A 115,343-nucleotide genomic window follows, 5' to 3' on the forward strand; every position below is an offset into this window, starting at 1 on the left:
GTGAATGCCATTCAAGGGGTATCAGATCAATCTGCTGCGGCTTCTGAACAAACATCATCAGCCAGTGCTGAGCTTGCTCAATTAGGTGAGGAACTTCAAAGTCTGATTGTGAGATTTAAGCTGTAGTTTAACAAAATCTCTAATAGCAAATAAAACGCCATGCATTGTCATGGCGTTTTTTCTTTGTGAGAAATAAATATAAAACACAGTGATTATAATGAAGAGTATGTTGTAAGCATAGTTTGTAATAATGGCGAATTTTAAATAATATTTAGCATAAAGGCTGTTTATTTTTGGTTTGATATTACATAGTCGTTCGGCTTGTTTTATAGCACCAATTTAATATATTTTTACTAACTATTTAAAAGTAAGGCTTAATACTATTATCCTTTAAAAACATAAGGACTAATATCGTTCTATTTTAAAATGAATAAGTATACGGAACGATTGGTGGAATATAGTTGTAGACATGGCGGCTATTGATTAATAGGAAGGTGGTTGGATAAATATGGTATATAAAGTCCATCATAATCAATAACCTAAGTGAATGTTAATGTCTTAATTATATCTTTTTATATTAATTGTAAGAAAAAGTTATTTATAAATTCGACAATAAATAATTTCGATCATAGAATACGCCCCGCAAAATATCTTGCCTCTTAATCTTCTTAATAAGTTAAATAAAAACAAAAGAAATTAAGTGTTTGGTTATTCCAACCAGAATAAAAGCTGCAGATGGAAAGCAGTCCCGATAGCAATGGATGCTCCTCTATTTAAGCTTGCGTAAAAGATGTTGGAGACTAAGTGTTTAAGTTTAGTGATTTGAAAGTAGGTAAAAAGCTAGCCATTGGCTTTGTCAGTGTATTGGTTTTAACTACCTTGGTTGCTGTTAACGGCATTATGGGTTTAAACAAAGTCAGCGATAATGTTGATCTTGCCGATGACGTTAATCGTATGGTTAAGCTAATAAAAGAAGCGCGAGTCAGCGAAAAAAATTACGTTATCCGAGGGGCTGATAAATACGTTCAGTCCATGAATCAAGTAATGGATAACATCTCGGCTTTGATCCCTGATATTCAGCACCGTATTACTGAACCTGAGCAGCAGGGTCGAATGGAGCAAGTCTCTTCGGCAACAAGTGAATATTATCAAGAGTTTAAGCACTTTATTGAGCTTAAGCAGCGAGCGAATAACGCAGCAATAAATATGCGTGAACAAGCACGTGTTGTTGACGATTTATTAACGGGCATTCGTCAAGATCAAAAAAAGGTTTTTGAGCAGTTAATTGAATCTAAAGGCAACCACCGATCCATTAAAGAAGGTAAAGAAAGAGCAGACGATACCAACCGTATGCTTAAATGGATGCTGGAAAGTCGCCGTGCTGAGAAAAACTACATTCAGTATGCAGATGAAAAATACGCACGATACGTTGATAAACACATTGAGAATATGACTCAATTGATGAAAGACTTAAAGCAACGTTATACGAATCTCTCACATAAAAGCATGGCAGATAACGTGCTTGGGAGCATTCGCAAGTACCAGGCGTCTTTTAATAATTACCAATCAATCCAACAAGAAATGCTTGTTGCTAATGACATCTTGCTGAGCAAAGCTCGTGAAGCGGAAAGCTTGATCAACGACATGCGCAAAGTACAAAAAGCGCATTTGGCTGAGCAGGTTAACAGCATTGAAATGGTCAGCATTGGTTTGTCTTTGGTGGCGATCTTTGTTGGCTTAGTCATCAGTGTTGTGATTACACGTATGATTGTAACTCCTTTGCAAGAAGCCGTTCGTATTACCCGTTCAGTTGCAGAAGGAGACTTAACCGTAGAAGTGAACACCGAGCGTAAAGATGAAATCGGTGATTTATTTGTGGGAATGGCCTCCATGACCACTGATTTACGCCAAGTGATCAGCCACCTATCGGTCAGCATTAGCCAAATTGCAGCATCTTCTGAAGAGCTTTCAGCGGTAACGGTGCAAACCAGTGCCGGTGTAAACAGCCAGCGTGGCGACATTGATCAAGTGGCGACGGCCATGACAGAAATGAATGCAACAGCCTCAGAGGTCGCGAGCAGGGCTGATTTAACCTCTCAGGCGGCACTACAAGCGAATGAGCAAACCAAAGTGGGTAATGAACTTGTAGTAAGCACGGTGCAAGGCATGGGGGCCTTGGCTCAAGAAGTAGAGCAGTCGGCAGAAGTGATCCAACAGGTGAAAGCTGACAGCGAAAATATTGTTTCAGTATTGGATGTGATTAAAAATATCGCAGATCAGACCAACCTTTTGGCCTTGAATGCAGCCATTGAAGCAGCGCGTGCTGGTGAATATGGTCGTGGTTTTGCTGTCGTGGCGGATGAGGTTCGCTCATTGGCTCAAAAAACCCAAGACTCTACCATTGAAGTGGAGCAACTGATTGATACATTAAAATCAGGAACAGATACAGCGGTAGGCGCAATGGAGAATAGCCAGCAGCAGGTTCAACAGATGGTGAACATGTCTGAGCAAGTGAATGATGCCTTGACGTCGATCACCGAAGAGGTCTCAACCATTACGGAAATGAACATTCAGATCGCGACGGCAGCTCAAGAGCAGAGCGCAGTCTCAGAAGATGTGAATATACGTGTGAATGCCATTCAGGGTGTGTCTGATCAAACGGCGGCGGCCTCTGAGCAAACTTCTGCGGCAAGTGCGGAATTAGCGAAGTTAGGTGAAGAGCTTCAAAGCTTGATCATACGATTTAAGCTGTAACTTTCTTATCAGTCCCTATAAACACGTAAAACGCCATGCACTGCCATGGCGTTTTTTATTGAGTTCATTTAGCGCTTAGGTAATAGAACAAACTCTACATCTTCCTCAGGCATTGGCTGCGCAAACATCGTTAAGATGAATAAGCTTGAATAGCCTACCGTACATGCTGTTCCACACTCTGGTTCGTAGTTATATAAAGTATCTTCTTTATCAGCAGCTTGAAAAGAGCTAGCGTCCGATTGGTTTAGTGCTATTTTTTGCTCTTTGTATTGATAAGTATTTTGTGCTTTCGGGCTGCTGACATAATTTTCATTATATAAAAATAGTGTGTTGTCAGCTGAGGCAGCGGCGGTAATAGAATAAAAGGCAAGTAGCAGTGTTAGTAAGCGCATATTAATATTCCTAAGTGTTTGTTAAATCGTAGCAACCATTTGTACGTTGTTCAATTGTTTTTTATAAATCTTATAAGGAGCAAATAAAATTATTGAACGGTGTTTTTATTGTGTGTAATCTATCACTTCTTCAGTAATAATTATCCGATGTAATGATGAAAAAAGACAAAGCAATCGACAATAAAGGGTCCGAAGTGGGTGTGTTTATTGGGCACCATGGTGTCAGTTTATCTAACCCTTTACCTCTTCTAATGGCATTTGAGCAGTATGAATGGGCGTATTTAAATTCGACTCATGAGGAAAGTACATTAGGCTTTGCAACGGCTGAAGGCTTCACACTGCACATCCAAAGCCCAGAGCCAAGCGTATTTGACGTAAGCATGGGAATAGAGGCTCCAGATCTTGATGAACTACGTATTTCAGCTAAATGGAAATCAGTAAATCATACGAAGGTAAGAGAACTGATTAATCTGTACAGCCAAGCGGAAGAAAAAGTGATTCGAGATCGCTTAATGGAGCAGCGTTCTTCATAGTATTGAAACGCATTGTTGAAGTTAGCTACATCTGTAAATGATAACCTCATTTGAAAGACTGAAGGATTAAAAGGGCGAGTATCGGATCACTGCCCCGACTTTGAAAAGTGGTATGTTGTCTATGAGCGTATCGCTGAGGTTATCATTTAAATACATGTTACTTTTATTTTCTCTATTTCCTATCATTTTGTTGAATTAGCAGGTGGCTCTTTGCCTTGATGCTTTTTGGCCATATTTTCGGGCTGACCCCTTTTCTATATAGCACAGATACAAGGTTCTTTTTAGCAGGATAAACTTCATTATCTTTTCATTTTTATGGTAGGTAGTGGTAATAATTATCATTTAACTATTTTTGTTAACCTGTATAATTAACAAAAACATTAATTTCCCCCTCACTCTCTTTTTATTCTTGGTGGAAACCCTTAGAGCTGGCTGCACAGCAGACATTCAGCCTGAGTTATGCATTTAATATTCTGTTGTAACATGATTGAGATAAGGTGATGACTGATAGTCAATATAATGCTTGGCTAAAAACCAAAGCAAAAGGAATACGACGTTATTTGGTGACGAATGCCTGTATATTAGGTGGTGTCTATTTTGCCTTTATGCACTTATTTTTAGATTCTGATAGAGCGGCATTCTTTAGCGCACCAATAGAGGCTCAAGTGATAAAAACACTAGCTTGTTTTATGTTTGGTGTGATGGCGGCGTGGACATTTTGGTTACAGAATAAGAAATTTGAAAAAGCTTATTTACAGAAAAAGGGTGAGTCAGCGTAGAATATTTAAACGATTACAGCGAGTGCTTTTTAGCCATGAAGGGCTTTTATATTTACGGTGTCCTATTTTAGGTTAATGAGCGCTGGGTTGGCACTTTGGTCGGTTTTATTCGGCAGGAAAAGATTAAGGTTAAAATATGATTCCAATTAATACATCCATTGTTTCTGGTGTTGCGATATCAGAAATCGATGGTGAAATGAAAATGTTATTGATGAAACGTGTCAAAGGCGGTTTCTGGTGCCATGTGGCGGGCTCAATGGAAGAGGGAGAATCAGGCCCGGAAGCTATTGTTCGAGAGTTCTTAGAAGAAACTCAAATAAAAGTTTCACATTTATATAATGCACAGTTTCTTGAGCAGTTTTATGAAGCAAATGTGAATGTAATCGAGCTTATTCCGGTATTTGTGGTGTTATGCTCTCCTAATCAGGAGGTTGAACTAAACCATGAACATACCGAATACAAGTGGTGCAGTTTAGAAGAAGCATTAGAGCTTTCGCCATTTCCAAATCAGCATGCGGTGTTTAAGCACGTATGGTCCTATTTTGTCGAGCAGCCAATCAACAAGTTATATAGAGTCAAAACCAGCTAGCAAAGCGTATTTTTGCCTTAGGCTGTGTCCCTTAGTGATGCAGCTTAATACCTCACGTTGGAAATATGTACATCAATAATCTAAACAAGATGTTATTGTTTGGTGTGATTTACATTGAATGTTAGGTATTAAGGAGCTCTCAGATATGAAAAAACTTCTCATCTTTTCTGTGTTACTTTTCCTTTCTGGCTGCCTTGGTATGCCCAATGGCGTTAGCCCTATTTCAGACTTTAAACTTGAAAATTATTTAGGGCGTTGGTACGAAGTCGCAAGGCTTGATCACTCTTTTGAGGCGGGTTTAAGCAGCGTTACCGCCGATTATACATTGAGAAGTGACGGCGGTATTTCGGTTATTAATCGTGGCTTTTCTCAAGAAAAAAACGAGTGGAAGGAAGCAGAAGGTAAAGCATATTTTGTGAATGAAGCTGATGAAGGGTATCTGAAAGTCTCTTTTTTCGGCCCGTTTTACGGTTCATATGTTATTTTCGAATTAGAGAAAGAAAACTACGATTATGCGTTTGTTTCTGGCCCTAATAATGATTACCTCTGGTTACTTTCTAGAACGCCAGAAGTCGAACCTAGTGTATTGGAAAAATTTAAAAAAATGTCGGCAGAGCGTGGTTTTGAAACAGAAAACTTGATTCTCGTTGAGCATGATTGATTATGTTGTTGATACTCTAAATTACAGTGATTCTTTATAGGTTTCAGGGCGTTAATTTAGTATTAAGATCAGACGATTAAAGGGGAGTGATGCTTATGATTACGTGTTATGTTCGGTATGTCATTGATCCTAAAAAGGTCAAAGAATTTGAAGAATATGCGAAAATGTGGATACCATTGGTTAAAAAATTTGGTGGCCAACATAATGGCTATTTTCTTCCTTCTGAAGGTGCAAACAATATTGCTTTAGCGTTGTTCACGTTCGAGAGTTTGTCTGCCTACGAAGAATATCGAGTTAAGTCTTTAAATGATCCTGAGTGTAAAAAAGCCTTTGAGTTTGCAGATAGTGTCGATTGCATTATTAGCTACGAGCGTAGTTTTTTTAGGCCTGTATTAGGATAAAACGATGGAATTAATAAGTACGTTAGAAGATCTGTATCAGAACATTAATGAATTAGAGAAAGGCTTAAATCAAGGCCTGAATGACGCTTTCGATTTGGTAAAAAGAGGGCGCTGTTTTGTCGTTAGTGAGAGTAATGGAATATTACAGTTTTCTCCATCAAGGTTTATTGGTTATAGAAATAATAATTTAGATAAGCACTTAGCACCGGATGCAATCCGTGACGGAAAACAAACGGACCCGCAAATTACTCGCGTTATAAAAATGGTTAAGCGAGAAAATGAAGCAGCTGAAAAAGCTTATCAAAAATTGTGCAGAAATTTAGGAATAACTCCGCCCAACAATAAAAGAACATATTGGGTATTTCCGGAGGCAGAGGCAGCCCTTAGAGATGGTATTGTTGCAGAGTTTGATAACGAGAATATTCCAGAAACAGAGAAAACGAATCTCATTAAATCTCGAATCGGCCAAGGTAAATTTCGCTTATCACTTCTAAATAAATGGGAGAAATGCTGCCTTACAGGTGCCACTCTTAAAACCGCGCTGAAAGCGTCACATATCAAGCCTTGGAGCCAGTGTAATAACCAGGAGCGGTTAGACTCCAATAATGGCTTACTTCTTGTTGCTAATGCAGATAGCCTTTTTGATTCAGGTTTAATTTCGTTTGATACAAAAGGTCAGTTAGTGAGATCTAGATTCTTATCAAAAGAAGAGCTTGTATTACTTTTAGGTAGTAATGAGTTTTCTTTATCATTAAACGAGATGCAATCTGAATATATGACTTATCATCGGGAGTTCGTTTTTCAAAAGTAGAAACTCAACTGTTTGTGAACGTCCACCAACATTTGGATGTTCGAGCTGTAAATTGGTGAGCGTGAATAAAGTATTAAGGGCCTGTTTTGTGGTGAGCCTTACGATTTTTTATTGCGTTATTAGTTGTGCCGGAAAGTAATTTTGACGAAAAAATCTAAAACCAAGAAAAGAAAACACACCAACGGATATCGGAATCCTTGGGACTATGCTCATTTAAGTAGTAATGCTCAGCATCGGCTTTTGTACACGAAGCGGAAAACCAACAATGCTAAAGAAGAAAAAATACTAAAAAGAGTGCAGAAAGTAGGAGGCTATAAGCTGCTGTTTGGTTATTACATTATTGGGGTTTCCTCTTTTATGACGTGGGCTGCATTCGGTCGGCTTTCTCTTATATTGGGTTTGGTTGGTATGGCATATGTGTTTTATCGTTATATACGTATGACTTGGTCTATAGAAGAACGGCTAACTTATGAAAGAGAGTACCCTGTGAAAACGGTGACTGAAGTTTATGAAGAGCTGGTCAGAGATGGTGTTTTGACGAGTTCATGCTCTGTAGCATTGACGCTATTGATGTTTTTCGTGATGAAGGTCGTTGGTTTGTAGGCGTAACAAGTTTCACTGTATGAAAAGGTAAAAAGACATGTGGCTATTTTGCTTCATTGTTTTATTAATTTTTACCATAGAGCAAAGTGTGAGTATTTAGGGAATAGCAAATGGAATTGGTTAAAGCCACGGTAGAAGAGCATTGGAAATTGGCCTCCGATTTTCTTATTGAAACCGTGGAGCGGTGTAATAGGAATAATGTCCCTCTTTGGACTTATGAGCAAGTTAGTATAGCTTTACTTAAGCAGCAATATTGTTTAGAAGGGTTGTATCTTCTGAAATATGACAATGTGTTTGTAGGGTGTGTGTTCATTAGTTTTGATAGTGATGTTTTTTGGCAAGACCGAGACACTACGGGAAGTCTATTTTTTCACAAATTGGCCATTAGCAGTCAATACAATGCAAAAGGTTTAGGGAAAAAAACTCTGGCTGCAATATTGACTTTGGCTAAAAGTAATCATTGTGTTTGGTTGCGCTGTGATTGCCATGGGGCTAGGCCACGATTAAGGGCTTTTTACGAGCAATTCGGCTTCCAGCTAGTGGATAGAAAAGAAAGACTTGGGTTTGACGTTGCTCGCTATCAAACTAAATGCTGAAAAATTGAGTATATGGTTAAGGGGGTATTCAGCCTACTGAGCACGTGAGTATAAAAAAAGCGTAAGTGAACCATTTTGCTATTTTTCGTATTAGTTTCTTTGAGAGTACAAAAGGTGTTGGGAGTTTATTGTGGTTGAAAAATATACCCGTGAAGTGTCGAAACATTATGCTGCCTACCGACCACCTATTCATAAAATGATCCTTGAATGTGTGTTACCGGCAGAGAGTCGTTACCAGTGTGGTGTTGATATTGGTTGTGGAACAGGTGTTTCGACTATTGCGTTAAGTGATCATTGCCAGTTTGTTTATGGTGTAGAACCGAGCAAAGATATGCTGAATAATGTGGTTTCTTCAGAAAATGTTTGTTATCTACAAGGCACAGGAGAAGCTACGGGGCTAGAGGCAAGCAGTGCTGATATTGTGACTTTTGCAGGCTCGCTATTTTATGCGAAGTCAGATTTATTAGTCGATGAAATAACGCGGATATGCAGGCCGGAAGCTAACGTTTTGGTGTATGATTTTGAAGTTGTCCTTTCTGATGTCATGTTAGAGTTAGGAATAAACATGAGTTCCAGTTCATCAGGATACGATCATGCTATTAATTTTAGTGATTATGATAAGTTTGAAGCATTAAATATTCATAAAACCTCATTGAGTATGAATGTAAATTCCGAACAGCTAGCTCATATTTTATTTTCCTCTTTAAGGCGCTATACCCGTTTTATTGAATATTTTGGTAGTAAGAATACATTTTCATTAGTGGTAAATTTATTAAATAAAGCCAGTAAGCAGCATGCTATGTCAGTGGATGTGTATTACTCTATGTATCGAGTTAATCAGGCTTAGATAGCGATACCAAGATAAAAGCGTATTACCAAGGTATTTCTGTGCCATCATAGCTAAAGAATTTTCCGGAATCTTCAGACGTTCTGTTGTTTAAGATCTCCAGTAAACAACTGGCTACATAGTGAGGTGTGAAAATCTTCTGTGGTGGAATACTTTTTTGAAATGGCTTAGAGAGCTTGGTATCTGTTGTTCCTGGGTGGAAGGCGAGCACACAGCAATTGGGTAATTTATATTTCCATTCAATGCTAATGGTCTTGATGGCCATATTTAGAGCGGCTTTAGAGCATCGATAGCTAATCCAACCACCGGTTCTATTATCTTCTATGCTCCCTATTCGTGCGGAAATTGAAATGAAGTACGCATTGTTTTTTGACTTTAAGTGCTTTGAAAAATGCTTAGCAAGGTAGATAGTAGGGAATACGTTCGTGTTCAGATTATGCTGAAAAAAATCAGGATTGAATTCATTCACTGATTTTTCAGGTTTATGGTTTGGTTGGTGAAGTGCACCTGCCGCATTAATTAATATATCTAGACTCGAAATGTGATTAGCCAGCGAAATAATCTCTTGTTCAGAAGAGATATCGACTTTGAACCAGCTGATCTGAGGGTGCTCGATAGCAGGCGGTGTCGTCTGGTAAGTCGCATAGATAAACGCCTCAGGGTGTGAGGTGATGAATAGGTTGATTAGAGCTGAGCCAATCCCCCCTGAACCACCAATGATGAGTATATTCAATGATTTACCCTTTTAACATAGTCAGTGTGTAATAAGCATAGAACATTGGCTTTGGTATATTGAAAATATAGCGGCTATTTAAAAGTAAGTGAGAGCTTCATAATTTTTTATAAAAAGGTTTTTGTTCGATCAGGCCCAGCAAGACCTTCAATAATTCAATATATTAGGCTCGCTAACTCTAGAAAGAGCGATTACTATACGGGGAAAATTAATTCAAAGAAGTGGTACTGTATGTCTTTTCCTCCTTGTCCAAATTGTCAATCTGAATACGTTTACCAAGATCAGAGTCACCTTATTTGCCCAGAGTGTGCCTATGAATGGAACCCTGCGGAAGTTCTGGCTGAAGAAACATTAACTATCAAAGACGCGAACGGAACGTTGCTGGAAGAAGGTGATAAGGTCACACTCGCTAAAGATCTGAAAGTAAAAGGCAGCTCTTTAGTGCTTAAAATCGGAACCAAAGCAGTCATCAGACGCATCGTTGAAGGAAAAGATCATCAGCTGGACTGCAAAGTAGATGGGGCTGGTGAAATGATGGTGACCGCTAAATTTGTGAAAAAAGCATAAATGGAGAATGTAATGAGAAAAGCCATCGCCAAAACCGTTTTTACATGTATGTGCCTATTTTCGATACCATCTCATGCATGGACTTATGAAGACATAACCTCCACTGTTGAAACCCTTCAAGTATATCCTGATTATTCAAGTGGAACGGTGTTGTTTACGCTTAAAGATAAAGGCCAGGTATGCAAAGGCTATTGGTTTGAGCAAGAGACGCTAGCGGATCAAACGACGTTTAATTTTTTACTCGATGCATTTAAAACAAACACACCAGTCAATATTTCTGCCGTTTCTGATCAGCAGCGGAAATGGAGTGATTCTGAGGCTCATTTCTGTGCTCTTTCTTTTGTTCAATACCAAAAGTAGTTAGAGGTATAAAGCCTATCGAGCGATTTGCTTTTATAGGTCATATTTTAGGTGGTATAACAGAGCTGGCTTAAACTGTAACTAATTGTTAGTAAAAACGCTGACAGAGTGTTAAAACAAGAGTTATGAGGATTTTTTATAAGCTGTTATTGGCTCTGTTGGCCACCATGCTGATCATCTTTGGCTCTTTATACTGGTTGATGCAGTGGAGCTTTGATCGCGGCATGCTTAATTACGTTAATCAGAGAGATCAGCAGGAGCTGCAATTTTTAGCAAAAAACTTAGCTGAATTCTATCGTTTAGAGCAAAGCTGGCAAGGCTTTCGTCATTTCCCTCACCTATGGATGGAAATCCAAGATATTTCTCAAAAGAAGCAAATGCTAGATAGTGAATTGCTTGATGACATGTATTTTTTTCCTCCTAGGGAGCCAAGAAGAGGTCATCCGCCACCTCCGCGTGGTAAACGAGATAGAGAAAAGGGAGGGCAGCCAGTTGAAAGAAAAAGGCCACCGCCAGATCATCGATTTGAGCGTCCTCCTCCTCCAGAAAACCGGCCGGAGTCTTCTCCCTTTAACCGTCGACCTACTTTATTAGATGAAGAAAAACAAAGTGTGGTGGGTCGGTATAAGGCGAATTTTCAGTTATTAGCGATTCGGTCTTTACAAGATAATAGTGTGGTGGGGTGGTTAGCCTGGCCACCGCAAAAAAAACTGACTGATAGTTATGATTTAGCGTTTTCAGAACGTCAAAACGAAGCTTTTTTGATTATCGTCGCCATGATGTTTGTATTAGCTGTGATTGCTGCGGTGCTATTGTCTCGCCAACTTGTTGGGCCGATTGTGCGCCTTGAAAAAGCGACCAGTCAGCTAACCAAAGGCGATTTTTCGGTGGCGTTACCATCAAAAGGTAAAGATGAGCTGGCGAAGTTAAGTCGGGATGTGAATGAGTTGGCTGCAACGTTACAGCAAAATGAAGAGTCCCGTAAGCAGTGGTTGGCTGATGTATCTCATGATCTACGCACACCATTGGCCATTGTAAAAGGCGAGCTTGAAGCCATTATTGATGGTATTAGGCCAATGAATCAGGAAAGCTTGCATTCATTAGAGGAAGAAGTCTTGCACTTACAGAGTTTAGTGCAAGATTTGTATGAGCTTTCCAATGCAGAAATAGGCGCACTTCGATATCAAAAAGCCTCGATTGATTTAGTGAAACTGACGGGTCAAGCAGCAGATCGTTACCGACATCAACTGGAAACTGAAGAATTACGGTTATGTACCGACATTGGTATCGAGTCCGCTATGATCTGGGGAGACGAGACACGATTGCATCAGCTGTTTGATAATTTATTGAGTAACTCACTGAAATATACTGATGGCCCAGGCTTAATTAACGTGAGCCTGAGGCAAAAAAGAGATGTGTTTATACTTACCATTGAGGACTCAGCCCCCGCTGTACCGGAATCGGCATTACCGCATCTATTTGAACATTTATTCCGAGTAGAAAGTTCACGTAATCGTCAAACCGGAGGTTCTGGATTAGGGCTAGCCATAGCCAAAAAAATCGTGGATGCTCACCAAGGAACAATCTTAGCGAAGGGCTCGCCATTAGGCGGATTAGCCATTGAGGTGAGTTTTAATCAATACCGCAACATCGAGTAAAAGGAAGTACGATATGATGGCGACAGTGTTAGTTGTTGAAGATGAACCCAAATTGGCTCAGTTATTGGCAGATTATTTAGCCCAAGCCAGTTATGACTCTCATATTATTTCGGAAGGGGGTGGCGTGATTGAGTGGGTAAAGCAAAACCAGCCTGATCTAGTTTTACTCGATTTAATGTTACCCGGTGTGGATGGCTTAACGCTGTGCCGTGAAATCCGGATTTTTTCTGAAGTCCCTATTATTATGGTGACCGCACGAGTAGAGGAAATTGATCGTTTACTGGGCCTAGAGTTAGGCGCAGATGATTATATTTGTAAGCCTTTTTCTCCAAGAGAAGTTGTTGCTCGAGTGAAAACCGTGCTGCGCCGTACTTATCATCAGTCAGATTACCGTTCTTCATCGCTTCAAGTTACACCAAGTACCGAGCACACTTTTCAGCTGGATGAAGAGAAGCACCAAGTACACATTAACGGGGTTCCTTTGTCTTTGACGGCCATTGAATTTAACCTGTTGAAAGTGATGGCTAAAGAGCCAGGCCGTATTTTCTCACGGGCTCAGTTGATTGATAGGATTTATCGCGATCACCGTATTGTGAGTGAGCGAACGGTAGACAGCCATATTAAAAAATTACGTAGAAAGCTGTCGGAGGCAGTCCCTGGCAGCGATTATGTTCAATCTGTTTATAGTGTTGGTTATAAATTAGATTTTAACTGAGTGAGTAATTCATATTTAAATCAATCCATTAGAAAGTAGTTTCTTTTCTTTCGCATACCTAACCGAAAATCGTTCTCATTTTATTCTTGACTAAATAAGTCGGGAATTATAAGTTGTATATAAAATACATGTTTAAGTTTGTACTGCTGAGTGAGGCGATTATGAATCTATATAAAACCATTTCTTCTTTCGGTCTGGTGGTGATGTTTTCAAGCTTATTTGTAATGACATGTACATTACTGATTAGTTTTCCATTTGCTTCTTCATTTTCGATTGTTGAGCAGGCAGTTGCACATGTAACAACGATTGTTATTGCAGCCTTTTTTAAAATTGGCTATGTGGTTTACATTGTCGGCCGTTATGAACGTGGTTTGGCAGTTTAGTAAATCATGACTATGATTAAGCTGTAATTTGAGTGAATTGGTTATGATTAAATGCGTTTTTTGATACACCATTTCTATCTGAAATAATAATAAGGTAAGCGTTTGATATAGTTTTATTATTTGCTGTTTTCAAAAGAAATGCCTGAATTTAGTGTCAGCTTTTTTTACATAATAGATAGATAAAATAGTGCGGCTATTTTGTCTATCTTGGCATGGTATTGTCTGCTTTTCTTTAGTTATCAGATGACTAAAGCATATAAAGCAGACTATTCTGCATTCGTTATTTTTTACACTAAATTTAAACTTTAATATCATACAGAGCAAAAGTTATTTTAAATCAGTATGTTGTATTAATGGTATGGCTTTTGCCCTGTATATAGAGATGATACGGATGTTTCATTGGCTGGATAGCCAACTATATAGGGATGTAAGTTATGAATATTTCAATTCTACGGATTTACCGTCTTCCTATTTTTCTTTCATTTATTCTTAGCGTATTGCCGTTTAGTGTCTCGAATGCGGGCCCGATTGTAACGGAGTGGGATTTTAGTACTAATGCGACTTTTTCCGATGCAGTTTTTAGCGGTACATCAGGTACTACCATTGCGACGGACAGTGAACTTTCTTGGGGCCATGCAGGTGCAGACTTTCAAAATTCAACCAATCATTTTACGGTGGCTCGCAGTGCATTAACGATTGGGAGTGGCTCGGAAGATCCACATCGAGTCGGCGGAGGCCCAGTAACAGGCTCTGTGAGTACAGTGCTTGGTGGACTGGATGACGTCACACTGGATAAAATTGGACTAGGGGTAAGCTTTACACACTGGAACAATCCAATTAGCAGCTGGTTCAGCACCTTACTAAGAGCCATGGTGAACGACACATTAACGCTCACACCGCAGGGCTCAGGTACTTCGATTGATGCACCGGATTTGGCGTTTGATTTTGAGTTCAGGGAAACACCGAATGCGGGCCCATGTGCAGGGGGAACGGTAGCACCTTGTGGAGATTTATTCGGCTTTACAGGTACACCAAATTTGAATATAGGCTTTGCTTATGATGATGTGGATTATTTCGCACATATCTTTATCCTTGGGCAAGATCTTAACCCTTCTATTTCTCCTATTGCGTTTTTAAATGATGGCCAGTGTGCTGCATTAGGTTTTCTTGATGGACCTTCAGGTCAGCGCTGCCAAGGTTTTATAACCACAGAAGCGGCTTGGACTACCGTTCAGTTTGGTTTTGCTGTTTCAACAGAGGCGTTTGCCGTTGCGGCCGCTTCCGTTCCTGTTGATGAGCCGGAATCATTAAGCTTACTGCTATTAGCATTTGTTATGGTTGCATTACCGTTTTATCGACATCATCGTGCCAATAAAGTTAAGGTTTAGGGGCACTTGGAGGTACAAAAAATGGCTCAAAAATAAAGGCATCATCAAAGTGCCTTTCGCCAATAAAAGCCGTGGCATGATGGCCCGTAATACGCATGGTTCCTGGTGAGGGAACACCAAATGGCCATAGAAACCAGCGCTCTGCACGGGCGCTCGCCATTAACATGCCATTAGAATCGAAGAAGCTTTTGGTTTTGTTGTCTGTATTCTCTTTGTGAACAGGTAAGCGCTTTAGTTGATGATACGGGGCTAAAGTAATGGGTTTAGCATTAACTACGGGTAGCCAAGAGACTTGGGTGATCATGTGTTCTTTCGCACTGAGAGTGATGGTTGGTGCTAATGGCTTTTTGTCAGGGAAAGCCGTTAGGGTTAGCGGTGGTTCGGGATCTGGCGGTAATTCTGAAAATTTCAGACTGGGATCAAGGTTGAATACCATATGGTAGCAACCACAACTATGGATGCTATCTAAAATATAGGGCTCTCCGTTGCGGTTGAGTGTTAGGCGAACTAAAACGGCATCAAATTCTCCAGCGTATGGATCGAAATGAGATTTGGCGGAGCGCCGAGGAAACCACACATTGTAATTGAGCTGAACTAAGATCTCTCCGTAAAATCGTGTATAGCTAAGGTAACTGTACATAGTAGGGCTAGTGGTATCGATAATAGGCTTTACTCTTTTGTTAAGCGTTACATGGCCGATGTTATCGTCTTGGCTTAGGGTTTCTACTTGCCAGCTTGGTGCAAAGTGATTTAATAGCTGTTTAGTTTGTGTGGAATTTAATAAGGGCCAGTGTATTGGTGGCGTCATCTTTCCTGTATTTAAGTTTTCTGGTTCTAACCATTTCTTGAGCTCTCGTGCGAACTCAAGTGGGTCTGAAGAGTGTGATTGTGGTGATGGTACGTACTGAATTATTGGGTTGTCATGTTCTTCTTTCATTCCTTGCAGTAAGCGTTGTTTTTCAGCATCAATGCTTGATTGGGCAAAGATCTTGGCAATGGGGTAAACACCAACGATCTTTTGCCATAGTTGGTAATCGGATGGAAAGTCGGGGGGCGTTTCCAGAAGGCGCTGCCAGAAAATCGGATCCGCTTGGCTAAATGAACTTAGTTTCTGAGCACAGTCATCGAGCCTATCTAGGTTGAACTGGCTACTGGATAAATTGCTAAACTCAACGGATCTTTGTTCTGTGGCTTTTTGGGTCGTGTATTCAAGCCATTTAGCACGGTTTTGAGGTTCAGAAAGGGTGTCTACTAACGATAGGCTAAAGCGATCGAAAGCCAAATGAGGGTATTTCTCAAGCCACATATATTGGGCATCAGTGACATTTTCTTGTTTTACCTGATTCTTAAAATTAATGAGTTCTTGGGTACAGTGGTGTAAATGCTCGGGATAATAAGACGTTGGCTCAGGAACTGAAGAGCAGGCCGTGAGCAACAGACAACCCATTGCCACAAATGCCCCGCGCCAGCTATGGCAGATGTTTAGCCCGATGGCAGTAAAGTTTGTTTGAGTTTTTGCCATTGTTGTTTTGTATCCTGCAAGCCGCTGCGATCTTCTTTTATGACATCGTTAATGGTGAGAGGTGTTAGTTTTTGACCGAAGGAAGGGGGGCCATTAGAAGACGCTAGCATGGTAGTCAGTATGATGTCTCCTAGCTCTTGTTTATAGTGGGCTGGTTCCCAATACCAATCCATCGGTTGATGTATTTTTTCAAAGGGTAAACGTTCATTAGTGAAATGATTGAAGCCGCTAAAATCCCACACGGTAGGGGGAGTGTCACGGTCAGAAAAAAAGGTCGTGATGAGCTGTTTCCAATCGTTAAAATGGGCCCAATAGCCAGCTTCATCCAATATATGAAGATAACTATAATGGTAAGGGTTAATAAAGAACTGCACGTCAATATTACGTTTGTTTGTTTCCTGTAAAAGCTGAGTAAGTGCTGCTAATTGAGGGGATTTATTTACTTCTTTTTCAATATAATAGTTTTGTTTGTGTAGTTGGTTTACCAGTTGGTTATATTTTTGCTGAAATAACACGACAATACCTTCATATTTCATAATATTGATGTAGCCAGCTGCGGTATTGAAGCCTTGAGCATTAATGGAATTTGCATTCTGACCTTGTTTCGTAATGGTGTGTAAACTACTTATGAAGGTATCTAATGAAAATAATAAGGGAGCAATGTTGTGCATTTCTTCATACCACTCTTGTGAGCTGGTTTGAATGGATTGCGGTAATTTTCTATCGGTTCGATATGTTAAGAAAAAGTCGAGAATATCGAGCCCCATAATAATTTGTTTAAGATCTGGATTTTTTTCGATGACCTCAAGAGCGTATTTTACTTGATGAACAACACCTGCACCGGGCATGGCTTGGTTGTAGACGGTTTGTCCGGCAAAGATTGGGTGTTGTGGATTTAGCCCCATTTCAACCCGAGAATTACCCACAAGTAAGACTGTTGGGTTGACCATAGCAGGTCGGTAGGCTTTCACTAAGCGAACCCTTGTACCGGCTTCTGTCTTTTGCTGGTTGATGTTACTCACAGTAGGAGACCAATACATGCCAAATGGATCAATAAACCAGTTAATACCAGCAATCGTTGTGATGGCGAATAGAAAGGAGCTAAAAAAAATGACAGTGTATTTCATATGGCTACCTAGAACTGGAAATATAAAAATTCGCTAACTTGGGTTAAGGTTAAAACGCCAAGCGCAAAGCTCACGCCACTGACGACGGCCCATCGAGAAGAAGCTTGCCATGCCTGTTGTTGGAAATGCTTTCTAAAAGGCCAAAAAGTGTTGCTTTGAACATAATGCAGTGAACTTAGGGACCCTCGAACTGAGTAGAAAAGGTCTTGCACGGTAGGAAGAGTGACAACCATAACAAGTAAAATGATGTTCCAGAACCACATTAAGATAAAGCTCTGCCCGCCCGCTTGGTTCTCCACAATACCGATGGCAGCAAGGTAGTGGCTGATGCCACCTAAGCGCGCCATTAAGGCATTGGGGATTTCAAATCCGTTTAATCCGGCCATGCCACTCAGTATATTTATCGCACCATCAAAACTGACTGCTCTGAAAAATACCCACCCAACAACAACGGCACAAAATGTAATTAACCAAGATAAAAAGACATACCAGCCTTGAGCACTGATACGTTGGCTTAGTGGCTCGGTTATGTGTCTCCAAGCATGGTTAATGGTTAAGTAACCGCCATGTAATGCCCCCCAGATTAGGAAGTTCCACCCAGCACCATGCCACATTCCGCCTAACAGCATGGTTGTGATTAAATTGACATAGCGTCTTGAAGGCCCTTTTGCATTGCCCCCTAATGGAATGTAGATATAGTCACGCAGGAAGCGAGAGAGCGTCATATGCCAACGTCGCCAGAACTCCGTGATACTGGTGGCTTTGTAAGGAGAGTAGAAATTTAGTGGTAAAACAATGCCAAAGATCCTCGCTAAACCAATAGCCATGTCTGAATAGCCAGAGAAATCAAAATACAATTGAAAAGTGTAAGCGAGCGCGCCTCCCCATGCTAAAAAGAAGTCGATACTCTCTCCTGTTTCTGCTAATTGGAATACAGGGGTTGCATAGCGTGCGATACCATCGGCAAGCACTGTTTTTTTGATTAAACCAATAGCAAAAATGGATAAGCCAATGGCGACATCTGAAGGGTTTAGCTTGAATCTGTTTTTGCGCTCGAACTGCGGCAGCATTTCTTTATGGTGGACAATGGGGCCCGCGATGAGTTGAGGGAAAAAGGACACAAAAAGTGCGTAGTGTCTAAAGCTGTATTCTTTGGTAATACCTTGGTAAGAATCAACCAAATAAGCGATTTGCTGAAAAGTAAAAAACGAGATAGCCAAAGGAAGGATAATGGTGCTTAGGTGAATGGGTTCATCTAAGGCTAAGTTTATATTATCGATAAAGAAATTGGCGTATTTATAATAAATGAGTAAGGATAAATTAATAGCAATGCTAATAACCAACAATGGCTTATTTTTACTGTCTGCTATTTTTCTTCCCATATAAAAGTTAAATAAGATCGAAAATATGAGTAGAGGCAAATAGTAAGGGTTCCACCATCCATAAAAAAACAGCGAGCAAAGCACCAATACCCATAGTGCACTACCATTGCCCCATAACCTGGCTGCGCCTAATACCAGCGCTAAGCAAATAGGGAGAAAAAAGAAGATAAATTCGGCAGTATTAAATAACAAAATAATTCATCCATGAATAATCTTTAATATTAAGCGTAGTTGCAAATGAGAGGTTGATAAAAAATATCATGGTTCAGCACAGCGATTACTTTTGACAGCTTTGTTATTTTCCCAGCAAATGATTTTATTTCACTAATACTTAAAGAAGGTTTTTGCTCGGAGGCTTGGGAATGAAACAGCGGCATTACCCATTGAGTGTTCACATTGCTAGCTTGTTTTTAGCCATGGCAACCTTGCTTGGTACTGTCATTATCGGGGTGAGTTATCGTCATTCTGAAATTCTTCTTGAGGGAACCGCTCAGAACCTTAGCCGAGAAAACAGCCGTAAATTACAATCTGCCTTTAAAGAACATGTCGGCCCTGTGTTAGCGACGTTAGATCTGATGGCAACCACGCCTTTTATTGAACAGCAAGACAGTCAGAGTATGTCTTGGATGGCCGGGTTTCGGCTTATCTTTCAACGCAATCGGAGCTTGGTGGCGTTATTTTATGGTTCCAATAATGGTGACTTTACTGTTATTCGCCCTTTGCTAACAGAAAAATCTCGCGAGCATTTTTCTGCTCCTCCCCAAAGTGACTTACTGATTAATTACACCAATACGACAGGTTTAGATATGAAGGTATATCTGGATGAAAATCAAAATAATATTGGTCATACAATGAACAAAAATAGTCAGTTTGATCCTAGAGTTCGCCCCTGGTTTACATCGGTAAAAAGCAACGGTGAAATTACGTTAACCAAACCTTATTTTTTTTACTTCTTAAAAACCAACGGGGTGACATTGTCACGAGTCTCAGCCAGTGGTGAGCATGTCGTGGCGGCGGATTTTACCTTAGAATCGCTGTCTGAAAAGTTGGAGTTTTTAGCGTATTCGCCACGTTCCCAGTTGGTGCTTTTAGATAGTGATGGCCAATTGCTGGCGGGTCATAATTTGGTTGGGGTGGATGTATCACAAGGAGGGCTGATAAGTACTTTAAATGCTTCTATTTTTTCTGATGTGCTTGACTCTTTTGAAGCTGGAAAGCTAACAAAGGGCGTGCATTATCAAGGTGAAGAATGGGCCATGAGCGTAACTCCAGTTCAAATTAGTCCGAATATTCAGTTTTGGCTAGCGGAAGCCATACCGAGAGATGAGCTTTTAAAGAGCCTAATTACAACCCGAAATCAGCTGATCATTACAGCCGGTTTACTCCTGATTTTTTGTATTACCATTGTATGGTACATGGCGAGTCGAATCTCTAGGCCGTTACAAAATTTAAGTTATTCCACGAACAGCATACGTCGTTTTAATTTTAAAAAAGTACATTACCCCAAAAGCATGATCAAAGAAGTGAACGACTTAACCATCTCACTGGAATTGATGGAGCATACTTTGCACGATCTCTTGCTTTTGCTTCGAGATACGGCTGGAAATCAAGAGTTTAGTGTATTAGCAAAAAACATAACGCATCAGAGCTTTAAAATTACAAAAGCGGATACGATTGTGCTGTACACGCAAGATACGTTTTCAAAGCAACTTATCACGACAGCTAATCACGCCATTATTCCTTTTAAGATCAATATTAATGAATTGCTTTACGATAACAGAGAAATAGAACGAGATTTACAGCAAGGTCATATTCATCACTTAGAGCATGGTTGTGATGCGTTAGCCCCTCATAAAGAACAACTCTATAATCATGAACTGTTTTTATTTCCTTTGCTGAATCGAGATGACCAGTTAGTAGGGATATTATTGGTGGGGTATGAGCGTGAGTGTACAGATTTACAGCGTGACAAACATGAATACCTAAGAGAGTTTTTGAGTTTTGCTGAAATAGCCAAAGACAATATCGATAAAATCCAGCAACAAAAAGAGATGCTGAATGCCTTTATTAGTTTGATTGCATCTGCCATTGATACCAAATCCCCTTACACTGGGGGGCATTGTCAGCGAGTGCCTGAATTAACGGAGTTGCTCACTAAAGCCGCTGAACAAGATCAGAAATATTTCCCTGAGTTTTCTTTAACGGAAAAAGAGTGGGAAGAGCTGCACCTTGCTTCTTGGTTACATGATTGCGGTAAAGTGACCACCCCAGAATACGTGGTTGATAAAGCGACAAAGTTGGAAACCATTTATGATCGTATCCACGAAGTACGTATGCGGTTTGAAGTGCTGAAACTGCAAGCGGAAATCGAGTACTGGCAAGGGATCAGCAGAGGTGAAGCTCCAGATACTTTAAAGCAAGATCTTGAGAAAAAGCATGAGCAGCTTGATAGTGACTTTGCTTTTATTGCTGAGTGCAATATTGGCGGAGAGTACATGGATAAAGACAAACGTGAGCGATTAAAAGCACTCAGCCAGATAACGTGGAAAAGAACCATAGATGATCGATTAGGGACTTCTTGGGTTGAGCAGGAGCGATACGGAGAGCCTGCCGCTTCTTTGCCTGTGATGGAAAAGTTGTTGGCAGACAAGCAAGTGCATAAAGAGCCATGGCCTAATGGTATCAGCCCTAAAATGATGCTGGATCCCAAATTCACCTTACCGATTCCGGAGTTGCACTATAATCGCGGGGAGTTATATAACTTACAAGTGACCCGAGGAACATTAAACGAGGAAGAACGGTTTGTGATTAATAATCATATTATCCAAACCATCGTGATGTTAGAAAAGTTACCTTACCCTGAACATTTAAAAAACATACCTAAGATTGCTGGTGGGCATCATGAAAAAATGGACGGCACTGGTTATCCACTTGGGTTAGTGGGCAGTGAGCAGACTTTGCCTGCTCGTGTGATGGTGATTGCGGATATTTTTGAAGCCCTGACGGCGAGCGATAGGCCTTATAAAAAGGCGAAAAACTTAGAGCAGTCGTTAAAAATAATGACTTCTATGGCGGAAACTTCTCATATCGACCCTAAGTTATACCTGATTTTCTTAGAGCAAAAAGTGCATGAGATTTATGCGGATCGTTTTTTAAATGACGATCAGAAAGTTGATGTTGATATTGAACATCACATTAAACGGATTAAGGTTGTGATACATAACTCTCCAAATGTGGAACTAGGGTAGAAGGGGATAAAGGCGGAAGTGTTGATGTGAAAGGATAAACAGCTCCTACCAGATCATCATTTCACTAAAACCATGGCAAAAAAAGCACGCTCGTGCTAAAAATGACCATATATGTTGTTAGAGTTGTTAAGAAGCGATGAGTAAAGGCAAAGTTACCCGTGAACATATTTTAAAAAATGCTTTCACTATTGCCAGTGAATCTGGGTTAGAAAGCCTGACTATTGGTTTACTAGCAAAAGCATGTGGTATGTCGAAAAGCGGTTTGTTCTCGCATTTTAATTCAAAGGAAAACCTTCAGGTAGCCGTACTGGAGTATTCCGGGCTCTGTTTTCGCCAGCGGGTTATTGAGCCTGCTCGTGATCAGTTTCCAGAGAACATGGAAGCGAAGTTAAAGCTTTTGCTCACTAACTGGTTGCAATGGAATCACTCATTTCAAGGCAGCTGTATGTTCTTAGATGCGTGGAAAGATTCCACGGACTCGAATGACAGCGTGCAAAAAGAGTTGAAAAAAATCATCCAAATTTGGGTGAATTATTTGCAGATCCAAATTGAAAAAGGGCAATCATTGGGTGTATTTAGCGCTGATATTGACTCAAAACAAGCTGTATTTCAGTTATATGGTGTGTATTTAAGTAGCCATTTGTTTTATTCCATTGAGGTTGAAAACCAATCTCGGGATATGTTCTGGCAAGGTGTGGAGCAGCTATTCAGCCAGTGGCGTGTAGAGCCTTAAGCACATATTAATAACCTGAACTAGGGATAATTTAAGAAGCTTTGTATGGCTTCTTTATTAATACTAATAAAAAGCACGAGCGTTCTATTTTTCGGGCGTTAGGAGAAAGGCATGAGCCAAAAAATCTATTTTAATACTGCCAGTTCATTTAGCTTGAGACGTAAGCTTATTAATTTAGGCACACGCTTGCATCATACGATGGCACCATCACACGCAAGACGCACAGCACGTAAGCTATTTCTGACGCCTGTACGCAGCAAACCTAAAAACGTAGAGCCAGCTGGGTTAATCAAAGATAGTGTTGCGACATCTGAAGGTATCATCAAAACGTACCGTCTTGGTGTTGGACCAACTTGGGTGCTGAGCCATGGTTGGTCAGGTACGGCGAGTCAGTTTTTTCCATTAATGGAGCATATTGCTAAACAAGGCTACACGGCGCTTGCTTATGATCACCCTGCACACGGGGAAAGTGAAGGGCAATATGGTCATCTTCCCTCATTTATTCATGGTTTTGATGAGTTATTAGACACTGTGGATTCCGTTGTTGGTGTGGTGGCACACAGCATGGGAACGGCGTCGGTATTGGAAAGCCGTCATGCTAAAGTACAATCGGTGCCATTTCTCTTGATTGCTCCAGTACTTAACTATACTGAAAATTTATTTAACAGTGTGATTAAGTCTGGCTATTCGCTTAAGCTTTTTCAGGAAGTGGTCGGGGAAGTGGAGCAGCGCTACCAGCATCCAATCAGCAGTATTAACCCATACCAGCGTTTACAGAACCGCGAAGCGCCAACAATCATAGTGCATGATAAACAAGATAGGTTTACTCATTTTGATATCTCACAAAAAGCGGCTAATGAAAGTGAGAGAGTCGAACTCGTTGCTACAGAAGGGCAAGGACATGGTCGAGTGATGCAGTGTGCACAAACCATGTCAGGCTTTGATTCATTGATAAAGGCATAATAACGCAAAGTAGCTGCCGCTGATTCTCACGATAGGTTGCAGCTATATCGTTATCTTTACTGGTAATTTCACCGTGTTGATAAAATCATTTTAAATTGTAGGGTTTTGTGGTTTATTTTATATAAGTCGGTCAAAAGAAATGTCTTATTTATAAAGGCCGCATGTTATCAGTAACTTATGAGTATGCTGTACCAATGTATCTCCCTGCCTTTTTGTCTTTAATATCTCTTCCTTTTCTCAAAATATCTTCTCTTTTGTGGTTGTAAATCAATATTCATCTACTAGCATAATTATATGGGCAACCATGGAGGGAGTTCTCAATGATATTTCTGCAAGTAGCTGTAATTCTTAGTTCTATTGTATTTTCAGTGCAAAGTTCTGCCGAAGAGGTAAAGCTTACTGTTTTGAACTGGAGTGAATACATGGATCCAGCACTGGTTCAGGCATTTGAACAGGAATATCAAGTAAATGTCGTAGAAGTTAACTTTAATTCAGATGAAGAACGAACCGATCTTTTATTACAAAATGATGGCGAAGGGTATGATCTTATCTTAAGTTCTGGCATTGAATTAGAAAATTATGTGCGAAGAGGCTGGATAGAAAAGCTGGACCCTGAAAAATTAGATTTCTTGGATGATCTTTATCCTAAATGGCGCACCGCGTTTCCACAAACGAAGGATTATGCTGTTCCGTACTTTTGGGGCACAGTGGGGATTGTATATCGCCAAGATCTAATCAAAGTCCCTATTACAAGCTGGAAACAATTGTATGAGCCGAATGCTCAATTAGTGGGCAAAATAGGAATGTTGGAAGACTCACGAGATCTGGTCGGAATGGCTCTTAAATCGTTAGGGTATTCTGCTAATAGTGAAGATTGGCAGCAGCTTAACCAAGCTGAAGTATTGTTGCACGCACAAAAACCAAGTGTCCGAAGTTATGAATACCCTTCTCTTGATCAAGATGCGCCTATTGTTCAAGGTGATGTATGGGTTGCCATGATGTACAGCGGTGATGCATTAATGGTGAAAGAGTTTAATGACAACCTTAAGTTTGTGTTACCTGATGAAGGTGGTTCAATATGGGTCGATTATTGGACGATTGCCGCTAAATCTCAGTACCCAGAATTAGCTTATCAATTTTTAAACTACATCAATAAGCCTGCTTCTGCTGCTCAGCTGGCTGAATATGTGTATTACCCCTCTCCGAATAAGAGTGCAGAAGCCTATCTTTCTGAGGAATTTTTAAAGGATTCCACCATTTATCCAACGAAGAAAAGTTTATCAAAATCTGAATTTTTCTATGCGTTGCCTGATAGAGCGCAGAGAAGAAGAAATAACATAACGATTAACTTGTATCGGTAGGTGCTTATGAAGCTGCATACGAAATTACCGATTTTCTTGATTCCTTTATTGTGTTTGCCTCTGATTTTATTGGGAACCATTGCGTATATTGAGCTTAAAAAGAGCTCGGAGCAAAACAGTATTGATCAGCTTGATAAATTGTTTGAGCAAATCACGTTTCAGAGTAATAGCTTAATTAAAACGGCACAGGCAAATGCGGAACTGATTGCGAGCGATCCATTAGTAGAAAACTACTTACTGGCTAAAGAAGAGCGTTATACCTTAATGCAGCGGCCGTTGCTGCGTAAAATACAGCAAGTGATGTCAGTTTTTCCACAATACTATGAAGTGCGAATTTTATTGCCTGATGGTTATGAAGATTTGCGCCTTACCAACCATTTCATTCCAAATTTGCGAGAAGATGAGTTTTCAACACCATTGTTTACTAACATGATGGAAAATCAGCTGTCGTCGTACACTCAGCTACTACTAAACAGCGATAATAATATGTTTAGTTTGTACGTTTCTCAGCGTTTGGACATTAAAAATAGCCTCACCTCGAAACCTGAAGATAAGGTGCTAGGGGGGTATTTGGTGATCACGGTGGATTTAACTGAGCTCAAGAAGTCACTAGCACAAGTACCATGGGAAGGAGGACATCTAGTTCTCACTGATCGCCGTGGTCAAGTGGTGTTAGCTGCGAGTGATGAGGCAGTTACAGAGCGGATAAAAAGCCATATTTCCAGTGCTCCGTGGAGCTCTGAAGGTCAACATTTTGAGCTTCATGATATGGACGATACCAACCGCTTTTATCATGGTCGGGTGAAAATTCAAGATAATTTATGGTTACATGGCCTGATCCCTGAAGCCATTTTGTTGCAGTCGAGCCGTAATATTTCGTCGCTAGTGGCGAACGTCACCATGTTATCCATTATCTTGTCGATTCCATTATTATTGGCGTTAAATCATTACCAAATTTCACGCCCACTCCAGCAATTTCATAAAGCGTTTTCTCGGTTAGGAAGCGGTAAAGAGCTGGTTCAAATTGATACTCATGGGGACGATGAGTTGAATGAACTTGGCCGAGAATTTAATCGAATGAGTAAAAGTTTGCATCGTTCTCATGAAAAAATACGAGAATTGGCTTTTAGTGATAGCTTAACGGGGTTGCCTAATCGATTCATGTTTACTAAGCAGCTGCATTCCTCTATTAAAAAAGCAGAAACAGCCAGTGAAAACTTAACGGTGATGTTCCTTGACCTTGATAATTTCAAGATGATTAATGACAGTTTGGGTCATCATGCGGGAGACAGTTTATTACAGCAGGTTGCAGATAGGTTGAATGATAACTTGCGGTGTAACGACACCATTTCGAGTAACATGGTCGCGCGGTTAGGAGGAGACGAGTTTACCGTTTTATTAAAAGGTTTGAAAACGCCAGAAGTGGTGGAGCGGGTGGCTCAGCGAATTATTGATATTATTGCTTTGCCTATTGAATTGGAAGGAAGTGACTATTACCTCAGTGCCAGTGTTGGGGTTGCGTCTTACCCGGAAAATGGACGTACGACACAAGAGTTGATTAAAAATGCCGATATTGCGATGTATCAGGCAAAGAAGGTGGGGAAAGGTAATTTTCAAAATTATACCGATACATTGAGCAAGCAAAATGAGCAAATGGCGTTTGTAGAACAAAGGTTACATAGAGCCATTGAAGAACAGGCATTTGATCTTTATTACCAACCTATTATTGATAGTGACACTCAAAAAATAGCGTCGTTGGAAGCGCTTATTCGTTGGAGTGATCCCGAAAAAGGCTTTATCTCCCCCGATATCTTTATTCCTATTGCAGAACGTAATGGCATGATCACCATCATTGGCGATTGGGTGATAAGTACTGCGATTAAACAGTTACAAATTTGGCAACAGAAAGGGCATCACGATATTCAGGTTGCGGTGAATGTGTCAGCGGTACAGTTGGGGGCTCCTAATTTTGCCCAAAAGTTGAGTGATGCCATCCATAAAGCCAAATTAATTCCAGGTTCGCTGTATATTGAATTGACGGAAACGGCGGTGTTAAGTGGTGAAAAAAATGTACTGACCGCCTTAAATGAGCTAAGAGATCGAAATATAAAAATAGCCCTAGATGATTTTGGTACTGGTTACTCATCACTTAGTTATTTACGTGATTTGCCCATTGATATTCTTAAAATAGATCGCAGTTTTACCACTGAGTTAAGCAACCGAAATAACAATATTATTTTATCGGCGATTATCATGATGGCTCACGCTCTTGGGCATAAGATTGTGGCCGAAGGAGTTGAAGATGAATCTCATCGCGACTTCTTGATTCAAGAAGGGTGTGATTTGCTACAAGGTTACTTATTTAGCCGACCGAGACCTGCTACAGAAGTCTCTGAGTTGTTTAACACAGAGTATGATACATGTAAGGTAGCGAATCGTTTTTAGCCCCTTTTCCAGCCTTACCTCCTCTATATTCCTACCCTAATATGTTGCTATTAGGCTTTTTGTCAGGATTTACCGAATAGTACGTGATGCTCAGTTAGAGCTGTGGCATAGTTGCGAAAACGGTTCTAACGAGATGTAATCATGACAGAAAAACAAGATGATTTTGTGACTGAAGAAACACTAATTGAAACCATTGAAAATCAATTAGAAGATGGTCAACCAAAGAAAGTAAAAGAAACACTCATGCGTTTGATGATGACGGGAACTTCTCGTGAAGATGCTATCTCTGCTATGGCATGTGCCTTGGCACTAGAGGTGTATGATGTCATGAAAAATGATGTGCCATTTAATGAAAAACGTTACAGCGAACATTTGGATGCGTTACCAGACATGAGCTGGATGGAAGAATAAAGAAAACGGCCAATATATTCGCTTAAGCCCTTGTGTTCTTTGCATAAGGGCTTAAATGAAATGGTGGTTGGAAAGAGATTAAAAGGAAGAAAAATGAGCAGTATCATCGATTGTATTCGCACCGTAGGAAGAGGGGAGCGAAGCCGTAAGCCACTTAATCATTCACAAGCATACTTGGTGATGAAAGAGTATTTACGAGGTGACGTCGGAGAAGATCAGATGGCAATGCTGATGATGTTGATCCGAGTACAAAATGAAACCGTAGAAGAAGTGTCTGGTTTTGCTAAAGCATTACGTGAGTATCTTAGAGAAGATTCAAAACCAGAACTGTCACACCTGAGTGCAGATATTGATTGGCCATGCTTTGCTGGTAAACGTCAGTTACAGGGGCAACCTTGGCATTTATATTCTGCTCACGCGTTAGCGAAAGCAGGGTATAAAGTGTTACTGCACGGCCATGTTGAAGCGGAAAGTAAACGCCACCACGCTGAACATTATCTCGATAAGCTGAATATTGTACGTTGTGGTTCCATAGAACAAGCCCAGCACGAACTCGAAACGAATAATATTGCCTACTTACCGCTTGCTGTGTATGCCCCGCAAGTTGTGGATATGCTCCGCTGGCAACAAAAGTTTGGTCTGCGTACACCAACCAACACCGCTGCACGTATGTTGAACCCCGCTAATGCTGCGATTTCATTACGTGGTAGCTTCCACCCTGGTTTCCCGCAGTTACATGGTGAAGCAGAAGGCTTTCTATTAGAAGAGTCGGGTGATACGTCATCATGCACGGTTTCTTTTAAAGGGGTTGGCGGTGAAACAGAATACAACCCTAAAGTGAGCCAAACCATTTGGCGGGCAACTCACCAAGGCACCGAAGAACTGTATTGGGATGAGCAGCTTATTGAAAGCTTACCGCAACCTGAAAAGTGCGTTTTGGGTACGTCAGATGACAACATGGCACTGATGATTAATACCGCAGTAAGTGGCATTGCGTTAGCGTTGTGGGCAAAAGGGCACGATAGCCAGTTAAGCCGAGATCAAGCTATTGAGCAGGCCATTGAATTGTGGAGACAGTACTGCCAGTAACTGGGCTTATTCATGTTTAGGTTACGGTGGCCGTAAAAGGATTTTAGAATGAAAAACAATCACTATTGGGGTATTGATTTAGGCGGTACTAAGGTTGAATGTGTGGTGATGGATGCAGATTATCGCCCGTTATTCCGAGAGCGTTTAGCCACCGAACGTACAAAAGGCTATCAGCATATTTTGCAACGTATTAAGCAGTTGATTGATCAAGCTGCGTTAGAATTAAATTATTACCCCGATGTGATTGGGTTTGGCACTCCCGGTACGAGTGATCCTTACACTGGTAACATGAAAAATTGCAACAGCACAGAGTTAAATGGAATGCCTTTGAAAACCGATTTAGCCAAGTTGTTGCAAGTTGAAGTTGTGATGAGCAACGATGCGAACTGTTTTGCTTTATCAGAAAGTCGAATGGGGGTTGTAGCTGAGGCATTTCCAAAAGCGGAAGTGGTGTTTGCTGTGATAATGGGCACCGGCTGTGGCGCAGGTATTACAGTCAACGGTAAGGTGTTGAATGGCTTACACAACATTGCCGGAGAATGGGGCCACAATGTGTTAATACCTGGTGGTGAAGCGTGTTATTGCGGGAAAAGTGGCTGTGTGGAAACGGTGATTGCAGGGCCAAGTGTTGAACGCTACTACCAGCAGCTAACAGATCAGTTCCGTCCTTTGGTGGAAATTGTTGAGCTGTCTCGAATGGAAATTACATCTGTTGATTCCGAGGTAGAGGCTGCTCGTCAAACAATTGAGCATTTGTTAGATCACTTTTCACAAGCCATTGCTCAAATTATTAATGTGCTGGATCCTGATGTTGTGGTAATTGGTGGCGGGGTAGGAAATATTGATGAGCTATACACTCAAACCTCAAAACGAATTTTACCTTGGCTATTTAATGATCGGTTAGAAACGAAATTTGTGAAGCCTAAATTGGGTGATAGCTCTGGTGTTTTTGGTGCCGCATTATTGTGTGAATCGATTTAAGAGTTTATTTTTTATACTTAACTTTTATAATTTATCTTTAATAACTTGTCTTTAACAACTTAGTAATAACCCGGTTTCGGCTAGCATCAGTAACAGTAAGATCAAAGATAAGGACTTCCAAAAAAATATCGGGTTTCGCTCTAGTAACGGTGCTTGTTGGTGTTTTTCGATCATTTGCTTATTTGGGGTGGATAGATCTTGATGAAACTCCGACATCGCTTGATAGCGCTGAGCAGGTGATGGGTGGCAGGCTTTTTTTAATGTGTGATCAAGCCATTGCGGGAGATCATTTCGGTGGTTTTGGGCGGGTTGATAGATAAAATTATGGTGACGAGTATGGGTTATTGTATGTGAGCCATAAGGTTTATAAGGTAACTTCCCTGTGAGCATTTCATAGATGATTACACCAAGAGAAAAAATATCTGAATAGTGCTGGGCTCTTTCTCCTGCAAGGTATTCAGGCGCGATGTAGTCGGCAGCTCCCACCGGAGCTTCTTCTAATAGAGGTGAGGCAATTTCATCAAGGCCGTCTACTTGTACGGTGCCAAAATCAATTAAAACCACTTTGCTTTTGCCTGTGATGATGATGTTTTCAGGCTTTAGGTCTCTGTGTACCATCCCCATTCGCTGAAAGGCGCGCACGGCTTTAAAGAGCCCTTCAGCAATATCTCTAACAAGATTAAGGTTAGGGGCTGGATTGTCGTGAATCCATTGGCGTAGGGTTTGTCCTTCAATATATTCGCATAAATGGTAGAGAAAAGGTGAGCAGGTAGGCCTGTCTTCTATTTTCATAATATTGGGGTGGTGTAGACGTCTGCCTATCCATTGTTCTCTAATAAACCCTTCAAGATAAATAAGATCTTCTGAAAAGTGTGGGGAAGGTGCTTTTAAGATATACCGTTGTTTATTGTTTTTACTCTGAACTAGATACACATGGCTACGAGTCCTACTATGAATGACTTTTTGTACGATGAAGTCATCAATGGTATTACCGATCTTCATGACAGGTGGGATCACCAGTTGTGTTAATTTTCGATGAACTTCATCGACATTTTCGTGGGGAAGCTGCTCAATTTTAATGAGTAAGCAGCTGATGTTGTCATTACTGCCATTATTCTTGGCTTGAGCCACTAGTTGTTGCCCGGTTCGTTCTAAATCGTATTGCTGTGGAGCTAATTTTTTTTCAATGTCGTGGTGGGGTAGCCATTCGTGTAAACCATCGGTGGAGAGTAAAAAAATGTCATTGAGTTCTAAATCGTAGCATTGAAAATCCATTTCAAGGTGGGAGTCCATGCCAAGAGCACGAGTTAAAAAACTATTGCGGCCACTTTGTTTATGGCAATGATCTTGGGTGAGTTGTTTCAGTTTACCTTGGCGGTAACGATAAATTCGACTGTCACCTGCATGAACGAGGTGGGCGGTGTTTGATTTAAAGATAATGCTACTGAAAGTAGTCACCAGCCCATTATGACGTAAGTCGCTTTGTTGGCCATGATGATAGAGCCAATTATTGAGAGAGCTTAGTACTCGTTGGGCTGATTTTTTTACATGCCAGCTATCAGGGGTGCAATAATAGTCTTCAATAAATTGCGTGACACTGGTTTGGCTGGCCTGTTGTGCGTGTTCGCTGCAACTGACACCATCGGCCATGCAAGCGACGATACCTTTATATGTCACGACGTTGTTTTGGCTTGGTAATTTAACAGCAAACGCATCTTGATTGATGTCTCGTATACCTGCACTAGAGCAACCACCTACGGTAACCTGTAACAAGTCGGTTGAAGTATTGGAGCAGTTAGTCACGGCTGTCATGACTTATCCTCATTTTGCTGGTTTTGGATAATATTGATGTAAAGCGGGCTGGTTAGGCTGCTTTACATCACGCAGTACTAGTGATTCGCAACATCGATCAATGTTACGCTGCCATCTTCATTTACTTCAGCAATCTTTCCGGTGGGTTCTTCCATAAATAACAAGGTCGCAAACCCTAAAATGGCGGTCGCGGCGATCACATAGAAGAATGTGCTGTAGTCCACAAACGAAAGAATGGTTAGGTAGCATACGGCACCAACGTTACCATACGCACCAGTCATGCCGGCTATTTGTCCTGTCATGCGACGTTTGATTAATGGTACTGTTGCAAATACGGCCCCTTCCCCCGCTTGTACGAAGAAAGAACAGGCCATTGCGGCTGCAACCGCCAGCCAAATTGCCCACTCATTGTTGACTTGTCCCATCAAGAAATAGCCCGCGGCCAAACCTGCGGTTAAGATCAATAGTGTTGATTTTCGGCCAAACTTGTCTGAGAGCCAGCCACCACCTGGTCGAGACATTAAGTTCATGAACGCATAAGCAGACGCCACCATCCCTGCAACAACAGGGGTTAACTCGAAAGTTTCTGAGAAAAATAAGGGTAACATAGAAACCACAGCGAGCTCTGAGCCAAAAGTGGCGAAGTAAAGAACGTTTAATATAGCGACTTGTTTAAATTTATAACGGTGGAGTTCGGGTACGGGCTCTGAGAAAATCTTTTTATTTACTTTCCAAACCTGAGTGGTTTCGTAGCAATATAAAGCCAGTAATCCAACATAGATGAACTGGGTGGTGGTTTGAGAAAAAATAGCCACTCCATCAGGAGATAGCTTCCATGCCAGTAGGCCAAGTGCGGCATACATTGGAATTTTCATGATTAGCAGCAGGGCAAGATCCCCTTTGGAGGTGACTTCCATCGCTCCCATGTTTTGAGGCTTGAAGTAGGTAGAGCCTTTTGGGGTATCGGTAACATTGGTATAAAACACGAATGCAAACCCTAAACTCATTAAGCCTGTTAGGCCCATAGCATAACGCCAACCGTCTTCACCTCCCGACATTACGGCAATGGTTGGTAAGGTAAATGCGGCGGCGGCTGAGCCGAAGTTCCCCCACCCACCATAAATTCCTTCGGCGGTGCCTAGCTCATTGTGAGGGAACCACTCTGAGACTAAACGAATGCCAATGACAAAACCGGCTCCAATAAAGCCTAATGCAAAGCGAGCGATAGCTGCCTGAATGAAGTTGTCTGCCATCGCGAACATAAAGCAAGGTATGGAGCACACAACCAATAAGCTGGAAAACACCAAGCGAGGACCATATCTATCAGTTAGCATGCCAATAATGACACGGGCAGGGATGGTCAGAGCGACGTTAAGAATTAATAAGGTTTTTATCTGCTCTGTTGTCAGCCCTAGTGAGCTTTTTACTGCTTGCAGCAAGGGGGCAAAGTTAAACCAAACCATAAAGGTAATAAAAAATGCAAACCAGCTAAGGTGCAGTATTTTCATTTTTCCACTGAATGAAAAAAGATTAAATTTTCCAGTATCACTCATTTAAACACTCCTAGAATACGTTTTACTCACACTTAAATAGCAGCTCCTGTGCCATTTTTATTTGTGTTTAAATTCAGCTGCTTACTGGATTTTTTTGTTTTTTTATTGTTGGGGATGAACGATCTTAGTGATTCTGCACCAAGATGATTCAATAAGATAGAGAAGAAAACAAGGCATGGATACCTTGTTTTCTTAGTTGAGGTAAGGTTTGAAACTTTCTGGTGAAATAGCGTGATAATCGAGAAGCTGAGCCTCCAGTTCTTCCGCTGGGATCGGTTTTGCAAAGTAGTAACCTTGAATGCGATCAATTTGTAACTTCTTACAGCATGTTTTTTGAATCTCGGTTTCAACCCCTTCTGCAACCACTTGTAAGCCTAACTTCTGAGAAAAGGCATTAATGGCTTCTAAAAAGGAGGCATCTTCTTTTTCTATAATGGACTGAATGAAGGTTTTATCAATTTTTAGAACTTGGAATGGGTATTTTTGCAACTGAGACATTGAAGAATAGCCAGTGCCAAAATCATCGAGCGCTAATTTTATGCCCATGTCAGAAAGATCACGCAGTAATTGAGTAGCTTCGGTGTTTTTGTTTAAGGTACTTTCTGTTAATTCTAGTTCTAAACGATGAGGAGCAATGTGGTATTTACTGAGCGTTTGCTTTACGTTTTGGAGAAAGTCGCATTGGCAAAGTTGTAGCGCCGATAGGTTAATGGCTAGGGAAAGTTTATCGTCAATGTGTTGCCAACCATGAAAGGTTTCGCACGCTTTTTCAAGTACCCATGCACCGACTTTATCAATGACTTTCATTTCTTCGGCAATAGGAATAAATTCGTCGGGGTAAATTAAGCCACGGGTTGGGTGATTCCAGCGAATTAACGCTTCAATGCCTGTGTATCGTTCTGTTTTTGAGTCAACTTGTAACTGGTAATGTAAAACGAACTGATTATGTTCAATGGCATTGTGTAAATCTCGCTCTAGCCCGACTCGTTTCATGATTTGCTTATGCAGTTCTTCTGAGTAAAAGTGGGATTGGTTACGACCACTTTCTTTTGAGCGGTACATGGCAATGTCGGCATACCTCATTAATAAGCTTGGATCTGAGGCACATTCTGGGTAGCTGGCAATACCAATACTGGCAGAAACAATGGTTTTGCAGCCATCTAGGTAGAAAGGGTCTTTTAAGCTATCAAAAATTCGTTGGGTTAGGCGTCGAATTAAGGAGATCTCTCGCAGGCCGTGTACCAGAATAGCGAACTCATCGCCTCCTAGCCGGCAAAGAAGGTCGCCTTCTCGTAACGGTTGTTGAAGCCGTTTAGCGACTAATTTTAACAGCTGATCACCCGCAGCGTGGCCTAAAGTGTCGTTGATGTTTTTGAACTTATCTAGGTCAAGAATGATTAATGCAAGGCTTCTTCCTTGTCGTCCTGATAATGGTAGGGCATTTTTTAAACTGAGCTCAAACATGTAGCGATTTGCAAGCCCCGTAAGTACATCTACTTCGGCTAAGCTACGGAGCTTCTCACGACTATCTCGGAGCTGTTGTTCAATTTTATTACGTTCTTTGGCATGTAAAATAGCGCGAATTAATCGAGAGGCCGTCACCTCACTTTTGGGGACAAAATCTTGAGCTCCTGCTTCGATACATTTAATAGCAAGGTCTTCATCTTCACTATGGCTTAGCATCACTACCGCAGGGGGCTGGGGAGTGGAATTACGCAGTACTTTAAGCACTTCTAACCCAGTCATGCCCGGTAATCGGTAATCGAGTAAAATAAGATCGAATGCCTGTTTTTTAGCCAGCGTTAAGCCTTCTTTTGCCTGGCTAGTTTCTATTACTTCGACAGTGTGCCCCGATTGTTTTAATGCCCGTTTGGTATTTATTCGATCTATTGCGTCGTCATCAATTAGCAGCAAGTTCATAGCGTCGTCCTTGAGCGTGATTAATTACACTGGCTTCTGGTTGGAAATTCAACTAAACGCCAGTAATGATCGAGCAGCTCAAAGAGCTCGGTAAAGTCGGGGTTGAGTTGGGACTTTACGATATATCCGGAAATGTGCTCTTTGTAGGCAGCCATGATGTCTTCATCGTCTTTCGAAGTGGTAAGCACAAAAACAATACTGTCGGTGAGCTGTGGATCGGCCCTTAACTCTTCAAGCATTTCGAGGCCACTCATTCTTGGCATATTGAGATCGAGTAGAATGAGGTAAGGATGCTGAATTTTCTCCTCTCGTAATATGCTTAAGGCTTCAATACCATCACATGCTCGATGTAAAGGGTTGGCAACACGCAGCTTATTGAGTGCACGCTTTATGCCCATGGCATCGACATCATCATCTTCAACTAACAATATGGAGACGGTATTGTATTGGCTACTGGTCATTGATTAGTTCCCTTAATTTGATTTCTGTTGGCCAAGTAAAGCACATCCGAGTGCCTCTTTTTCCATCTGATTCGATGCGGATTTGGCATTGGTAGTTATCTAATAGTTTTTTCACAATGGCTAGCCCCATGCCACTGCCTTCTACTTCATCACGAGATTTTAGAGTTTGGAAAATACCAAATACTCTGTCGTGTTGTTCCGGTGGAATACCGGGACCATCATCACTGACGACAAATTGGAAGCCTTGAGTATCTATGGTGGCAGAAATGTGAATAGTGCCTTCTGCTTGGTCATGGTGCTTAATGGCATTACTGATTAAGTTTCGTAGTAATTGTTCAAATGGCACTGATAACGTGACAAAGGTGGGTAAGCAGTTCTGGCAGGTCAGTGTAAAGCCTGCTGGTGGATCTAATAGCTGAAAAATATCGTGAGCTAATTGGGTAGTGTCTACGGTTTTAAAATTTCCTTGTTTACGGCCAACACGAGAATAAGAAAGTAGATCATCCAGTAGGCGTTCTAGTCTGGAGACTCGGTTTTGCATTAATGTTAAAAACTCTTTACTTTGCTCTTCCAGCTGATCTTTGCTGTCTTCTTCAATCCAGTTAGCTAGCTGCATTATGCCCCTGAGAGGTGCTTTTAAATCGTGCGAAGCAACGTACGCGAAGTCATTGAGCTCTTTATTACTGCGTTCTAGCTCTTTCATGTATTGGGCAAGGGCGACCTCATTTTGTTTGCGTTTGGTTACTTCTTCTTGAAGTAAGCGGGTTTTTTGTTGATCACGCTGGCGTAAGTAATAAAAGTAGTGCAAAAGAGCAATGCTGATTAAGCCTCCGAATAACACGAAGTAGGGGATTGGGGACCAAATTTTATTGGTATAAGAGGAAATCGGGGTTAATTCTGCTTGCCAGTAAATGTCGCCTAACCTGATGTTGCTGCCCACTTTGTATTTATCTTGATCAGGTTCATAGGGGTGAGAGTCGGCAGATATTACTTGGTTTTTTTCAATAATCTGTAGTCGAAAATTCTGATTGAACTGGTCTTGTCCTGTTAGTAATGAAAGTACGTTATCCAATCGAAAAACGCCGATAATAAAGCCGTCAAATTTCTGATTGATATAAAGAGGTACATAGATCAGAAAGCCGCGCTCGCCTTGTACGAGTGTGATCGAGTGACTTACGGTTGTGTCTCTCTTATCACGGGCTTTGATAAGGGCTTCTTGGCGGCGTGATTCGAAATCAAGGTTCAAACCTTTTGCTGCTTCATTGCCCTCTAACGGTACAATCCAGCGAACGTGCAATGAGTTATCTACCCATTCTATGGCCTGAAAGAAGGGTAAATATTGGATATAATTTTGAATATCTAATTCCCACTCATGACGTGGAATACCACCTCGATACGCCCATTGTTGTGCCATCCTTTCTAGTGTGTGAATTTGAGTTTGCATGCTAATTTCAAATTTTTCTTGAAAACGATGCAGTTGGTGTTCGGTGTCTTTACGGATTTGGCGGTGTTCCCATGCCACTAATGCTTGCCATAAGGTAAGTACAAGTACCGTTAAGGTAACGCCCACTAAAGTGATTGCCCAGTGATTCCTAATCTCCGTGATTTTAGGCATAATCGATATCCCCCATAAGGTGATAGCGCTACCTAAAAAAATAAAGCCCACAGCGGTATGGATTGCCATACGAGTAAGGTGACCCCAGCCAAATGAGGTTTCTAACCCTATTAAATACCCAAGAAAGACAATAAGTCCAAGGCCTGTGACAATTGCTCCAACAAGGACTAATTGATAGGTCCGTTGTGTCAAATAAGAGGCAAGTAATGCACTGCCGCTAAGCAAAAAACATAAAGCGGTATTGGGAGCCATACGGCCTGGGTGAGAGGTTTTGGTGGTGATGTAGTGCTCCATTAACAGCTGATCAATACCTAGACTTATGTGGAAGGTGTATTCAATTAAAGTTAAGCCACCAATTAATGCCACGATAAGACTTAGCAGAAGTGATAATGTCTTTTTGTTAAAAATGGAGGATAACAGGGCGCACCCAGCAAGAAGAAAGCCCAGCGCGGTGTTGTATTGCATAGGCACAAATGAAGAGTGAACTTGAATCAAAGAAATCTGATTTAAATACCAACCTAATAGAACACTGATGCCTAGACTAGATACCATTAACGCAAGAACGGAGCTAATGCAGGTAGGGGAAAAGTAGCTGCGTGGTGCATAAACAGTTTCGTTAATCATCTATAGTGAGTACCCATATGATCGTGATTGGTAAGAAAATTTCGACATTGGTATTAACATTTTTAGACGCATTCTCAAAAACTGTAGTAGAGCATTCTAAAGGGATCAAATATGCATTGGTGTTAATATAGTTATCTTTAAATATAAGAAATCAAAAAGGAGGAAGTGGTGACCTCCTCCTTTTTGTTTTTTGTTGGATTTTTAGGCGGCTTGTAGTTGTACTTCACCGTTGATTAAGCGAATAGGATAGGTTTTTAGCTTGTATTGGGGGTCTTCTAAACACTCCCCTGTTTTTAGATTGAAATGCTGCTTGTAAAGAGGAGAGGCGACGACGATATCGCCTTTAATGGAACCCATAATGCCCCGTGAAAGCACATTAGCCTGTCCGATAGGATCGTAGTTAGATAAAGCGTACAGTTGGTTATTACGGCTACAGTAAAAAATAGCCACTTGCTCTTTATTAATGCGAGCGCATAGGCCAGTGTTTGGTATGAGATCACTTTGTTTACAGATGGTAGTCCAGTTAGTCATGGTGTGCTCCTATTCCGTAATATCGACAATAGAAATGGCGCTTTTTTGGCGGCGTTCTTGGCTGGTTATGGGGCGGCGCTGCTCACGTTCAATAACATAAGTGAGTTGATCATCGGGTGCTTCACTATTGATAAAGTGTTGGAAGCGTTTTAGTTTCTCAGGATCTTCAATGGTGGTTTTCCACTCACATTGGTAGTTATTAATATTATTCGCCATTTCAAGTTCTAACTCTTGGGCGATGCCGAGCTTATCCTGAAGAATGACGTCTTTAAGATACTCTATGCCGCCTTCTAAGTTTTCTAGCCATACTGACGTTCGCTGTAGTCTGTCGGCGGTTCGAATGTAAAACATGAGGAAACGGTCGACGTATTTAATTAACGTTTCGTCATCGAGATCCGATGCGAATAGATCCGCGTGTCGTGGTCGCATACCGCCATTACCACATACATATAGGTTCCAGCCATTTTCAGTAGCAATCACTCCGATGTCTTTAGATTGGGCTTCTGCGCATTCACGGGTGCACCCTGAAACGGCAAATTTGAGTTTATGAGGGGCTCGCAGACCTTTGTAGCGGTTCTCTATGGCTATGGCAAAACCAGCACTGTCGTTCACTCCATATCGACACCATGTACTGCCTACACAAGATTTTACGGTTCTAACTGATTTTCCGTAGGCATGACCTGTTTCAAATCCCGCGTTAATCAGCTTTTTCCAAATGATGGGTAATTCGTGCAACTGAGCACCAAAAAGATCAACCCGTTGGCCTCCGGTGATTTTGGTGTATAAATTATATTCTTTGGCAATTTCGCCTAATGTGATGAGTTTGTCTGGGGTTATTTCGCCACCCGCAATGCGCGGTACAATAGAGTAGCTACCATCTTTTTGCATGTTACCAAGGAAAATATCGTTGGTGTCTTGAAGCTCCATGTGCTTGCTTTCAAGGACATAGTCATTCCAAAAAGAAGCTAAAATAGAGCCTATTGCGGGTTTACAAACATCACAGCCGAGCCCTGAGCCGTGGCTGGTGAGTAGCTCATCAAATGATTTAATCTTTTTAATACGTATAATGTCGGCAAGTTCTTGGCGAGAATAGGAAAAATGCTCACAAATATCGTGGCTGACTTCAAAACCTAGAACGGCAAGTTCGGCATCAAGCACTTGTTTGGTGAGTGCAGAACAGCCACCACAACCTGTAGAAGCCTTCGTGATGCTTTTTATGGCTCCCATTTCGGTACAGCCATTGGCCACTGCCGCTTTTATTTGTCCTTTAGTGACATCAAAACATGAGCATATCTGAGCATTGTCTGGCAGGGCCTCGATACCTAGTCCGGCAGTTTCCCCGCCACTGTTTGGTAGGATCAGAGTTGCGGGGTTTTCAGGCAAATCCATATCGTTCAACATGATCTGTAATAGATTGCCATAAGCCCCTACATCGCCGACTAGGACTGCCCCTACGAGCTTTTTACCATCTTTCGAGACAATGAGGCGTTTATAAACTTGTTCTATGTCGTCATTGAAGGTGTAAGATTGTGCCCCAAAGGTGTTACCGTGTGCATCCCCAATACTGGCAACATCAATACCAAGCAGTTTTAGTTTGGTACTCATATTGGCACCAGTAAATGTTTCGCTTCCGCCTAAAATATGTGAAACCGCAACTTTAGCCATGGCGTACCCGGGGGCAACTAAGCCAAATATTTTTCCTTCCCATAATGCACATTCACCAATCGCATAGATGTTGTCTATGCTGGTTTGGCAGTGATCATTGATGATAATTCCACCACGTTCACCAATGTTTATATCAAATTGGCGCGCTAATTCGTCTTGTGGGCGAATGCCAGCGGAGAAGACAATCATATCGGTTTCTAGGTAACTACCATCTGCAAAGTTCATGCGGTAGCGGCTTGTTTTTCCCGCTACTATTTCCGTGGTGGCTTTTTCGGTATGAACTTGCACACCAAGCTGCTCTATTTTTCGTCGTAATAATTTGCCTCCACCATCATCAAGCTGAACGGCCATCAGGCGTGGAGCAAATTCAACAACGTGGGTTTCAACACCTAAATTTTTTAGAGCATTGGCCGCTTCTAGCCCAAGAAGGCCACCACCAACAATGACACCTACTTTGCTTTGCTTTCCAGATTCAGTAATGGATTCTAGGTCTTCAATGGTACGGTAAACCAAGCAATGAGGTTGATCGTTTCCAGAAATGGGGGGCACAAATGGGTACGATCCTGTTGCTAAGATCAGCTTATCGTAGGGCTCCTGACGTCCGTTAGCAGTCGTGACGACATTATTTCGGGTATCTAGTTCAACCACTTTATCATTAAGAACAAAGTGCACCCCATTTTCATGGTAATAATCTTCGTCGGTTAAGGCGAGATCATCCGCTGAAGCGCCAGTGAAATAGGAGCTTAGCTGGACCCTATCGTAGGCTAAGCGAGGCTCTTCGGAAAAAGTGATGATGTTGATATGATCGCTACGTTCGTCTTGAACAAGATTTTCGATAAATTTGTGTCCAACCATTCCATTCCCGACGACGACAATTCGTTCTTTATCCATGTTGTTTCCTTACTGTTCTTATTCTTTGATCAATACCGTGTAAGCTCATGAGCTGATTAGGCGGATAAGCGTTTTAGTTCTTGCTTGTTAATGGTTTGGAACCAGTGCAGTTGCTGAGAAAGATCAACAACGTGACCAATGATGATCAGTGCTGGAGACTTTACTTGCTCTGCTTGAACTAAGTGGGGGAGTTGCTCTAATGTTCCGGTGATGACTCGCTGCTTATTGGTGCAGCCATTTTCAACTAGTGCCGCTGGGGTATGAGCACAAAGACCTGATGCAATGAGATTTTCTGAAATGAATGCCGCTTTGGTTAAGCCCATGTAAACAACCAAAGTGTGTTTAAGACCTGCTAGGCTGTGCCAGTTCACATCCAGATTTTTTTCGGCATGTGCAGTTAAAAAAGTACAGCCTTGAGAAAGACCACGGTGAGTGAGAGGGATCCCTGCATAACTACTGCACCCTGAAGCGGCGGTAATGCCGGGAACCACTTCAACCTCAATATTGGCTTGTTTGAGTGGTAACATTTCTTCACCACCTCGGCCAAAAACAAAGGAATCTCCGCCTTTTAGACGACAAATATGTAAACCTTGCTTAGCTTTGGTGAGCAGAAGTTCATTAATTTGGCTTTGAGGTATGGAATGATGATTCTTGGCCTTTCCAACATAAATAGTCGGTGTGCTTGGTGGAAAAAGCTGACAAATCTCTTGGCTGACCAACCGATCAAATAAGATGATATCTGCGCATTGGATTGTTCTAAGAGCCTTGATGGTGAGTAAATCTGGATCGCCTGGACCAGCCCCTACCAATGACACTTTTCCTGAATTTGTTAATGATGCAGTTGGTTGTGGTGAAAAATGAGAAATCTCTGCAACGGACTCTTTAGACGGCATATTCAACTTCCTTATTGCATTTGTCCATGTACGCTATATTGGGATTCTGTTTATTAAGAAAGAGCAAAGAGAGTGCCAGCTAAAAAAGAAAATATATTGAAATAAAATAAATGTATTAATTATCAGTTGCTTGTATTTACTCTTCACTCTTAATATGGATATCGTACTTAATCTTGAGCATAAAATAGCCGCCTTCATAAGCTTTGTTGCACTTCATTGGTGCAGCTAAGCCCAGAATAAAGCGCTGTTTTGGTTGAATCTGGGGATCTCAAAAAATGTTAAGGTGGAACAGGGTGCTTTGGGATTGTCTTTTTTAGTTTAAGCGTTTGTATTTTAATGTTTTGTTGGCTTTTAGTTCAGTGGGTAAAAAGACAGAATCGGCTGGCTTGGTTATTGCTCCCAGTAAAAACAAAGGAATGTTTAATTTGAGGGAGAAAATTGATGACAACATCCAAAGTGAGTTCTTGGGTTAAAAGTACGTGTGCTTATTGTGGTGTCGGATGTGGTATTGAAACAAAACTGACTGCGCAAGGGGAGGTTAAGGTACGTGGGGATGAATCTCACCCTGCGAATTTAGGGCGATTGTGCTCTAAAGGTTTGGCATTAGGGGAAACGGTGAGCCATGAAGGCCGATTACTCCACCCGATGATTGATGGTGAGCAAAAAGATTGGCCCCAAGCTTTGGAGCATGTAGCAACGTACTTTTCGAAAATCATTGCTGAGCATGGTCCGGACTCTGTTGCTTTTTATGTCTCAGGACAACTGCTTACGGAAGATTATTATGTGGCCAATAAACTGATGAAAGGCTTTATTGGTAGCGGAAATATAGATACTAATTCGCGTTTGTGTATGTCATCGACTGTGGCTGGACATAAACGAGCGTTTGGTTCCGATACCGTACCGGGCTGTTATCAAGATTTAGAGCTTGCAGATATGATTGTGATCACTGGATCCAACTTAGCTTGGTGTCATCCAGTATTGTACCAACGAATTAAGGCAGAGAAGGAGCGTCGTCCATCGTTGAATGTGGTGGTGATTGATCCGAGAACAACGAACACATGCGATATTGCAGATATGCATTTAGCCATAACACCAGACCGCGACATCACTTTGTTTAATGGATTGCTCAGTTATCTCGCTTATAGCAATCATATTGACCATACCTATATTCAAGAGCATACCGAAGGCTTAGATGCGGCCCTTGCTGCTGCTATTGGTGATTCAGGAAGTATTCCTGAGTTAGCGCAAGAGTTAGGGATCGAGGTGCAGGTATTGGATTCTTTTTATCGCGATTTTGCGGCAACCGAGAAAGTCGTGACGATCTATTCTCAAGGGATCAATCAATCCACGCAAGGCACAGATAAAGTAAATAGCATTTTAAACTGCCATTTGGTGACAGGTCGTATTGGTAAACCGGGCAGCAGTCCTTTTTCGGTTACTGGCCAGCCGAATGCTATGGGGGGAAGAGAAGTCGGTGGTTTAGCTAATACATTAGCAGCGCACATGGAGTTTGGTAACGAAAGGCACCACCAGTTAATTAGTGAGTACTGGCAAACTTCGAACCTGGCGACAAAGGCTGGCTTGAAAGCGGTGGAATTATTTGATGCGATTGAGAGTGGAAAAGTCAAAGCGGTATGGATCATGGCGACAAACCCAGTCGTTAGCTTGCCAAATTCCGATAAAATAAAACGAGCGTTAGAGCAATGCCCTTTAGTGGTTGTGTCGGACTGTATTGAAGATACTGATACCACTCGATGTGCCAATGTATTGCTTCCTGCTCAAGGTTGGAGTGAAAAGTCAGGAACCGTCACCAATTCAGAGCGACGGATTTCACGTCAACGTCGTTTATTACCAACTCCTGGAGAAGGAAAACCAGATTGGTGGATCATCTCAGAGGTGGCTAAAAAAATGGGTTTTTGTGATGGGTTTAATTATTTACATGAAGCCGACATTTTTTCTGAGTACGCCACAATGACGGGGCTGGGTAATGAAGTGAGCAGTAATGATGCTGGTGAAACTAGATTAACACGAGATTTAAATATCACGGGGTTGGCGCATTTAAGCCCTGAAGAGTATGCCAATATGACACCTCAGCAATGGCCTGTGCTTACCCAGCAAACCGAAGGAGTTGTCCATCAACGCCTTTTTTCGGATGGGAAATTCTTTACTCCGTCAGGGAAAGCACAGTTTATCGCGGTGAGGCAGAACAAATTATTAAATCAAAGCGGTGAACCATTTTCTTTAAACAGTGGACGTATTCGAGATCAGTGGCACACCATGACTCGAAGTGGCTTGTCAGCACGGCTTGGGGCACATTTACCTGAGCCTTTTGTTTCTATTCATCCTGACGACGCAAAAGCCAATGGGCTCTGTAAGGGGGATATTGCGACGATTTCCAGTGAAAGTGGCACAACTCAAGCTAGAGTCCATATCTCTTCACGTATGCGCTTAGGGCAGCTATTTATGCCTATTCATTGGAGCCAAACCACCTCAAGCAATGGGAAAGTGTGTCGTTTAGTTAATTCTGTAACCGATCCTATTTCAGGGCAGCCTGCATTTAAGTTGACCCAAGTGAAGATAAAACCATGGCGTTGTGCCAGTGAAGCAATGTTATTCAGTATACAGGCACTTGATTTGTCTAAAGTGGATTATTGGGTAAAGCAGAAGGTAAAAGGTGGGTATTTGTATCGCGTAGCCAGTTTGCTATCTCCTTTGCAATTACACGAGCAGCTTAAAGAGTATGACGAGTTTAATGGTGGCTGTGAGTTGGCTTTTTACAATGAAACGGAAGGCGAATACCGATGTCTCTATACTGACAAACAGCGTGTCCTCGGTGGATATATTATCGCGAAGAGCTTGCAACAACATGAGTTTGAATGGCTGCAAGAGCTGCTTGCGTCTGTGGTCGACTCTGCGATTGAATTATCTGTTTTTTCAGGGAAGGCCGAAAGCCGATTAGCCACGGGGAAAGTAGTTTGTGCGTGTAAACAGATTGGCGCAAATATTATAAAAGATGTGATCAGAGAGCAAAGTGTAGAAACCGTGGAAGATATTAAGCGCTGTACATCAGCAGGAACGGGTTGTGGCAGTTGTGTGTCAGAGTTGGAGCGTCTTTTAGAAGAGAGTCGTATTCCGGTATTGCTTTTTGGGTGATTTGAAAACAGGGGGGAATAAAAATAGTCTGCAAAAGCCAATGCAGACTATTTTTTTCAACATTACAAATTCATGAGATCCTGTAGTAAAGGTTCCACGTTTTGATAGTTGTACACTTCATTATTAACGGTAACAATTTCTGCTGATTGGAACTCTGTAGACTGTTTTAGCAGTTGTTCAGATACGTAACCAATCGCTTCTTCTGTACTTTCAAATAAGTTTAGTGTTGTGCCATCCTGCACAGTGCATTGCTTTAACAACATTAATGCTCCTTTATTCCTAGCCATAGAAATTAGATATTTTATTTTTTACTCAAGATAACAAATCTGAGCCGTTAGTATGTCAGCGTTTTGTTAGATTATTGTCAAGACTCCAACATGAGACAGATTATAGATCTAAAATCACCAATACGCCATACCATTTATTTGTACACTTTAATTGATTATAGTGTAACTAAATGTTTCTTTGTAGGTATGTGTTTGTGGGGACAGTAGCAAAAAGGGATGATACAAGTGCAAACAAAGGTGATTTAAGCCTAAAAGATCTGCTTTAGGCTTAATTCTTTAGATGAGGTAGATTGATTTTTGAATCTTAAAAAGAAATTAATTCTACATCAAAAATAAGTACAGACCTTGGTGTGATCGCTCCTGTAGAACTGTTGCCATACGCTAGATCACTTGGGATGAAGAAGCGTGTCTTTTCACCTTCAACCATTAATTGTAGCCCTTCTTGCCACCCTTTAATCACTTGGTTTAACTTAAATTCAATTGGTTGGCCGCGTTCGACAGAGCTATCGAAGACTGTACCGTCAATAAGTGTGCCATGATAATGCACTTTTACTTTTGTGGTTGCTGTTGGGTGTGAAGTGCCTGTTCCCGGCGTTAATACTTTGTATTGAAGTCCTGATTTTGTGACTTGGACCCCTTCTTTTTCTAAGTTTTGAGCCAGAAATTCTGTACCCAGTCGAATGTTTTCTTCGCCTACTTTCTTATTATTAAGAGTTGTGCGGATAAGAAAAAAAGCCAAAACAGCAATAATGAGTGGAAAGATAAATTTAGACACAGGGATCATCCATTAAATTAACAATGGGCGGAGTTTACTTGAAATATGCTTTAAGCGGTATCACCCATGTCTCTGCGTTGTTAAATAGGCAAAGAAAAATGATGGAAATGACCTTTGAAATAGATGGAGCAAATGGCCTACTGGGAAAGGAGTAGGCCAATAGGGAATTAATAATGTGACGTCATTACTGCTTATTTAGTAAATAGGTAATGGTGTTGGCAATATCTTGTGGGTTTTCATGAGCACTAACCTGGACTTGATATTTACCATTCACAATAAACGTTGGTACTGAACTGATGTTTGCGGCAACCGATGTTGCTTCAGCCTGCTTAAGCATCTCAAATAGGGCTTTTTGCTGAATTTCATCGAATTGATATGGGCTTAGTAATTTGCGATCGTTGAACGCTTTTTCTAGTATTGCACGTTGCTCTTTCGGTGTTTTGTCACCGTGATCTTGCACGACAGAAAATAAATCTTCCATGAACGTCGCATCAGGGTTGTGATTTAATTGCATGACAGCAGAGTAATAAATGAGCGCTGAAATTTGTGCGCTTTCATTGAATGTCACGTGTAATTTGTCGATGTCAGTGTTGGTGAAAGCTTTAATGTCTGGAATGAAGTCTTCCATGGAACGGCAGTGACCACACGAAAGAGAGAACACTTCAGTGACGGGTTGAATTGTACTTTGTGTGAGAGGTGCTGGGAGAGTGGTGTACTTACCACCTTCTTGAGGTTGCGTATTTTCACTGCATCCAACCAGAAGTAAAGCAGCAAAAAAAGTGGAACAAACAGTTTTAAAAATTAATTTCATGAATTGACTCACAGTAAGAAACAATTGCCCCTTTCCGTTATCAAAAATAGAAGTGCAATAACAGAAAGGTCTTTTAAGTTAGTAATGTATTGGAGCTTAGCTTGTAGTAAGAGTTCCTTCGGTACTTGAAAAACTTACTACGAAATAGAATGGTATAGTGAAAATGAGAGCTTGCCTACGATATGAATCAATATTATGTCATATCGAGCCAGCCTATTGCTTCGATAGGATTTCGATCAACTGATCGGCAGGCTGCGGGCGACAAAAGTAGTATCCTTGCATTTTGTGGCAGCCTAATTCAGATAGTTTGATCAGTTCTTCTTCCGTTTCGACCCCTTCTGCGACCAGAGTCACTCCCAGCTGCTGCGCGAGCTTAATAACTAAGACTATGATTCTTTCTGATGTTTTATTACTCAGCATATTTTGGACAAAAGTAGAGTCAATCTTAATACAGTCAATTTCATATTTATGGATGTAGTTTAAGCTTGAGTAGCCAGTTCCGAAATCATCTAGGGCGATCTTAAACCCTAAATGACGTAATTCAGACAAAGAGCCTTGTATGTCTTGGTTATCAGAAAGTAGAGTGCTTTCCGTGATTTCAATGATGAACTCTGAGGGATCAAAGCCGTAGCGGTAAATTTTTTCAAGGAGCTGACTTTGGTAGCTTTCAGGATCATTGAGCTCGTATGCAGAGCAGTTTACGTTTAGGTTAATAATATAGCCGAGTTTCTCTTCCATTTTCTTCTTGGCTTGAAATGCAAGTTCAACAATCAGCTCGCCTAATTCAATGACAAGGTTGTGTTCTTCAGCGGCAGCAATAAATTCGACAGGGCTGACAAAACCGAGAGTTTCATGGTTCCAACGGGTGAGCACTTCAAACTGTTGCCAGCGCTTTTCATGCATCCTGACAATGGGTTGTAGATAAACTTGAATGCCTGTTGGGTCTTTCAATTCATTACGTAAGTACTCTGCCACCAGAACATTACGATGATAAATTTTGTCCAGCCTATCGTCGTATACTTGAAAGGTGACTTGGGTATCTTGTTTACAATGTTTTAAGGCAATGTCTGCTTGTAAAATAAGCGTGTCAGGACCTTCTTGCTGGGTATTGTATTCCACTACTCCAGCACTGATAGCAAGATTAATGTGACGATTAGGATCTTGGAATCCTTGCTGAATATCACGTGAAATGTCGTGAAATAATTGCTCTGGGTTTGGGTGGCGAGTCAAAATGGCAAATTCATCTCCTCCAATCCGAAACGCCAGATCCGATGGTAACAAGTGATCTAGAATTTTGTCGGCGGTATAACAAATGACTTGATCGCCCACTAAGCTGCCATAGACGTTGTTGATCTCTTTGAACTTATCAAGATCGGCGAAGATCAAGGTAAAAGGCTGACTGTGGGCATTATTAATATAGTGCTGTAAATAGATGGAGAGGGAAGTGCGATTAAACAGCCCGGTTAAGGTGTCATGTTCCGCTTGAAAGCTCAATTGCTCTAATAAAGAGTGAGTTTGAGCCGTTAGCCATTTGCAACGCAGCTCGTGGATAATCACATTGGCCAGTACTTGGTGAAATTCAATCAGCTTATCCGTTTGTTTTGGCGGAGACTTAAAAGTAGAGATCAAAATGCCAAGGGTTTCATTTTTTTGGTTTTTTAGTGGAACGCCTAGGTATGTTTCTAGGTGGGAGTCTACGAGGAAAGCGTCATTAGGGAACTGGTTAAAGGCTTCTGTGGCATAAAAACAGTAGGCTGAATTCGTATCTAGGGCTTGTTTGCAGGGAGTATTATCGATGTCGTAGCAAATCGGCTCTTGAACTTGGCCGTCGGAAACGTAAGCAAGCGTACTGGCTAAGTTAGTCTCTTTATCAACCTCAACAATACAGGTACAAAAGCTTTGGAAATGATGGTGCAAAACCAGAGAGGTTTGCTCTAGTAATGGTGTGCCTGTTAGCTTAAGCAGCGAACTGAGCACGTCCAAAGATAGTGTTGAGTCTGGTTGTTGTACCACTTCCATAACATCCGGTTGTTCTTGGATTAATGTTAAATAAGTGTAATCCCAATTGCGTGTTTTAAGCAATAACTACTGGCTTTTTATTGAGTTAAATGTCTACTAGCACAGAAGAAATTTGGAATTACTTGCCAAGTGTCGGTTTACCTGTGTATAAGCTAAGATAATGTATATGCGTAACTTTATGTCATGGATTGAGTGTGTAAGTTACATAAACAGCGTGTAAGTTACATAAATAGGTAGCTTCACTGCCGATTTAGTAAGAGTGGACAGGATGTTATGATTAAAACAGCAGGTTTATTGGTTACGGGTGTTGTGTCATTGTTATTATCAGCGCCAATTCAAGCTCAGAATGAGAGTGAGCCGATTGTTGCAGCTGAGGGAGAGGCCGTTGCCCAAATTGTTAATGGTTCGATTGCTTCATTAAGTAATTATCCGTTTATGGCACGTTTGCTTTCGGAACAAAGAATTTCGTCGGGTATTTTGACTTTCTCATGTGGGGCAAGCGTATTAAATGAGCAATATATTTTAACAGCTGCTCACTGTGTTGATAATCCATCTAATAACCAGTATCTCGCTGTTGGAGTGAACGCTTTAAAAGATCAAGATTTTTTTTCCAATGAACGCGTTGCAGCAAAAGAGATCTATATTCATCCGAGCTATGATGGTTCTAGCGCTTCATTTTTACCTAATGATATCGCCATTATTAAGCTCAAAAGTGCATTACAAACAGTACCGAGCAGCGCTTATGTACAACTGGCTGATTCAACCGATGAAACTAGCTACCGAGCAGGATCTGCGGCAATGACGGTGATTGGTTACGGTGATACGCAATCAGGTATTGATGCCTCGAAATTTTTATTACAGACTACAGTGAATCATGTCGATACAGCAACCTGTCAGACGGTATGGTCTGGTGTTACGGACAAGCAGATTTGTACATCAGGTGCAGTGGGCAGCTCTGGCTTAAGTAACTCGAGCTGCCAAGGTGACTCGGGCGGGCCGCTATTGTGGCATGATGGGACAAACTATAAGCAAGCGGGTATTGTGAGTTTTGGGCCATTAACATGTGGTGATTCTTCCTTAGTGGCTCAGGCTGCGTTTACAGAAGTAAATGATTATGAAGCTTGGATTGCCAGCGTATTGGCGGGGACGGTTGCACCGAGTCAAGTGGTGGCAGATTTCAACACTGAATCGAATAATAACGGCGGTTCAGGCAGCAGTATGAGTTGGTGGGGGATACTATTCCTTTCTGGCTTAGCGTGGTTGCGTAGGCGATCGGGCTAATACTTTAATTATGAAAAATCTGTTTCTTACTAGAAGTAAATAAGGCCCTCACCTTAGTGAAAGTGAGGGCTTTATTATTTGGGATATTGTTTTACTTGAAAGTCGTTATGCGACCTCTTCTGCTATTTCATCTTCTAAATCGAACGAAGCAGCAATGAGTTTTTTGGTGTAATCGTGTTGTGGAGCATGGAAGATTTGCTCTGGTGTGCCTTGTTCCATGACGGTGCCTTTTTGCATTACCATAACTCGATCGGACAATGCTTTCACAACACTCAAGTCGTGACTGATGAAAATAAAACCAATGTTACGTCGTTTTTGGATGTCCTTAAGAAGGTCAATGACGGTGAGCTGTACAGATCGATCTAAGGCCGATGTTGGTTCATCTAATAAAATGAACGAAGGCTCAAGGATCAGCGCGCGAGCAATCGCAATACGTTGTCTTTGACCACCAGAAAACTCATGTGGGTAACGGTTGATTGAGTTTGGTGGTAAGCAGACTTCTTCCAGTGCTTTTTTCGCTTTACGTAATCGCTCTGGTCTGGTCATTTTCGGGTAGTGAACGGTCAGCCCTTCCGTAATGATTTCTCCAACAGTCATTCTCGGCGATAAAGATCCGTATGGGTCTTGGAAGACCATTTGAATATTGCGTTTGAGTGCTTTTTGTTCGGTAGGAGGAAGGTCTCTCATTTCTTGGCCGTTGAAGCGAATACTGCCAGAGGATGGAAGTAACCCAATAAGCCCACGGCCTAGGGTTGATTTCCCTGAGCCTGACTCTCCCACAATACCTAGAGTTTCCCCTTGTTTTAAATGCAGACTGATCCCTTTTACGGCATCAAAGTATTCATGCTTATTACCAAAGAAGCTGCTCTTAATTAAGTAACGAACCCAAACATCATCCGCTTCTAAGAGCATTGGAGCCTGTTCAGAAACTTTTTCTTTGCTGCCTGATGGTACAGAGTTGATCAGCATTTTTGTGTAGGCATGCTGTGGAGAAGAGAAAAGCGGCTCGGCATCCCCAGTTTCGACAACATCTCCTTTACACATCACCAATACGCGGTCGGCAAGGTGTTTAACCACCCCAAGATCATGGGTAATGAATAAGATGGCCATGCCCATTTTCTGTTGTATTTCTTTAATGAGGTTTAACACTTCAGCTTGAACGGTAACATCCAGTGCTGTGGTTGGCTCATCGGCGATGAGAATTTCAGGTTCATTAATGAGCGCCATCGCAATCATAATGCGCTGTAACTGGCCACCTGAAAATTCATGAGGGAATTTATTAAAGGATTGCTCAGGGTTTGGTAAATGCACTAACTCAAAAAGTTCAATAACCTTCTTCTTAGCATCAGAAGCATTGATTGTTCGATGGCAAGTTAAGGCTTCTGTTACCTGTCCGCCAACTCGCATGTATGGGTTTAAGGAGGTCATTGGCTCTTGGAAAATCATACCAATGCGATCACCACGAATATCTTGCATTTGCTTTTCTGAAAGCGACAGGATTTCTTTATCTTCAAAAATTACTTTGGAGTTGTCATGAATGATGGCATTAGGTGGAAGAAGCTGCATAACCGCGTTTGTTGAAACGGATTTACCTGAACCAGACTCACCAACAATGGCGAGGGTTTCCCCTTTATTAAGTGAGAAATTTACATTTTTAACTGCGTCAACAATACCGTCATTGGTTTTAAAACTAACGCTTAGGTTTTCTACTTTTAGTAGGGGCGTAGTTGTCATTTTTATATATCCTTTCAATAAATTAGCTAACTAGTCGAGAAGTGCTCATTTGGTATGGTGTTGCTTTTAAAGAACCAAAGTTATGGTGAGCTCGTTGTAGCATCTCTAAATGTTGTAGCCATTCTGGTTCGTCTTTTTTTGATTTGAAGAAAGCAATTAAATGGCTATAAAGCGAATCAATGCACTCTTCTAATGTGTTGGTTACGTTGGAAATGATCTCGCTGTCGTCCATCGCCCAAAATTGGTATTGGCCGTATACGGTGTTTAGGGTCTCATATGCTTGGTGGTGATAGCCAAGTTTATTCAATATTTCAGATTGGAAAACAGAAGCGTCTTTGAGCCCGCGGAGTAAGCAGCTAAATTGGCAAGGTTTTACATCTTCATCCTTCAGAGCGGTTTCGAGATGTGAAGGTAGATCCGTTAATACTTCTTTGAGCAAATATTGAGCATGAGACCAATGACCTTGTTGCATGAATTGTTCAGCTTGTAAGAATTTTGTCCAGCACTGTTGTAGATCCATCTCTGTACTCCTAACGCCACTTTGATTTATTGATGCTTCAATCAGTTGGACGAATTGTTAAATGTCTGTGTGATGCTTCTGTATGAATGGTTGTATTTAAATGAAACTTATTATCAATTGCAAATAATTATTGATTTTATTTGTTGTTAAGACAGAAAAGCAGCAGATTTATTGGCAACCTGAATTCTTTATTTATTAATTAATTCTTTCAATATAGCTGATGGTTATAATCAATTGGATTCATTTAACTTTGATTTGTACACTGGGATAGTTGAAATAAAATAAGGCGCATATGGCATGGCACTCACTATTTCGAATTTACGTTCGGGGTTGGAAGACCCTCGTAGCCAGTCTTTAAATCATGTTCTGCATACAGGAGAACATTTAACGTTATCTGGGCGATCAGGGTGTGGGAAATCGAGTTTATTATTGGTATTAGCGGGTTTGCTTCCGATTGAAAGTGGTTCTTTTCAATGGCAGAACAGAGAAATCACCGTAAGTAATTTAGTGTGGTGGCGGCAGCAGTTTTGTTATTTGCCTCAAACGCCAGTCATGGGAATTGAATCTGAAACCATACAAGATGCATTGTGGTTACCATGGACAATGAACGCGATACATAGCGCATCGCCAACTGCATCGGCATGTCTAGAGGCATTGGACCGTGTGGGCTTGGCTATGTCGCTAAATCATAGTGTTGATGCGCTTTCTGGTGGTGAAAAGCAAAGAGTAGCCATTGCACGAGCTTTATTAATGAACCGTCCGTTATGGCTGTTGGATGAGCCAACGTCTGCACTTGATCCTCAGAGTCGTGATCACATTATGATGCTACTGCATCGTTTAAAAGTGACTTGTGTGTCGGTATCACACGATCCTGTCTGGCTAGCCGACAGTGACTATCAGCACATCATTGAGGCCATTGATGAATAGTTCTCTGGAGATCAGCGCTTTTGCTTTAGTTGGCTTTTATCTACTCTTGTTGTTACCTGTTGGGCTTTTTGCTCGTTGGCAGTTAGGACTAAATCGACACTTAGTTTCATCGGTACTACGGATGACACTGCAACTGGCGGTGGTTGGCTTTTATCTTCAGGTATTATTTAACTATCAGAATCCTATATTAAATGGCAGTTGGTTGTTTGTGATGGTGCTGGTAGCCAGTTACAGTATTTGTCAGCGTGCTAAGCTACCCGCTAAAAAGGTATTGCTTGCAACATTCTCAGGGCAGTTACTGGGTGTACTTGTCGTTGTGCCCCTTTTACTTATTGTTGTGGTGCAAGCTCAGCCGTGGTGGCAAGCACAATATTTGATCCCCATCACAGGTATGTTGCTAGGCAATTGCTTGACTGTGAATATTCTTGCACTGGAACGCTGGTACAGCACGCTGAAACAGCAAAAGAATGAGCATGAGTTTTACGTTTCTCTTGGAGCAGTAAATCCAAGCTTACCGTTCATTAAATCTTCAGTGCGTGCAGCATTAACGCCTCAGTTGGCTTCTATGGCCACACTAGGGATCGTTAGCTTACCTGGGATGATGACAGGGCAAATCCTTGGCGGCACAGAACCTCTTTTGGCTGTGAAATATCAGTTACTTATCATGGTGGCCATTTTTATTGCAGGGTCTGTCTCAGTTATCAGTAGTCTAGCTATAATTAAATGTATGGCATTTGATGCTTATGGGCGTCTAATTATTTGATTTATATATGTGCGCATATTGCATATATATGATATTAACCACATAAAATAAAATGTTTAAATGGTATAAAGGTCGATAATTAGTGATGAACAAAGTTTGAACAAGGAGCAACTTTTTTCATGGTTTCGGCATGGATGCGATTTAGAGCAATCTTTCATTCTCTTACGATTAGAACTCAGCTTTCCACTTTTATCTTTCTGCCCTTATTGGCTATTTTAGCATTTGGAGGCATGCAGATTGGTCATAACTATGAGCAGTGGGATGCTGCTCGTTCTAATCAGAAATCAGTTCATGCTATGGAAGTACTGAGCCAGCTTCTTGATCAGTTACAAGTAGAAAGAGCCTTATCTGCTGGGTATGTGGCATCAAAAGGTGGGTTCTTTGCTTTGGACCTGCCAACTCAAAGGGTGCGCACGGATGATGCTATTCATGAGTTTACTGCTTTGCAAAAGCAGCTGACGTTAGATTTTGTGCCTCGTTTACCGCAATCCGCTTCCATTGGTATTGAGCAGACTCGCTATCGCATTGATGCGTCTATTTCAGCGTTAAAAACCCAAAGAGAAGACATTGATTTATTAAAAGACATGGACTTCTTTTCCTATTATTCCCAATTGAATAATGATTTGCTCTTATTGGTTGAGCAATTACAAGTTCAATCCGAAGATATTGTCTTACCAGAATACCACCGTGATTTATTGAATTTATTATGGGTTCAAGAGCATGCGGCTCAAGAGAAAGGCAAAATTAATGGGGTGTTTTCAGCTGAAGCGTTCAACATTACGGATTTTCAAGAAATTGGTCGTTATATCGCAGGGCAGGAATCCCTCATAATTACTTTTTTCAGCTCAGCCAATAAAGATCATCAAACGCTGTTGGCTGAATTACTCGATGATCCTGTAGTAGCACAAGTTGACAGTATTCGTAGCCAAGCGAAGAAGAAACTTCATCAATATGAATTGCTCAATGCCATTCGAAAGCAAATTGGTTACGGCGGTCTGATCCATAACTTTAAAAACTATGTAATTCGTGGTGAGCAGAAGTACGCCGATAACTTTCAGCAGCAGTTAGGTGTTGTATTTAATATTATCGAGAAGTTTGAAAATACACATCGTGATAACGCTATTAACCAGAAAGCCCTATACGCCATTAAACAAACGTTTATCGAATACCAAGAAAAAATGGCAATGGCGATTGAATTAAAAAAGCAGAATCAAGATGTAGAAAGCATTGATCGTTTAGTTAGGATCACGGATGACCAGGCGCTATCCGCCATTGTGCATTTAGAAGGGGAAAGTGCTCAGCTTAACACCGAACAATGGTGGGAGGCGGCTTCTCAGCGCATTGCAATCTTTAAGCGTGTTAGTTTTCATATCCTTGAAACCATGCAGCATAAAGCCAATGAACTTGAAGCCAGTAATGCAAATAAGCTTATGCTGACCTTCTTTTTTTTCCTTATTACGTTATTAATTACTGTATTTGTTGGCTTTTTACTGTGGCAGCGAATTGTTGGGAAAATCAAAGCCATTGCCACGGCGATGAAAAACATGCAAAAAACCCGTGATTTTGATAAGTACCTAGAAGTGTCGGGGAATGACGAAATTGCTCAAATGGCCTCAGCTTACAACAGCATGTTAGATGAAAGAAAAGAATCTAATCGATTGTTTGTATTGTCTGCTGCCGTTTTTGAACATGCTACCGAAGCCATTATGATCACTAATAATAGTAATGTGATTGAAGTGGTTAATCCCGCTTTTACGAAAATTTCGGGATATTCCGCAGAAGAGGTGATGGGTAAAACCCCAGCGGTGTTAAAGTCAGGCCGCCAAGACAGCGCTTTTTATAAGAGAATGTGGGATACCCTAGTTGAGAAAGATTGCTGGGAAGGAGAAATTTGGAATAAGCGTAAAAATGGTGATATTTACCCGGAATACTTGTCGATAAGTGTAGTGAAAGACTCGGAGGGTCAAATCACTCAATTTATTAGCATGTTCAGTGACATTACTAAGCGTAAAAAGTATGAACAGAACATCTGGTATCAGGCCAATTTTGATCAATTAACTGGGTTACCTAACCGAAAGTATTGTATGGAGCGTCTGTTTGAAGAGATCCAAGATGCAGCCAGAAATGAAGCGCAAGTTGGATTGATGTTCCTAGACTTGGATCGTTTTAAATTAATTAATGACACTCTAGGGCACACGGCTGGCGATGAATTATTACAGTTAGTTGCTACGAGACTACGTTTGTGTTTGCGTGAAGATGACATTGTGGCTCGAATTGGTGGTGATGAATTTGTGGCGATTTTGCCAAACATTAAAAATCGATTAGAAGTGGAACGTGTGGCTCAAAAGGTGATTGCTTTACTTTCTAATTCTTTCACTTTAGGGCAGCACTACGAATCCGTTGTTTCGACCAGTATTGGCATGACCTTGTTTCCTCAAGATGGCACATGTGTAGAAACCTTATTGCGCAATGCAGATACAGCCATGTATCAAGCGAAAGATGAAGGTCGTAATACCTACCGATTTTACAGTGAACAAATGAACATTGATGTGGTTAACCGTATGCAGCTTGAACAAGATTTACGGCGGGCCATTACAAATCATGAATTTCAATTGTATTACCAGCCTATCGTGTCATTAAAAACGGGGGCGATCGTCGGAGCTGAAGCCTTGATCCGCTGGCTTCACCCTGATAAAGGTTTAATATTTCCAGATACATTTATTGGTATTAGTGAAGAGACTGGCTTGATTGAACCCATTGGTGAGTGGGTTATTCATCAGGCATTAGAAGACTTAAGACGTTGGCATGATATGGGGCATGTGATTTCGGTATCGGTGAATGTATCTAGTCGTCAGTGCACTCACAATCGTGATAAAAAATTAGATGAAATTGTCACAAGTAAACTCCAAAATACCAACATCAATCCAGATTATTTTCACATCGAAATGACGGAAAGTGTATTACTCGGTGAAGATAAAGCCGGAGTGGATATGATCAAATGTTTACGTGATATGGGCGTTGCTATTCACATGGATGATTTTGGTACGGGTTATTCTTCGTTGAGCTATTTAAAACGTTTCCCGCTTGATGTTATTAAAATTGATCGAAGTTTTGTTGATGGAGTGCTCAATGACCAATCCGATGCGAGTTTAGTTGAAGCAGTTATCACCTTAGGGCATAACTTAAATTTACGTATCGTCGGTGAGGGAATCGAATCTAAAGAGCATTATGACTATTTAAAACAGCTTGGATGTGATTTTGGCCAAGGTTATTATATGGCTAAGCCCTTGCCATTTAAGCAGTTTGTTGCCTTGTTGGAAGAGTCCCCTCATGCATTTGTCCCCGCTATTGAGTTTGGTTAATCCTCTTTTTAATGGGGGTATTGTGAGTTAGTGGTTTTTTTCTTTCGGCAGTTCTGATACAAAGCCTGCCTGCTGATGAAAAGAGCCTGATAATGAGAATATTCCAACAAGATGCAACCGAATGGTTAGCTTCCCTTCCTGATGCAAGCGTGGATTTGTTAATTACAGATCCACCTTACGAATCTTTAGAAAAACATCGCTCAGTCGGAACGACGACTCGTCTTAAGCAAAGCAAGGGCTCTAGCAATCAGTGGTTTGATATTTTTCCAAACCAACGCTTTGATGAGTTTTTTGAGCAAGTCTATCGAGTGATGAAAAAGAACACGCATTTTTACTTGTTCTGCGATCAAGAAACCATGTTTGAGATTAAGCCTATGGCGGAAAAGGCTGGTTTTAAATTTTGGAAGCCAATCGTGTGGGATAAAGTGGCCATTGGAATGGGTTACCACTACCGCGCTCGTTATGAATTTATTCTCTTTTTTGAAAAAGGGAAACGTAAACTTAATAACTTAGGCATTCCTGACGTATTGCAACAAAAGCGTGTTTGGCGCGGGTATCCAACGGAAAAACCAGTGCCATTGTTAGAAATACTGATTGAGCAAAGTAGTGAGCCAGGTGAGTTAGTTATTGATCCCTTTTTTGGTTCTGGCTCCACGCTGGTGGCAGCAGAGATGCTGGAAAGAAAGGCGATGGGATCAGACATTTCTGATGGTGCTCACCAGCATTTGATTAGTCGGTTAAATAAATAGAGAAAGTGATGGCAAAACCCAATAAAAAAGGCCCGACGTCGACCGTAGATGTGTATTGCGCTAAGTGTCGTACTCAATTATTTAAGTATCGTAAAGGGGGTAAGGGATCGTTGGTTAAATGCTTTAAAGAAAGGATCACGGTTGATTTTACGACTGAGCCTTGTCAGTGTCCTAATTGCAATACTGTGTTTGCGCGAGATACTTTAGTAAGAGGCACACCCGCGTTTAAAATGATTGGTGGTAAAGTTACATCCAAATAGCATTAAAATGATGTAGGAAACCCCTTAGGCTTTTCATGAAAGATTACTCTTCGGATTCAACCTAGGTTAGAGCAACTATAATCAACATTACAAATACAGACGGTTTGTTTTGTTTGGCTTAGTTAGCTGTTCTAGGTTGAAGAAGGAATAAAAACAATGAAGCTGATTGTTTTTTTGGTTGTGTTCTATTCCGTGGCATCATCAGTGCACGCAAAAACGCTGATACTCGCGTATGAATCGAAACCTAACCCCCCTTATTATTATGGCGATGGCCCTCATTTAGAATCAGACACTCCAGGGGTAACCATTGAAGTTCTTCATCGGGTTGCTGAGCGGTTTGACATTGAATTTAAGTTTAAACGAATGACATGGGTTCGGGTATTGGATGCGGTTCGAGCAAACCAAGTCGATGGCATTTTTCATGGTAGCTTCAAGCCTGAACGTATGAAAATAGGGGTGTACCCTATGCTGGATAGTCAGCCGGATCCTACCCGCCAAATCATGAGCCAATCCTATTATCTTTATAAGAGAAAAGGTGCCCCAATTGAATGGGATGGGAGCAAGTTTCATCAAATAACGGGACCGATTGGGATCACTCGTGGCTATTCGATTACCTATGATTTAACCGCAATGGGTATCGAATACGAAGAAAGTGTTTCACAATATGTTGGTTTGAAAAAATTACAGGTCGATCGAGTTGCTGGTATGGTGGATTTAGAAGGGATCACTGATCCAAAGCTGCAATTATATCAAGACGAATTTACTGACGTTATCAAAGTTAGCCCGCCAGTAAAAAGCAAACCTTATTATCTGATTTTTTCACACCAGTTTTATTCCGAAAATACAGAGTTAGCTGAAGCTATCTGGCAGGAAATTAAAGCCATTCGATCGTCAGAGGAATATGGCAATATATCTAAGAAATACTTACGCGACTGAAAATAGAGGCATTAAAAGAAGAAAATTATTTTAAGAATTGGAGTAACGCGCCGATACTTATATAAATAATTAATCTTAATCAGGAAAACCTAATGCATAAACAGATGGCCCTAATGGGTGTTTTATTGCTATCCGGCTGCAGTACCAGCTCATCTATGCTTGATGTCGCCCCCGCATACCCACCAATTCCTGGTTTTGAGTTCTCTTCAGCGTCAGGAGTTCCTCAGACTAGAATGATGGCTTCCAACACGGTTGTTGAAGAGCCCGAACCCAAAGTACTTGGTCCTTATGGCCAGCTACGTAATCAAAGTATGATCGATTTAGCGGCTGAGCTAAGAAGGCAGGGGATTCCTTTTCGTTATGATGGCGATAACGAACAAGTGTTAATGATATTAGAAAAAATTCGGTTTAATACCAGTTCCTCTAAGCTTGGTATGGACGGAAAAGCGACGTTAAATCAGTTAGCGAATATTATTCGCCCTTTAAATGATCTCGTGGTGGTCATTGATGGTCATACGGATGATATTGGTAATGAAATGATGAATTTTCCATTGTCTGAAAAGCGAGCCAGTACCGTTCGGTATCATTTGCTGCAGCAGCACCTAGACCCTGAAAACATTTATTCGCGAGGTTTTGGTGAACACACACCAGCTTGTGACAATGGTAGTTCTGTTGGCCGTCAATGTAATCGACGTGTAGAAATTACTTTCATTGGTCAGGATTAACATGGATAACATTAAAAATCAGTCACTGCTGTCTTGCTTGGTTAATAAGAATCATCAGGATGCCATCGCTGTGGTCAACCCTGCGACCGGAGAAATACTTGGGTACGTTGCATCAGACACCAGCAGCGATATTCAGCAAGTGATTGATAATGCTCATCAGGCACAAAAAGAGTGGCGAACGTTACCTGCCAAAGAACGTTCTGAACGTTTGCAGCACTGGTATCAACTTTTACTGGAAAACAAAGAAGATCTCGCGTTATTAATGACCTTGGAGCAAGGTAAACCGTTAGCCGAATCAATAGGTGAAGTGAAGTACGGGGCTTCGTTTGTACAGTGGTTCGCTGAAGAAGCAAAGCGAGCTTACGGGGAAACCATTCCTGCTCCAAGTGGTGATAAACGCATTATGACCATGAAGCAGCCCGTTGGGGTTGCCGCTGCGATTACGCCTTGGAATTTTCCTCTTGCCATGATCACTCGTAAGGCAGCACCAGCTTTAGCGGCGGGGTGTGCTTTTATTGTTAAGCCAGCCGTTCAAACGCCTTTATCTGCGTATGCAGCTGTTGAGCTGGCCTATCAAGCTGGGATCCCACGTGAGTTGTTAAGTGTGGTTAATAGCTCTGACGCAGCCATGGTAGGGCAGCTGTTTTGTAGTCACCCTAAAGTGGCAAAGCTGTCTTTTACTGGCTCAACTCGGGTTGGAAAAATACTATTAAGCCAAAGTGCGCAAACTGTTCAAAAGGTATCGATGGAGCTTGGCGGTAATGCGCCATTCATTGTTTTTGATGATGCAGATATTGATAAAGCCGTACAAGGAGCCGTTGCATCTAAATTTCGTAATGCGGGCCAAACTTGTGTGTGTGCGAATCGTTTTTATGTTCAAGAACGAGTGTATGACGATTTTGTGACTAAGTTTGTTGCCGCTGTAGAGCAGCTCAATGTGGGGAATGGATTAGAATCCGATACCGATATTGGCCCTATTATTGATGATGTAGCTAAAAAGAACATTACAGAGATCGTTAATATTGCACGTTTACAGGGCGCAGTGCAGGCTTCAAAACCTCGCGAGCAGAGCGGGTTGTTTTTGGATCCAGTTGTACTAACGAATGTCACTCAGGGGATGGATATTGTTCAACAAGAAATTTTTGGCCCTGTGGCCCCTGTTATTAAGTTCAGTGAAGACGACGAGTTGATCAAATTAGCGAACGATACGGTGTATGGCCTCGCTTCTTATTTTTATAGCAACGATATTAATCGTGTGTGGAAAATTGCAGAGGCACTTGAATATGGCATGGTTGGGGTTAATGAAGGCATTATATCAACGGAAGTTGCGCCATTTGGTGGCGTGAAAGAATCTGGTATTGGCCGTGAAGGTGCTAAACAAGGTTTAGAAGAGTATTTAGAGACGAAATACCTTTGCTTTGGTGGTCTAAATTAACCGTTACCGTCGCTAAGGTTGAAGGGTAATTCTCTCCACTAGACTCCGTATTACCAACTGATTATCTATTCAATATGTTGATATAGCTATCTAATTCAAATTTTTATTTTGTAGGAATACGGGGTTAAGGCATTAAAGTGTTGCTGGTGTGTTAACTTTTCAGGCTGATGTACCAATACCCTCCTATTAGGGATAATACCTGTAATAACTCTATTTTTTAGTTAATATACATTATTTGTGGTGAATGTTAACTGCATTACAGGGAATAAATTGAAAGTCAAAAGTTAGAATTACCTCAATACAACAGGAAAGTTAAATAAATGTTGAGGTAATGCATGGCCAATGTAGCTTGCGATTTAGTTGAAATGCATAATGAATTAAAACCGCATACGGCATCCACCGTATTGATGGTTCCACCAGTGCATTTTAAGTTTAATGCTGAAACCAGCGCTGATAACGAATTTCAACACACCACGTCTTTAAGTGACGAGCAAGTACGCAAACAAGCTCTGGAAGAGTTTAATGCGATGGTGGCATCCCTACGTTCTAATGACGTAGAAGTAATCGTGATGGATTACCCAGAGTCAGATGTAGAAACACCAGATGCTGTTTTCCCTAATAACTGGTTTAGTACCACACCGGAAGGAGATTTGTTCTTCTTCCCTATGGCTTGCCCAAATCGTCGTAATGAAGTGCGAAGTGAGCTTATTCAGTCTTACTTTCAGCAAAGTGGTAAACATGTAAAGCAAGTTCGTACGTTAGCGGATGCTAATGATGGGGCATTTTTAGAAAGTACGGGTGTGATGATCATGGATCATCGCAACGACACGATTTATGCAGCACTTTCTACACGCTGCGATCGTGAACTGCTAGAAGAGTATGCTGAACTTAACAATGTTTCTCGGGTCATCAGTTTCCAAACGACTTTGCCATCAGGCAGCCCGATTTATCATACGAATGTCATGATGGCGATTGGTGAGTCTTTCTGTGTCGTTTGTGATGAAATCATTCCTGAGTTTGAACGTCGATATGTCTTGAAGCAGTTGGGTCGTACGAAAGAAGTTATTTCAATCAGCCTTGATCAAATGAACAAATTTTGTGGCAATCTACTACAAATTGAAAATAGCAAAGGCGAGAAGTTGATAGCCATGTCTCTTTCGGCATTCAATGCGTTTACCGATGAACAAAAAGAGGTTTTATCTCGTCACGGAAAACTTCTTCCGTTTGATGTTTCTACTATTGAGACCATCGGTGGTGGCAGTGTACGTTGTATGCTAGGTGAAGTTTTCCTACCAACTAAGTAATTCGTACAAATGCTGTCACTGAAGGGAGATGTATTTCAGTGACAGCTATTTTCTTGTCTTTGTATCATTTTTTCAGTAATCACTTAGTGTTAATTCAGGGTTACTTCATTTCCTCTCTCATCTTTATTAAATATTTTTAGTCTTGCAATTTGGTCTTGTAGCCAAATACTCGTAGCCATAAATAACAAGAAACTAACGGTGTAATAAAGTAGGGGCATCGAAAAGAAGCTCTGCAGTGGATCACCTTGCATCACAAAGTGGCTTAATAGCCAATCTAAACCACCATTTAAAGCAAAAGTTATCCAGAATGCTGATAATAGTAAAGCTGAAGTGATTGTTGAAGCCAGTGGTAACGAACGGTATTGAGGTTTTAATAACCAAGCCATTAACATATAACTGGATAAATGAACAAAGAGCGCTGAAGTGATAACGGAAGTGGACGATATATTAAAGAGATTTTCACCATCTGTTGTGCCAGATATAAAGAACACGATCCAATATGCACCACTGAATATAGCAAGGTATTGGAAACGTTGTATCACGCTTTTAGAGAGTAGGATGTAAAACGCTTTTCTTAACAGTAGGTAGAGAGCAATATTGATCGTTAACATCACCGGGACAACGAGCAGTTGCCAAGCTACGTTGTTTGAATGCTCCGCCATTTTTTCAGGAACCGTGTAATAACCGTGAAACCATAACAAAGCGCCATAAAAAGAGTGTACCACACCATGGTTTAAATATATTTCCCCACTGTGTGATCCTAATTTTGAGAAAAAGGTGGGTTGGTTACTGTTTTTCTTCGTTATCGCTACCATAAACAAAGCGACGGTGAGCAGTGGGGTGAATAAGTAATACTCTCCAATCGGCCCCTCTAGATCTAAGATAAGGTACAGCCCCTCCGCAGTCATGAGTGCTCCAGCTACAATCGCGATAGCTAACCAAACAAAACTATTTCGACTGATATTAAGCAATTTATCTAGCCATTTTTGATGCAGAAGCTGATAACCTAAAGTGACATAAAAGAGAGCGAAGAAAGCGGCATCACGAGCGTAAATGCTAGGAAACTGCGCGGATTCTGGCAGTAAGGGCTGATAAGATTGATTGGCCAATCCAATACTATGCAAAAGAGCGGCGATGACAAATAGCCAGCTTGTTTTATTAATGTGTACAGCGATGGCTAAAGCGACAATCGCATAAATTAAAGCAGGAAGAAACCATAATATTTCTGAGCCAACCGTTCCATAATATAAGGTGAGGCTTAGTTCTATTGGGCGCCATTGCCCCATGACTAACCCAAAAACAGCGTAATAAATAAGGCTCCACACGACATACATCATTAACAGTTTTGTTAGGTAGTTAACGGTATATCCAAAAATGGTTTTTTGTTTTATACGTTGGTGAAATAGAAATCCGGCGATGATAAAAAACACTGGGACGGCAAATCGTGAAATAATATTAAAACTCAAATAAAAGCGGTTAAATTCAACGCCTTGGTAATAATAAAAAATACCGTAGTGGATAACAAATACAGCAGCAATGGCTAATAGTTTTAAACTATCAAGTGAGTGCACCCGACTCATACACTTATCCTTATTTATTGTAAGGTTTTGGTGTGTGAAATATTACTATAATTAATCATGTGCATATCGACATCAATTTATAAAAAACGACTGAGTTCACTAATTCTTTTCCCCTTTTTCTACACTTTGTATTGCCGTACAGTTTAAGTTTCACTAACTATTACATTTAATTGTGATATAGTTCACGATAATGTCTTTGTAATTGATAGAACTCATGGTAATAACTCTGACTGTTTAGTCTATTTTTGGTCAGAGAATCATCTCATCAGTAGTCGTTAACTACTGAAATCTGCACCTGCTCTGGTCATGGACACCGGCTTCGGTGATTTTCGTGAACATAGAGTCATCAACTAAGACTTAGGTAGAAGTATTTGGCCTAGTGCCTTCGTCGCTTATTGGCGTGATTATTCCTGCCTGTACCTATTGTAAACCGTTTAAAAACCTTAGATTTCAAGGCGATTTTTCGATCGTGCTATTTAGCATTCAGCTAACGCGTATTGATAGCTATGGAGTTTTTAAGCCAATGTTGTTTCGCAATCAGCTTTTTAAGTGTTTGCTGAAGTTTAATGAGGATTCAATATGACAACAACGGTATCTAACACCGTCCCTGAAACTGCGCCAGAAAAAGAGGTAAATCATCCGTTTTTATCTTTAGTTATCATGGTGATTATTGCAGCAGTAGCAAGCTATTTTATTCCTGCTGGCCAGTTTGAACGTGTGGTACTTGATGGTCGAACTGTTATAGACCCAGATAGCTATTCTCGTTTGGCAAGTAACCCGACAACCTTAATGTCTTTTTTCGAATCATTTTTTAAAGGTTTTAAGTCGGCTGCTGGAGTAATGGGAGTGGTGCTGTTCGTTGGTGGTGCGTTTGGCATTATTAAGCGAATGGGCATTTTAGATGCGGCAGTGTACACATTAACAAGCAAGTTAAAAAAGCAAGGCTTGTACGTTATTGCACCGGTGATCATGGTTGCGATCTTTTTTAATGTGACTTTCACGGGCATGCGTGAGCTTGACGTTATTTTCATCTCTTTGATGATCCCGATTTGTATTAAGCTAGGCTACGATGCCATTACGGCATTAGGTGTGGTTTTGCTTGCCAGTTGTGCGGGCTTTGCCGCGGCGTTAGCAAATCCATTCTTTACGGGTATTGCTCATACTATTGCTGAGTTACCGTTGTACTCAGGTATGTGGTATCGCTTTATTTGCGGCATGCTGATGCTGTTAACGGGGGCTATTTTTGTTCTGCGTTATGCTAATAAGGTAAAAGCAGATCCAACCAAAAGTTTGCTGCATGGCACGGGCTATCACTACGATGTGAACTTGGAAGTAAAAACCTTAAACACAAGAGAAAAGCTAGCGGGCTTATCTTTCTTAGTGATTTTTGGCTACATGATTTTTGGTACGTTAACTCAAGGTTTCGGCTTTACTGAGATCGCAGGTTGCTTTATGGCCATGGCGATTATCCCTGGTTTAGTCGGTGGTTTATCGCCAAATAAAATCTGTGATTACTGGACCAAAGGGTGTAACGACGTTTTAGTTGCAGTGTTGATTATTTTCTTTGCTCGCTCTGTTCTGACGATCATGGAAGAAGCACACATTGTTGACTCCATTATCTACTACTTAGCGCAAATTATTTCAGGTAGCTCTCAGTTAGTTGCTGCTGCTGGAATTTACCTGTCTCAGGCTGCAATCAACCTGTTTATCCCTTCGGGCAGTGGCCAGGCGGTGATCACCATGCCAATCATTATTCCTTTGGCGGATGTGGGTGATGTGACGCGTCAAGTGGCGGCTTTAGCTTCTCAGCTTGGTGATGGTATCTCTAACTACATTTACCCTACGAACGGTGGGTTACTGGCGGTGTTAGCGATTGCGAAAGTGCCTTATACCAAGTGGGTGAGGTTTTTCTTGCCGCTGTTCTTGTTCTGGTCGGTAGGTGCGTTAATTGCAGTTGTTATCGCCCAGCTAATTCAGTTAGGCCCTTTCTAAGCTGTTAATCTGCTTCATCGTTGTATTTTTGCCAGCCAAGTAATTATTCCGATTTTAGGTTAAGTAATTACGGCTGGCTTTTTCATAAATAAAATCAGTGCTTTTTCATTATCATCCGAAGATGAACTGAATATGAAAACCCTCCTCAGCATCAATTCAGCGTCATAAATTTAAGATAACTTCATTATCAACGAGCTCATAAAGAGCCGTCACCGAAATGGAGCTTATTATGACCAGTCCAATCAGCGTTGTTGTTATTGCTTTAAATGAAGAAGAAACCATTGGACATTTATTGAATGATTTAAAAGCTCAGACTTATACAGAGTTTGAGGTGCTACTAGTAGACAGTAACAGTGATGATAAAACCGTAGAGATAGCCACAGAGATTGGCTCAGAACTGCCCGCTTTTAAAGTGATAGAAATGGAAGAGCGTGGAGCCAGCTTGGGTCGCAATGTCGGGGCTGAACATGCTACTCACGAAAGACTGGTTTTCCTTGATTCTGATGTGCGCATCGGTCCGGATTTTTTAGCGCAAGCGATTTCAGCGTTAGATAAAACAGGGCTTAAAGTCGCGGGAGGGCGGATGAATTCGACGGCGCCTGAATCTAAAATCCGCTGGGGTATTAAGTCTTTTGATATGGGAATGATGGCAAGTCAGTTTGTTTTCCCAACTGCGGTTGGCGCGTGCATCTTTAGTACGAAAACAGTGCACCAAGACATTGGTGGGTTTAATACAGCGATTAAATTATGTGAAGATTGTGATTATGTAAAACGAGCGAGTCGTAGCTATCGTTTCCGCATGATCCCAGTCTTTTTTGAATTTGATGCTCGTCGCTTACGCCAAGATGGTGTTGTCAAAACAGGGTTTACGTACCTAAAAGCAAACACCTTTCGCTTGTTTTTTGGAGAATTAGAAAGTGATCAAATTCGTTATGAATTCGGCCACTATAAAAAGGCGTAATCATGAATATTGAAGCTTGGCTATCATTCTTGCATTCTCCGTGGCTTTTGGCCCTATTGTTTGGTGGGGCCATGGCAGATGCAATCATTGGTGTCGGCTTCTTTATTTATGGTGAAGTATTTTTCTTATTGGGAGGCTATGCCATCGCATCAGGACACGGTTATTGGATCGTGCTTTTGCTTTGGAGTGGTGCATGGGCGGGTGATTTACTCAGTTACTGGCTTGGGCACAAGTACGGGAAGTCGTTATTGTATGGGCGGCTTAAAAAATCTAAGCGCTTGAGAGCGAATTATCGTAAAGCCCGTTCCCAGCTACATCAACGTCAAAAGTTCGCTATTTTTTCAGCCCGGTTATTAGGACCACTATCTTGGGTGATGCCTTTTATTGCAGGCGTGGCCAAAGTTCAGCCGAGAACGTTCATTCTTTATAGCGGTATTGGCGTGTTAATTGGCACAACCCAATTTATTGTTGCCGGGTATTTGTTACACCAAGGGATTTCCATGTTTGATAATATTCTTTTGATTGTGCGTGAGTATCAGTATGTTGTTATCGCAAGCCTGATTGCGGTGATCGTAAGTGGGTGGTTGATTAAGAACCACCTAAGGACTCAAAGGAAAGAAGGGAAAATTAAACTTGCCTCTAAAGTTACCACAGTTTGGCTAGTGTCATTTATTACGATGAACTACAGCTACTTTTTTGTGAGTAATGCTCATGCTACAAGCCCTAAACAGCAAATACAGCCACTTCAATTAGATGCTATATCAGAGCTTGACTTTCAGGTGTATGCAGGTTCACCTAAGCTAAATCACCCGCAGCCAATTAATTTAGTGTTGGTGACTGATAAAGGTTTAAAGCAGCTTCATGATCAGCTTGGCTGGATTGAGAATAAAACTTTTTCTTCTGATAAATTAAGCTTTCGCCAGTATGTGGGGTTATTAAAACAGGGTACGCCACCCGTCTCAGATTTGTACCATCAAGGCTACCCACAGCATTATGCGTTTCAGCCTGTGCAAAAGAGTGATTTAATTAATAGAGAGCATGTTCGCTGGTGGCGTGTAGGCAAAACAGAGCAGGGTAAAGACATCTATTTAGGCTCGGTGAGCCGTGATAATGAGGTAGAGATTAAGCCATACAAAGGTGTGATCACCCTATTACACGATATCGATCCTAATGTAGACAGTAGCCGAGTGGGGTTTAATTCGGCTTTAAAAAACGCTTACCCGTCGGCAGTGATGGCGGATGAGGCGTTAGCACCCAAAATATCTAAACATCAACCTCAGCAAGATTATTGGACTGATGGTTTAGTGACTGTCATTGAGCTATGAGCCGATTTAGACAAATAGGTCTTTAGGATTACTGAATTTTGGTCCACAGAACTAACATAAACCTGATTTTTTCCTTCATTTTTAGCATGGTAAAGTGCCTCATCAGCTAAAGATACCACCTGATCAAAGTCACTGTTCACTTGGCATATACCTGCGCTGATGGTGAAATGAAAAGAGTGCCCCTGTGTACTAATAGCTCGTTTTGAAATATCCCGGCGCAACGAATCTATGTATTGATAGGCTTCTTCTTCAGAGTAGGCAGTAAAGATAATACAAAATTCTTCACCACCATAACGAGATAAGGTACTGGTGGGGGCAGGAAAGTGCTGTTTCATTAATATTGCCGTTTGAAAAATAACGTCATCACCGCATAAATGACCATACTTATCATTGATTTTTTTGAAGTTATCTAAATCTAGAATGGCAAAGTAATATGGATTTAGTGATACTTGTGCTTTATGAAAAGCTAAGCGCAAATAGTTTTTATTTTTTAGCTTAGTCGCGGGATCAGTATAGCGTAGCTCTTCTTTTAATAGCAGGTTAGAAAGCGATATTTGTACATAGCTTCGAATGACACGTAGCAGTGAACGGTAAGTAGGGTGTGATACTTGAATATGTACAACGCCGAGTAAAGCTCCATCATTCATGAGTGGGATACGGTAATAGCGACCTTGAAGCCCAAGAGCCTTAACGAGAGGATCACTCTTTGAAACTTTTAAATAGGAAATCGTATGGTGTGAATAGAGGTTTGGGTTTATTTTCTCATTAAGCGTTCTTTGCCCTGTTGTTAATAACTCAATGAACGATTGCTGATTCGCATCATAGATGCATAAAGAAGTGCTCTTGCAATAGCAGAACTCCCGTAATAATTCTTCGGTTACCACCTTAAATTCATCAAATGTATGGATCTTATTCAGTTTATTAAGTTGCTGGTTTAAGCGAAAACTAATGAAGTTGATGAATAATACAAAACTCAAAATTGCAGCAATAATGAACGTGGTTAAACCGAATTCGGAAAAATGCGAGATAATATCGTAGGCGTTAGTGCCAGAAAGGATCACCCAGTTGTAGGGGTTATCAGCATCAAAAACCGCCATCTTTTGTCGCCCTAAGTAAACGTATTCGCTTTTCCCAAATAACGTACCTTGATTGATAGTTGCTTGTAATTGTTGATGAAAACTCACAGAGGGTGTAGCAATTCTATTGTTATCAGGGTGAATGAGTACTTGTTTTGTTTCACGATCAATGACGAATAAGTAGCCATCAGAGAGGGTTTTTAAATTAGTAAACTGCTGAGAAAAATATAATGGATCAAATTCAATAATTAATGCAGCTTTATACCTTTTCTTGGCTTTTATGGTCTTTTTTAAAGCAAAAACCCACTTATTATTGTGATTTTTGTACAATGATGAAATGCCATAAGCATGAGTGCCAATTCGGTTGATATGCCAAATAGGTTTGAATTCAGCCCGTTTTTGATGGTAGGGGTGAGTGCTCCCATCTGTGGTGACATAGCTATAATTATCTAAGTACAAGATACCAATATCATGATAACCACCATCGCCGTTCACTTCACGTTTTGCTAGAGCAAAAAAGTCATTTTCACCATCAGAAATTAATGTGGCTTCTAAGGCATACAGTAAACCAATACTTGATTTAACTTTTCCATCTAATAAGGCTTTTGCCATTTGAATGTTATTTTGAGATTGAGAAAGAGCGCTCTCTTCAACGTCTTTATATTGATTAAAAGCAATGAACCCTAAGCTTGCTAATACTACGAGCAAAACGGGCCTAAATGTTTTAATCAGTAATTTTGGTCTAAGCATTAAAAGTACAGTGTGTCATTTTATAAATGTAAGTTTATTAAATCTTAATAAGTGCGGCTAGGTACGAAACTTTGCCCCAAGATACACAGGTTACATGTTCGATTAACCGAGCTTTTATGTGAGTATTTATTCGCTGTTCCCATGACGATTACCAACATTTTTATGAGTGATTTTGTTTTATAGTTTCTATATCTAAAATACTGCTAAGCCATAAAATTTTAACATGAATATTATTAATATATGGCGTTATAAATCTCCTCAACCTCTCACTTTTTAGTGAATCTCACTGAATTAATTTTCGATGGGAAATAAGTATTAAAAAAAGCCTTAAATTTTAGAAGAATTTTTGAATCTCGTCCCATTGTTAATCTCTTGTTAATGCTTGTGGGGTGGGGTACGATAAATATAATTTGTTAAAGGAAATTATTAATCTAATTATGCTTATAAATGAGGGATGTTATTAATTATCAGCTATAACAATACTTTATTGGTTTGTTTTGTTGTTTGGGTTCCTGGTTTTTTCGATAAGATTTAATGGGAATTATAAATTCAACCCCCTACCTGAAACTTTTTTGTTATATAAAAGAAATAAATCTTGACTATGCAGTTAGTACGGTATTAATTAGGTAGCGTATGTAGTTAGTTTACTATGCGCAGAATAATAAAAACTACCCTTGTAAATAAGTTGTAAACAAACAAATGGAGATCGTTATGGCTGGTGTTTTAGGAATGATTTTGGCAGGTGGTGAGGGTTCTCGTTTACGTCCGTTAACGGAGTCGAGAAGTAAGCCCGCAGTACCATTCGGGGGTAGTTATCGCTTAATTGATTTTGCCCTTAATAATTTTGTTAATGCAGATTTAATGCGTATTTATGTTCTTACCCAATTTAAATCGCAGTCTTTGTTTGATCACATGAAAAAGGGTTGGAATATTACAGGGATCACCGACCGTTTCATTGATCCTGTGCCAGCCCAAATGCGTACGGGTAAGCGTTGGTATGAAGGTACTGCTGATGCCATCTACCAAAACATTCGTTTTATTGAACTAGCTGACCCAGAGCACGTCTGTATCTTCGGCTCTGATCATATTTACAAAATGGATGTTCGTCAGATGCTTGATTTCCACAAGCGAAAAGAAGCATCTTTGACGGTATCTGCTTTACGTATGCCTTTACACGAAGCCACCGAATTTGGTGTTATTGAAGTGGATGAAGAAGGGCGTATGATTGGTTTCCAAGAAAAACCAGCAAATCCTAAATCGATTCCTGGCGATCCTGAACATGCACTTGTTTCTATGGGCAACTACATCTTTGAAGCGAAAAAATTATGCGCAGAGCTGGAAAGTGATGCTGAAAATGAAGCATCAAGCCATGACTTTGGTAAAGACATTATTCCGAAAATGGTGCCAGAAGGTAATGTGTTTGTTTACGACTTCAGCACCAATAAAATTACAGGTGAGAAAGAAGAAGTCTATTGGCGTGATGTAGGTACGATTGATGCGTACTGGCAGGCTCACATGGATTTGTTGAAAAAAGACGCCCCATTTTCTTTGTATAATCGTCAGTGGCCGCTACATACTTATTACCCTCCTTTACCCCCTGCTACGTTTACCGACTCAGAAAACGAAAAAGTAAAAATGACGGATAGCCTGATTTCTGGTGGTAGCTATGTGCAGGGGGCAAGTATTTACAAATCGGTACTTGGTTATCGCAGTAATATTGGCCGTAACACCTTGGTTAGTGAGAGTGTGTTACTAGGGGATGTGAAGATTGGTGAAAATTGCTCAATTCGTCGTGCCATCATTGATAAAAACGTAGAAATTGCACCTGGTACGATTATTGGAGAGAATTTAGAACAAGATCGTCAAAATTATCATGTGTCGGATGACGGTATCGTTGTGATTCCAAAAGGAGCAAAAATTGGCTACTAATCCTCTTAATATTCTTTATGTCGCCTCTGAAGTTGAAGGGTTGATTAAAAGTGGTGGTTTAGCCGATGTGGCTAAGGCATTATCAAAAGCACTGCAAGAGAAAGGGCAGCATGTAAAAATTACCTTGCCCGCTTACAGTGCAATTGCTGACCGTGATGAAGCAGAAGTGATTCTTGATACTCAGTTAGAGCATTGGCCTCATACGCCTTATAAAGTACGTTCTCTATCGATCGATGGGGTTGAAGCCTTGGGGATTGAGTGCCCTCAGTATTTCGACCGAGACTCTCTGTATGCTGAGAATAACCAAGCTTATGCGGATAATGGGGAGCGTTTTGCTTTCTTTAGCGCTGCTTGTCTCGATATGTTGGAAAAACTGAATTACCAACCAGATATCATTCATGCTAATGACTGGCACACTGGTTTAGTGCCGTTTTTGTTGAAAGTTCGTTACGGTCAAGATGCCTTTTTTGCTGATACTCATAGCGTGATTTCAATTCATAATGCGGTATTTAAAGGGATCTTTAGTTACCACGAATTAGAGTGCATTACTGAATTATATCAGCATCGTTTTTTAAATATTGAAGTTAGCCATGATCACGTGAGTATGTTAAAAGCAGGCGTTGCGTATGCAGATAAGATTAATGGTGTAAGCCCTAACTATGCTGCTGAACTGCTTACTGAGCTAGGTGCACACGGCATGGCGGCGGATTTCCAACACCGTCAGGCGGATTTATGCGGTATTGTCAATGGCTGTGACTACAGTGAATGGGATCCTGAAACAGATAAGTACATTCCTCAAAACTACAAAGCTAACCGTAACAGCATGGTTCGAGGTAAAAAAGCTTGTAAACGTGCGTTGCAAGACGAAGTAGGTTTACCGCAAAAAGATGTAGCGGTGTATGGCATGGTTTGCCGCCTAACGAACCAAAAAGGCTTACATTACTTAACGCCGATCTTAGATAAGTTTTTACGTAGTGATGTGCAAGTTGTGATTGTTGGAACGGGCGACCCGGTAATTGCTGCAGAGCTTCATGCTATTGCAGAGGCAAACCCAGAGAAGTTTGCGTTTGTGGAAGCGTACAGTAATAAATTAGCGCACTGGGTAGAAGCGGCTTCTGATTTCTTCCTTATGCCATCAGAATTTGAGCCATGTGGATTAAATCAAATCTATAGTATGGCTTATGGTACGCTTCCGATTGTTCGTGCTGTTGGTGGATTAAAAGATACCGTTATTGACTATGAAGAAACACCGCAGGTGGCAACCGGATTCTCATTCCAAGAGCCATGTGCTTTCCAACTGTTGATCACACTTCAGCAAACGTTACTGCTTTACACTCAACAGCCGAATGAGATTAAGCGTTTACAGCTTAATGCCATGGCGTGTGATTTTAATTGGCTAGAGTCTGCTGAGCAGTACCTTGAAATGTACCAAAGCGCAGTCACCTCTGAGGTATCGGAACAAACACACAGCCACTAATATTTTGGCAGAAAAGAGAAGAGCTCCTAGTATAGGGGCTCTTTTTTTTATCTGATTCTTTTTATTAAATTAGCTGGCAATGAAGAAGGTTTACTAATCAAGTAGTATTATAGTTGAACTGTTTATTGTTCAAATGGTTAGAAAGGTTATGGCTACCAAAGTGGGCTCATCGATTGATAATCCAGTAAAAGTAATACAAAAAGCCACATGGGTGGGTGCGATTGGTAACGTCGTGTTGGCTGTACTGAAAATTGTGGTGGGGAAAATAACAGGCAGCCAAGCACTGGTTGCCGATGGTGTACACAGTTTCTCTGATTTAGTAACAGACACCGCGATTTTAATTGGCTCACGTTACTGGACTGCGCCAGCAGATAAAGGGCACCCTTATGGTCACGGTCGGTTTGAAACGTTAACCAATATCTTTATTGGTGTTTTATTAGGTATTGTCGGAATTGGTATTGGTTGGGATTCGATTAATTCCATTGGTAATGAAGCTAGTAACAATCCGAGCATGTTGGCTTTTGGTGCGGCTATCGCGTCGATTGTGGTGAAAGAAGGTTTGTATCGCTGGACGCTTATTCAAGCTAAACACATTAATAGCCGAGCTCTGCATGCAAATGCTTGGCATCACAGAACCGATGCATTGAGTTCTTTACCTGTTGCGGTAGCAGTTATCGCCAACTTTTTTGTTCCTGATTTGCATTATCTTGATCAAATTGCTGCTTTGTTGGTTACCGCCATGATTTTAAAAGCGGCGTTTGAAATATTATGGCCCGCGATTTTAGAGATCACGGAAGCAGAAGCCGATAACGAGATCGAAAGTAAAATTCAGGCTTATGCTTCAGAAAATGAGGATATTGCAGAAGTGCATGCAATACGCAGTCGTCGTACTGGAAGCACGATTTTATTGGATTTCCATTTATTGGTTGATCCTGAAATGAACGTAGAAAAAGCGCACACGATCAGTGAAGAGTTTAAGGCTCACATTTTAGAACAGCTTGATGAAGTGGTGGATGTGATCATTCATATTGAGCCTGATACGTGTGAAGAGAGGGTTGTGAATCCGTGTTGTGATCCTTGTACTGGAAGTAAACCGATGGATTAATTTTACAGGAATATTCAATAAATAAAGAAGCCGCCTTTTTAAGGGCGGCTTTTCGATGAACCATGGTATGTGGCTATGTTTGATGCCATCGATTAGGGTAGGCGTTGGAATAATCTGGCTCTTCAATAAACTTATCTACTTCTGCATCCCGCTTCAAAGGGCCAACAACGGTTTTGTAAGGTAACACTCCTGCCCATACAGGAAGATCCATATCTTGTTTATCATCACTTACTGGGTTGTTACTTATTTTTACTGATGCTTCAGTAAGGGGAATCACCAGCAGCTCTGTTGCGCTTAACTCTTTTTCATTACCTGGTCGTGCTTGTTTACTTCGCCCTGGTGCAATCTGCTCTAGGAAATGATCCAATAGTAAGGATTTTTCCGTGTTGTTATCCACTACGCTAAATTGCCCCAATACAACAGCAGAGCGGTAATGTGCGCTGTGATGAAAAGCGGATCTGGCAAGTACCCAACCATCAAATAATGTGAAAGTCAGGCAAGTTTCTTCAGCTTGCTTGAGGTTTTTGAGTAAGCGACTGTTTTTTGCTCCATGAATGTAGACGTGGTTATCTATTCGCCATGCCAACATAGGAATGACCATTGGAGCCCCATCTTGAAGAATGGCAATGTGAGCAATTTTACTTTCATCAATAATGTCATAAAGGCTCTTTTCATCGAAGCTTGCTTTGTGGCGCGCCTTCTTAAGTTCTGTTCTTTTTGTTTTTGATAACATTACACTTCCTCATTTATCTAGGCCCTTATTTTTGGGCGTGTTGGTACCTTATTGCTTTTCTGGTACTTTATTTAGGGCCAGTTTTGAAAAGTGGATGGATCCAGTAGTGGCTCAAATAGATATAGGTGATTTACAGTTAGACGTTGTTCAAAAGGGCGTAACCCGACAGCAGGCTCTTTTTAACCTGATTAGAAACAAAATTTTTCGGCGGCTATGGAGCTCAGGAGGGCAATTACCGTCCACAAGGAAGCTAGCGGAAGCGTTGGGCGTGAGCCGTAATACGGTGATAGGTGCTTATGATCAGTTAGTGGCAGAAGGCTATATAGAAAGCCGTATTGGTGCTGGGTACTACGTTACTGTGACAGTACCAGATGATTATGTTCAAACTTGTTTGCCTACTCCTATTGTGGATAGAGATCCTGCTGTTAAGGAGACTTTCAATCGGCCTTTCGCACCTGGTGTACCTGATCTACAGCATTTCCCTTATCAAAAATGGCAGCGCTTGCTGTGCCAGCATGTATCTCGTCCTATTCTTGCTGGGCAAAATGATATTCAGGGGTTATACGACTTACGTTGTGCTTTATCTGAGTATCTCGCTTCCAGTCGTTCTGTTGATTGTGACGCATCACGGATCATTATTACTTCTGGTGCCCAGCAGGGGCTTTTTATTGCCGCTCAGGCGTTATTAACAAAACAAAGTACCATTTTGGTTGAAAATCCTGGCTATAAGCAAATGGAAAAAGTCTTAGCACGTTCGGCTGCTAAGGTACGGCTGATGTCGGTAGAGCCGGAGCTGGGCCTTGATATTGACAGTATGGTAGAACAGCAGGCAACAGCCATCTACATCACCCCCAGTAATCAATACCCACTTGGAACAACATTAAATACAAGCCAGCGTTTGCAGCTTATTCATTGGGCAAAAGAAAATGAAGGTTGGATCATTGAAGATGATTACGACAGTGAATTTCAATTTGCGCACCGTCCATACACATCCTTACAGGGCTTGGCTTCACAGCAGAAAGATCAAGCGAATGTGGTTTATATTGGTACGCTCAGTAAGGTGATGCTTCCTTCACTACGGCTTGGTTATATGGTTGTGCCTACCTCACTGGTAGAAGAGTGCCTGCTTATCAAAGACGCCATGAGTGGTGACACACCAATTCATACTCAGGCAGCTCTGGCCGATTTTATCTCTGGCGGTGATTTACTTCGGCACATTAGAAAAATGAGGCGTTTATATCAGCAAAAATATCAATGGGTATGTGAGTGTGTGGAGCGTAACTTAGGAGAGAGCTGGAAAGTGATCAGCCAAGCTGCGGGTTTGCACGTGACGCTTATGAACACTCAAAAAATAGTTGAAACAGAGTTGGTTGAGCGAGTTGCAGAGAAAGGTGTGACAATAAGGCCATTGAGTCAATATGAATACGCAGAGTCCCCCATACGAGAGTATTCTGCGATTGTTCTGGGTTTTGGTAATGCTTCTTTAGAGCAAATAGAGCAAGGGGTTGCTGTAATTGCTGAATGTTATGCTCAACTAGAAGCTCGTTGAAGGAAATGAGACACGGTGGCTTTGGGCTGTTTAGAAATTTTTTGCATGAGTGAAAAAGAAGGTGCAGAGATCCGGTATTGATTATCGATATCTTGCAACATAAGTAGCCAGAGCTTGGCGGTCATCTCTGAATCGGCTAAAGCGCGGTGAAATACTCCATCATGGGGGATGTTTTTGTACTCAACCAGCCCACCAAGTTTGTGGTTTGGCGCTTCTTGATACAACCGACGAGCAATAAGCATGGAGCAAGCAAAGTCCCCAGTGTAAGAGTGTTGGATTTGATCTAATTCTGCATCTAAAAAACGTTTGTCAAAGGAAGCGTTGTGGGCTACTAAATTATGCCCTTGAATAAACTCAGCAAACTGGCCCATGACTTCGGAGCTGGGTGGTGCTGTTTTTAGCATTTGGTTGGTGATGCCTGTGTAGCTTTCAATAAAACCACTGACACGAAATCCCGGGTTCATAAGTTGTTGAAAGCGATCAACCACTCTTCCTTTTTCAAGTAACACAGCACCAATTTCAATAGCACGATCACCTTGAGTAGGAGAAAGACCTGTTGTTTCAAAGTCGAGTACAACGACAGTGCTTGCTATTGAAGATGAATTCATAATAAGAGCCTAATTGGGAATGTAGGTGTAAATATGCAGATACAAAAAAGCCCCGTCAAATGACGAGGCTTTTTTATGTGGCTCCCTGTGCTGGACTTGAACCAGCGACATACGGATTAACAGTCCGCCGTTCTACCGACTGAACTAACAGGGAATTGTATGGTGCCTCGAGGCGGAATCGAACCACCGACACGAGGATTTTCAATCCTCTGCTCTACCGACTGAGCTATCGAGGCACTGTTGCTTTATTTAGCACTAAAGCAAAGTGCGAATATGGCGGAGAGATAGGGATTTGAACCCTAGATACGCTACAAACGTATGCCGGTTTTCAAGACCGGTGCTTTCGACCACTCAGCCATCTCTCCGTAGTGCGGCGAATATTACGAGATACATTTGGAGCTGTAAAGGGCTTTTTTGAATAAAAAAACTGTTTGGACGATATGTGAACACTTGTTCAGTATTTATCATCAAGTTATCAGGCCGTGTTATTTAATTGTTTGAATCAAATTCAATAGGACAAAATTTGGAGTAACAAGCAAAATGTTGCAGGAGAAAAGCGGTTCTCTTTAAAGTCTCTTCATTGTTATAGAGTTACCTTAGGTGAATTTTATGGTCCTTTTCTTACAATTCTATTAGATGCTATAAGAAGGAGCGAGGCCTAGTTTTTATGTATGAAGAGGTGAGCTAAAGAGAATGGTGGTCTATTTTTAACCATCGTTTGGGGTGTTTTAGGGGAGAAAGGAGCAACATTCGTATTGCTGATTTACTAAATTTGAAAAAAAATTCGCCTTTTAGCACTATTTTGGCTTTTTTCTCACCGATTGAGAAAGATAAAGCTACAATACTAATTGATTTTAAGCGATAATCCGCCGCCTAGAATAAAGAGCGATTAAACCCGTAGTGCGAGACACTATGAGATGTGGTTTATAGCTAGCTGAATTCCTCCCCAAACCAGATGACTGAATGTCTACATGGGAAATCAGCTTCTATACTCTAGATGCTGTCTTACTCATAGAGTAGGCCAGTAGTGGTTTGGTGGAAAAATTGACTACAAGTCAAAAAGTGAGGCGAGTAAGCAATTCAATATTAACTGAATTGTAAAAAAATATTTTTATTTTGCTGTGTGCTGTTTAATGTCAGTAGTGGTACACTCGCCTTGCATACTCATTTGCATTTGAATTATTTAAACAGAGTAAAACGATGACTGATTTATCTAAATACAGAAATATTGGTATTTTCGCGCACGTTGATGCGGGTAAAACTACCACAACTGAGCGTATCCTAAAGCTAACTGGCCAAATCCATAAGACTGGTGAAGTACATGATGGTGAGTCTACTACTGACTTCATGGAACAGGAAGCTGAGCGCGGTATTACTATCCAGTCAGCAGCTGTAAGTTGTTTCTGGAACAATCATCGTTTCAACGTTATCGATACTCCTGGACACGTTGACTTCACAGTTGAAGTTTACCGTTCTCTTAAAGTTCTTGATGGTGGTATCGGTGTATTCTGTGGTTCTGGTGGTGTTGAGCCTCAGTCTGAGACTAACTGGCGTTACGCGAACGAATCAGAAGTATCTCGTCTGATCTTCGTTAACAAACTAGACCGTATGGGTGCTAACTTCTACAACGTTGTTGACCAAGTTAAAAACGTTCTAGGTGCTACTCCTCTAATCATGGTTCTACCTATCGGTATCGAAGATGATTTCGTAGGTGTTGTAGACCTACTAAGCAAAAAAGCTTACGTATGGGATGATTCTGGTCTTCCAGAAAACTACGAAATCCAAGATATCCCTGCGGATATGGTTGATGACGTTGAAGCTTACCGTGAAGAGCTAATCGAAACTGCTGTTGAGCAAGACGATGACCTAATGGAAGCGTACATGGAAGGTGAAGAGCCTTCAATTGAAGACCTTAAGCGTTGTATCCGTAAAGGTACTCGTGACCTAGCGTTCTTCCCTACGTTCTGTGGTTCTGCATTTAAGAACAAAGGTGTTCAACTTGTACTAGACGCAGTTGTAGACTACCTACCTTCTCCAACAGAAGTTGATCCACAGCCTCTAACAGATAAAGAAACTGGTGAGCCAACTGGTGAAGTTGCTACAGTATCTGCTGATGAGCCACTACGTGCTCTTGCGTTCAAAATCATGGACGACCGTTTCGGTGCACTAACGTTCATCCGTATCTACTCTGGTGTATTGAAGAAAGGTGATACAGTTCTTAACTCTGCTACAGGTAAAACTGAGCGTATCGGCCGTATGGTTGAGATGCAAGCAGATGAGCGTAACGAACTAACTTCTGCACAAGCTGGTGACATCATCGCTGTTGTAGGTATGAAGAACGTTCAAACTGGTCACACTCTATGTGATGTTAAGCACGAGTGTACTCTTGAGCCAATGATCTTCCCAGAACCAGTAATCTCTATTGCTGTTACACCTAAAGATAAAGGTGGTTCTGAGAAAATGGGTATCGCGATCGGTAAAATGGTTGCAGAAGATCCATCTTTCCAAGTTGAGACTGACGAAGATTCAGGCGAAACTATCCTTAAGGGTATGGGTGAACTTCACCTAGACATCAAAGTTGATATCCTTAAGCGTACATACGGTGTAGACCTAATCGTTGGTCAACCACAAGTTGCTTACCGTGAAACTATCACTCAACCTGTTGAAGATAGCTACACGCATAAGAAACAGTCTGGTGGTTCTGGTCAGTTCGGTAAGATCGACTACCGTATCAAGCCAGGCGAGCCTAACTCTGGTTTCACGTTCTCATCTTCTGTTGTTGGTGGTAACGTACCTAAAGAATTCTGGCCTGCAATCGAGAAAGGTTTTGCTGGCATGATGGAGCAAGGTGTTCTAGCTGGTTTCCCTGTTCTTGACGTTGAAATCGAACTATTCGACGGTGGCTTCCACGCAGTGGATTCATCTGCAGTAGCATTCGAAATCGCAGCGAAAGGTGCATTCCGTCAGTCTATGCCTAAAGCTGGTGCTCAACTTCTTGAGCCAATCATGCACGTTGACGTGTTCACTCCAGAAGATCACGTTGGTGACGTAATCGGTGACCTTAACCGTCGTCGTGGTATGATCAAAGACCAACAAGCTGGTACTACTGGCGTTCGTATCAAAGCTGACGTTCCTCTATCAGAAATGTTCGGTTACATCGGTACACTACGTACAATGACTTCTGGTCGTGGTCAGTTCTCTATGGAGTTCTCACACTACGCAGCATGTCCAATGAACGTTGCTGAAGAAGTAATCGCTAAAGTTAAAGAAGAAAAAGAAAGCAAGTAATTTCTTAATCACCTTTGATTGATAAAAGCCCCGATAGTGAAAGCTATCGGGGCTTTTTTATGTTGGAAGTTTTTTGAGAATAAAAAGAGGAGTGTTTGTTAATCTTCCAAAATCGCTACAGCTCTCGTCCAGCCAGCAGAAGCGCCTCGAATTTTTACGGGGAAGCAAGAGATGGTGAATCCAGTTGCGGGTAGTGCTTCTAAGTTATGTAGCTTTTCAAGGTGGCAGTATTCCATTTCTAGGCCTGCTTTATGCCCCTCCCAAATGAGTGAGGCGTCTTGGGTTTCTGCGTATTTTTGGGCAGTATGCACAAAAGGGGCATCCCAGCTCCAAGCATCCGTACCTGTTAATTTGATTCCTCGCTCTAACAAGTACAGGGTTGCTTCTAAGCCCATGCCACACCCAGATGCTACGTAGTCGTCGTGACCATAACGGCTGCCAGCACGTGTATTTACGATAACAATATCCAGTGGTTGCAATTCGTGGCCAATTCTAGCGAGTTCTTGTTCTACATCGTTTGCTGTCACGATATAACCATCTTCAAAGTGGCGGAAATCGAGTTTTACTCCTCGCTGAAAGCACCATTCTAGTGGCACTTCATCGATTGTGATGGCGCGTTGGCCTTGATTCATGGTGGAATGGAAGTGGTAAGGTGCATCTAAGTGGGTGCCGTTATGAGTAATAAGTTCGACTTTTTCTATGGCCCAAGCTTCCCCGTCCGGTAAGTCATCTTTTTGTAGGCCAGGGAAAAAGGGTTCAATCTGCGAAAAGGTCTGCTGGTGATTTAAATATTCTATTTTAGGGCGGTATCCAGGAGGATCAGAGATTACATCGTTTTCTAAATAGATGGATAAGTCGATGATCTTTCGTGACAAAGCGATATCCTAGTTATTATTGAGTATTGTGTACTTTACTTAATAGCACACCCATTCACAATCTGCACCTGTCTGTAATAACTTTAATATTTTTTGGTATGAGCACCCCTTTTGTTTTCTCATGGTAGACTACACTCTCGGTTAATTTTGTGAGTGAGTCATGTCCAATCCATTATTATTTCATAAAACGTACCTCCACCCTGATAGTCAGGATTGGGTCGTATTTGTGCATGGTGCTGGTGGAAGTTCATCAATCTGGTTTAAACAAATTAAGGCGTATAAAAAGCATTTTAATCTTTTACTTTTGGATTTAAGAGGACATGGTAAATCGAACCAAGTACTTAAAGAGATTTTGTCTAACCCTTATACTTTTAAAGTTGTGACAACGGATATATTAAAAGTCTTGGATCATTTGAAGATTCAATCGGCTCATTTTGTCGGGATCTCTCTTGGTACTATTTTGATTCGTAATTTAGCTGAATTGGCACCAGAGCGTGTTAAATCCATGGTATTGGGTGGTGCTGTTACTCGGCTGGATGTTCGCTCTCAGGTTCTTGTGAAGCTTGGAGATTGGTGTAAGCACATTATTCCTTATATGTGGCTATACCGATTGTTTGCTTACATCATGATGCCAAAAAAAGCACAGCGCGAATCCCGTCACCTTTTTATTCGTGAAGCCAAAAAGCTATGTCAGAAAGAGTTCAAGCGCTGGTTTAAATTGGCTGCTGACGTTAATCCGTTGATGAAGTACTTTAAAGAGCGTGAAGTCTCAATTCCTACTTTGTATCTGATGGGTGAAAATGACTATATGTTCATAAAGCCTGTTAAAGATATGGTGGCATTACATCAGAAAAGTTATTTAACGGAATTTCGAGATTGTGGGCATGTGTGCAATGTTGAAAAACCAGATGAATTTAATCATCACTCCATTGAATTTATTAAGCAACATCGTGATTGAATGGATGCTGTGATAATATTAGCGTTAAGAAACATAGTAGATAGCTGCTCATCACGGAGTAAAAATGGCAAAGTTAAGCTTACAAGAGCAAATGCTCAAAGCAGGTTTAGTAAATCAGAAGAAGTTAAAAAAAGCGGCAAAAGGTTCTAAGAAATCAAGAACACAAGCTAAAGAAGCAAAGGCGGCGGTTGAAGCTAATCGCGCTGCACAATTAGAGCGAGATCAAGAGCTTAACCGTAAGCGTGATGAAGAAGCTCAACAGAAAGCACTGGCTTCACAAGTTAAGCAGCTGATTGAGATGAATATTGTTGACCGTAAAGATGGTGAAATCGGTTATAACTTTACCGATGGTTCACTGGTTAAGAAAATTTACGTAGATAAGCAGTTACAAGATCAATTGGTAAACGGGCGTTTGGCTATTGTTCGTGTCGGTGAAGGCTACGAGCTTATTCCTGCTGTGGTGGCGGATAAAATTGCTCAACGTGATGAGTCAGTGATTGTTATGAATAACGATGTGGCTGAAACTGAAATCGATGAAGATGATCCATACGCAGACTTCCAGATCCCTGATGATCTGATGTGGTAAGTGCTTCATAGCCTTATAGTATAATGAAAAGCTGCTCTATTTTTTGTGTATAGGCAGCTTTCTACTTTTCACTGATCACTTTCACCACTTCTGATAACTCCGCTGGAAAAGTTCCTAATCCCACAATAGTAATAATCACGATCATATTGATGATGTTGTGATAAGTCGTTGTATTGATGTCATCCATGCTGTCGTTATTTGCAGGCTGTTTGATCATCACCATGATCACCCTTAAATAATAAAATAAACCAATGACACTGCCTATCACCAAAGCACTTAATAGCCACCACAGCTGTTCATTGACTGCGGCTATTACGACGTAAAACTTTCCCATAAAGCCTACGGTCAATGGGATCCCTGCGAGTGACAGCATGGTTAAACCTAATGTAATTGCCATTAATGGGTGGTGCCAGAATATCCCAGTCAGTTGATTGACTGTCGTAATGTTGGGTAATTGCATCAGAACAGTAAAGCTGCCGACAAGAGTAAATAGGTAGGCGATGAGGTAGAACATCATTGCTTCTGAACGAAATGACTCGGTTGATAATTCGGTGGTAAGGGAGGCTGATGACTCAGGTGTATTTAGTATTAAGGTAATGATAAGTAGATAGCCAAAGTGCGCGATGGATGAGAAGGCGAGCAGGCGTAATAAATTCTTTTGCAATACCCCTAATAAGTTGCCTATGAGCATGGATGCAATAGCAACACCACTGACTATCGCACTGAGATAGGCAGTGTTCGCCCAATCATTAATCAAATATAACCGCCAAAGAATCACAAAGGCAGCGAGCTTGGAAAGTGTCGCTAGCATAACAGTGGTTGGTAGAGGCGAGCCTTCAAATACATCCGCGATCCATAAGTGGCATGGCACCAGTGATAGTTTAAAAAATAAGCCAGAAATAATGAAAAGGGCACTGGTCGTGGTAAGCCACGAAATGGTGGTCAGCGATAAACTTTTTTGTTCTAAGTCGCTAAATAATAAGGTTCCGTATTGAAGGTAAATGAGGCCTATCCCCATCAAAATAAGCGCAGAAGCAACTGCGGATAAAATTAAATATTTAACGGCAGCTTCCTGTCCATTGTGGTTGCTGCAATAAGCAATTAAACCTGTGAGAGAAAGGCTAACAAGTTCTAAGCCAATAAAAAAACTGGCAAAATGGTTACTGGCGATAATGGTCAGTGCGCCTAAGTTAGCCAGTGTGAGTAAGATGTAATATTCATCTTTGTGTTCCGATAATCGATCTACCCATTGATAAAGCTGAAGGGAAAAGAAGCTCATTAATAGTAATAAAGTGCAGGAAAAGAAAGCGCTAGTGGAATTAAAATAAAAAAGAGTTGTGTACAACGATGATGCTGAGATTTGTGCATTTAACGTAAATAAACAAGTAATTAGACCGATGAAGAAGATGGAGAATGAGACTTTATGGCTGCGGTTGAGGGCTATAAGCAGCAGTAAAATTAATGATGTTGCAATAAGTATAATGGCAGGGATGTAATGATTATTCATGACCAACTCCCTATTGTTTGTGCGAATTGCGCTTGCACCATATCAAGTAAAGGCTGTGGGTGTAGCCCCATCATAATCAGTAGAACAGACATCGCGAATAATGTGGTTGCTTCACGGGCATTCAGATCTTGTACTGACGGTGTTGGGGCGGTGGTGAGAGGGCCGAAAAAGGTTCTGTAAATGATCAGCAATGAATAAACGGCGGCCAAGATTAAACCGAATGTGGCAGCGAGGGTGAAGTAAGGGTATTTTTGGAATCCACCTAATAAAACGAGAAATTCAGCAACAAAATTGCCTAATCCTGGCATTCCAAGGGAAGCAACTGCAAAGAATAACCCAATGGCGCTCAACTTAGGTAATAGCTGCCAGATCCCTCCTAGCTGATTTAAATCTCGGGTATGGAAGCGGTGCTGGATCATGCCGACCAACATAAATAGGGCGGATGTGCTGATCCCATGAGCGAGCATTTGCATCATTGCACCTTGCAAGGCGTACATATTAAATGCAAAACAGCCAAGTAATACAAAACCCATGTGGCTTACGCTTGAGTAGGCCACTAGCCGCTTTAAATCGGTTTGTACAAAAGCAAGCATGGCGCCATAAATGACTCCAACCCCTGCTAACGTTAACATCAGAGGGGCGAGCTCTACACTGGCTTGGGGAAACAAAGGGAGGACGAAACGGATAAGACCATAGCCCCCGGTTTTTAAAAGTACAGCGGCTAAAATAACACTGGCCGGTGTCGGTGCTTGGGTATGTGCATCAGGCAGCCAACTATGGAATGGGAAAGCTGGGAGTTTTACGATAAATGCTAAGGTAAAACCAAGGGCAATCCAATAGCTTAATTCTGATTGAATAGGCGATTGCAATAATATCTTATAGTTGAACGTCAGAATGCCTGTTTGTTGGTAATGTAATAAAACAAGTGCAGCAATACTCAATAGCAATAATAGGCCACCAGCTTGAGTAAACAGAAAAAACTTATAGGCGGCGTACTGTTTTTGTTCATACCCCCAAATGGCAATCAAGAAATACATGGGAACTAACATAACTTCCCAAAAAACAAAAAAGAGAAATAGATCCATGGCTAGAAAAACGCCCATTACACCAGCCAATGTCCACAATAAGTTAAAGTAAAAAAAGCCTACTCTCTGCTTTATTTCATGCCAAGCGGAAGATAAAGCGACGAGTCCCATCAATAGAGTGAGTACAATCAGTAATAAACTCATACCGTCCATGGCTAAATGGGCTTGAATACCTAGTCGTGGTATCCATTGGTAGTTTACTTCTACTAACCATAAAGGAAGTGCATTAACTTCAACAAATGGGAAGAAAGCCAATAAAGGTAGCCAGCTAAGTAACAAACTGGCTAAAGCTATTTTTCTGGGCCATGTTGGATCAAGTCGTTCGCTATACCAAGCCAGCATGCCACCAATTAAAGGGATGAAGAGCAGTGAAAACAGCGTCATTGCAGTAGTACCCAGCCGAGCGTAACCGTGAAAAATACCACAATACTGGCACTGTAAGTGCGAAGCTGACCTGATTGAAATCGTGAAACTACTTGGTGAGAAAGCGTGGTTGCCCACTCAATGCGACGGTAAATCAGATCCACACCATCTTTTTTATTGAAAGCACACACCCAATTAAATGGACGAATGATTAGCGCGTGATATAAACAGTCAAACCCCCAGCCAGATTTAAGTAATGCGTGTATTCTGCTCAATCCTCTTGAGCTTAGTTCTTGGCCAAAAAGAGTATTTTTAAATAGAACGCCTCCAAGAAGTACGGCCAGTAACGGCGTGATTATTGGTAAGAAAAAGTAGAACGTAGAGGCATGCTCAGTGTTTGATGTTGGATCGATTGAGTACATGAATTGCAGCCCCTCAGGTTGGATACCACCAAAAATAGAGAGCAAAATTAAGATCACAAGTACTACCTGCATTAGGCGAGGAACAGGCTTAGAAGCGCTTTGGTGTGAAGGGCCGAAAAAAACCACTAAAAACAGTCGAGCGCTATAGAGTGCGGTAATGAAGGCTCCTAAAACTGCGGCCCACCACAGACCTGAGTAGCCAGCATGAATCACGTTTTCTAGAATGAGTTCTTTGCTAAAAAAGCCAGAAGTGAGTGGAAGAGAAGCAAGGGCGGCACATCCTACGGCAAAAGAGGCCGTTAATAGCGGGAGCTTTTTATACAGCCCGCCCATACGGAAAATATTATGCTCATGATGTAAGACGTAAATGAGTGCTCCAGCGGCAAGAAACAGCAGTGCTTTAAAAAAGGCGTGTGTCATTAAATGGAAAACGGCGGAAGATACGGCACCAACTCCTAAAGCTAGAAACATATAACCTAGCTGACTAATGGTGGAGTAAGCAAGAATGCGCTTTAGGTCCGATTGTACTAGAGCTGCACTAGCGCCTAATAGCAGGGTAATGGTGCCTGTTAATGCGATGATGTAAAGCGCATCAGGAGCCATTTGGAATACACCGTAATTTCGGGCCACCAGATAAACACCAGCGGTTACCATGGTTGCCGCATGGATCAAGGCGCTTACCGGTGTTGGGCCTGCCATTGCATCAGGCAGCCAGTTTTGTAGTGGGAATTGAGCTGACTTTCCAATTGCCCCAGTAAATAAAAGTAAACAACATAACGTCGCCATGTTATCGCCAATTTGCCAAGTACTCGCTGCTTCAAGCTGTATTTGTTGAATATTTAATGTGCCGAGCTGGTAAAAAATAAGGAATAAGCCAATGGCCATGCCAGTATCACCAATGCGGGTGATGACAAACGCTTTGTTGGCAGCAAGGTTATTCTTACGCTCTTGATGCCAGAATCCAATCAGTAAATAACTGCACAGACCAACGCCTTCCCAGCCAAGGTAGAGCAATAATAGATTATCAGCTAAAACCAGAAAGAGCATGGCAGATACAAACAGGTTTAAGTATGCAAAGAAGCGACGAAAATCAGGATCTTCGTTCATAAATGCGCTGGAATAACAATGAATTAAAAAACCAACTCCTGTAATAATGGTGATCATCACTAATGATAAAGGGTCAAGGTACAAACCAAACTGTATTTGAAGTTGTTCTAGACTTATCCATTGGCCTAGGCTTGCTTGGACTACAAACTCTGATTGCTGCCACAACATCCCATTAAGAGCGAGGGATAGGGCTGCCGCGCTACCTATAGAGCTGACACCGAGTAGTGTAACAAGAGGCTTTTTCAGGTTTAACAAGATCAGAAGAACAGCGCTGAACAGAGGAATGAGAGGGATAAGTAATAGTATGATATCCATATCGTCCCCCTGTTAATTCCGTAAATTAGAGAGCTTATCGACATCGAGGCTTTGCTGTCGTCGATAGACTTGAATGGTTAGTGCTAACCCGATAGACACTTCACACGCCGCTAAAGTGACAATGAATAAATACATTATTTGGCCGTCGTTGTTACCGTGAAATTGAGCGGCACCAATAAACAGTAAGACAATGGCATTGAGCATGATTTCTAGCGAGAGAAGAATAAATAATAGGTTTCTGCGCGCTAATACGCCAAAAATACCAATGGTAAAAAGGATAAAACTGAGTAATACGATCCATTGAATATTAATCATAGGCGTTTACTCACTTTTTGTTGTTCATCAGGCATTGTTGTAGTAATTGAATGACGAGTGATGTGAATAGCGCTGATCAGGGCGGATAGCAGCATTAGTGCGGCAAGGACCACCAATAATTTATATGGGCCAAATAATTGCAGAGCCAGTTCTTTTACTGAAAGCGGGGCTGTTACGTTGATGGTCGAAGCGGTTTCAGGAATCGCACTAGGTAAGTTGTTGGTATAAACAATAGCAATAAACTCAATGAGTAAGAGTAATGACAGAATGAGTGGCCCAGCAGCACGTGAGTACATAAATAAATGTGCTTCTTGTTGAATGGTGTGCTTTCCCTGATGAAGCATCATAGTGACAAAGACGAACAGCACCATAATCGCCCCTGCGTAAATAATCACTTGCAGGGCGGCTGCAAACGAAGCGCCAAGTAAAAAAAACAGCACTGCAATCGCCAGCATCATGGTTACTAAGTACAACAGTGCATGAATGATGTTATGCGCTGAAATCGTGAGGATTGCACTTACAATCGCAATGCCAGCAGCGATTAAGAAAAAAGACTCAACTAGGCTTATCATGGCAGTAGGCTCCTGATATTAATGGGAGCTTGTTCATTCAGTGCTTCACCTTTTGTCTTGTTTTTTATGGCTTTTCCGCTAACTTTGTAGAAATTGTAATCGTGGTATTTCCCAGGCCCATCAATCAGTAAATGCTCTTTTTCATACACTAGGTTTTGTCTGTCATATTCTGCCATTTCAACATCTGGGGTCAGTTGAATGGCGTGTGTGGGGCAAGCTTCTTCACAAAAGCCACATAAGATACAGCGAGAAAAGTTAATTCGAAAAGTGCTTGCTATCCAGCGGCCATCTTCTGTTTCTGTTTTTTGTACTGCGATGCAGTCAACTGGGCAGGCAACCGAGCACAAGTTGCACGCGACACACCTTTCATCGCCATCTGGATCTTTGGTTAATACAATTCGGCCTCGGTAGCGAGGGGCTAAATATGGTTGTTGTTCTGGGTATTCAACCGTGTCAGAGCGAGTGAAAGAGTGTTTGAGCACTTTTTGTAATGTTTGCAGTTGGCTTTTCATCTAGGCTCCTTAATTTTTCATCACTACGATAGGGTTGGGTACAGTCGCCATGCGGCGGTGAGAAGTAGATTTAGCAAGGCCAGTGGCAGAAGCACACTCCAACCGTATGCCATTAACTGATCGTAGCGAGGGCGAGGTATTGCCGCTCGTAATAGAATAAAAAATAGTACAAAAAAGCCAGTTTTTAGAATAAACCACAATAATGGCGGGAGCCACGGCCCTTGCCAGCCTCCAAAATAGAGGGTGGTGATCAGTGATGAAATTAAGATCACACCTAAATATTCACCAATGAAAAACATGCCAAATTTCATGCTGGAATATTCGGTATGAAACCCCGCTACAATTTCTGTTTCGGCTTCCGGTAGATCGAAAGGAGCACGGTGGCTTTCGGCAACCCCTGCAACTAAAAAAAGAAGAAATCCAAGAGGTTGGCAGAGAATAAACCAACGATCCGATTGTGCGTGTACGATGTCATTTAAGCTAAAACTACCAGCAAGCACCACAACGCCCATTAGTGATAGCCCCATGAACACTTCATAGCTGATCATTTGGGCTGTGGTTCTCAATGCGCCGAGTAAGGCATATTTACTGTTGGAGGAGAAGCCAGCCAGCATCACGCTATAAACAGACAGAGAACTAATGGCTAATAGAAACAGCAAGCCATTATCAAACTCGACGATTTGTATTCCTGGCGCAAAGGGAATGATGGCAAAGCCGAGCAGCATCATGCTCATTAAAATCATGGGCGCAAGAATAAAAACAACTCTGTCTGCAAAGGGAGGAACCCAGTCTTCTTTGGTGAAAATCTTGATCATATCGGCGACAACTTGAAGCAGACCAAAGGGGCCGACCCGGTTTGGGCCTAGTCTATCTTGCCACCAAGCTAAAACGCGCCTTTCAAGCCACGTAGACCAAGCCCCAGCGAGGAGTAAAACCAGTAAAATGGCCAATGGCATCATCCACTCAATCATCCTTCGCCCCTTGCTCTGCTGCCTGACTTTTAGAGTTAAGAATTAGGATGCAACTTACTTGCCCAAGCTGTTGGTGGTGTTTGAAAGGAAGGATTAATGTGTTTTCTTTGGGTAGATGTGACGGTTGGCATCTCAGAGACAGTGACGTGTTGTTGCCATGTATTTCTACGGTGTCGCCTGCCGTAATTTTCAACGCTTTTGCTTGGTTAGTATTGATGAGTACAAAATCTAAGTTGGTTTGTTGTGCGAGTTCTTGTAATGGTTTTGAGTAAGCGGCCAGTTCATCGTCGGCGTAGATGTTCGCCTTGGATGCTACTTCAAATATGAGGCCTTCAGGATCTATTGGCTTTAGTTTTGGTAATGAGTCAGGCGACGGAAATACTCTGGTAGAAGCTGAAATATTTACGGTAAAGAGCTTTACGTCGGGAAAGGGCAGTTTATTGGTTTCTGATGTCTCAAGCTGTTTATTAATGGCTTGTCCGGAGTTCCATTTGGGTGACCAGACTCCTGTTGGGGCTGTTGCTAGCCCTTCTTGTTGTATTTGACGAATAGGTATGATGCCTTCCATGGAATAGACCAATGGAGACAATTCATCTTGGGCTGGTGGGTATTCTTTCACGTCTTTATCGGCATGAAGCGCGGTTCGGCCCGTAGAACGGAAAGAGTGACGAGCGATAGGAAAATCGGATTGCTTGAGCTGTTCTAACGCATCGATGAGTGTGACTAACGGCGAGAAATTACCGTTGTTCTCTGCCAACCATTCTAAAATCTGCTCAGGTTGATGCAGTTCTGTCAGTTCTTGTAACCATTGCCAACTCTGTTTCCTTTGTTGTATGGCTGGCATGGTCGAAAAAGCATACTGAACTCTGCCTTCGTTGTTCACCCATGTTCCAGAGCTTTCTGCAAAAGAGGGGGTCGGTAAGAGTAAATCCGCCATTTGAGCAGTAGTGGTAAGTATTTGGTCCAAAACAATAATATGCTGGACATTATCCAATAATGGATCGAGTTGCTGGAATGGAATATAGCGATACAGATCCGTTTCCATGACCAGCAGTGTTGTTGGGGGATCTGTTTTTAGCCTGTCGATGAATGCCGTTAAGCTTTGTATAGGGTCGGTGTTGTAAGTTATGCCGATTAAGGCCTGAGCCATACTATTTGCTTGAGATGTCGCACAGTAAAAACGGGTACTTTTTTTATGGTTTGTGAGCTGTAATGCGATTCGTAATCCGGCTTCTAAGAGTTCGGGGTGCTGATGGCTAGTGCCTGTGATGATAAGTGGTCGTTTAGCAAGTAGCAGTGTTTTGGCTATTTCCTTAGCTTGAGTGGAACTGCTTAGGGAGTGAGTATTGTTTTCGTCATTGTGTGTGAGGTCATTGGTAATCGTATTTTTTATGTAGTGTTTAAGGTAGTGTTCAATTTCTAATAAAAGCTTAAGCTGTTTTTTGGGCGGTAAGTTCAGGCTCTGAGTCGAAATATCTGCGAGATCGGTTGAGAAGGCACTAATAATATAAAGTGGTGAACGTAGATCTTGAGCGATGTTTCTTACGGCTTCATCTTGCCAGTGCTTAATACCAAAACCAGCGGCTTTATTCAGTGCTGCATTACGTACCATTTGCCGTATAGAAAGCGCAACTCGCGGAGCCGTGTGGGTAATATCTTCCCCTATAAGCAAAGTGGCATCACATGTTTCTATTTCAGATAAACTACAAGGTGTTAGCGGAGTGTGTTGATAATAGTGAACTAATTTTTGTAGCATGAGTAGCTCAGTCTCTGAGCATCCTACAAAAAAGTCATCAGGCCCCACCAATTTTAATAAAGCGCTGTTATTTTCAAGTAGGCTGCGTCCAGAGCCAACCGCGATAATGCCTTGAGGCTTGGCGGTTAACCAAAGATGTAAGAGCTTCTCGGCTTGCTCTGCGGATAGGACATCTGTGGTTTGTTTTTCATTATTTCGAAGAAGAGGCTTTTCCAGTCTTTGCTGGTGGTTTGCATGCTCATGACCAAAACGTCCTCGATCACACAAGAAATGGCCGTTAATGTCTGGGTTAAATCGGTTACTTATTTTTCGTAAAGAGCCATTACGTTCAGCAGGGTAGGTGTTACAGCCAACTGAGCAATGCGTACAAACAGAAGGTGCGCTTTGTAGATCCCATTTACGAGTGTATTGCTGGCTAAAGGGTTTGTCAGTAAAGACGCCAGTGGGGCACACTTCGGCAAGGTTACCACTAAATGGGTTTTCTAAGTCGCCAGATTCGATAGGTCCAAAGTAAACATGGCTTTTGGAAGCAAAAACATTGAGATCGGTGCCCCCGCAATAGTCGCGATAAAAACGAACACAACGATAACAGCCAATGCACCGATTCATCTCATGGTTTAATAAAGGCCCTAAATATTGATTGTGATGTGTCCGTTTTAATCCGTTATAACGACGATCAGTATGTCGACTAAGCAATGTCATATCTTGTAAATGGCAATCACCTCCTTCTTCACATACAGGGCAGTCGTGAGGGTGATTGGTCATTAGTGCCTCGATGTTAGTGCTTCGGAATGTTTCCGCTCGTTGAGTTTGTAAAGAGAGCAGCATGCCTTCGCTTACAGGGGTCATACAGGACATGATCAATGCGCCTGTTGTGTCTTCTTCGTTGCAGTAACGAACCACGGCGCACTGTCTGCATGCGCCGACTGAGCCTAAAGAGGGGTGCCAGCAGAAATAAGGCAAATCTAAACCAAGGGATAAGCAGGCTTGTAATACATTTTGGTTTTCGTCAACCAGATAGGTTTTCCCTTCAATCACGATGTGGATTTTTTTAGTCATCTTGCCCCCTTTGCTCTGGCTGTGCAGCATGATAAGGGCAGGCTTTTTGTGCTATGTGTGCTTCAAAATCGTCACGGAAGTATTTTAAGGCACTTTGTAATGGTTCTATGGCTCCAGGAGCAAGAGCGCAAAACGTCGTGCCGGGAGCAATAAATGTACATAAATCATCCAGTTGTTTAAGATCATCTGGCTCACCATTTCCTTGCTCTATTTTTTGCAGCAGTTGTTCAGCCCAAGGGAGGCCATCTCGGCATGGCGTGCACCAGCCGCACGATTCTTGTGCAAAAAAGCGCACTAAATTCAGAACCATCGCAATGGGACAAAAACGATCGTCTAATACAGTAATTGTGCCCGTTCCCATTCGGCTACCTTGCTTGGCTATTTCGTCGTAGTCCATGGGAGTATCAAGGTGCTGAGTCAGTAAAAAGTCGGTGGAGCCTCCACCGGGTAAGCAACCTTTAAATTGGAAGCCTTCGCACATTCCCCCTGCGTGAACTTCAATGATTTCTCCAAGTGGTGTACCCATTGGTAGTTCCCATAAGCCTGGCTTATTGACTCGTCCACTGACGCCAAAAATTTTGGTGCCTGCGTCTTCGCATAACCCGAGAGATCGATACCATTCGACACCAAAATTAATAATATGTGGTAAGTTACAGTAAGTTTCGACGTTGTTTACTACCGTTGGTTTACCCCACAATCCAACAACCTGAGGAAAAGGTGGCTTTGCTCTGGGTTTAGCGCGTTTTCCTTCTAAGGAGTTGATTAAGGCGGTTTCTTCACCGCAGATATAGCGTCCAGCGCTGGAATGAATGTGAATATCAAAGCTAAAGTCAGTACCGAGAATATTTTTTCCTAGTAGGTTACTGTCGTGGCACTCTTGCAGGGCATCTTGTAGCCTTTGCTCGGCTTGGTAATAATCGCAACGAAGAAAAATGTAGCCAATGTCGGCATCTAATGTAAATGCGGCGATGATCAACCCTTCTATGATTTGGTGAGGGGTTTGTTCAAGTAACCAGCGATCTTTGAATGCCCCAGGCTCCATTTCATCGCCATTAACGATTAAATATTTAGGGTGAGGAGCATCGTCACCTTGAGGAACAAAGCTCCACTTAAATCCAGTGGGAAACCCTGCGCCCCCTCGACCTCTTAGCTTAGATTGGGTGATTTGCTCTAGTAATACTTTTGGATCTTGCGTTAATGCTTTTTCAAGCCCCTCGTAACCACCATGCTCTTGGTAGTGAGCTAAGCGCCAACAGTTAGGGTCGTTGGTAATGAAGCGAGTTAGTGGTGTTGTTGGCAGTGGGGCAGTCATGATTTGTGCCCTTCTAACTCATTAAGGATTTGTACGGTGGCTTGATCATCGAGTTGCTCGTAGAGGTGCTGGTTGACCAGCATGACAGGGGCTTTGTCACATGCACCTAAGCAAGGTAATGGGATGAGAGTGACACGATGATCGGCGGTTGTTTCCCCTGGTTGGATGTGTAAGGTGCGACTAATACACTGCTGAATAGATTTACTGCCCATGATTTCACAGCTAATGCCATTACAGGGGTGCAGAATAGTGTTGCCGACTGGGGATCGAAAAATGAGGTTATAAAAAGTGGCGACAGAATCAATATCTGAATGAGGGATATTGGTGTATTGCGCTAGTGCATCTATGCAGCCATCACTGATCCAGCCACGGTGTTTTTGCATAATTTTGAGTGCATCAATGGTGATCCCAGACGGATAAGGTGTATGTTGAAGGAGCTTATCAATACTGTATTTTTCAATGTCACTGAGCTCAACCTTGCAGTTGGTTGGTATAAGCTGTGATTCATGAGGCGCTGTCATTGATTATTCTCCTTACTGCTATCTGTCGACATCGGCCATGACAAAGTCGATACTGGCGATGATCACAATTAAGTCCGCGACGAGTAATCCTCGCGCCATGGATGGGATCATTTGTAAATGTGCAAACGAAGGGGTTCGGATTCGAGTTCGATAACTGGAACTGGAACCATCGCTGAATAAGGTATAGCTGTTCATTCCTTTGGTTGCTTCGACAGCAAAGCAGGACTCTCCTCTTGGCATAACCGCTCCCCAACTGACATTAAGAAAATGCTGAATCAGTGTTTCTATATCGTGTTTACTATTGTGGTTTACAGGAGGGGTGGTCGCTGGATGATTGGCTTTATAGCTGCCTTCTGGCATGTTATTGATGCATTGTTGAATAATTCGCAGACTTTGACGCATTTCTTCGATGCGAAGCTTACAGCGGTCATAAGCGTCTCCGTTATTGGTCAGAGGGACTTCAAAATCGTAGTTGTCGTAACCACTGTAAGGGCGTACTTTTCTTAGATCCCAGTTCATGCCTGTTGCACGCAAACCAGCACCAGAAATACTCCATTTCATGGCTTCTTCGGTAGTATATTGACCGATCCCGACAGTGCGTTTTTTTAGGATTTTGTTGTTCATGACCATTACTTCATAGTCATCTAGCCGGCTAGGGAAGTAGTCCACGAATTCTTGCATCATTTTATCCCAGCCTTTTGGTAAGTCTTGAGCTAACCCACCAATACGGAACCAACTTGGGTGCATACGTGCCCCTGTGATGGCTTCGATGATGCTAAATAATTTCTCTCTATCAATGAACAGGTAAAAAATGGGGGATAACTGGCCGGCATCTTGCGCGAATGTGCCAAAAAAGAGCATGTGGCTGAGAATACGAAAGCATTCAGCCAACATGACACGAATGCATTCCACCCGCTCAGAGACTTTGATCCCCGCTAATCGCTCAATGGCCAAAATATACGGAAAGTTATTCATTACGCCACCAAGGTAATCAATACGATCGGTATAGGGAATAAAGCCATGCCAACTTTGGCGCTCTGCTATTTTTTCTGCGCCTCGGTGATGAAAGCCAATATCGGGTACAGCATCAACCACTCGCTCACCATCGAGTTGGAGGGCGATACGAAACACCCCATGAACACTGGGGTGGTTGGGGCCTAAATTGAGGAAAAGGTAATCATTATTTTTGCTGGTTTGCTTCATGCCCCATTGTTCAGGAGAAAAGCGCAGCGCCTGTTGTTCTTTTTGTAGCTTTTGCTCATCAATACTAAAAGGATCTTTTTCAGTGGCTCGGCAAGGAAACTCTTTTCTTAGTGGGTGACCTTCAAAAGTTGGAGGCAATAAAATACGAGTTAGGTTAGGGTGGCCATCGAAAATAATACCAAATAAATCCCATGCTTCACGTTCATACCAGTTTGCTGCTGGCCAAAAGTGGCAAATCGAAGTGATATGCAAGTAAGACTTATCAAGTGCTATTTTCAGTCGTATATCTTGATTGCGATCCATGGAAAGAAGCTGATAAACCACAGTGAAATCTTTAGTGGGTAACTCATCTTTATCCAGTCTTAATCGTTCATCGACGGCATATAAATCAAATAAAAAATTAAATGGTTGAGAAACGTCTTTCAGCAAAGACAAAATCGGAATTAAATCATCAGGTTCAATCCATAGGGTTAAAATTTGATCGCATGTTGGTTGATGAATAAAGCTTTTATCTTGCAGGTAACGTTTGAGTTCTGGTAAGCGGTCCCACGTCCGTTTAGTTTTAGGAGAGAGAGGGTGATTATCTTTTCTTATGGCCTCAGAAGTCATCCGCTACACCTCATCAGGAGGAGTCAATTTATTCTGTTTGGATCGTGATGGCGTTTTTTCATCCCGTAGGCTGCGGCAGGCAAAGGCGTCGATTTCTTCGGGAGTGACTTGCCGATTAAGCGGCCGCCGTTGTTTTGGGTAGCCTTCTTTGATGGCTTGTTGCAATAGGGTTAGGCCATACATTAAAGCTTCTGGTCTTGGTGGGCAGCCGGGAACGTAGACATCCACAGGTAGAAATCGATCGGCTCCTTGCACAACACTGTATACGTCGTACATGCCACCGGAATTAGCGCAAGAGCCCATGCTGATCACCCATTTGGGTTCTAACATCTGGTTATATAGGTGTTGAATAACGGGAGCCATTTTTAAAAAAACGGTGCCAGAGATCACAATCAGATCGGCTTCGCGTGGGGTTGCTCTAATGACTTCTGAACCAAATCGGGCGATGTCATGTCGACTGGTAAAAGAGGTGGCCATTTCAACATAACAGCAAGAAAGTCCGAAATTAAAAGGCCATAACGAATTACTTCGTCCCCATGCGATAAGATCTTCTAACCGAGCCATGAGAATGTTTTCTTCAATCACCTTCTCCATACTCTGAGGTTGGATGGCAATTTCGTCAGGTTTTGTTAATTGCCATCGCATCGTTTCAGGCTCCTTTTTCAGGCTTGCCCCAATGGAACGCGTTTTGTTTGATTTCGTAAAACAGCGCGATCAAAAGGGCAATAATAAAAAAGCTACTGGTAAGAAAACCGGGCCAACCAAGTTCGAGTACTGCTATTGTCCAGAGATATAAAAAAACGGCTTCTATATCAAAAATGATGAATGAAATTGCAACGAGAAAATAATTTACGTTCCAGCGGATATCAGTATTACCTGCTGAAACAATGCCAGATTCAAAAGGGAGCTGTTTTTTGCGATCTGGCACCTTAGGGTTAAGTAAGTGAGATATCCATAACATGGTGATCGTCAGTGCTATTACGGCAATGAAGTAAATCACAAACCCTGTAGAAATCATGGTAGTAAACCTAAACTAAACGGTCATGACCTTCTTCGTACATGGAGTGTAGCTGGATATCAATGGCTTTTAGAATATCGAGTCGGGTAATGATGCCGAGTAGGACATTATATTCATCCACTACTGGGTACAGTTTCGGCTTAGCTCCTGTCATTTGCTGAGCAAGATCCAGCACCGAGCCATCTGGGCTTACGGTGAGAGTCTCCGAACGCATGACATCTTCTACACGGGTGTGAGATTCGTTGAGGTAGGTCGCCTCAAGCATTTTGATTAGGCAGTCTTGCTGGGATAAAAAGCCGATAACATGTCTGTTTTCGTCAATGACTGGCCCACCAATTTGGTTTGATTGAATGAAACGTTCCGTCGCTTCAGCAATGGTCATACTGTATCTAAACGTAACAGGGCGCTTATTCATGTAATCAGAAATCTTAATGGATTTCATATGGCTCTCCTGTATCACAATTAGGGCGCATCCTAATTGGTAGCATAGGGTGTATTCGTTAAGGTTCTTAAGGTGTAATTGATCTTATTAGAATAAACTTAACGAGGTTTTTTCACTTTAAAATAGACGCTTTAATTACAAGGTTAGACCGAATTTCTATTTTTGTAGGAGAAAAATTGAAATTCGATCAAGATATTAAAGTGTTCACCACAAAAGAAGAGCGGTTAAAGGGCGAATAAGAAATTAGGTGAGTTGCATGGCAGTCATGATTTCATCTGGAATGGGTTGTAGTCGCTTTTGTTTATCCATACAGACCATTTCAATATCACCAATAACAGCAGCGCGACTTGAATTTGGTCTCCAGACCTCTTGTCGCCAGAGGGTTTTGTATTTGCCATCTAAGGTCACGGTGGTTCGAATGTCGCACACTTCAGCAAACTCTACACCATCTTGAAAGGTCATGTTGGCTTTATATACGGCAAAGCCAAGACCTTGTTCATTCCACAGCTTAGCAAGACGATCACTGTCAATTACGTGTTCACGGGCACGCTCAAAATATTTTAGAAAGTTAGGGTGGTATACCACTCCAGAATGATCGGTATCTTCGTAATAAATTTGAACTGGGTGGTGGTATATCTTACTCATTGTGTATGCGATCCCTTCGAAAACAAAGCATTAATCATATCTCTCAGGCTAAGGCCGCAACAAGGTGAAACTCACTACTAAGACCACTGTAAATATGGCAGTAGCACTAGGGGGGTAACTCTATGGTGGTGAAGTGTGACATTAAATAAAATGGTTTCTCTCTGAGTATTCACATGGTGAATTTTTATTCTGCTGTTTTAAATATTTTTAAATTATTATTCGATTCATATTTTGAGGTGGTGAGTGCCAATTTTTGCATTATGCCAGTATAAAAAACCACCAATAAATACTCATGTGATTGAATAGGCTTTAATGTTAATGATTTGTTTATTATTTGTGCTTTGAGTCACGTTGAGAGAAAGTCAGTGATAAAGTGCTTAACATTCTCCTTACATTGAGATTATTATTTTGCTCAAGCATTGAACGATCATATATAAAAAGGGAGATTTTAATGCAGTCGTTTGTAGATTTTCTTAATGGGATCATATGGAGCCCAGTACTGATTTACTTGTGTCTAGGCGCAGGGTTGTTCTATTCCATTACAACCCGTTTTGTGCAAGTGAGACAATTTAAAGAAATGCTGAGATTATTATTCTCAGGTAAAAGTTCAGCTAAAGGTATTTCCTCTTTTCAAGCGTTAGCCGTTTCTTTATCAGGACGTGTAGGTACGGGTAACATTGCTGGTGTTGCTGCCGCGATTGGCTTTGGTGGCCCTGGTGCCGTTTTTTGGATGTGGGTTGTTGCATTCTTAGGTGCAGCAACGGCATACACTGAATCTGCATTAGCTCAAATTTATAAAGAAGAAGATGAAGATGGTCAGTTCCGTGGTGGCCCTGCTTATTACATTGAAAAAGCAATGGGGCAAAAATGGTACGCGTGGATTTTTGCTATCGCGACTATCTTTGCTTGTGGTGTGTTACTGCCAGGTGTTCAATCAAACAGTATTGGTAATGCGGTGGAAGCGGCATTTGGCCCAGGAGAAATGATTGAAACGGCTGTTGGTACTTTTAGCTTTGCGAAGATTGCCACAGGCACAATGATTTCTATCATTCTTGGTTTCATCATTTTTGGTGGTGTTAAGCGTATTGCTAACTTCACTCAAGTTGTGGTGCCATTCATGGCATTGGCTTACATCATTATCGCGTTTGTGATTATCCTACTTAATATTGGTCAAGTTCCAGCTATCTTTGCGCTTATTGTTGGCGATGCATTCTCTCCTATGGCGGGTGTCGGTGCAGCAATTGGCTGGGGTGTTAAACGCGGTGTTTACTCTAACGAAGCTGGCCAAGGTACAGGTCCACACGCAGCGGCGGCGGCAGATGTAAAACATCCTGCTCAGCAAGGTTTAGTGCAATCTTTCTCGATTTACATCGATACTTTATTGGTATGTTCTGCGACGGCTTTCATGATTTTAATCACCGGTGCTTATAATGTTCACGGTGGTGGTGAAGGTGTTTTCCTTGTCCAAAATATAGCCGCTGAAATTGGTGCAAATGGCCCTATGTTCACGCAGATGGCGATTGAAAGCACAATGCCGGGCATTGGTAAGCCGTTCATTGCCTTTGCTTTGTTCTTCTTTGCCTTTACTACGATTCTTGCGTATTACTACATTGCCGAAACTAACATCGCGTATATTCGCCGTACGGTGAAGCTACCTGCATTAATGTTTGCTCTGAAAGTCGTGCTAATGGTTTCTGTGTTCTACGGTACAGTGAAAGCCGCTAATTTAGCATGGGCATTGGGCGATGTAGGTGTAGGTCTGATGGCATGGCTGAATATAGTGGGCATCCTGATTATTTTCTTCTTATCTAAACCAGCTTTGAAGGCGCTAAAAGATTATGAAGAGCAACAAAAAGCGGGTGTGACAGAGTATACGTTTGATCCGGTGAAGTTAGGCATTAAAAATGCGGACTTCTGGGAGAAGAAACTGAAAGCCAGTGGTAAACCACATTCTGGTGAAGTGCCTAAAGGTGAGCCTGTAAAACCAGTTGCGTAGATCCCTAGTCAGTTAATATTTATCTAGATGATACAAGCAGCTATATTCTTCATGGGTATAGCTGCTTTTTTACCCTCTTTTTAATGTTCTATTTAAGCTTGTCTTATAAATAGAACATTCTTCTTATGAACTATTGACTCTATCAATAAAACCCTCTAAGACTTAAATCATGATTCTATATATAAACACGATTAATTTACTGATAATATTGTAAATTAGTGTGGGGATTTTTTTACAGGGGTGTTGTACTTTGAGAGTTGTTTTTGCGGTATTGTCGGTGTTGTTTTTTTCTGCTCCTGTGTTTTCTGAGGAGCCTAAGCCTGTCCACCTTATGACTCAAATTTGGCCACCATATCATTACTATGAGCCCGTAAATGGTAAATTGGTTGGGCAAAGCATCGAAGTAGTCGAGTGTGTATTTGAAAAGCTGGCTATTCCGTACGAGATCACGGTATTACCTTGGAAGCGTGCGGAGCGCATGGTAAAGGTAGGTGGCGCTGATGGCTTTTTCTCTGCATCTCAAAGTGATGAAAGGGATCAGTTTGCCCAGCGTTCGGTAGATATTGCTCCTCAAAATTGGGTTTGGTATACGTTGGTTGATTCAGAGATGTATCCTGAAAGAGAAGATTTTAAAGAAAAAGCGAAGGTGGCAGGGGCGCTAGGATCAAATATTCTTTCTTGGTTATATGCTGAAAACTACCAAGTAACCGCGGAAGTGAAAACAACAGAGTCACTTATCAAAATGTTAAAGCTGCATCGAATTGATGCTTTCATGGGAAATGATTTGGTTGTGGATCAAATGCTAGATGAGTATATCGATGAAGGAGAGGTTGTCACTCATTCTGCCATTAGTATGCCTTTAGGGGTTTATTTCTCACACCAATTCCTTGAATCTCGTCCTGACTTTTTGGAACAGTTTAATCAGTTTGCGCAAGAATGCCGTTAGTCGGAGTTGACTAATTTTTGGTATTTTTATTATTTCGTATCTATGATGACAATTAGTTGAATAGAAGGTGGTTGCATTAGGGGTGAAATAAATGGACATTAATAATCAAGATTTGGTTTTTGGGAAAAGTAATCAAATTATTGTTTTTAATGGAAAGAAAGATTTTATTCCTTTAAGTAAGCCATCTGATTCTATCAAAATCTACTTTTGTGGCACTCTATTAGGTGAAAATATTAAAACAATTCATCAAAATACTAAATTTGGTGAATTGTTTGGTCATTTTATTATTTTAATTCATGATGTTAATAACGATGAATTGAAAGTAATCAATGATAGGTATGGAATGCTACCATTCTATTACCATGTTAATCGCGAAAAGATTATTTTCTCACGAACATTAATGGGAATATTTCGTCATGGGGTCACTGCTTATTTAGATGACAGCGCATTAAGCGACGTTGCAGCTTATAACGTTCCATTCTTGGAGAAAACTTTATATAAGAAAGTATCTTCTTTATCAGGAGCTACTCAATTTATTATTGATATTCCGTCTCTTAATATAAAAAAGAGAAAAACATGGGAGCCTGCAAAGCTTTTATATGATGCAGACGTACCATTAGAGGAAGTGAAAGAAGAGTTGCTCGAATTACTACTGGAAGGGGTACAAAAGGCGACGTCAGCGGAGAAAAACAAGGTTGGTGTAACGCTGTCTGGTGGGATTGATTCAAGGGTGTTATTGGCTGCTGGGCTGCATTTAGAGTTAGATGTTGAAGCCTATACCACAGGAATCGAAGGAAGCCGGAGTCTCGCTTACGCCAAAGAGATGTCAAGCCTGTGCGGTGTAAAGCATTTCTCTTATCCTTTAGGTCATCAATTTCACCTATTGTATGGTGATTTAGTTAAAGACAACATGTCAGTCACTGAAGGTATGACGTTCAGTTCGGAAGCGGAGGCTCATTGGCTACGGGACCATATTGAACCTGATAGAGTGATGATGCATGGTGCGTTTGCTGAGCTTTATAAAGTAGGCCACATGCACAATTATCCGCTTCAAAGTCAATTTATACATAACGATCCATATGAAGTGGCACAAAAAATATGGGAACGGTTTTCGAATCGTTATCAATACCGAAAAAAAATATTCTCACAATATCTTCAAACGAATTTAGCAGAACAAGCAAAAGACAATTTGGCTAATATTATATTATCTTACCCTCAAGATATTAAAGCATCGGGTTGGTTACAAAATCTATATATTGATGAACATTTAAGTAAAGTTGCGAGTACATCAGCCCAAATATGGAATGAGCATTTACCCACCTACTTTCCATTTAGTTACCCCCCATTTGTGGATTTACTTCTCCGAGTCAGAGCCGAAGACAAAGTGAAACTTGATTTCCCTAAATATGTTTTGAAAAAGTTGAACCCAATATTGGCTCAGTACCCCGATGCGAATACCGGAACTAAAATTGGAGCACCTTGGTTAATAATTGAAATGATACATATTTATAACGGTATATTTCATCGGTTATTTGGTAATAAGAAAAGGTATGACCATATGGATGTGGTCAGCTGGTTGCAAAATATGTCTCCTTCATTATCAAGTAGACTTAGCCATTTGAATAACTCTCTTTATGATATTCAGTATATTAATCAGTTAGAAGGTGACTTATTTACGAAGAAAAGTCAGCAGAAAGCCGATTGTTTATTATTGCTTTTGATGTTTGATATGTGGCTTAAACAGGGAAAAGTATTGTGTAAAAACGGTTAAGATAATGCCAGTCAGTCGCTGACTGGCATTGTTTAAGCTTGAACTTACGAATTAATGAAGTTTATGCCATTTTTTCTGTTGGCTTCCAGCGTGCTAATTCTGTTGGTAGCTTCACCCCTTGAGAAGAAAGCAGGTTAATTCGAGCTAAGTAAGCTGCACCGTGCATTAAATGTTTCGCCACATCAACCGCATGACGTTGTTGGTAGTCATCCAAGTAGCTGCCTTTTGCCCATTGATTAAAGGCACCCAGAGCAGGCCCAGCCCATACTTGGTAGTCCATTTCTCGGCCTGATTCACCTGTGTTCGACCAACGGCTTGAAAGACCAAGATACCAGCGGAAAATCAGCGCCATTTTACGTTTAGGGTTGCCTTCTGCGCGTTGGATCTGTTTTGGATCGCGTTCATTAAAGTGCGCTACTGTTCCTGCCCAAATGTCATCCAGTGTTGAGCGGAACACTTGAGTTTCCAGCTTATGGCGCTCATCGGCAGGGATGGCTTCAATAGAGTCGTATCGAGTATAAATATCGTACAGTTTGTTGGCACGCATTGGGAATAGCGTACCGCGTTTAACTACTTGCAGTTTCACGCCCATCTCAAACATGTCAGCAGCCGGAGCCATAGTCACGTCTGCCATTTCTGTTGTGGCTAGCAGCTTACGAGTGTGTTCACTGGCGCCTGCTTCCACACACGCTTGGTTGACTGAACCCGTTACAATGTATGCTGCCCCCATGTTAAATGCAGCAAGAGCCGCATCTGGAGTACCTACGCCACCGCCAGCACCAACTCGTAGTGGTGTTTTGAACTGGTACTTTGCTTGAATTTCCTCTTTGAGCGCCAGAATGGTTGGCAGCAATGTAACCAAAGGGCGATTGTCGGTATGGCCACCAGAGTCGGCTTCAGCTGTGATGTCATCGGCCATAGGAACTAATTGTGCCAGCTCCATTTGCTCTGGCGTAATTCGCCCTTCATCAACTAAGGCTTGTAGTATTTTAGCTGGTGCCGGTTCCATAAATTTTTGTGCAACTTCGGTACGACTTACTTTGGCAATGACTTTGTTAGCAATGATGATGTTGCCATGAGCATCGCGACTCAGACCTGCGGCGCGGTAGTGAACAATTTGTGGCGTCAAGCCAAGAAACGCGGAAGCTTCCACAGTATGAACACCATGTTTTAGGAACAGCTCAACACTGCCTCGCTCTAAAGCGGGTTCACTTGGGCTGTGAATTAAGTTAAAAGCATAGGGACCATTTGGCAGCGCCGTTTGAATGCGATTAATGGCTTGTTCAACACGAGATGGAATTAAACCTGCTGCGCCAAAAGAGCATAAGATACCTGCTTGGCCTAAAGCAATGACCAATTCTTCAGAAGAAATACCGTTGGCCATGGCTCCGGCGTAATAAGCGTACTTCACGCCATGAACGCGGCGAAAATCACTGTCGCCTAAGCTTTGAGTCCCTAACGCGGGTGCAAAAGCGCCTACTGGTTGCGCGGTTGAAGCACTGGCATTGTCCCCAGAGGCCAGATCCGCTTGCTGGCTAATGCCTAAGCCTCGCTCCGGGTGATTGATTAAATAGCACGCAAGGCTAAGATCTTTCAGCACTTTTGCCATTGAACTTACATCAAAATGGGTGGTGTTTTCTTCAACTTGCCAAGGCCAAGGCGTCAGTTTCTCGTTGTTTGTGGTGATTTGTGTTGTCATGTTTTTATTCATCCTTGCCTTAAGCTTCTTCAATACAAATAGCGATGTCTTTTACTTCGTAAATGCGAAGGCCATCTTTACTTAGGTTGGCATCACCAATAATGACTTTTTTGCCATTTTCATCTTTCACCTCAGTAATGTGCACATCCAGCGACATTTGTTTGTTGAGTGGGTTGATTTGACCACGGTATTTCCATTTCACTTCCGATTGGATTTGACCAAATTTTGGTGAGCGGAAACCTGCGCCTAGGTCTTTATTTAACGCGTAGGTTTGCATTAGCTCGATAATGGCTTCCACGCCCAGTGAGCCTGGCATTACAGGATCTTGATGGAAGTGGAATTGGAAGAACCAGTCACTCGGATCAATCGTACGTTCAGCGTATAAGTAACCTAAGCCCGATTTACCGCCATCATCAACAATTTCTACTTTATCAATGAAGTTCAAACGGCCACCAGCAAGCTGGTAATGAGGCTGTGCTTCACCTGTCGCAGAAACTGGCGCGTTAAAGTAACGGCTGGTTTTATCAAGTAGGTTAATGGTGTGATCGGCAGAGCGGTTGTGTTCTACGTGCCATGGTTGGGTAACTTTACCGTTGTCTAGGCCAAGTTGATCTTTTAATGCCTCGCCTTTGAAGTAACCAAATACAGCGGTACCTTCATAGAAAGGAACACCATCGGTACTTAGTTCAAAACTGAAGCTTTGAATAATGTTCGTGCCAGCCATAACCGTTGACAGTAGGCGAGAATCGTTAACGATGGTTTTACCGCGTAAGTCCACATTACGAAGCATTTTTCCGCTGCCATCCAGATTACGGAAAAACAGCTCTTGGCCTGGGAAGCCTAACGTTGTGCCCATGTAACCCGAAATAAAGCCATTGGGTTGCAGGGATATTTCCATTAATACCGAATAAGGCATTAAGGTATGGTGGCTATTTTCATCAAAGTACCATGCGTTCTCTGGTACTTCGTATTCAGCAATACACGATGACGGTGTTTTAAAGTCACCACGGGTACCGTTTACTTCAATAACACGAGTCGTTAGCTGCAGATCGCCACATGGAGTGCGTGGTGGGATCATACCGCGATAAATTGCAAAGTCAGGGCCGAAGCAGTTTTCGATATCACCCGTAGCAAATTCAAACATGTGATAAGGCGTGAAAGGAACCGTATCTGGAGTTCTATTTGGGTAATCTGGTGTGTGTGGCGCTTCAACGTGCTGTAGCGGGATCACACCTTTGTTGGTTGGGGTGTTTAAATCTGGGATCTGCGCCATGAGCGGGGCATTAGCCGACGCTGATTTATCCACGATCTGGGCTGTCGGTGCCGTTTGTTGAGACTGTTCAAGAAGCGGGTAGCGAGTACATTCGTCTTCTTCTTTGATCATCACACCTAAATTTTGGAAATCCACCACGACTTTACCGTTAAGTAAGATATCAATGTTGGCTTTAGCGTAAGGGCGTGGGCTAAAGCCAATTTCCGTTACTTCCATGCGATAAGTTAAGGTTGCTGATTGTGGAATAACTTGACCACGGCACCGAACTTTTTGTGGTGCGTTTTCTAATGGTTGGAAGCGACCATTTTGTACTTGTGTGTGCATGCCAAGGTGCAGCATGAAAAATTGCAGTAACTGACCACACCCTTCTGCCATGAGTGAGCCTGCCATTACAGAGTCATCTTTGAAGTGACATGGGAAGTACCAATGTTCAGGCTCTAGTTGTTTATGGCCTTCAACAAAGCCAAGTCCCCAAGCTCCGCCATGTGGATCTAGTTGGCTGACTTGCTCAATCATCATGAATTTTTCAGAGCTGAAACACAATGATGGTTGATTGTTGCTGACTTGGTGGCTTTCGCCAAAACAGCCTGCAATATCAGCGTGCAATAAGTGATGGATCTCTGGGTAGCTAAATTGCGTTTTCGGGCAATGAAGTAGTGGTTCGAAGCGTTGTTTAACGGCAGCATTTCGGGCATCGATTTCATCGTCAGTGCGGATAACACCTTTGCCGTCTGCCAGCTCTTCATCAGTGAAGAAACCCGCACAGCCGTTGTCCATTTTCAGGATCATTTTATCGCCGACGAAACATTCGTACGAGAAGAAGAACAGCAGTGTGTCACCATTACGGGCGAAGTTATTAATCGAAATATCGTAACGAAGCGTATCGCCACCACGTGGCAAATCACCAAGGAAAGTCAGTGTACAATCCAGTAGGCGATAAACGCGCTCACCTTTGTTTTCAAAGTCGATGCCTAAGTAGCTGATCAGCATTAAATCACACTGACCGGACTCAACGGCTACCGCCCAAGGGATTTGACCATCAACAAGGTATGGCGCATCCACAGGGATGTCGTACTCAGTGGTCATTGTGCTTGGTTTGTATTCCAGCATGGTGGCATCAAGTTTGGTTACGCGAGATACCAATAGGTAATCGGTAGTTGGCAACCTTACGCGGCGAGAGTAATTATCAATGATGGCGTAATCTGGGCCAAATACGTTGGCAATGTCGCCTTCTGCGTATTCGACTAAATCATGATAGTCCCAAATGCATGGTTTTTGCTCTGGCACTGGCGGCGTGTAACCAGATACGGCTGTATGGTTTGGAGCCACAGGAGCAGCCATGCTTGCGGTTGCTTGAGCGACGGCAGATTGCACAGAAAGTTGAGGGCTTTGAGGCTGTACTTGGAAAGTGAGTGGTTCAGATTGACCTGTTAGGGCACTTAATTGCGATTTTAGCAGCGCATCGGCCACTTTTAGCCCCTGTTCGCGACTTTCTAAAAAGGCTTTATGAGCTTGTTGAGCCAGAAGTTGATTATGTTGGAATGCACTCATGGTTGTGCCTTTTGGTAATGTTATGGATGCGGTGGCCGGTTCAACTACGGATTCGTGAGTTGTTGGCGCACTATTATTCGGTAAGACTGTATTGGATAAGGCTTTGGTCATGTCCGTTTGAATACCTGTCGTTAACGCTTTTTGAGGAGCGACTTGCTTAACTTGCGGCGCATAGGAGATTTTGGTTGCTTGTGCGCTGGCCGCTTTTTTAATGATGCTGTTTATTTCTGGTAATTCAGCAGTCACGATGTGTTGGTAAATATCACGCCCGCCAAGTGTTACTTGCTTAACCAGCTGGCGTTTAGAGTCCGCTTTTAGTTCTGCCGAAAGGCGTGCAGAGAGCGCTTGTTTCTCTGTTGGGTTTTGGGTCAATAGCAGTTGCGAGCACTGATTTTCACTGATATTAGCAACAACAGCCGCCTGAGTTTCTTGGGATTGACGGTTCGTGTTATTCAGACCAAGCAGAGCGTGCAGGGTACTTGCCATGCCGGAGGCAGAAAAACAGTGACCGAGGCGTTGATTGGCTTCGCGCTTAACGGCGTTGGCAAAAGGAAGTGCTAATGCGTTGTTTTGATTTTCTGGAGCTTGGTTTAATTCTAATAAGCTGATTGCGCTGGCTGCTAACCCGGATTGAGTCAGAAGCTTATCCGCGACACGGTTGGCCTGTGTGATGGAGCCAAACTCAATGGCTGATAGTTCACCATAACTGGTGTTCAGTGCAGGAAAGGCTTTATCTTGCAGAACCATAGCACCAGCACCTTCGCCGACTTTCCAGCCGTTATCTGAGACTTTAGAAGCAACAGGGTTTATGCTGTTTTTCAAGATCACTTGTTCAGCACTGCCGCTGAGATCGACGGCAGCAATGACTACGGCATCGAGTGATTCTTGGCTCATTAAGTTTTGGGCAACGTCCACACAGCGAGTAACAGATTGTTCGGCTGCTGAAATGGTGAAAGCGGGGCCATTAAAGTCCCACAGTGAAGCAATACGCGATGCCATGATGTTGCCAATGAAGCTGGTGTACTGGTTGAGCTTGGCAGCATCGAGCACACTGTCCATGGCGATGGCTTCCAGTGCTTGGTATTCACTGTCGCTCAGCTCCACACCCATGTTTTTTAGACTATCAGCCAGCTGGGTATGTAAGTTTACGCGTCCACGGAATTGATGCAGTTCGAGCTCGGTTTCCATCGCAACCAGAACGGCTACTTTGCTGCCTGCTTGCAGTTTGGCGTCACGAATGGCTTCATCTGCCACTTTCATTAATAAAAGTTGCTGGGAAATGAGGCGATCATCTTCGTTTGGCGGCACTTTAAAGCGCAGGAAATCCAGTTCAAATTGGTCAATATAGGCACCGTGAGGAACCGTATTCAGGCCAAATTTACGGAGTAATTCAGGGTGCTGGTCTAGGCCTTTCCAGCGTTTTGGCGGCAGTGTACCAAAAGCGTTCTGATCGTGCTTAATCGCGTTATTTAGTGCATTAATGCTGTTTAATGAACCAAAGTGTGAGGCTAAACCAGTCACTTTTAGTTGTGGTAATGCGATATTAAGTTCTGCTGGTGGCGTACCTGCACGCTGGGTTTGATAAGATTCCAACAGCAAATGCGCATTACAACCACCAAAACCAAATACAGACACACCAGCGTGGCGTTTATCGTTCCCCGCCTTTACTGGCCACGGCTGAACTTCGGTTGGTAACGTATGGCGGCCAAACAGCTCATTTGGAGAGCTAAGTGGGGTAGAAAGGTTGATACTTGGTGGTAATCGACCTTCTTTCATAGCAAAGATCATCTTCATGATCCCCGGCATGCCCGCCGCTGTTAGCAAGTGACCTAGGTTTGATTTGGCCGAACCAATAAGAGGGGCTGCTGTGCCATTGAGTTTATCGGCAAAGAAGTTCTCCATGGATGTCAGTTCGACTTTATCACCTAAAGGCGTTCCTGTTGCGTGACATTCAATCACTTCAATACTGTCTGGAGTAATGTCAGTGGCTTCGTATGCTCGCTCAAACGCTTGAACTTGCCCTTTGCTGTTTGGGCTTAGAACAAATTGGCCACGGCCATCGTTAGATAAGCCAATACCGCTGACTACCGCATAAATATGGTCGCCATCACGTTCGGCATCTTCTAGACGTTTTAGCACCAATACGCCAGCACCTTCACCAGCAAATAAGCCTTTACTGTTGTTATCAAATGGAACCGATACACCGTGATCTGGGTAGGCGTGGAAGATAGAAAAGCCCATATTGATGAAGAACGGATCCGCACCGGATACGGCACCTGCCAGCATCATGTCTGCTTTGCCCGTATTTAAATAATCACAAGCCAGTTTTAATGAGTAGACAGAGCTTGCACAAGCCGCATCTAGGCTGATTTGAGCGCTGCCAAGGCCAAGTGCATCGGCCACTACTTTTGAGCTGTTGTGAGCGGCAGCTCCATTTGCGGTAGTGGTTTGAGTAAATGTATGTGCAGGGTCTTGGTTTTGTGGGTAGTTAAACGGGCGTAGGCTGAAATTTTGGTTTTCCAGCTTTGTTTGCAATGCTTTTTCAACTGCAGAGTGATACAGCGGCAAAAATAAGTCATTTGAACGCGCGGTTGGGAATGAGAGTGTTCCCATGATCACACCAGTACGTTCAAGTCGCTCTGAATCCAGAGCAACACCTGCATCAGCTAAGGCTTTACGGCTGGTATCTAGCGCCCAAAGGAAACTGTCATCAAGCCCTTCAAGTCTTTCTGCTGGTAAACGGTAGCCGCTAGCATCGAACTGAAAGTTTTTAATATAGCCGCCTTTATCGCAGTAAAAACGGTCGGACTCACCTTGTTTGCCTTGATATGCTTCTGGATTTTCAGCCAGTTTCTCAGGGCTAAGTGTTGAGCGTGAATCTTTTTTATCCAGCAGGTTTTGCCAGAAGCCTTGCGGTGTATCTGCATCAGGGTACTGATTTGCAAGGCCAACAATGGCTATTTTTGTCCGGTTACGAGAACTCATACCGGCTCTCCTTTTAAAATAGGTTCTGGTGATGTCGTTGGCTGAACAGAGGATTGCGCTAATCCTGATAACAACGGTTCAATAGACAGCGGTACACGGTGGCTGATTAATTGGCCAATACATTTGAGTAGGGCGGTGACATCGTCTGAGCCTTTGGCATTGACGGCTACAGTACAGTTTTGGTTGCTGACGTTGTCGGCACGATTGATTTTGTCGATGAGCGTACTGGTTTGTCGGTCGGCACCCACTTCCACAAACAAGTTTGCACCCTGGCTACGGGCATTTTGAATGAGAGCGGTGAAATCCAGCGTGGCGCAAAACGTATCGGCAATGGAATCTGCAATGCTTTGGCTATCTAGCTTAATTGGGCTATTAGGGTTTTTTGGCAAATTGCTGGCCGCGCTGATGAACGAGATATGCTCAGGCAGAATGTCGCACAGGGGCTGGTGGTAAAACTCCACTACTTCTGCGTGCTGACTGTGAGCAGGTTCCGTGTGCATGGCTGTCACTCGGTTGGCTGCAATACCGCGTTTGCCAAGGACTTTTAATAATGCACGACACTCGTTTTCACAGCCTGCGATAACACAGGTGTCCCCTTGAATGATAGCCAAATACACATGAGAAAAATCAGGAAGCAATGCTTCAATGGCTTGTGAATCACTACGAACCACAAAGCTGTTCCACTGAATATCTTCATCATCTTTTAGCTGCCACACTTCACGTACCGCGGTGAGTTCACCAGAGATAGCGGTGGTGAAGATAGGACTGGTTTGCGTCGCTTTAATTAGTGCGTGCGGGTCTTGCCATACGCCTAGGCTTGCCCACATAGAGGCTTCCCCTTTTGAATACCCTAAAGCAAAATTCGGTTGAACTTTAAACTCTTCACACAAAAGTTTTGTGAGTAAATAGCTGCTGCCTACCCCAGCAATTGCTAGTTGGCTTAAGCTCATGCTGGCAGCGTCTTCACCGTAAATATGTTCTGCTTGTAATACCGTTTTTAGGCTTCCTTGGCGTTCAAGTCGTGCGTATAGATCAGGGAAGTATTGATGAAGCTGATTAAGCATGCCGCCATAAACGGTCCCCACGCCTGGGTAAACAAACGTGAGTCCTGTTTTTCCTAATGCTGCTTTATTGTTGAGCACAGGAGAGAAACAGCTACCCGCTGGGGTTTTATAGTGAGTACCTTCAGCAAATACTTTCGGTAATGCAGTACTGATGGCGGAGATCTCTTGTTTCAGTGCCTCTACAGAAGCGGCTTGCAGCACGATAGCTTGCTTGGCTTCTGGATTGTAGTTACTCAGGTTTTTAGCCATTAGAGTAACCGGGCATTGGTTTTCTAATGTTTTGGTGAGTTCTGACAGTTGGCTCTGTAGCTGAACGTCATCATTACCTGAGATGATGAAAAACAAGCGATCGTTTGAAAGCAGTGATTTAGGGGCTGGTGATCCTGTGCCTTGGGTTAAGATCAAGCTGTTCGGCTGATGATCTTTGCCAGTAAAGCTTAGACTCGCGACTCGTGCTTGATGGGGTTCAGTAAACCAGTAGTGGCTTTTTTCTACTGGGTTACCCTTAGAGTCAACGTTGCTTTGTTTAAAAGTACGACGAGAAAGATCATCAACCAGCTCACATAGATCAACAAACTTTTGCGATGGTGTTAATGAGTCTACGCTTTTTTTGACACTGAGATCGGAGCCTTTTCTTCTGGCTTGAGAAAGCGCACGTTTACCACTTTCTTCAATAGTGGCGTCTTCCTGATAGGAGAATCCCGCTAAGTAACCGTGTGGATGTAACTTGTGTTGAGCTGCCGTTAAACCCGCTAATAGAATCAGCGTTGGGGAAGATGAAAATTGTTCGCTGTGCGCATTATGTGCCGTTAAGCGAACAATTTTTCCTTGGTTAACTTCTTCAATGGCAGTGGCAAGGGCTGTTTCAAAGTTATCGTTAATGGATATATCTGCACTAGGCAAAGCCTGAAGCGTTGCGGGTAGCAAATCCGTAGAAAGCCCGGTTGAGTGGGCTAGAAGAGCGATGCGCAATGGCATCGCTTTATTAGAAGAGTCCGTCACTACGACACAGGCTCCTTTGTTGGTTCAGGCTTTACTAAGAAAGCGTCGTTAAGGCTTTTACTAATGGTGACTTTCGCCCCTTTCATTACTGCACTTAAACGACCATCTTGATGGTAAAGCGAGATATTGGCTTGCAGTGAACGCGCTGTGCTTTTAATAACTTCAAGCTCTAGCCAGCCTTTGTCACCGGTGGTAAATGGTTCATAGGAAATGAACTCATTGATCGCCGATGGTAGGCTTGCCGCCCCGTATTTTAAGCGTGCCCAAACGAGCATGGCTTGCAATAGGTAGTCTTCCGCAAATGGTTGACAGCCACCCGTGTGCTCTGTGGCAGCAAAAGTGCCGCAGTCTTCACTGTTAATGGCTGGCAACTGGCATTGGGCCAATAGTCCTTGATCATCAAAGCGCTGGACGTTTTGAATCCCTTGTAAGCGTGGACCATGGAACAAGGTGCCGTTGCTATAAAGTTCACTGCTTGTCGTTACAATGTCACTCTTATTTGCAGAAACAAACGTTTTTTCTGGTTCAGCAGTAGCAAGTTCATTGATCAGAGCTGCTTGATACTGAGGGCGGCCTTGGCAGCTAATAAGGGCTTTAATGTTGCCTTTATTATCTGGCGTTAAGGTTAAGCTCAGCGCTTGCACTGCATCGGTTTCAAAAATCACGCCTTTGAATAGCTTGTAGTTGCGAACGATAACGCTCGCACCTACTAACTGCTCTGCGGTTTCACGCATCCACTGTAGCGCACAGACTGTCGGTAACACTGGGTTACCGGCAATGCAGTGATCTGCTAAGAATGGCAGCGTTTTTGGGTCAAGATTACGAGTAACAGTAACAGCGTTTACCAGCGGACTCTGTGCACCATGCATAGACTCCGCATTAGGCTTTTTTATAGCGCTCTCCTCGTTGTTCTGACCTTGCATCGATGTGCCGATCAGAAGCTGAATGCCTGTTTCACCCAATAGTTGAGTGCTGAACAGCTCTGCACCCGCTTGTAGAGGGATCACATACACGCCACGCTCAGTGAACATTTTTTTAAGGGCAGGGTTAACCATACCGCCATCCCAAGGGCCCCAGTTAAAGCTCATGACTTTTGCTTGTGGGTAACGAGCTGAAAATTGCAATGCCGCTTTGTTCAAGATCTCGTTAGACATTGAGTAGTCACTTTGGCCTGTGTTGCCGTAAAAACCCGCTGCCGACGAGAACATAGCGACCAGTTTCAGTTTGCTGCAATCAAGGCCAGTCAGTACCGCTTCTAAACCGCCGACTTTAGTGCCATAAACCAGGTTTAACTCATCTAAGGTTTTATCTTGAATGTGTTTATCGGCAAGAACGCCAGCACCGTGAATCAGGCCTGTGATGTTGCCAATAGCATTCAGCTCTTTTGCTACAGATTCTGTGCCTGTCACGTCTAAGCTAATGTATTCAGCACTTGCACCAACTGTTGCAAATGCAGCCAGAGCGGTATTAATTTCAATGCTGCTTAGTACTG

92 protein-coding genes and 3 tRNA genes (2 of these 95 cut by a window edge) are annotated in these 115,343 nt (G+C 42.0%); 49 read left to right on the forward strand and 46 right to left on the reverse strand.

The features are described from left to right. Together MHO82_RS25865 and MHO82_RS09985 are read left to right on the forward strand one after the other, a co-directional pair. Positions 1-126 carry the 3' portion of a methyl-accepting chemotaxis protein gene (locus MHO82_RS25865; RefSeq protein WP_239183796.1) on the forward strand. It extends 1,824 nt beyond the left edge of the window, so the window shows 126 of its 1,950 coding nt (coding positions 1,825-1,950); the start codon falls outside the window, past its left edge; its stop codon occupies positions 124-126. Positions 127-804: 678 nt separating this feature from the next. After that, entirely contained in the window at positions 805-2,754 is a 1,950-nt protein-coding gene (locus tag MHO82_RS09985; protein WP_239183797.1) for a methyl-accepting chemotaxis protein, read from the forward strand. A gap of 68 nt (positions 2,755-2,822) precedes the next feature. On the opposite strand, the gene MHO82_RS09990 is transcribed toward MHO82_RS09985, so the two are convergent. After that, a complete protein-coding gene (locus tag MHO82_RS09990) occupies positions 2,823-3,146 on the reverse strand; it encodes a hypothetical protein (RefSeq protein ID WP_239183798.1) in 324 nt (107 codons plus the stop codon). A gap of 152 nt (positions 3,147-3,298) precedes the next feature. Here MHO82_RS09990 and MHO82_RS09995 point away from each other — a divergent pair, with 152 nt between their 5' ends. From MHO82_RS09995 to MHO82_RS10035, 9 genes are all read left to right on the forward strand, one after another. Beyond that, positions 3,299-3,679 (forward strand): hypothetical protein, encoded by a 381-nt coding sequence (locus tag MHO82_RS09995; RefSeq protein WP_239183799.1) that lies wholly within the window; start codon positions 3,299-3,301, stop codon positions 3,677-3,679. A 500-nt stretch (positions 3,680-4,179) separates the two neighbouring features. Continuing rightward, the gene (locus MHO82_RS10000) at positions 4,180-4,458 is read left to right on the forward strand and encodes a hypothetical protein (protein ID WP_239183800.1); all 279 of its coding nucleotides are present in this window, start codon (positions 4,180-4,182) and stop codon (positions 4,456-4,458) included. Positions 4,459-4,594: 136 nt separating this feature from the next. Continuing rightward, positions 4,595-5,047 carry an NUDIX domain-containing protein gene (locus MHO82_RS10005; protein ID WP_239183801.1) on the forward strand — a complete coding sequence of 151 codons (453 nt, stop codon included), beginning with the start codon at positions 4,595-4,597 and terminating at the stop codon, positions 5,045-5,047. A 145-nt stretch (positions 5,048-5,192) separates the two neighbouring features. Beyond that, positions 5,193-5,708, forward strand: a complete 516-nt coding sequence (locus MHO82_RS10010; protein WP_239183802.1) for a lipocalin family protein — start codon at positions 5,193-5,195, stop codon at positions 5,706-5,708. Positions 5,709-5,803: 95 nt separating this feature from the next. Then, positions 5,804-6,109, forward strand: coding sequence for an NIPSNAP family protein (locus MHO82_RS10015; protein WP_239183803.1), 306 nt, complete (start codon positions 5,804-5,806; stop codon positions 6,107-6,109). A 4-nt stretch (positions 6,110-6,113) separates the two neighbouring features. Further along, positions 6,114-6,920 (forward strand): HNH endonuclease, encoded by an 807-nt coding sequence (locus MHO82_RS10020; protein WP_239183804.1) that lies wholly within the window; start codon positions 6,114-6,116, stop codon positions 6,918-6,920. A 141-nt stretch (positions 6,921-7,061) separates the two neighbouring features. Further along, positions 7,062-7,523, forward strand: coding sequence for a hypothetical protein (locus tag MHO82_RS10025; protein WP_239183805.1), 462 nt, complete (start codon positions 7,062-7,064; stop codon positions 7,521-7,523). 110 nt (positions 7,524-7,633) lie between these two features. Beyond that, positions 7,634-8,119, forward strand: coding sequence for a GNAT family N-acetyltransferase (locus MHO82_RS10030; RefSeq protein ID WP_239183806.1), 486 nt, complete (start codon positions 7,634-7,636; stop codon positions 8,117-8,119). A 130-nt stretch (positions 8,120-8,249) separates the two neighbouring features. After that, entirely contained in the window at positions 8,250-8,966 is a 717-nt protein-coding gene (locus MHO82_RS10035) for a class I SAM-dependent methyltransferase (protein ID WP_239183807.1), read from the forward strand. A gap of 25 nt (positions 8,967-8,991) precedes the next feature. Here the strand turns inward: MHO82_RS10035 and MHO82_RS10040 are convergent, their stop codons facing one another. After that, on the reverse strand, positions 8,992-9,699 hold the full coding sequence (locus tag MHO82_RS10040) for an SDR family NAD(P)-dependent oxidoreductase (protein ID WP_239183808.1): 708 nt from the start codon (positions 9,697-9,699) through the stop codon (positions 8,992-8,994). Positions 9,700-9,930: 231 nt separating this feature from the next. On the opposite strand from MHO82_RS10040, the gene MHO82_RS10045 reads away from it, so the two are divergent. The 6 genes from MHO82_RS10045 (at position 9,931) to MHO82_RS10070 (ending at position 14,770) form a co-directional block, all read left to right on the forward strand. Beyond that, complete coding sequence (locus MHO82_RS10045; RefSeq protein WP_239183809.1) at positions 9,931-10,266, forward strand: zinc ribbon domain-containing protein YjdM; 336 nt, start codon at positions 9,931-9,933, stop codon at positions 10,264-10,266. Between the two features lie 12 nt (positions 10,267-10,278). Further along, positions 10,279-10,626: a hypothetical protein gene (locus tag MHO82_RS10050; protein ID WP_239183810.1), complete on the forward strand. Its 348-nt coding sequence runs from the start codon at positions 10,279-10,281 to the stop codon at positions 10,624-10,626. A 125-nt stretch (positions 10,627-10,751) separates the two neighbouring features. Next, positions 10,752-12,284, forward strand: a complete 1,533-nt coding sequence (locus MHO82_RS10055) for an ATP-binding protein (protein ID WP_239183811.1) — start codon at positions 10,752-10,754, stop codon at positions 12,282-12,284. Between the two features lie 13 nt (positions 12,285-12,297). Then, positions 12,298-12,999 carry a response regulator gene (locus MHO82_RS10060; RefSeq protein WP_239183812.1) on the forward strand — a complete coding sequence of 234 codons (702 nt, stop codon included), beginning with the start codon at positions 12,298-12,300 and terminating at the stop codon, positions 12,997-12,999. Between the two features lie 161 nt (positions 13,000-13,160). Further along, complete coding sequence (locus tag MHO82_RS10065) at positions 13,161-13,382, forward strand: hypothetical protein (RefSeq protein ID WP_239183813.1); 222 nt, start codon at positions 13,161-13,163, stop codon at positions 13,380-13,382. A 434-nt stretch (positions 13,383-13,816) separates the two neighbouring features. Further along, positions 13,817-14,770, forward strand: coding sequence for a THxN family PEP-CTERM protein (locus tag MHO82_RS10070; protein ID WP_239183814.1), 954 nt, complete (start codon positions 13,817-13,819; stop codon positions 14,768-14,770). Here MHO82_RS10070 and MHO82_RS10075 read toward each other — a convergent pair. From MHO82_RS10075 to MHO82_RS10085, 3 genes are read right to left on the reverse strand one after another with little or no spacing between them, the layout of a single operon-like run. Next, a complete protein-coding gene (locus MHO82_RS10075) occupies positions 14,760-16,292 on the reverse strand; it encodes a hypothetical protein (protein ID WP_239183815.1) in 1,533 nt (510 codons plus the stop codon). The genes MHO82_RS10070 and MHO82_RS10075 overlap by 11 nt on opposite strands. Beyond that, positions 16,253-17,419: a hypothetical protein gene (locus MHO82_RS10080; RefSeq protein ID WP_239183816.1), complete on the reverse strand. Its 1,167-nt coding sequence runs from the start codon at positions 17,417-17,419 to the stop codon at positions 16,253-16,255. Before MHO82_RS10080 ends, MHO82_RS10075 begins: the two co-directional genes overlap by 40 nt. 8 nt (positions 17,420-17,427) lie before the next feature. Next, positions 17,428-18,993, reverse strand: a complete 1,566-nt coding sequence (locus tag MHO82_RS10085; protein WP_239183817.1) for an MBOAT family protein — start codon at positions 18,991-18,993, stop codon at positions 17,428-17,430. A 170-nt stretch (positions 18,994-19,163) separates the two neighbouring features. Between MHO82_RS10085 and MHO82_RS10090 the strand changes: the two genes are divergently transcribed. The 8 genes from MHO82_RS10090 to MHO82_RS10125 all read left to right on the forward strand — a co-directional run bounded on the left by MHO82_RS10090 (position 19,164) and on the right by MHO82_RS10125 (position 30,032). Continuing rightward, positions 19,164-22,049: an HD domain-containing phosphohydrolase gene (locus tag MHO82_RS10090; RefSeq protein ID WP_239183818.1), complete on the forward strand. Its 2,886-nt coding sequence runs from the start codon at positions 19,164-19,166 to the stop codon at positions 22,047-22,049. 136 nt (positions 22,050-22,185) lie between these two features. Beyond that, positions 22,186-22,782, forward strand: a complete 597-nt coding sequence (locus MHO82_RS10095; RefSeq protein ID WP_239183819.1) for a TetR/AcrR family transcriptional regulator — start codon at positions 22,186-22,188, stop codon at positions 22,780-22,782. Positions 22,783-22,893: 111 nt separating this feature from the next. After that, complete coding sequence (locus MHO82_RS10100) at positions 22,894-23,745, forward strand: alpha/beta fold hydrolase (RefSeq protein ID WP_239183820.1); 852 nt, start codon at positions 22,894-22,896, stop codon at positions 23,743-23,745. Positions 23,746-24,065: 320 nt separating this feature from the next. Then, positions 24,066-25,106 carry a spermidine/putrescine ABC transporter substrate-binding protein gene (locus MHO82_RS10105; RefSeq protein WP_239183821.1) on the forward strand — a complete coding sequence of 347 codons (1,041 nt, stop codon included), beginning with the start codon at positions 24,066-24,068 and terminating at the stop codon, positions 25,104-25,106. Positions 25,107-25,112: 6 nt separating this feature from the next. Continuing rightward, the gene (locus MHO82_RS10110; RefSeq protein ID WP_239183822.1) at positions 25,113-27,551 is read left to right on the forward strand and encodes an EAL domain-containing protein; all 2,439 of its coding nucleotides are present in this window, start codon (positions 25,113-25,115) and stop codon (positions 27,549-27,551) included. 141 nt (positions 27,552-27,692) lie between these two features. After that, positions 27,693-27,962, forward strand: coding sequence for a hypothetical protein (locus MHO82_RS10115; RefSeq protein WP_239183823.1), 270 nt, complete (start codon positions 27,693-27,695; stop codon positions 27,960-27,962). Positions 27,963-28,055: 93 nt separating this feature from the next. Further along, the gene (locus MHO82_RS10120; RefSeq protein ID WP_239183824.1) at positions 28,056-29,051 is read left to right on the forward strand and encodes a glycosyl transferase family protein; all 996 of its coding nucleotides are present in this window, start codon (positions 28,056-28,058) and stop codon (positions 29,049-29,051) included. 48 nt (positions 29,052-29,099) lie between these two features. Continuing rightward, entirely contained in the window at positions 29,100-30,032 is a 933-nt protein-coding gene (locus tag MHO82_RS10125) for an ROK family protein (protein WP_239183825.1), read from the forward strand. 51 nt (positions 30,033-30,083) lie between these two features. On the opposite strand, the gene MHO82_RS10130 is transcribed toward MHO82_RS10125, so the two are convergent. From MHO82_RS10130 to cobA, 8 genes are all read right to left on the reverse strand, one after another. Then, complete coding sequence (locus MHO82_RS10130; protein ID WP_239183826.1) at positions 30,084-31,844, reverse strand: bifunctional protein-serine/threonine kinase/phosphatase; 1,761 nt, start codon at positions 31,842-31,844, stop codon at positions 30,084-30,086. Between the two features lie 77 nt (positions 31,845-31,921). After that, the gene (locus tag MHO82_RS10135; RefSeq protein ID WP_239183827.1) at positions 31,922-33,397 is read right to left on the reverse strand and encodes a NarK family nitrate/nitrite MFS transporter; all 1,476 of its coding nucleotides are present in this window, start codon (positions 33,395-33,397) and stop codon (positions 31,922-31,924) included. A gap of 192 nt (positions 33,398-33,589) precedes the next feature. Beyond that, a complete protein-coding gene (locus MHO82_RS10140; RefSeq protein ID WP_239183828.1) occupies positions 33,590-35,317 on the reverse strand; it encodes a GGDEF domain-containing response regulator in 1,728 nt (575 codons plus the stop codon). 20 nt (positions 35,318-35,337) lie between these two features. Then, positions 35,338-35,778, reverse strand: coding sequence for a response regulator (locus MHO82_RS10145; RefSeq protein WP_239183829.1), 441 nt, complete (start codon positions 35,776-35,778; stop codon positions 35,338-35,340). After that, complete coding sequence (locus MHO82_RS10150; protein ID WP_239183830.1) at positions 35,768-38,017, reverse strand: ATP-binding protein; 2,250 nt, start codon at positions 38,015-38,017, stop codon at positions 35,768-35,770. The genes MHO82_RS10145 and MHO82_RS10150 overlap by 11 nt, the downstream gene beginning before the upstream one ends. A 201-nt stretch (positions 38,018-38,218) precedes the next feature. Continuing rightward, complete coding sequence (gene nirD / locus MHO82_RS10155) at positions 38,219-38,548, reverse strand: nitrite reductase small subunit NirD (RefSeq protein WP_239183831.1); 330 nt, start codon at positions 38,546-38,548, stop codon at positions 38,219-38,221. A 9-nt stretch (positions 38,549-38,557) separates the two neighbouring features. Beyond that, the gene (gene nirB / locus MHO82_RS10160) at positions 38,558-41,104 is read right to left on the reverse strand and encodes a nitrite reductase large subunit NirB (RefSeq protein ID WP_239183832.1); all 2,547 of its coding nucleotides are present in this window, start codon (positions 41,102-41,104) and stop codon (positions 38,558-38,560) included. A 56-nt stretch (positions 41,105-41,160) separates the two neighbouring features. Further along, on the reverse strand, positions 41,161-41,997 hold the full coding sequence (cobA, locus tag MHO82_RS10165) for a uroporphyrinogen-III C-methyltransferase (RefSeq protein WP_239183833.1): 837 nt from the start codon (positions 41,995-41,997) through the stop codon (positions 41,161-41,163). 441 nt (positions 41,998-42,438) lie between these two features. On the opposite strand from cobA, the gene MHO82_RS10170 reads away from it, so the two are divergent. Further along, entirely contained in the window at positions 42,439-45,150 is a 2,712-nt protein-coding gene (locus MHO82_RS10170) for a nitrate reductase (RefSeq protein WP_239183834.1), read from the forward strand. A 62-nt stretch (positions 45,151-45,212) separates the two neighbouring features. On the opposite strand, the gene MHO82_RS10175 is transcribed toward MHO82_RS10170, so the two are convergent. From MHO82_RS10175 to MHO82_RS10190, 4 genes are all read right to left on the reverse strand, one after another. Beyond that, a complete protein-coding gene (locus tag MHO82_RS10175) occupies positions 45,213-45,413 on the reverse strand; it encodes a hypothetical protein (protein WP_239183835.1) in 201 nt (66 codons plus the stop codon). Between the two features lie 328 nt (positions 45,414-45,741). After that, entirely contained in the window at positions 45,742-46,212 is a 471-nt protein-coding gene (locus tag MHO82_RS10180; RefSeq protein WP_239183836.1) for an FKBP-type peptidyl-prolyl cis-trans isomerase, read from the reverse strand. Positions 46,213-46,396: 184 nt separating this feature from the next. Next, complete coding sequence (locus MHO82_RS10185) at positions 46,397-47,023, reverse strand: thiol:disulfide interchange protein DsbA/DsbL (RefSeq protein ID WP_239183837.1); 627 nt, start codon at positions 47,021-47,023, stop codon at positions 46,397-46,399. Positions 47,024-47,236: 213 nt separating this feature from the next. Beyond that, positions 47,237-49,105 carry a bifunctional diguanylate cyclase/phosphodiesterase gene (locus tag MHO82_RS10190; RefSeq protein ID WP_239183838.1) on the reverse strand — a complete coding sequence of 623 codons (1,869 nt, stop codon included), beginning with the start codon at positions 49,103-49,105 and terminating at the stop codon, positions 47,237-47,239. Between the two features lie 210 nt (positions 49,106-49,315). On the opposite strand from MHO82_RS10190, the gene MHO82_RS10195 reads away from it, so the two are divergent. Continuing rightward, positions 49,316-50,323 carry a trypsin-like serine protease gene (locus MHO82_RS10195; RefSeq protein WP_239183839.1) on the forward strand — a complete coding sequence of 336 codons (1,008 nt, stop codon included), beginning with the start codon at positions 49,316-49,318 and terminating at the stop codon, positions 50,321-50,323. Positions 50,324-50,428: 105 nt separating this feature from the next. Here the strand turns inward: MHO82_RS10195 and MHO82_RS10200 are convergent, their stop codons facing one another. After that, a complete protein-coding gene (locus MHO82_RS10200) occupies positions 50,429-52,057 on the reverse strand; it encodes an ABC transporter ATP-binding protein (RefSeq protein ID WP_239183840.1) in 1,629 nt (542 codons plus the stop codon). Between the two features lie 22 nt (positions 52,058-52,079). Next, positions 52,080-52,577, reverse strand: coding sequence for a hypothetical protein (locus tag MHO82_RS10205; protein WP_239183841.1), 498 nt, complete (start codon positions 52,575-52,577; stop codon positions 52,080-52,082). A 297-nt stretch (positions 52,578-52,874) separates the two neighbouring features. Here MHO82_RS10205 and MHO82_RS10210 point away from each other — a divergent pair, with 297 nt between their 5' ends. From MHO82_RS10210 to MHO82_RS10250, 9 genes are all read left to right on the forward strand, one after another. Next, complete coding sequence (locus MHO82_RS10210) at positions 52,875-53,504, forward strand: ATP-binding cassette domain-containing protein (protein ID WP_239183842.1); 630 nt, start codon at positions 52,875-52,877, stop codon at positions 53,502-53,504. Next, complete coding sequence (locus tag MHO82_RS10215; RefSeq protein ID WP_239183843.1) at positions 53,497-54,267, forward strand: ABC transporter permease; 771 nt, start codon at positions 53,497-53,499, stop codon at positions 54,265-54,267. The genes MHO82_RS10210 and MHO82_RS10215 overlap by 8 nt, the downstream gene beginning before the upstream one ends. Positions 54,268-54,386: 119 nt before the next feature. Then, a complete protein-coding gene (locus MHO82_RS10220) occupies positions 54,387-57,629 on the forward strand; it encodes an EAL domain-containing protein (RefSeq protein ID WP_239183844.1) in 3,243 nt (1,080 codons plus the stop codon). A 92-nt stretch (positions 57,630-57,721) separates the two neighbouring features. Next, on the forward strand, positions 57,722-58,378 hold the full coding sequence (locus MHO82_RS10225; protein WP_239183845.1) for a site-specific DNA-methyltransferase: 657 nt from the start codon (positions 57,722-57,724) through the stop codon (positions 58,376-58,378). 8 nt (positions 58,379-58,386) lie between these two features. Further along, the gene (locus MHO82_RS10230; protein ID WP_239183846.1) at positions 58,387-58,638 is read left to right on the forward strand and encodes a hypothetical protein; all 252 of its coding nucleotides are present in this window, start codon (positions 58,387-58,389) and stop codon (positions 58,636-58,638) included. 156 nt (positions 58,639-58,794) lie between these two features. Beyond that, on the forward strand, positions 58,795-59,574 hold the full coding sequence (locus MHO82_RS10235) for a transporter substrate-binding domain-containing protein (RefSeq protein ID WP_239183847.1): 780 nt from the start codon (positions 58,795-58,797) through the stop codon (positions 59,572-59,574). Between the two features lie 92 nt (positions 59,575-59,666). After that, positions 59,667-60,299 carry an OmpA family protein gene (locus MHO82_RS10240; RefSeq protein ID WP_239183848.1) on the forward strand — a complete coding sequence of 211 codons (633 nt, stop codon included), beginning with the start codon at positions 59,667-59,669 and terminating at the stop codon, positions 60,297-60,299. Position 60,300: 1 nt separating this feature from the next. Beyond that, on the forward strand, positions 60,301-61,734 hold the full coding sequence (locus MHO82_RS10245; RefSeq protein WP_239183849.1) for an NAD-dependent succinate-semialdehyde dehydrogenase: 1,434 nt from the start codon (positions 60,301-60,303) through the stop codon (positions 61,732-61,734). Between the two features lie 335 nt (positions 61,735-62,069). Further along, the gene (locus MHO82_RS10250; RefSeq protein ID WP_239183850.1) at positions 62,070-63,038 is read left to right on the forward strand and encodes an arginine deiminase-related protein; all 969 of its coding nucleotides are present in this window, start codon (positions 62,070-62,072) and stop codon (positions 63,036-63,038) included. Between the two features lie 89 nt (positions 63,039-63,127). Here the strand turns inward: MHO82_RS10250 and MHO82_RS10255 are convergent, their stop codons facing one another. Then, entirely contained in the window at positions 63,128-64,618 is a 1,491-nt protein-coding gene (locus tag MHO82_RS10255; RefSeq protein ID WP_239183851.1) for an acyltransferase, read from the reverse strand. Between the two features lie 579 nt (positions 64,619-65,197). Here MHO82_RS10255 and MHO82_RS10260 point away from each other — a divergent pair. The 3 genes from MHO82_RS10260 to MHO82_RS10270 all read left to right on the forward strand — a co-directional run bounded on the left by MHO82_RS10260 (position 65,198) and on the right by MHO82_RS10270 (position 68,896). Further along, positions 65,198-66,610, forward strand: coding sequence for a Na+/H+ antiporter NhaC family protein (locus tag MHO82_RS10260; RefSeq protein ID WP_239183852.1), 1,413 nt, complete (start codon positions 65,198-65,200; stop codon positions 66,608-66,610). A gap of 229 nt (positions 66,611-66,839) precedes the next feature. Then, complete coding sequence (locus MHO82_RS10265; protein WP_239183853.1) at positions 66,840-67,571, forward strand: glycosyltransferase; 732 nt, start codon at positions 66,840-66,842, stop codon at positions 67,569-67,571. A gap of 2 nt (positions 67,572-67,573) precedes the next feature. Then, the gene (locus tag MHO82_RS10270; protein ID WP_239183854.1) at positions 67,574-68,896 is read left to right on the forward strand and encodes an LssY C-terminal domain-containing protein; all 1,323 of its coding nucleotides are present in this window, start codon (positions 67,574-67,576) and stop codon (positions 68,894-68,896) included. On the opposite strand, the gene MHO82_RS10275 is transcribed toward MHO82_RS10270, so the two are convergent. Continuing rightward, the gene (locus MHO82_RS10275) at positions 68,857-70,722 is read right to left on the reverse strand and encodes a diguanylate cyclase (protein ID WP_239183855.1); all 1,866 of its coding nucleotides are present in this window, start codon (positions 70,720-70,722) and stop codon (positions 68,857-68,859) included. The two genes, MHO82_RS10270 and MHO82_RS10275, sit on opposite strands and share 40 nt — an antisense overlap. A 711-nt stretch (positions 70,723-71,433) precedes the next feature. Here MHO82_RS10275 and glgC point away from each other — a divergent pair. The 3 genes from glgC (at position 71,434) to MHO82_RS10290 (ending at position 75,233) form a co-directional block, all read left to right on the forward strand. Further along, entirely contained in the window at positions 71,434-72,651 is a 1,218-nt protein-coding gene (glgC, locus tag MHO82_RS10280) for a glucose-1-phosphate adenylyltransferase (protein WP_239183856.1), read from the forward strand. Next, positions 72,641-74,128, forward strand: a complete 1,488-nt coding sequence (gene glgA / locus MHO82_RS10285) for a glycogen synthase GlgA (RefSeq protein ID WP_239183857.1) — start codon at positions 72,641-72,643, stop codon at positions 74,126-74,128. The genes glgC and glgA overlap by 11 nt, the downstream gene beginning before the upstream one ends. 148 nt (positions 74,129-74,276) lie before the next feature. Beyond that, complete coding sequence (locus MHO82_RS10290) at positions 74,277-75,233, forward strand: cation diffusion facilitator family transporter (protein WP_239183858.1); 957 nt, start codon at positions 74,277-74,279, stop codon at positions 75,231-75,233. Between the two features lie 73 nt (positions 75,234-75,306). Here the strand turns inward: MHO82_RS10290 and MHO82_RS10295 are convergent, their stop codons facing one another. After that, entirely contained in the window at positions 75,307-75,966 is a 660-nt protein-coding gene (locus MHO82_RS10295) for a pyridoxamine 5'-phosphate oxidase family protein (RefSeq protein ID WP_239183859.1), read from the reverse strand. A 94-nt stretch (positions 75,967-76,060) separates the two neighbouring features. Here MHO82_RS10295 and MHO82_RS10300 point away from each other — a divergent pair, with 94 nt between their 5' ends. Continuing rightward, positions 76,061-77,515 carry a PLP-dependent aminotransferase family protein gene (locus tag MHO82_RS10300; RefSeq protein ID WP_239183860.1) on the forward strand — a complete coding sequence of 485 codons (1,455 nt, stop codon included), beginning with the start codon at positions 76,061-76,063 and terminating at the stop codon, positions 77,513-77,515. Here MHO82_RS10300 and MHO82_RS10305 read toward each other — a convergent pair. The 4 genes from MHO82_RS10305 to MHO82_RS10320 all read right to left on the reverse strand — a co-directional run bounded on the left by MHO82_RS10305 (position 77,497) and on the right by MHO82_RS10320 (position 78,488). Further along, positions 77,497-78,123 carry a 3'-5' exonuclease gene (locus MHO82_RS10305; RefSeq protein WP_239183861.1) on the reverse strand — a complete coding sequence of 209 codons (627 nt, stop codon included), beginning with the start codon at positions 78,121-78,123 and terminating at the stop codon, positions 77,497-77,499. The two genes, MHO82_RS10300 and MHO82_RS10305, sit on opposite strands and share 19 nt — an antisense overlap. A 78-nt stretch (positions 78,124-78,201) precedes the next feature. Further along, positions 78,202-78,277, reverse strand: a tRNA-Asn gene (locus tag MHO82_RS10310). Between the two features lie 6 nt (positions 78,278-78,283). Then, positions 78,284-78,359, reverse strand: a tRNA-Phe gene (locus MHO82_RS10315). Between the two features lie 38 nt (positions 78,360-78,397). Then, positions 78,398-78,488, reverse strand: a tRNA-Ser gene (locus MHO82_RS10320). A gap of 835 nt (positions 78,489-79,323) precedes the next feature. Between MHO82_RS10320 and fusA the strand changes: the two genes are divergently transcribed. After that, positions 79,324-81,411, forward strand: a complete 2,088-nt coding sequence (gene fusA / locus MHO82_RS10325; RefSeq protein WP_239183862.1) for an elongation factor G — start codon at positions 79,324-79,326, stop codon at positions 81,409-81,411. 98 nt (positions 81,412-81,509) lie between these two features. Here fusA and MHO82_RS10330 read toward each other — a convergent pair whose 3' ends face one another. Next, positions 81,510-82,286 (reverse strand): cyclase family protein, encoded by a 777-nt coding sequence (locus MHO82_RS10330; RefSeq protein ID WP_239183863.1) that lies wholly within the window; start codon positions 82,284-82,286, stop codon positions 81,510-81,512. A gap of 160 nt (positions 82,287-82,446) precedes the next feature. Between MHO82_RS10330 and MHO82_RS10335 the strand changes: the two genes are divergently transcribed. Together MHO82_RS10335 and MHO82_RS10340 are read left to right on the forward strand one after the other, a co-directional pair. Then, on the forward strand, positions 82,447-83,244 hold the full coding sequence (locus MHO82_RS10335; RefSeq protein WP_239183864.1) for an alpha/beta hydrolase: 798 nt from the start codon (positions 82,447-82,449) through the stop codon (positions 83,242-83,244). 64 nt (positions 83,245-83,308) lie between these two features. Beyond that, positions 83,309-83,830: a DUF2058 domain-containing protein gene (locus tag MHO82_RS10340; protein ID WP_239183865.1), complete on the forward strand. Its 522-nt coding sequence runs from the start codon at positions 83,309-83,311 to the stop codon at positions 83,828-83,830. Positions 83,831-83,891: 61 nt separating this feature from the next. On the opposite strand, the gene MHO82_RS10345 is transcribed toward MHO82_RS10340, so the two are convergent. The 15 genes from MHO82_RS10345 to MHO82_RS10415 all read right to left on the reverse strand — a co-directional run bounded on the left by MHO82_RS10345 (position 83,892) and on the right by MHO82_RS10415 (position 99,564). After that, entirely contained in the window at positions 83,892-85,337 is a 1,446-nt protein-coding gene (locus tag MHO82_RS10345) for an NADH-quinone oxidoreductase subunit N (protein ID WP_239183866.1), read from the reverse strand. Then, positions 85,334-86,806 carry an NADH-quinone oxidoreductase subunit M gene (locus MHO82_RS10350; RefSeq protein ID WP_239183867.1) on the reverse strand — a complete coding sequence of 491 codons (1,473 nt, stop codon included), beginning with the start codon at positions 86,804-86,806 and terminating at the stop codon, positions 85,334-85,336. The genes MHO82_RS10345 and MHO82_RS10350 overlap by 4 nt, the downstream gene beginning before the upstream one ends. Continuing rightward, on the reverse strand, positions 86,803-88,629 hold the full coding sequence (gene nuoL / locus MHO82_RS10355; protein WP_239183868.1) for an NADH-quinone oxidoreductase subunit L: 1,827 nt from the start codon (positions 88,627-88,629) through the stop codon (positions 86,803-86,805). The genes MHO82_RS10350 and nuoL overlap by 4 nt, the downstream gene beginning before the upstream one ends. A gap of 12 nt (positions 88,630-88,641) precedes the next feature. Continuing rightward, positions 88,642-88,944, reverse strand: coding sequence for an NADH-quinone oxidoreductase subunit NuoK (gene nuoK / locus MHO82_RS10360; protein ID WP_239183869.1), 303 nt, complete (start codon positions 88,942-88,944; stop codon positions 88,642-88,644). Beyond that, positions 88,941-89,516, reverse strand: coding sequence for an NADH-quinone oxidoreductase subunit J (locus tag MHO82_RS10365; RefSeq protein ID WP_239183870.1), 576 nt, complete (start codon positions 89,514-89,516; stop codon positions 88,941-88,943). Before MHO82_RS10365 ends, nuoK begins: the two co-directional genes overlap by 4 nt. After that, a complete protein-coding gene (gene nuoI / locus MHO82_RS10370; RefSeq protein WP_239183871.1) occupies positions 89,513-90,028 on the reverse strand; it encodes an NADH-quinone oxidoreductase subunit NuoI in 516 nt (171 codons plus the stop codon). The genes MHO82_RS10365 and nuoI overlap by 4 nt, the downstream gene beginning before the upstream one ends. 23 nt (positions 90,029-90,051) lie before the next feature. Further along, positions 90,052-90,999 carry an NADH-quinone oxidoreductase subunit NuoH gene (gene nuoH / locus MHO82_RS10375; RefSeq protein ID WP_239183872.1) on the reverse strand — a complete coding sequence of 316 codons (948 nt, stop codon included), beginning with the start codon at positions 90,997-90,999 and terminating at the stop codon, positions 90,052-90,054. Continuing rightward, positions 90,992-93,814: an NADH-quinone oxidoreductase subunit NuoG gene (gene nuoG, locus MHO82_RS10380; protein WP_239183873.1), complete on the reverse strand. Its 2,823-nt coding sequence runs from the start codon at positions 93,812-93,814 to the stop codon at positions 90,992-90,994. The genes nuoH and nuoG overlap by 8 nt, the downstream gene beginning before the upstream one ends. Continuing rightward, positions 93,807-95,126: an NADH-quinone oxidoreductase subunit NuoF gene (gene nuoF / locus MHO82_RS10385; protein WP_239183874.1), complete on the reverse strand. Its 1,320-nt coding sequence runs from the start codon at positions 95,124-95,126 to the stop codon at positions 93,807-93,809. The genes nuoG and nuoF overlap by 8 nt, the downstream gene beginning before the upstream one ends. Further along, positions 95,123-95,647: an NADH-quinone oxidoreductase subunit NuoE gene (nuoE, locus tag MHO82_RS10390; protein ID WP_239183875.1), complete on the reverse strand. Its 525-nt coding sequence runs from the start codon at positions 95,645-95,647 to the stop codon at positions 95,123-95,125. Before nuoE ends, nuoF begins: the two co-directional genes overlap by 4 nt. 18 nt (positions 95,648-95,665) lie before the next feature. Continuing rightward, positions 95,666-97,459, reverse strand: a complete 1,794-nt coding sequence (nuoC, locus tag MHO82_RS10395) for an NADH-quinone oxidoreductase subunit C/D (RefSeq protein ID WP_239183876.1) — start codon at positions 97,457-97,459, stop codon at positions 95,666-95,668. Positions 97,460-97,462: 3 nt separating this feature from the next. Next, positions 97,463-98,053 carry an NADH-quinone oxidoreductase subunit B gene (locus MHO82_RS10400; protein ID WP_239183934.1) on the reverse strand — a complete coding sequence of 197 codons (591 nt, stop codon included), beginning with the start codon at positions 98,051-98,053 and terminating at the stop codon, positions 97,463-97,465. A gap of 55 nt (positions 98,054-98,108) precedes the next feature. After that, positions 98,109-98,477 (reverse strand): NADH-quinone oxidoreductase subunit A, encoded by a 369-nt coding sequence (locus MHO82_RS10405; RefSeq protein ID WP_239183877.1) that lies wholly within the window; start codon positions 98,475-98,477, stop codon positions 98,109-98,111. 10 nt (positions 98,478-98,487) lie between these two features. Continuing rightward, positions 98,488-98,919 (reverse strand): CBS domain-containing protein, encoded by a 432-nt coding sequence (locus MHO82_RS10410; RefSeq protein WP_239183878.1) that lies wholly within the window; start codon positions 98,917-98,919, stop codon positions 98,488-98,490. 243 nt (positions 98,920-99,162) lie between these two features. Beyond that, a complete protein-coding gene (locus MHO82_RS10415) occupies positions 99,163-99,564 on the reverse strand; it encodes a thioesterase family protein (protein WP_239183879.1) in 402 nt (133 codons plus the stop codon). Between the two features lie 451 nt (positions 99,565-100,015). Between MHO82_RS10415 and MHO82_RS10420 the strand changes: the two genes are divergently transcribed. The 3 genes from MHO82_RS10420 (at position 100,016) to MHO82_RS10430 (ending at position 104,277) form a co-directional block, all read left to right on the forward strand. Then, positions 100,016-101,560 (forward strand): alanine/glycine:cation symporter family protein, encoded by a 1,545-nt coding sequence (locus MHO82_RS10420; RefSeq protein WP_239183880.1) that lies wholly within the window; start codon positions 100,016-100,018, stop codon positions 101,558-101,560. A gap of 250 nt (positions 101,561-101,810) precedes the next feature. Further along, positions 101,811-102,506: a transporter substrate-binding domain-containing protein gene (locus MHO82_RS10425; protein WP_239183881.1), complete on the forward strand. Its 696-nt coding sequence runs from the start codon at positions 101,811-101,813 to the stop codon at positions 102,504-102,506. 91 nt (positions 102,507-102,597) lie between these two features. Further along, positions 102,598-104,277 (forward strand): asparagine synthase-related protein, encoded by a 1,680-nt coding sequence (locus MHO82_RS10430; RefSeq protein WP_239183882.1) that lies wholly within the window; start codon positions 102,598-102,600, stop codon positions 104,275-104,277. 61 nt (positions 104,278-104,338) lie between these two features. On the opposite strand, the gene pfaD is transcribed toward MHO82_RS10430, so the two are convergent. The 4 genes in view from pfaD to MHO82_RS10450 are tightly spaced (at most 19 nt apart) and all read right to left on the reverse strand, a layout consistent with a single transcriptional unit that may run on beyond the window. Further along, positions 104,339-105,976, reverse strand: a complete 1,638-nt coding sequence (gene pfaD / locus MHO82_RS10435; protein ID WP_239183883.1) for an eicosapentaenoate synthase subunit PfaD — start codon at positions 105,974-105,976, stop codon at positions 104,339-104,341. 19 nt (positions 105,977-105,995) lie between these two features. Beyond that, a complete protein-coding gene (locus MHO82_RS10440; RefSeq protein WP_239183884.1) occupies positions 105,996-111,785 on the reverse strand; it encodes a beta-ketoacyl synthase N-terminal-like domain-containing protein in 5,790 nt (1,929 codons plus the stop codon). Then, positions 111,782-113,851, reverse strand: a complete 2,070-nt coding sequence (locus MHO82_RS10445) for a PfaB family protein (protein ID WP_239183885.1) — start codon at positions 113,849-113,851, stop codon at positions 111,782-111,784. The genes MHO82_RS10440 and MHO82_RS10445 overlap by 4 nt, the downstream gene beginning before the upstream one ends. Then, positions 113,851-115,343, reverse strand: the 3' end of a protein-coding gene (locus MHO82_RS10450; protein ID WP_239183935.1) for a type I polyketide synthase. 6,160 nt of this gene lie beyond the right edge of the window; 1,493 of the gene's 7,653 nt are visible here — the last part of the coding sequence; the start codon falls outside the window, past its right edge; its stop codon occupies positions 113,851-113,853. Before MHO82_RS10450 ends, MHO82_RS10445 begins: the two co-directional genes overlap by 1 nt.

The organism is Vibrio sp. Of7-15, assembly GCF_022347565.1.
Taxonomy (GTDB): domain Bacteria; phylum Pseudomonadota; class Gammaproteobacteria; order Enterobacterales; family Vibrionaceae; genus NORP241.

Excerpts from the sequence above, each read along its gene's own strand:
- nuoG (WP_239183873.1), bottom strand. The coding sequence starts at position 93,814 with ATGACTAAAAAAATCCACATCGTGATTGAAGGGAAAACCTATCTGGTT.
- MHO82_RS10050 (WP_239183810.1), top strand. The coding sequence starts at position 10,279 with ATGAGAAAAGCCATCGCCAAAACCGTTTTTACATGTATGTGCCTATTT.
- fusA (WP_239183862.1), top strand. The coding sequence starts at position 79,324 with ATGACTGATTTATCTAAATACAGAAATATTGGTATTTTCGCGCACGTT.
- MHO82_RS10175 (WP_239183835.1), bottom strand. The coding sequence starts at position 45,413 with ATGTTGTTAAAGCAATGCACTGTGCAGGATGGCACAACACTAAACTTA.
- nuoF (WP_239183874.1), bottom strand. The coding sequence starts at position 95,126 with ATGACTGCCCCACTGCCAACAACACCACTAACTCGCTTCATTACCAAC.
- MHO82_RS09990 (WP_239183798.1), bottom strand. The coding sequence starts at position 3,146 with ATGCGCTTACTAACACTGCTACTTGCCTTTTATTCTATTACCGCCGCT.
- MHO82_RS10200 (WP_239183840.1), bottom strand. The coding sequence starts at position 52,057 with ATGACAACTACGCCCCTACTAAAAGTAGAAAACCTAAGCGTTAGTTTT.
- nuoK (WP_239183869.1), bottom strand. The coding sequence starts at position 88,944 with ATGATTAATATTCAATGGATCGTATTACTCAGTTTTATCCTTTTTACC.
- MHO82_RS10340 (WP_239183865.1), top strand. The coding sequence starts at position 83,309 with ATGGCAAAGTTAAGCTTACAAGAGCAAATGCTCAAAGCAGGTTTAGTA.
- nirD (WP_239183831.1), bottom strand. The coding sequence starts at position 38,548 with ATGACTAACTGGACTACCATCTGTAAACAAAGTGATCTCATACCAAAC.
- MHO82_RS10230 (WP_239183846.1), top strand. The coding sequence starts at position 58,387 with ATGGCAAAACCCAATAAAAAAGGCCCGACGTCGACCGTAGATGTGTAT.
- cobA (WP_239183833.1), bottom strand. The coding sequence starts at position 41,997 with ATGCCGTCTAAAGAGTCCGTTGCAGAGATTTCTCATTTTTCACCACAA.
- MHO82_RS10275 (WP_239183855.1), bottom strand. The coding sequence starts at position 70,722 with ATGCTTAGACCAAAATTACTGATTAAAACATTTAGGCCCGTTTTGCTC.
- MHO82_RS10095 (WP_239183819.1), top strand. The coding sequence starts at position 22,186 with ATGAGTAAAGGCAAAGTTACCCGTGAACATATTTTAAAAAATGCTTTC.
- MHO82_RS10020 (WP_239183804.1), top strand. The coding sequence starts at position 6,114 with ATGGAATTAATAAGTACGTTAGAAGATCTGTATCAGAACATTAATGAA.
- MHO82_RS10205 (WP_239183841.1), bottom strand. The coding sequence starts at position 52,577 with ATGGATCTACAACAGTGCTGGACAAAATTCTTACAAGCTGAACAATTC.
- MHO82_RS10080 (WP_239183816.1), bottom strand. The coding sequence starts at position 17,419 with ATGAAATACACTGTCATTTTTTTTAGCTCCTTTCTATTCGCCATCACA.
- MHO82_RS10140 (WP_239183828.1), bottom strand. The coding sequence starts at position 35,317 with ATGAACTTGCTGCTAATTGATGACGACGCAATAGATCGAATAAATACC.
- MHO82_RS10010 (WP_239183802.1), top strand. The coding sequence starts at position 5,193 with ATGAAAAAACTTCTCATCTTTTCTGTGTTACTTTTCCTTTCTGGCTGC.
- MHO82_RS10290 (WP_239183858.1), top strand. The coding sequence starts at position 74,277 with ATGGCTACCAAAGTGGGCTCATCGATTGATAATCCAGTAAAAGTAATA.
- MHO82_RS09995 (WP_239183799.1), top strand. The coding sequence starts at position 3,299 with ATGATGAAAAAAGACAAAGCAATCGACAATAAAGGGTCCGAAGTGGGT.
- nuoH (WP_239183872.1), bottom strand. The coding sequence starts at position 90,999 with ATGATTGAGTGGATGATGCCATTGGCCATTTTACTGGTTTTACTCCTC.
- MHO82_RS10125 (WP_239183825.1), top strand. The coding sequence starts at position 29,100 with ATGAAAAACAATCACTATTGGGGTATTGATTTAGGCGGTACTAAGGTT.
- MHO82_RS10075 (WP_239183815.1), bottom strand. The coding sequence starts at position 16,292 with ATGGCAAAAACTCAAACAAACTTTACTGCCATCGGGCTAAACATCTGC.
- MHO82_RS10150 (WP_239183830.1), bottom strand. The coding sequence starts at position 38,017 with ATGATTAACGAAACTGTTTATGCACCACGCAGCTACTTTTCCCCTACC.
- MHO82_RS10115 (WP_239183823.1), top strand. The coding sequence starts at position 27,693 with ATGACAGAAAAACAAGATGATTTTGTGACTGAAGAAACACTAATTGAA.
- MHO82_RS10135 (WP_239183827.1), bottom strand. The coding sequence starts at position 33,397 with ATGAGTGATACTGGAAAATTTAATCTTTTTTCATTCAGTGGAAAAATG.
- MHO82_RS10345 (WP_239183866.1), bottom strand. The coding sequence starts at position 85,337 with ATGAATAATCATTACATCCCTGCCATTATACTTATTGCAACATCATTA.
- MHO82_RS10260 (WP_239183852.1), top strand. The coding sequence starts at position 65,198 with ATGACAACAACGGTATCTAACACCGTCCCTGAAACTGCGCCAGAAAAA.
- MHO82_RS10335 (WP_239183864.1), top strand. The coding sequence starts at position 82,447 with ATGTCCAATCCATTATTATTTCATAAAACGTACCTCCACCCTGATAGT.
- MHO82_RS10405 (WP_239183877.1), bottom strand. The coding sequence starts at position 98,477 with ATGATTTCTACAGGGTTTGTGATTTACTTCATTGCCGTAATAGCACTG.
- MHO82_RS10015 (WP_239183803.1), top strand. The coding sequence starts at position 5,804 with ATGATTACGTGTTATGTTCGGTATGTCATTGATCCTAAAAAGGTCAAA.
- MHO82_RS10415 (WP_239183879.1), bottom strand. The coding sequence starts at position 99,564 with ATGAGTAAGATATACCACCACCCAGTTCAAATTTATTACGAAGATACC.
- MHO82_RS10000 (WP_239183800.1), top strand. The coding sequence starts at position 4,180 with ATGACTGATAGTCAATATAATGCTTGGCTAAAAACCAAAGCAAAAGGA.
- MHO82_RS10420 (WP_239183880.1), top strand. The coding sequence starts at position 100,016 with ATGCAGTCGTTTGTAGATTTTCTTAATGGGATCATATGGAGCCCAGTA.
- nuoL (WP_239183868.1), bottom strand. The coding sequence starts at position 88,629 with ATGGATATCATACTATTACTTATCCCTCTCATTCCTCTGTTCAGCGCT.
- MHO82_RS10105 (WP_239183821.1), top strand. The coding sequence starts at position 24,066 with ATGATATTTCTGCAAGTAGCTGTAATTCTTAGTTCTATTGTATTTTCA.
- MHO82_RS10170 (WP_239183834.1), top strand. The coding sequence starts at position 42,439 with ATGACAACATCCAAAGTGAGTTCTTGGGTTAAAAGTACGTGTGCTTAT.
- MHO82_RS10130 (WP_239183826.1), bottom strand. The coding sequence starts at position 31,844 with ATGACAGCCGTGACTAACTGCTCCAATACTTCAACCGACTTGTTACAG.
- nuoC (WP_239183876.1), bottom strand. The coding sequence starts at position 97,459 with ATGACTTCTGAGGCCATAAGAAAAGATAATCACCCTCTCTCTCCTAAA.
- MHO82_RS10145 (WP_239183829.1), bottom strand. The coding sequence starts at position 35,778 with ATGACCAGTAGCCAATACAATACCGTCTCCATATTGTTAGTTGAAGAT.
- MHO82_RS10225 (WP_239183845.1), top strand. The coding sequence starts at position 57,722 with ATGAGAATATTCCAACAAGATGCAACCGAATGGTTAGCTTCCCTTCCT.
- MHO82_RS10235 (WP_239183847.1), top strand. The coding sequence starts at position 58,795 with ATGAAGCTGATTGTTTTTTTGGTTGTGTTCTATTCCGTGGCATCATCA.
- MHO82_RS10430 (WP_239183882.1), top strand. The coding sequence starts at position 102,598 with ATGGACATTAATAATCAAGATTTGGTTTTTGGGAAAAGTAATCAAATT.
- MHO82_RS10045 (WP_239183809.1), top strand. The coding sequence starts at position 9,931 with ATGTCTTTTCCTCCTTGTCCAAATTGTCAATCTGAATACGTTTACCAA.
- MHO82_RS10240 (WP_239183848.1), top strand. The coding sequence starts at position 59,667 with ATGCATAAACAGATGGCCCTAATGGGTGTTTTATTGCTATCCGGCTGC.
- MHO82_RS10110 (WP_239183822.1), top strand. The coding sequence starts at position 25,113 with ATGAAGCTGCATACGAAATTACCGATTTTCTTGATTCCTTTATTGTGT.
- MHO82_RS10410 (WP_239183878.1), bottom strand. The coding sequence starts at position 98,919 with ATGAAATCCATTAAGATTTCTGATTACATGAATAAGCGCCCTGTTACG.
- MHO82_RS10400 (WP_239183934.1), bottom strand. The coding sequence starts at position 98,053 with ATGGAGAAGGTGATTGAAGAAAACATTCTCATGGCTCGGTTAGAAGAT.
- MHO82_RS10185 (WP_239183837.1), bottom strand. The coding sequence starts at position 47,023 with ATGAAATTAATTTTTAAAACTGTTTGTTCCACTTTTTTTGCTGCTTTA.
- MHO82_RS10440 (WP_239183884.1), bottom strand. The coding sequence starts at position 111,785 with ATGAGTTCTCGTAACCGGACAAAAATAGCCATTGTTGGCCTTGCAAAT.
- MHO82_RS10255 (WP_239183851.1), bottom strand. The coding sequence starts at position 64,618 with ATGAGTCGGGTGCACTCACTTGATAGTTTAAAACTATTAGCCATTGCT.
- MHO82_RS10090 (WP_239183818.1), top strand. The coding sequence starts at position 19,164 with ATGAAACAGCGGCATTACCCATTGAGTGTTCACATTGCTAGCTTGTTT.
- MHO82_RS10065 (WP_239183813.1), top strand. The coding sequence starts at position 13,161 with ATGAATCTATATAAAACCATTTCTTCTTTCGGTCTGGTGGTGATGTTT.
- MHO82_RS10195 (WP_239183839.1), top strand. The coding sequence starts at position 49,316 with ATGATTAAAACAGCAGGTTTATTGGTTACGGGTGTTGTGTCATTGTTA.
- MHO82_RS10030 (WP_239183806.1), top strand. The coding sequence starts at position 7,634 with ATGGAATTGGTTAAAGCCACGGTAGAAGAGCATTGGAAATTGGCCTCC.
- MHO82_RS10270 (WP_239183854.1), top strand. The coding sequence starts at position 67,574 with ATGAATATTGAAGCTTGGCTATCATTCTTGCATTCTCCGTGGCTTTTG.
- MHO82_RS10265 (WP_239183853.1), top strand. The coding sequence starts at position 66,840 with ATGACCAGTCCAATCAGCGTTGTTGTTATTGCTTTAAATGAAGAAGAA.
- glgC (WP_239183856.1), top strand. The coding sequence starts at position 71,434 with ATGGCTGGTGTTTTAGGAATGATTTTGGCAGGTGGTGAGGGTTCTCGT.
- nuoI (WP_239183871.1), bottom strand. The coding sequence starts at position 90,028 with ATGAAAAGCCAACTGCAAACATTACAAAAAGTGCTCAAACACTCTTTC.
- MHO82_RS10295 (WP_239183859.1), bottom strand. The coding sequence starts at position 75,966 with ATGTTATCAAAAACAAAAAGAACAGAACTTAAGAAGGCGCGCCACAAA.
- MHO82_RS10305 (WP_239183861.1), bottom strand. The coding sequence starts at position 78,123 with ATGAATTCATCTTCAATAGCAAGCACTGTCGTTGTACTCGACTTTGAA.
- nirB (WP_239183832.1), bottom strand. The coding sequence starts at position 41,104 with ATGGATAAAGAACGAATTGTCGTCGTCGGGAATGGAATGGTTGGACAC.
- MHO82_RS10070 (WP_239183814.1), top strand. The coding sequence starts at position 13,817 with ATGAATATTTCAATTCTACGGATTTACCGTCTTCCTATTTTTCTTTCA.
- MHO82_RS10060 (WP_239183812.1), top strand. The coding sequence starts at position 12,298 with ATGATGGCGACAGTGTTAGTTGTTGAAGATGAACCCAAATTGGCTCAG.
- MHO82_RS10120 (WP_239183824.1), top strand. The coding sequence starts at position 28,056 with ATGAGCAGTATCATCGATTGTATTCGCACCGTAGGAAGAGGGGAGCGA.
- MHO82_RS10245 (WP_239183849.1), top strand. The coding sequence starts at position 60,301 with ATGGATAACATTAAAAATCAGTCACTGCTGTCTTGCTTGGTTAATAAG.
- MHO82_RS10250 (WP_239183850.1), top strand. The coding sequence starts at position 62,070 with ATGGCCAATGTAGCTTGCGATTTAGTTGAAATGCATAATGAATTAAAA.
- pfaD (WP_239183883.1), bottom strand. The coding sequence starts at position 105,976 with ATGACAACACAAATCACCACAAACAACGAGAAACTGACGCCTTGGCCT.
- MHO82_RS10215 (WP_239183843.1), top strand. The coding sequence starts at position 53,497 with ATGAATAGTTCTCTGGAGATCAGCGCTTTTGCTTTAGTTGGCTTTTAT.
- nuoE (WP_239183875.1), bottom strand. The coding sequence starts at position 95,647 with ATGACAGCGCCTCATGAATCACAGCTTATACCAACCAACTGCAAGGTT.
- MHO82_RS10365 (WP_239183870.1), bottom strand. The coding sequence starts at position 89,516 with ATGATAAGCCTAGTTGAGTCTTTTTTCTTAATCGCTGCTGGCATTGCG.
- MHO82_RS10350 (WP_239183867.1), bottom strand. The coding sequence starts at position 86,806 with ATGACGCTGTTTTCACTGCTCTTCATCCCTTTAATTGGTGGCATGCTG.
- MHO82_RS10220 (WP_239183844.1), top strand. The coding sequence starts at position 54,387 with ATGGTTTCGGCATGGATGCGATTTAGAGCAATCTTTCATTCTCTTACG.
- MHO82_RS10055 (WP_239183811.1), top strand. The coding sequence starts at position 10,752 with ATGAGGATTTTTTATAAGCTGTTATTGGCTCTGTTGGCCACCATGCTG.
- MHO82_RS10210 (WP_239183842.1), top strand. The coding sequence starts at position 52,875 with ATGGCACTCACTATTTCGAATTTACGTTCGGGGTTGGAAGACCCTCGT.
- MHO82_RS10100 (WP_239183820.1), top strand. The coding sequence starts at position 22,894 with ATGAGCCAAAAAATCTATTTTAATACTGCCAGTTCATTTAGCTTGAGA.
- MHO82_RS10005 (WP_239183801.1), top strand. The coding sequence starts at position 4,595 with ATGATTCCAATTAATACATCCATTGTTTCTGGTGTTGCGATATCAGAA.
- MHO82_RS10300 (WP_239183860.1), top strand. The coding sequence starts at position 76,061 with ATGGATCCAGTAGTGGCTCAAATAGATATAGGTGATTTACAGTTAGAC.